Below are 89,026 nucleotides of genomic sequence, written 5' to 3' on the forward strand. Positions count from 1 at the left end.
GGGGGCGCAATTGGGGTGGAGCCCCGCCTGAGGGCGCCGATAGACTGGCCACCGGGCGCCCGACGCCCGCCAGTCCACGACCTGCCCAGAAGGAGTGCCGAGGCGCGAGCCGGCTCATGACATCCACACCCCACGCCTCGCCTCGTCCGGAGCCCGACGAACCCCCCAGGGAGCGTTCCAGCGAGCACCGCATCGTGGTCCCGTCGCACGTGCCGATGGTGGCCCTGCTCGGCAGCGGGGACTCCGTGCTCCGGGCCGTCGAGGACGGGTTCCCGGGGGTCGACGTGCACGCCCGCGGCAACGAGATCGTGGTGCGCGGGCCGGCCGGGGACGTCGCGCTCGTCTCGCGCCTCCTGGACGAGCTGGTCGAGGTGGTCGAGGCGGGCACCCCGCTGACGCCGGACGTCGTGACCCGGTCCGTGCGCATGCTCACCGCGGCCACGACGCACCGGCCGGCCGAGGTCCTGACGTTCAACATCCTGTCCAGCCGGGGCCGCACGATCCGCCCGAAGACGGTGGGCCAGAAGCGCTACGTCGAGGCGATCGACGCCAGCACGATCACGTTCGGCATCGGCCCGGCCGGAACGGGCAAGACGTACCTGGCCATGGCCAAGGCCGTGCAGGCGCTGCAGGCCAAGCAGGTCAACCGGATCATCCTCACGCGCCCGGCCGTGGAGGCGGGGGAGAAGCTCGGCTACCTGCCGGGGTCGCTGTCGGAGAAGATCGACCCGTACCTGCGGCCGCTGTACGACGCGCTGCACGACATGATGGACCCGGACGCGATCCCGAAGCTGGTCGAGGCGGGCACCATCGAGGTGGCGCCACTGGCGTACATGCGGGGCCGCTCGCTGAACGACTCGTTCATCATCCTCGACGAGGCGCAGAACACCTCCGCCGAGCAGATGAAGATGTTCCTCACGCGCCTGGGCTTCGGCTCGACGATGGTCATCACGGGCGACGCGACGCAGGTCGACCTGCCCGGGGGCACGACGTCCGGGCTGCGCGTCGTGGAGGACATCCTCACCGGCGTCGACGACGTCGAGTTCTGCCGGCTGACGTCGGCCGACGTCGTGCGCCACCGGCTGGTGAGCGACATCATCGACGCCTACGCGCGCTGGGACGTGGCCACCGCCCGCCCCGAGCAGCGTCGGCAGGGCCGCGGCCCGCACGAGCGAGGGGCGCGCAGGTAAGAGATATGAGTATTGAGGTCAGGGCGAGTGGACGGGGCGATCGCCCATGAGTATCGAGGTCAACAACGAGTCGGGTGTCGAGGTCGACGAGGCCGAGTTCGCGGCGCTGGGGCGTTTCGTGCTCGACTCGATGCACGTGCACCCGCAGAGCGAGCTGTCGATCCTGTTCGTCGAGACCGACGTGATGTCCGAGCTGCACGTGCAGTGGATGGACGAGCCGGGCCCCACGGACGTGCTGTCGTTCCCCATGGACGAGCTGCGCCCGGGACGCGAGGGCGAGGAGCCGACGCCGGGCACGCTCGGCGACATCGTGCTGTGCCCGGCCGTCGCGGCCGAGCAGGCGGTGGTCGCCGGCCATTCGACCGTGGAGGAGCTGTTGCTCCTGACCACCCACGGGATCCTGCACCTGCTCGGGTACGACCACGCGGAGCCGGAGGAGGAGAAGGAGATGTTCGCGCTGCAGCGCCGCCTCCTGCTCACGTTCCTCGCCGGCCGGTGACGGGCGTCATGGACGCGCCGGACCTGCTGCTGGTCCTCGTCACCGTGGTGGCCCTGGGGCTCGCGGGGATCCTGTCCGCGGGCGAGGCGGCCACCTTGCGGGTGACCCGGTCGTCGGTGGCGGACGCCGTCGTCGAGGCCGAGTCCTCGGCGCGGCTCACGCAGGCCGCGCGCCGCACCCGGCTGGCGCGGCTGCGGACCGTGCAGGAGCTGGTGGTCGACCCGCCGTCCGCCGTCGCCACGTTCGCGCTGGTGCGGCTGGTCGCGGAGACCGTGGCCCTCGCCGCGCTGACCCTGCTGCTGGTCGACTGGTTCGACGGGTGGTGGCAGGTGCTCGTGGCCGCCGCCGTCGTCGGCCTGGTCGCCGGCGTGGTCTTCGTGCGGCTCAGCCCCCGCGCCCTCGGGCTGCGCAGGCCGCTGCCGGTGCTCGTCGCCCTCGCGGGACCGTTGTCGGTCGTGCACCGCGGGGCGGCGTGGCTGACCGAGCGCTCGGGCGAGCGGGAGCCGGAGCAGGCGCCCAGCGAGGAGGCGTTGCGCGAGGTCGCCGAGCGGGTCCGCGACAACGCCGCCCTCGAGGACGCCGAGCGGGAGCTCATCCGCTCCGTGGTGGAGCTCGGCGGGACGCTGACGCGCGAGGTCATGGTGCCGCGCACCGACATGGTGACCGTGGCGGTCGGCACCCCGCTGCGCAAGGCGATGCGGCTGTTCCTGCGGTCGGGCTACTCGCGCGTGCCGGTCGTGGGCGACGACGTCGACGACCTCGTGGGCGTCGCGTACCTCAAGGACGTGGCGCGCGTGCTGGAGCAGGATCCCGACGCCTCGACCTGGCCCGTCGAGGACGTGGCCCGGGCGGCGGTCTTCGTCCCCGAGTCGAAGCCGGCGGACGACCTCCTGCGCGAGATGCAGGCCTTGCGCTCGCACATCGCCGTGGTCGTCGACGAGTACGGGGGCATCGCGGGCCTGGTGACCGTCGAGGACGTCATCGAGGAGCTCGTCGGCGAGCTCACCGACGAGCACGACACGGCCCGCGAGGAGGAGCCGGAGGACCTCGGCGACGGCACGTTCCGGGTGCCCGCGCGGATGCCCGTCGACGAGCTCGGCGAGCTGTTCGACCTGCGGCTCGACGACGACGACGTGGACACGGCGGGCGGCCTGCTCGCCAAGGCGCTCGGCAAGGTGCCCCTCACGGGGTCGGCGGCCGAGACGGGCGGCCTGCACCTGGAGGCCGAGCACGTCGAGGGCCGGCGCAAGAAGCTCGCGACCCTCCTGGCCCGCCGGGTGTCCCCGGCGGGCACGGACGACCCAGCAGCGGGCGACGCCGTCGTCCCGCCAGACCAGAAGGAAGCGCACGCATGACCTCCACCACCCCGGACGGCGACGCCGTCCCGACCACCCCGCCGCCCGCCGCACACCGGTCCGGTTTCGCCTGCCTCGTCGGGCGGCCGAACGTCGGCAAGTCGACGCTGACGAACGCCCTCGTGGGGGAGAAGGTCGCGATCATGTCGGCGCGCCCGCAGACCACGCGGCACACCATCCGCGGCATCGTGCACCGCGACGACGCGCAGCTCGTGCTGGTGGACACGCCGGGCCTGCACCGGCCGCGCACCCTGCTGGGCCAGCGTCTCAACGACCTCGTCGCCGAGACGCTGAGCGAGGTGGACGTCGTCGCGTTCTGCCTGCCGGCGGACCAGAAGATCGGTCCCGGCGACCGGTTCATCGCCGACCGGCTGGCCCCGCTCATGAGCGGGCGGCGTGCGGTCCCCGTCGTCGCGGTCGTGACGAAGGCGGACCTGGTCGACCGGGGCCGGCTGGCGGAGCACCTCATCGCGGTCGACCAGCTCGCCCGGTCGATCGACCGCGACTGGGCCGCCATCGTGCCCGTCTCGGCGCGCGACGGCTACCAGGTGGACGAGCTGACGGACGTCCTGGTCGCGCACCTGCCCGAGGGGCCCGAGCTCTATCCGGGGGGCGAGCTGACGGACGAGCCCGAGCAGGTGATGGTCGCGGAGCTGGTGCGCGAGGCGGCCCTGGAGGGCGTGCGCGACGAGCTGCCGCACTCGCTCGCGGTCGTGGTCGACGAGATCGTGGAGCGCGAGGGGTCCGGCGACCCCGACAAGGGCCGCCCGCCGCTGCTCGACGTCCGCGTGAACCTCTTCGTGGAGCGGGAGAGCCAGAAGGCGATCGTCATCGGCCGCGGCGGCTCGCGGCTGCGCGACGTGGGCACGACGGCGCGGCGGGGCATCGAGAAGCTGCTCGGCACGCGGGTCTACCTCGACCTGCACGTCAAGGTGGCCAAGGACTGGCAGCGCGACCCCAAGCAGCTGCAGCGCCTGGGGTTCTGAGGGGGACGTCCCCCGAGGTCGTGGGGGGTTCCCCGGGCGTGCCCGGGGCCGGGCGCCGAGTAACATCGCTGCGTGATCTTGCGGACCATTGCGACGAGTGCGGCGATCCTCGTGGGCCTGGCGCTCGTCGGCGCGGTGGCGGGGCCGCAGTGGGACCCCGTCCCGGTGTCCGACCACCTCGTGCCCGCGACCTCCGACACGACGGTCCACGGGGCGTCCGACCCCGGCGCCGTGGGCGAGGTCGGCGAGTTCGAGGTGCGCGAGACCCCGGTGAGCATCCCCCTCGACGGGACGGAGGTCGGCGGGCTGCTGCGTCAGCCCCTCGACGCCCAGGGCGAGGTCCTGGGTGGCCGGCCGGGCCTGGTGTACGTGCACGGCGCCGGCACCGGCAAGTCCACCGAGGCGTTCGTCGAGTCCGCCACCGCCCTGGCGAGCGCGGGCGTCGTGACCCTGGTGCCCGACAAGCGCCTGGACACGTACACGACGCGCGACCGGGACTACGTCGCGATGGCCGCCGACTACGAGCGCTCCGTCGACCTGCTGCGGGCGACGGACGGGGTCGACGCGGACCGGGTCGGCGTCTACGGCGAGTCCGAGGGCACCTGGATCGTCCCGATCATGCAGGCGCAGGACCCGGCGATCGCCACCACGGTGCTCGTCTCGGCGCCGGTGGTGCCGCCGCGCCAGCAGGCCGCCTTCGCCGTCGACAACTACCTGCGCAACACGGGCGTGCCGGACCAGGTGTTCCGGGCCATCCCGCGGGCCGTCGGGATGCAGCTGCCGGGCGGCGGCTTCGACTACGCCGACTTCGACGTGCGGCCCTGGCTGGAGCAGCAGACCGCCCCCGTCCTCATGGCGTACGGGGCGGCGGACCCCTCGATGCCCGTCGAGCAGGGGGCGCGCCAGGTCATCGCGGACACCGCTGTCGGCGGGGACGACGCCCCCGTGACGGTCCGGTTCTACGCCGACGCGAACCACGGCATCAACGTGCCCACCCCGACCCCCGGCGGCGGCACGGAGATGCACCTGCACCCCGACTTCGCGCGGGACGTCGCCACCTGGGTGCAGGGGATGCCCGGCACCGCGGACGCCGAGCCGCGGATCGCGGGCGCCCAGCCGAACCAGCTCTACCTGGCCTCGGCGGTCCCGCAGCCGTTGTGGTGGGGCAACGGCGACATCGTCGTCGGCGGGGTGCTCGTGGGGGTGGGCCTCCTCGTCGCCGGCCCGCTGGTGTGGATCGTGCACGCCCTGGTGCGGCGGGTGGTGCGGCCGCGCTCGGCGGTGCCGGCTCCGCGGCTCGGGCGCGGCCTGCGTACGGCCCTCGCCGGCCTCGGCGCGGGCTCCGTCGCGACCATGGTCGCCCTGGTCGTGTACCTCCTCGCCGTCGCGCAGCTCGCGCTCGACTACCAGCGCGACGACCTGGTCGTGCAGGGCGGGTGGGTCGGGGTCCGGCTGCTCGGGGTCGCGACGGCGGTGGCGGCGGCGCTCGTGCTGCGCCGGGTCGTGGACGGGCGTGCGGCCCGCCGGGCCGCCCTCGCGGCCGGTGCCGACACCGGCCCGGACGGGGAGGGCCCTGCTCCCGCAGCGGGGGAGACCCCCGACCATGTCGTCGTCGCGCGCGGCTGGCCCGCCCACCTGACGTTCTGGTGCGTCGTCGTCGGCTCGCTCGCGCTGCTGCTCACGCTCGCCTACTGGGGCGTGTACCAGCTCGGGATCTGAGCCCGGGAGGGGGTCCGTGACACCCGCGGACCGCCCGGTGTGACGTACGTGCGCGCGCCCCGCCTGTCGTGCGGGGTGCGCGTCGGGTAGAAACGAGGCGGGCACACCCGAGCCCGCCGTCCCACCCCGAGGAGACCCCACGCATGACCGACAACGCCACCCCCGACGCACCGGCCTCGCCGGCCGTTGCCGGCGCAGCGCCCCGGGAGATCGCGCGCGACGTCGTGGCCGCGCTCGCCCTGCTCGTGGCGCTGCCCATGCCGTGGGACCTCACGCACCGCGGCAGCGACCGTATCGAGGTCGTGCTCGTCACCGTCCTGACGCTGGTGGTCCTCGCCCTGCCGTACGTGCGGCGCGCGGGGCTCGGCTCGCCGTCGTGGGACGCGCTGACGACGCCGCGCGCCCGCCTGATCGGGTGCGCGCCGTACCTGCTCGTCACCCTCGTCTACCTCGTGCTGGACGCGGCGCGCCCCGGCGCGGCCGAGGGCGCGGTCGGCGCCGGCGTGGTGCTCGGGCTGGCGGGCGCCGCGCTGGCGCTGGCTCCCACGTGGGAGCGGACGCTGCTCGTCGTCGCCGGGCTCGTGGGCCTCGGGGCGCTCGCCACGCCTGTCGCGTCGCTCATCGACGGGGACCCGTGGTCCGCGACCGTCGTGGGCGTGCTGAACGCGGCGCTCGTCCTCGGCGTGCTGTGGCTCACCGCCGTGTCGTACGCGCGGGGTGACCTCGTCGCCGGGATCGTGCTGCTGGTCGTGGGGGCGGCCGTGGCGATCGAGCTGATCCTCTTCGCCGGGGGGCAGGAGGCGCCCTGGTTCGAGAGCGTCCACGCCCAGCGGCTCGGGCTCCTGCTCCTGCCGGTGGTCGCGGCCTGCGCCGCCCGGCGGGTGCTCGACGACGTCGCCGCCGTCGCCGGCGACCCGCAGGACGTGCACGCCGCACGCTGGGTGGCCGTGGCGGTGCGCTGCCTCGACCTCGTGCTGCTGGTGGCGGGGTTCGTCGCGCTGGTCGCGCTCGTGCGGCTGGTCGCGGGCGGCGTCGCCGTCAGCCTGGTGCTGCGCCTCATCTGCGGGGTGCTCATGGTGGCCGTCGCGTTCATGGCCCGCCGGGCGCTGGTGCGCGACCCGCGCAGCGGGCACACCACGGCCGTCGGGGCGGCGTGCGCGCTGGTCGTGCTGGGCCTGGTGATCGTCGTGGCGCGCGCCGGGCTGGGGACGCAGGCGAACGTCGAGGAGCTCCTCGTGACGTTCGCGCTGCCTGCCGCCACGCTCGCCGCGCTGCTGGTGCCGGCGTCGGTGCGCGAGCTGGTCGCGAGCGCGCCGGAGCCGGCGCCGGAGGACGCCGGGCCGGGCGCACCGCTGGGCGCGGCGACGTCCGAGGACGCGCCGCGGTCGACCTCCGAGGAGACCCCGACGGGCCCGATGGCGGTGGTCCAGGACGGCGGCCAGGGATGGGCACAGGAGCAGCCTCAGGAGCAGACCCAGGGATGGGCCCAGGAACGGGCCTCCGAGCAGGCCCGGCCGGCGAGCTGGACCGCGGCCGCGCCGCAGCAGACCGCGCCGCAGCGCACCCCGCAGCCGATGGACTCCACGCAGCAGATGGAGCCGGTGCGCGACGGTTCGTGGGGCGCCGCCGGAGCCGGGGCGGGCGGCGCGGCCGGCGTCGACTCGACGCAGGTGCTCCCGCCGGTGCCCGCGGAGGCCGCGGCCCCGGGCTGGACGGCCGCGCACGCCCTCGACCCGGGCACGCCGCTGGCGGACCTCGCGCGCATCGTCCAGGAGGCGCCGCACCTGCGCGCCCACGTGGCGTCCAACCCGTCGACCTACCCGGCGCTGCTGGACTGGCTGGGCGCGCTCGGCGACCCGGCGGTCGACGCGGCGCTGCGCTCGCGGCGCTAGCCTGCGACCCTGACGGGCCCTCCGAAGGAGGCCGCGTGCCGCATTCCGGACGCCGGGTGCAGCACGGACGCGAAGGTGTACGGTGACAGCGTGCATCGCGCGGTGAGCCTCCTCCTTCGGTGCCGCGGCGGGGCCCTCTAGAGGCCGGTACCCCCGCCGCGGAGGCTTGGTGTGCCGGCCGACAGGTCACGACCGTCGACCGGATCCGGACGCGGTCACCGAGCCCCACCGAAGGACGCATCACCATGCAGAGCTCCCCGCACCCCCACGGCATCGCCGGCGCCAACCCGCAGCGCCCCTCCGGGATGCCCTACGCCCGCTACGCCCCCTTCCACGAGCAGATCCAGGTCTCGCTGCCCGACCGCACCTGGCCGGACAAGCGGATCTCCCAGGCGCCGCGCTGGTGCGCCGTCGACCTGCGCGACGGCAACCAGGCGCTCATCGAGCCGATGGACGCCGAGCGCAAGCTGCGCATGTTCGACCTGCTCGTGCGCATGGGCTACAAGGAGATCGAGGTCGGCTTCCCGTCGGCCTCGCAGACGGACTTCGACTTCGTCCGCATGCTCATCGAGTCGGGCCGCATCCCCGACGACGTCGTCATCCAGGTCCTGACGCAGTGCCGCGACCACCTGATCGAGCGCACGTACGACGCGATCCGCGGCGCCAAGCAGGCGATCGTGCACCTGTACAACTCCACGTCGATCCTCCAGCGCGAGGTCGTGTTCCGCTCCGACATGGACGGGATCGTCGACATCGCGCTGCAGGGTGCCCGGCTGTGCCGCAAGCTCGAGGAGACGATCCCCGAGACGACCGTGTACTACGAGTACTCCCCGGAGTCGTACACGGGCACGGAGCTGGAGTTCGCCGCCCGCATCTGCAACGAGGTGCTGGACGTCCTCGAGCCGACGCCGCAGCGGCCCGTGATCGTCAACCTGCCGGCCACGGTCGAGATGGCCACGCCCAACGTGTACGCGGACTCGATCGAGTGGATGAACCGCCACCTCAAGTACCGCGAGAACGTCGTGCTGTCGCTGCACCCGCACAACGACCGCGGCACCGCCGTCGCCGCCGCCGAGCTGGGGTACCAGGCGGGGGCCGACCGCATCGAGGGCTGCCTGTTCGGCAACGGCGAGCGCACCGGCAACGTCGACCTGGTGACCCTCGGCATGAACCTGTTCGGCCAGGGCATCGACCCGCAGATCGACTTCCACGACATCGACGCGATCCGCCGCACCGTGGAGCACTGCAACCAGCTGCCGGTGCACGAGCGGCACCCGTACGTCGGCGACCTGGTGTTCACCGCCTTCTCCGGCTCGCACCAGGACGCGATCAAGAAGGGCCTGGAGCACATGAAGGCCCGCGCCGGGTCGGAGGGCAAGCCGGTCGACGAGCTGACGTGGGCCGTGCCGTACCTGCCCATCGACCCGAAGGACGTGGGCCGGTCGTACGAGGCGGTCATCCGCGTCAACTCGCAGTCGGGCAAGGGCGGCGTCGCCTACCTGCTGTCCACGGAGCACTCCCTGGACCTGCCGCGCCGGCTGCAGATCGAGTTCTCCGGTGTGGTCCAGCGGTTCACCGACGCCGAGGGCAGCGAGGTCACGGGCGCCGACATCTGGCGCATGTTCAGCGACGAGTACCTGCCCGTCGAGCCGGGCGCCGAGGACGGCCTGGAGCACTGGGGCCGGTTCACGCTGCGCGAGACGCGGACCACGTCGGCCGCCGGCGGCGAGACGGTGCTGTCGGTCGACGTCGTCGACGGCGGGGCAGAGCGCACCCTCGAGGGCGCCGGCAACGGTCCGCTCGCGGCGTTCGTCGACGCGATCGGCAAGGTCGGCGTGGACGTCCGCGTCCTCGACTACGCCGAGCACGCGCTGTCCGAGGGCGGCGACGCGTCGGCGGCCGCCTACGTCGAGTGCCAGGTGGGCGACGACGTGCTGTGGGGCGTGGGAGTCGACTCGTCGATCACGACGGCGTCGCTCAAGGCCGTCGTGTCGGCGGTGAACCGGGCCGCGCGCGCCTGAGCCCCTGCACGACGAGAGCCCCCGGGGGACGTCCCCCGGGGGCTCTCGACGTCACCGGGCGGCGACGCTCCGGAACCCGCGCAGCCGCAGGCTGTTGCCGACGACGAAGACGCTGGAGAACGCCATCGCCGCGCCGGCGAGCATCGGGTTGAGCATCCCGAGCGCGGCGACCGGGATCGCCGCCGTGTTGTAGGCGAAGGCCCAGAACAGGTTGGTCCTGATGGTGCTCAGGGTCCTGCGCGACAGGCGTATCGCGTCGACGGCGCTGCGCAGGTCGCCGCGCACGAGCGTGATGTCGGACGCCTCGATGGCGACGTCGGTGCCGGTCCCCATCGCCAGGCCGAGGTCGGCCTGGGCGAGTGCCGGGGCGTCGTTGACGCCGTCCCCGACCATCGCGACGACCCTGCCCTCGGCCTGCAGCCGGCGGACGACGTCCGACTTGTCGCGGGGCATGACCTCGGCGACGACCTCGTCGATGCCGACCTCGGCCGCGATCTGGCGTGCGACGGTCTCGTTGTCGCCCGTGAGCAGCACCGGCCGCAGCCCGAGCTCCTTGAGCTCGGCGACCGCCCGGGCGCTGGTGGGCTTGACGGCGTCGGCGACCACGAGGATGCCGCGGGCCCGCCCGTCCCACCCGGCGGCCACGACGGTCTTGCCCTCGCCCTCGGCACGGGCCTTCGCCCGGACCAGGTCGTCGCTCAGGTGCTGCGACCACTCGGCCAGCAGGGCCTGGCGGCCCACGAGCACGCCGTGCCCGTCGACGACGCCCTGGACCCCCAGGCCCTCGACGTTGGTGAAGTCCTCCGGGGTCGGCAGGGTGCCGGCCTCCTGGGTGGCGCCCTTGGCGATCGCCTGCGCGATCGGGTGCTCCGAGGCGTCCTCCAGGGCGCCGGCCAGCCGCAACAGCTCGGCGCGGTCGGTGCCCGGCTCGGGGATCACGTCGACCAGCGTCATCCGCCCGGTCGTGACGGTGCCGGTCTTGTCGAGCACGACGGTGTCGACCTTGCGGGTCGACTCCAGGACCTCGGGACCCTTGATGAGGATGCCCATCTGGGCGCCGCGGCCGGTGCCGACCAGCAGCGCGGTCGGGGTCGCCAGCCCGAGGGCGCACGGGCAGGCGATCACGAGGACCGCGACCGCGGCGGTGAACGCCGCCGTGACGGAGAACCCCGCCCCCAGCCAGGCGCCGAGGGTGACGACGGCGACCGCGATGACGATCGGGACGAAGATGCCGGACACCCGGTCGGCCAGGCGCTGCACCTCGGCCTTGCCGGTCTGCGCGTCCTCGACGAGCCTGGCCATCTGGGCCAGCTGCGTGTCCGCCCCGATCCGCGTGGCGCGGACCACGAGCCGCCCGCCCGCGTTGACCGTCGCGCCGGTGACGGTGTCGCCCTCGGCGACCTCGACCGGCACGGACTCGCCGGTGAGCATGGAGGCGTCCACGGCGGACGTGCCGGAGACGACCACGCCGTCGGTCGCGATCTTCTCGCCGGGCCGTACGACGAACTCGTCGCCCGTCTGCAGGTCGTCGACCGGGATCTTCGTCTCGACGCCGCCGCGCAGCACGGCGACCTCCTTGGCGCCGAGCTCGAGCAGCGCACGCAGCGCCGCACCGGCCTGGCGCTTGGACCGCTTCTCGAAGTAGCGCCCGGCCAGGATGAACATGGTGACGCCGGCGGCGACCTCGAGATAGATGTTCGCCGCCCCGTCCGAGGGCGCGATCGTGAGCTCGAAGGGGTGCGTCATCCCGGGGGTGCCGGCCGTGCCGAGGAACAGCGCGTACAGCGACCACAGGAACGCCGCGGACGTGCCCATCGAGATGAGCGTGTCCATCGTCGCGGTGCCGTGCCGCAGGTTCGCCCAGGCGGCCCGGTGGAACGGCCACGCGGCCCACACGACGACGGGCGCGGCGAGCGCGAGCGACAGCCACTGCCAGTACGTGAACTGCAGCGCGGGGACCATCGCCATCGCGATCACCGGGACGGTGAGCACGACCGAGCCGACGAGGCGCCGGCGCAGCGAGACGAGCTCGTCGTCCGCCTCCCGGTCGTCCCCGGCCCCCGCGGGCTCCGCCGGGGCCTGCTTCGGCCGCGGCAGGGCCGCGGTGTACCCGGTCTTCTCGACCTCGGCCACGAGCAGCGCCGGGTCGTACCCCTCGGGCACGGTGACCTTGGCCTTCTCGGTGGCGTAGTTGACCGTGGCGGCGACGCCCTCGAGCTTGTTGAGCTTCTTCTCGATCCGCATCGCGCAGGAGGCGCAGGTCATCCCGCCGATGCTCAGCTCGACGTGCGGTCCCCCGGCCGGGGGTGCGGACGTACTCATCCGGATTCCTTCTCTCAGTGGCCGTGGTCGGAGGTGTCGGGGGTGCCGTGGGCTGCGCCGGCGTCGAGCACGAGCTCGGCGGTGCGGACCTTCCCGTCGACCTGGAAGTCGAGGTAGAGCAGGTACCGGCCCGGGGTCGGGGCCGTGGCCGCGAACCCGATCTCCGGCCCGGCGGTGTCGCCCTCGGCGGGCTCGTCCCCGGCGGCGTGGACGTGCAGGTACGCCAGGTCGCCCTCGCGCAGGGCGACGAGGTGCCCGAACGCCCCGAGGTAGGGCTCCAGCGTCGTGACGGGCTCGCCGTCGCGGCGCACGGAGACCGTGAGCTCGCTGGTCGAGCCCGCCGTGAGCTCACCGGACACGTCCACGGTGAAGCCGTCGACCTCGTCGGTCGCGGTGGGCTCGGGCGTGGTGGGCTCGACGTCGCCGGCCACCTGGACCGTCCGCGAGAGGGTGACGTTCTTCTCGTCGTCGCCCGTGGCCGGGACGAAGTCGACGAACACCCGGTAGGTGCCGGCCTCGGCCCAGCGCCAGGGGATGCTCCACGTGCCGGTGGTCGGGTCGAGGCGGGGGTGCACGTGGCGGTACCCGCTGCCGTCCGCGCGGACGACGATCAGGTGCAGGTCCTTGTCGTGGGCGGTGCGGTAGTCGACCACCGGCTCGCCGGCCGCGTCCTGGACCTGGAAGCTCAGGTCTCCGGCCTCGCCGACGGCTCCGGGGGAGCGCACCGGCGTCAGCAGGAACCCGTCCTGCGCGATCGCCAGGCCGCGCACGTCCTCGACGGCCGGCGCCTGCCCCGGGTGCTCCTGGCCGGCGGCTGCATGGTCGTCCATCTGCTCTCCCTCGACCTCCTGGCGTGCCTGGGCTGTCTGATCGGCCGCGTCGTCGGGCACGACGGCGCCGGCGACGGCGAACGCGCCGGTGAACGCGACCGCGAGTCCCGCCCCGTAGGCGGTCAGCCGTCCGGCGGCGTTCATCCGACCGGGACCGCCGTGTAGCCGGCCTCGTCCACAGCCGCCAGCACGGCGGACGCCTCGACGCCGTCCGTGCCGGTGACGACGAGCCTGCCGGTCTCGGCGCTGACCTGGATGTCCTCGACGCCGGGCACCTGGCCGACCTCCTCGCGGACGGACATCTCGCAGTGGCCGCACGTCATGCCGGTGACCTGGAACTCGCTGGTGCTCATCGTGATCTCCTCTCGAATGGATACCCCCTCGGGGTACCGACTCGAATCAACCTATACCCCCTCCAGGTATTCCGCCAACCCCTTCGGCGGCGACGTCTACGAGGCCGCCCCGCGTCGTGCCCCGCTGTCGGCGGCATGGCCGACAATGGAGCCGTGCCCCTGTACCGAGACGACGCGATCGTGCTGCGCACCCACAAGCTGGGCGAGGCGGACCGCATCGTCACGTTCCTCACCCGGGAGCACGGCAAGGTGCGCGGCGTCGGGCGCGGGGTGCGCCGCACGTCGTCCCGCTTCGGGGCGCGCCTCGAGCCGTTCATGGTGGTGGACGTCCAGCTGCACACCGGGCGCTCGCTGGACACGGTGACCCAGGTCGAGACGGTCGGCCCCTATGCCCGCCAGATCGCCGCCGACTACTCCCTGTACACCGCGGGGGCGGCGATGCTCGAGGCCGCCGACCGGCTGGTCGCGACCGAGCACGAGCCCGCGGTCCAGCAGTACTGGCTGCTCGCCGGCGCGCTGCGGGCGCTCGCCGAACGGCGGCACCCCGCCTCCCTGGTGCTCGACTCCTACCTCCTGCGCGGCCTGGCGGTCGCCGGCTGGGCGCCGTCGTTCACCGAGTGCGCGCGGTGCGGCGAGCCGGGCCCGCACCACGCCTTCTCCGTCGGCACCGGCGGGGCCATCTGCTCCCGCTGCCGCCCGCCCGGCTCGATCGCGCCGGCCCCCGAGACGTTCGCGCTGCTCGGCGCGCTGCTGGGGGGCGACTGGCCGGTGGCCGAGGCGTCGGAGCCGCGGCACCGCGCGGAGGCGTCGGGGCTCGTGGCGGCGTACTCGCAGTACTACCTGGAGCGCACCCTGCGCTCCCTCCGCATGATCGAGAGAGAGGCCTGATGGCAGCCCGACCGCCGCGCGAGTACGCCGAGCCGTACCCGCACCCCTCGGGGGCGACCGCCCCGAACATCCCGTCCCAGTTCGTGCCGAACCACGTGGCGATCGTCATGGACGGCAACGGCCGGTGGGCCAACGCCCGCGGCCTGCCGCGGGTCGAGGGGCACAAGCAGGGCGAGAGGTCGTTGCTCGACGTCGTCGCCGGGGCCGTCCAGATCGGCGTCAAGCACGTCTCCGCGTACGCGTTCAGCACGGAGAACTGGAAGCGGTCCCCGGACGAGGTGAAGTTCCTCATGAACTTCAACCGGGACGTCATCCGCCGACGGCGCGACGAGATGTCGTCGTGGGGCGTGCGCATCCGCTGGGCGGGCCGCCGGCCGAGGCTGTGGGGGTCGGTCATCAAGGAGCTGCAGGTCGCGGAGGAGATGACCAAGGACAACGACCGCTGCACGCTGACGATGTGCGTCAACTACGGCGGCCGCGCCGAGATCGCGGACGCCGCGGCCGCCATCGCCCGCGACGCCGCCGCGGGGAAGATCAACCCGGCGCGGGTCACCGAGAAGATGGTCCAGCGCTACCTCGACGAGCCCGACCTGCCCGACGTCGACCTGTTCCTGCGCTCGTCGGGGGAGCAGCGCACGTCGAACTTCATGATCTGGCAGGCGGCCTACGCGGAGATGGTCTTCCTGCCCGAGCCGTGGCCGGACGTGGACCGGCGGCACCTGTGGCGCGCGGTCGAGGAGTTCGCCCGGCGCGACCGGCGTTACGGTGGTGCCGTGGACGCCGTCGGTGACGAGCAGGCGGGAGATCGCGAGGGCGCGGGGACCGCATGAGCCCCTTCGCGGACCCGCCGCGCGACCTCGGGCCGGCCGCCACGGTCGCGCCGCAGGTCGACCGGCCGTGGCCGCTGCCCCGCACGACGAGCCCCACGATCGAGGCGCTGGTCGCCGACCCGACGCCGGAGCGGCGCGCCCGGTTCTGGCGCCGGGTCGCCCAGGAGGGCACGCCGCTGGTCGACGAGATCCCCGGGCACCCGCAGGAGCGGGTGTACACGTTCGTCCACCGGGGCGAGGACGGCGCGCGCCGGGTCCTCGTGGACGTCGACGGGCTGGTCGACGTCAGCACGTACCGCGACGCGCTGATGTCCCGGATCCCGGGCACCACCCTGTGGTCCCTCAGCCTGCGCCTGCCGGCGTCGTGGCGCGCGACGTACGGGATCGCGGTCGACGACGACCACGGCGCCACCGCCGACGAGCGCACCGCGGCCTCGGTGGCGGCCCGGCGGGAGCGGGCCAGGGCGGCGTCCGACCCCGGTGTGCACGCCGCGCTCGACGACTGGTTCGACCTGCTGCTGCGCAGCGAGCCCGACCCCCTCGCGCGCGAGCACGCGCTGCTGGGGGCCGACACCGTGGCGTCGGGACCCGACGCGCCGGCGCCGCCCGCGGGCGTGGGCGGCGTCGTCGTGGGCGAGCAGCCCGAGCCGGGACCGCGGGGCCGCACCGTGCCCGTGGCCGGCTTCGGCGAGCCCGGGGCCGGCGCCGCGGGGCGCCGGGCCTGGTGGCACGTCCCGCCCGTGGAGCCGGGACCGGACGGCTGGGACGTGGTCGTGCTGCTGGACGGCGACCGGTGGCTGGGAGCGGGGGTGCGGGCGCTCGACCGTGCCTTCGCCACGGGCGCGCTGCGGCCCGCGGCCGTGCTGCTCGTCGGGTGCGGCGACCGGGAGCGCCGGCTGGCCGACCTCACGTGCTCGCACCCGTACGTCCGGCGGCTGGCGCAGGTGCTCGACGACGCCGACGCGGAGGTCCTCGGGGCGCCGCTGACGCGCGACCCGGCCCGCACCACGATCGCGGGGCACGACTTCGGCGGCCTGGCGGCCCTGTGGGCGCAGTGCGTGGCGCCGGAGCGCTTCGGTGCGTCGGTGTGCCAGTCGGGGGCGTGGTGGTGGCCGTCGGCCCCCGACGACGGGGGGCCGGGCGCACCCGCGCCGGAGGAGTGGCTCACGGGTGCCGTCGAGCGGGCGGCGGCCGACCCCGCGTGGGGGCTCGGCCGGGTGCACCTGGAGGTCGGCGAGCAGGAGTGGGCGCTGCGGGAGCCGACCCGGCGCCTGCACGACGCCCTCGCCGGGCGGTGCGAGAGCCTCACCGTCGCGCGTCCGGCGGGCGGGCACGACCCCGCGTGCTGGGCGGTACAGCTCCTCGGCGCGCTCAGCCCGTGACGCGGTGCCGGCCCACCGGCACGACGAGCGGCGTCCCGGAGACGGGGTCGGGCACGACCCGTGCCTCCAGGCCGAAGGCGTCGCGCACCGCGTCCTCGGTGAGCACGGACGCCGGGTCGCCGAGGGCCACGATCCGCCCGGCGCTCATCACCACCAGGTGGTCGGCGTACCGGGCGGCGAGGTTGAGCTCGTGCAGCACCATGACGACCGTGGTGCCGCGGGTGTGGTTGAGCTCGGCCAGCAGGTCGAGCAGCTCGACCTGGTGCGCCACGTCGAGGAAGGTCGTGGGCTCGTCGAGCAGCACGATGTCGGTCTCCTGCGCGAGCACCATGGCGATCCAGACCCGCTGGCGCTGACCGCCGGAGAGCTCCGCGACGGGCCGGTCCGCGAGCTCCGTCGTGCTGGTGGCCTCCAGCGCGCGCGCCACGACCGCGTCGTCGTCGCTGGTGTGCCGGCCGAACCAGCCCTGGTGCGGGTAGCGTCCCCGTGCGACGAGGTCGGCGACGCGCACCCCGTCGGGGGCGATCGACGACTGCGGCAGCACCGCGACGGAGCGGGCGAGCTCCTTGCGGGACAGTGCGGACACGTCGTGGTCGCCGAGGGTGACCCGCCCGCCGTCGAGCGGGTGCAGCCGGGCGAGGCCCCGCAGCAGCGTCGACTTGCCGCAGGCGTTGGGCCCGACGATCGCGGTGACCTTGCCCGCGGGCAGCTCGAGGTCGAGCCCCTCGATGACCTTCCGCCCGTCATACCCGAGGCTCACGCCGTGGGCGTGCAGGGCCGCGCCGGCCGAGGTCAGCATGGCCTCAGTCTGGCACGGGACGGCGGCCGCGCCGGGGGCTGCCGGTGCACGCGGCCTCACGCTCCCGTGCCCGCGCGGGAGCGGCGCGTGAGCCGGTACGCGACCCAGGTGACGAGCGCCACGGCACCCAGCCCGATCGCGACGAGCGTCACCGGGTGGCGCACCCCCACGGCGATCGCGGCGTTGACGGCGGCGGTGCCGACCGTCGTCCAGATCGTGGCCCAGACGACGCAGCCGGCCAGCAGCGCGACCAGGTACCGGCCGAAGGGCATGCGCAGGTAGCCCGCCGCGAGGTTGACGAGCGTCTGGACGCCCACCGTGAAGAACGAGAGCGTGACCGCGGGCGGACCCCAGCGGTGGATCCGCTCGATGGCGGCGAGCGCACCCGGACGCGACAGCAGGTCGGACACCCGTCCGTCGCGGGCCGTCCCGCGGGCCACGCCCCGTCCCGCCCAGTAGGTCGCCTGGGCGCGGACCAGCACGATGCAGAACGCCGCGAGGTAGACGACCCAGAACGGCACGCCGGCGATGGTGAAGACGCCGGCGGGTTCGGTGCCGACGGACCCGGTGACGGACCCGGTGACGGGCCCGGCGGCGAGGGTGGCGGCGAGCGCGGGGGCGAGAGGCACGGACCCAGTCTGCCTTGCTGAGGTATGCCTGGCCTAACTCGTCCGGGGTGCCGCGGCCCGGCAGTCCGCGCAGGTGCCCCAGAGCTCCACGGTGTGGTCGATGTCGGCGAAACCGTGGGCGCTGGCCACGCTCGCCGCCCAGGCCTCCACGGTGGGCCCGTCGATCTCGACCGCGCGCCCGCAGGACCGGCAGACGAGGTGGTGGTGGTGCTCACGGCGCTCGCACCGGCGGTACAGGCTCTCGCCGTCCTCGCCGCGCAGCACGTCGACCTCGCCGCCGTCCGCCATCGTCTGCAGCGTGCGGTAGACGGTCGCGAGGCCGACGGCGTCGCCGCGCGTGCGGACCAGCTCGTGCAGCTGCTGGGCGCTGCGGAACTCGTCCGTCTCGCCGAGGGCGTCGGCGACCGCGGCCCGCTGGCGCGTCATCCGCGGCGCGGGCCGGTCGGCGAGGCGCGAGGGGCGCTGGCGGGTGTCGTTCACGGCGTGCACTCCTCCTGCCTGCCGTCGCCGGCGGGGGTGGCGACGGCGACGTCGTCGGGGATGTCGGGGTGCGGGTCGGTCGCCGGCCGGCGGCGGGCGAGCAGCGGGTGCACGGCCGCGACGACGGCGTAGACGCCGATCGCGAGCACCACGATGAGGGCGCCGGGGGAGACGTTGTGCCAGTACGTGATCGACAGGCCGGTGACGCACACGGTCACGCCCACGACCGAGCCCACGAGCATGGTGCGGCGGAACGAGTGCGTCACGAGCTGGCCGATCGCCACCGGGACGATCATCAGCGCGGACACCAGCAGCAGCCCCACCACGCGCATCGCGACGGTCACCGTCAGCGCGGCGAGGACGGCCACGGCCATGTTGAGCGCCCACACCGGCAGCCCGGACGCGATGGCGAACTCCTCGTCGTGGCTGACGGAGAACAGCACGGCCCGCAGCCCGAGCCCGATCAGCAGGATGAGCCCGCAGAGCGCGACCGTGACCCACACGTCGGCCATGGTCACGGTCGAGATCGACCCGAAGAGGTAGGCCATCAGGCTGCCCGACGACCCGCCGGCGAGGCCGATGAGCAGCACGCCGCCGGCGATGCCGCCGTAGAAGAGGATGGCCAGCGCGAGGTCGCCCGAGGTGCGCCCGCGCCGGCGGACCACCTCGATGAGGACCGAGCCGGCCACCGCCGCGACGACCGCGCCGGGGACCGCGAGCACGTCGTCGGGCACCAGGCCCATGCCCGCGCCGACGAGCCAGCCGAGCGCGACGCCGGTGAGCGCCACGTGCCCGATGCCGTCGCCGAGCAGCGCCAGCCGGCGCTGCACCAGGTACGTGCCCACGACCGGGGCGCTCAGGCCGACCAGGAGCGCGGCGACGAGCGCGCGCTGCATGAACGGGTCGGTGACCATCTCCCACAGGCCCATCAGCGCGCCCCCTCGTCCTCGGCGGAGTCGTCGCGTGCGTCGAGCCGGGCCTCGAAGGGCCCGTCCGCCAGGCGCACGTCCTCGGCCCGCTGCAGCGTGCGGGAGTGTGCGTGCGGGTGCACGTGCTCGTGGTCGGAGTCCTCGTGCCCGGGTCGCGGGTGCGGCGGGGCGCCGTCGTGCACCACGCGGCCGTGCCGCAGCACGACGCACCGCTGCACCAGCGGCGCGAGCTCGCCGAGCTCGTGCAGGACGACGAGCACCGTCATGCCGTCGCCCACGAGCCGGGTCATCGTGGCGGCGAACGCCTCCTGGCTGGGGCGGTCCACCCCGGCGACGGGCTCGTCGAGCACCAGCACCTCGGGCCGGCGCACGAGCGCACGGGCGATGAGGACCCGCTGCTGCTGGCCGCCGGAGAGCTGGTGCGTGGGCCGGTGCGCCCGGTCGGCGAGGCCGACCTGGTCGAGCGCCTCACGGACCCGGGCCCGCCAGCCGCGCGGGAGCCGCAGCCGCCGGCCGTGCAGCAGGCCGGAGGCCACGACCTCCTCGGCCGTCGAGGGCACGCCCGCGGCCGCGCTGACACGCTGCGGCACGTAGCCGACGCGGCCCCAGGGGACGCCGTCGCCGAGCGGGCGGCCGAGCAGGCGCACGTCGCCGGCGCTCGGGGGCAGCACGCCCACGAGCGTGCGGACCAGCGTGGACTTCCCGGAGCCGTTCGCGCCGAGCAGGGCGACGACCTCGCCCCGACGCACGGTGAGGTCGACGCCGCGCAGCACCGGGCTGGCGCCCAGGCGCACGTGCAGGCCGCGGGCCTCGATCGCCGGGGGCGCGTCGGGCGCGGGCGGAGTCTCGGACAGGTGTGCGGAGCCGGGGGCGAGCGTGGTCATGAGCACTGGAGCCCTTCGCTGAGGGTGGCGAGGTTGTCCTGCATCACCGAGACGTAGTCGGCGCCGGCGGCCGCGGCGTCCTCCGAGAGCCCCTCGAGCGGGTCGAGGACGGCGGTCTCCACGCCGACGTCGGAGGCGAGGGTCTCCGCGACCTTCGGGCTGGTGAGGGTCTCGGTGAAGATCGTGTCGACGCCGCTGTCCTCGACGACGGCCGCGACCTCGCGCAGCCGGGCGGGGGACGGCTCGGACTCGGGGTCCAGGCCCACGATGCCGACCTGCTCCAGGTCGTAGCGCTCGGCGAGGTAGCCGAACGCCTCGTGCGACGTGACCAGGGTGCGCGTCTCGCACTCCTTCAGCCCGGCGGTGAACTCGGCGTCCAGGTCCTTGACCTGCTTCTCGAGGGCGCGCGCCCCCTCCGCGTAGGCGGCGGCGTGCTCCGGGTCGGCGTCGGCGAGCGCGCCCGCGACGGCGTGGCCGAGGGGGATCAGCCGCGTCGGGTCGAGCCAGAAGTGCGGGTCGAGCGTGCCGTGGTCGTGGCCGTCGCCGGCGTCCTCCTCGGCGTGCTCGTCGCCGTGCCCGCCCGTCTCCTCGGAGGGCGTGCCCGGGTGGGCCTCCAGGTCGACGACGTCCGCCGCGTCGACGACGTGCTCGGGCGACTGGGTCTCGACGGCGTCGTCGACCGCGGCCTGGAAGCCGGAGGAGTAGACGACGAGGTCGGACGTGCCGATCTCGCGCATCTGCGCGGGGGAGAGCTCGAGGTCGTGGGGCTCGGCCGCCGGCGGGGTGAGGTTGGAGACGGTCACGTGCTCGCCGCCCACCTGCTCGGCGACGTACTGCAGCGGGTAGAACGAGGCGAGGACCTCGAGCGTGCCGTCGCCCCCGCCGTCGTCGGTGGAGCAGCCCGCGAGGACGGCGGGCAGGACGAGCACGGGCAGGGCGGCGAGGGCCGCACGACGGCGAAGCATGAGAACGATTCTCAGTTGATTGAGAACGGTTGTCAACTGAGGGTCGCGCGGCGGGCGACGAGGTACGCGCGCTGTGCGGGGTCGTGGGTCAGGGAGACCGCCCTGTCGTAGGCCGCGCCGGCGGCGTCGGCCCGCCCGAGGCGGGCGAGCAGCTCCGCCCGCGTGGCCCAGGCCGGCTGGTACCGGGCCGCCGCGGCGGCACCGCTCGAGCCGGCCGTGCCCCCCATGCCGTCCAGGACGGCGAGGCCGGCCTCCGGCCCGTCCGTCTCCGCGACCACCGCCGCGAGCGCCACGGTCCCGCCGAGCGACGGCGCGACGCGGGACAGCGCCTCGTGCAGCCGGCGCAGGGTGGCCCAGTCGGGCGGCTCGCCGGCGCGGCGCGCGCAGTGCACGGCCTGGACGGCGGCCTCGAGCTGGAACCGGCCCAGCGAACCCTGCGCGTGGGCGGCGCGCAGGTGCTCGTGCGCCCGCGCGATGCGCGCCGCGTCCCACCGGGCGGGGTCCTGCTCGGCGAGCGGCACGAACCGGCCGGCGTCGTCCGACCGGGCGCCGGCCCGGGCCGAGGAGAGCAGGACGAGCGCGGCGAGGCCGCGGGCCTCGGGGTCGCGCGGCGCGAGCTGCGCGAGGATCTCGGCGAGGCGCAGCGCCTCCGGCGGCAGGCGGCGCGGCTCGGTCGCGGCGGTGGACCACTCGATGACGTACGCGCCGTACACGGCCTCGAGGACGTCGGCCATGCGGCCGGGCAGGTGCGAGCGGTCGGGGAGCTCGAACGGGACCCGCATCGCCTTCACGCGGCGCTTCGCCCGCACCAGCCGCGTGGCCATGGTCGCGGCCGGCACGGTGAAGGCGGCCGCGACCTGCTCCGCGGTGCAGCCCAGCACGGTGTTCAGCATGAGGGGCGTGCGCGCCGCCGGCGCCACCGCCGGGTGGGCGCACACCAGCATCAGCTCGAGGCGCCGGTCGCCGATCGCGTCGGGGTCGACGTCGTCGAGGTGCGCCGGCGCGTGGCGCTCCGCGAGGTGGGGGACCAGGGGCGCGGTGCGGCGCGCCTCGGCGGACCTCCACCGGTCCCGTTGCCGGTTGCGGGCCACCGTGAGCAGCCACGCGTCCGGACGGTCCGGCACGCCCGACCGCGGCCAGGTCCGCAGCGCGCGCTCCAGCGCGTCGCCGAGCGCGTCCTCCGCCGCCTGGAGGTCGCCGTCGGCGGCGGCGAGGAGGGCGACGAGGCGGCCGTAGCCGTCCCTCGCCGCCGCGGCCGCCGCGTCGTACGCGTCGCAGCCGGCGGCGCCGTCCACCTCGCCGTCCACCCCGCCGTCCCCCTCGCCGTCCACCTCGCGGACCACCGCCGTCGCCTGCTCGGGCCTACTCGGCCGGGCCGTGGCCGGTCCAGACCCCGCCCGCGAGCGACGTCGCGACCGGCCGGACCTCGACGGACCCGTAGGACGCGCCCGGGCACTTCTCCGCCCAGGCGATGGCGGCGTCGGCGTCGGGCACCTCCACGACGAAGATGCCGGCCAGCGCCTCCTTCGTCTCCGCGAACGGGCCGTCCTGCACCTGCGTGGCGCCGGTGCGGCGCGTGACCGTGGTGGCGGCGTCCGAGAACTGCAGGACCTCGCCCGCGACGAGCACCCCCGCGGACTCCAGGGCCTGGCCGTACTCCGCGAAGAGGCGTTCCATCTCGGCGATCCCCTCGGCGGGGATCTCGCCGGGGGAGGGCTCGCCGTTGTGCAGCAGCAGTGCGTAGCGCATCGTCGTCTCCTTCGTCGTGCCGTGCGCGCCGCCCGGGCGGGCGGTGCTGCTCCTATGACGATCGTCGGGCACCCGGATCGTCACCGCGAGGGCCGGCACCTTCGGGATCGTCAATGAGGGACAGGGCCCGCCGGACGTCCCGGTAGGCTGGTGGTTCACCGCAGCCGGTCGTCGGGCATCGACGTGCCTCCGGGCTGCGGTCGTTCCCCGCACCGGCCCCACGAGCCACGTGGTGGCCCGACCCCCAGGAGTGATCCGTGGCAGCACCGTCCGCCCATCTCGACGCCGTCGTCTCCCTCGCCAAGCGGCGAGGTTTCGTGTTCCAGTCCGGCGAGATCTACGGCGGGACGCGCTCCGCGTGGGACTACGGTCCCCTGGGCACCGAGCTCAAGGAGAACATCAAGCGGCAGTGGTGGAAGGCGATGACGCGTCGTGACGACGTCGTCGGCCTCGACTCGGCCGTAATCCTGCCCACCCCGGTGTGGCACGCCTCGGGCCACCTCGGCGCGTTCAACGACCCGCTGACCGAGTGCCTGAGCTGCCACAAGCGGTTCCGCGAGGACCACATGGTCGAGGAGTTCGAGTCCAAGAAGGGCCGCGCCCCCGAGGGCGGCCTCGCGGAGATCGCCTGCCCGAACTGCGGCACCCGCGGCCAGTGGACCGAGCCGCGCGACTTCAACATGATGCTCAAGACCTACCTCGGCCCGGTCGAGGACGAGTCCGGCGTGCACTACCTGCGCCCGGAGACCGCCCAGGGCATCTTCGTGAACTTCACGAACGTCGCCGCGGCCTCGCGCAAGAAGCCGCCGTTCGGCATCGCGCAGATCGGCAAGTCGTTCCGCAACGAGATCACGCCGGGCAACTTCATCTTCCGCACGCGCGAGTTCGAGCAGATGGAGATGGAGTTCTTCGTCGAGCCGGGCACCGACGAGCAGTGGCACCAGTACTGGATCGACACGCGCATGGCCTGGTACACGGACCTCGGTATCGACCCCGAGAACCTGCGCCTGTACGAGCACCCGAAGGACAAGCTGTCCCACTACTCGACCCGCACGGTCGACATCGAGTACCGCTTCGGCTTCACCGGCGGCGAGTGGGGCGAGCTCGAGGGCGTCGCGAACCGCACCGACTTCGACCTCAAGACCCACTCGGAGCACTCGGGCAAGGACCTGTCGTACTTCGACCAGGCCTCGGGCGAGCGGTGGATCCCGTACGTCATCGAGCCGGCCGCGGGCCTCACGCGCTCGCTCATGGCGTTCCTCGTGGAGGCGTACGCCGAGGACGAGGCGCCCAACACCAAGGGCGGGGTCGACAAGCGCACCGTGCTGCGGCTCGACCCGCGCCTCGCCCCGGTCAAGGCCGCCGTCCTGCCGCTGAGCCGCAACGAGAAGCTCTCGCCCAAGGCCCGCGACCTCGCGGCCGAGCTGCGCAAGAGCTGGAACGTCGACTTCGACGACGCGGGCGCCATCGGTCGCCGGTACCGCCGCCAGGACGAGATCGGTACGCCGTTCTGCATCACCGTCGACTTCGACACGCTCGAGGACGACGCCGTGACCGTGCGCCACCGCGACTCGATGACGCAGGAGCGCGTCGCGCTGGACAAGGTCACCGGCTACCTGGCGCAGTACCTCGTGGGCGCCTGACCCCGGCGTTCACGGGGTGACGTGGGTGGTGTGCACCACCTGCTCGATGACGCGCGCCACCGCGTCGAGCGCGGGACGACGCGGGGCGGACACGGGCTCCAGCAGCACCACCTCCCGTTCCACGACGTCGCGCAGCATGCTGGTGCGCAGGTCGGTGCCGGGCCGCAGCCCGCGCATGATCGACGTGGCGAGCGCGACACCCAGGCCCTGGGCGACGAGGGCGAGGGTGGTCGACGTGTCGTTCACCTCGTGCGCGGCGCGCGGCTCGAAGCCCGCGGCCCGGCACGCGCCGCGCACCGCCGCGCCGTAGTGCGTGGGCGCGGGCGGCAGGATCCACGGCAGGTGGGCGACGTCGGCCAGGTGCAGCCGGTCGGGCAGCTCGGCGTCCGGGGCTGAGACGAGGGCGAACCGCTCCGTGCGCAGCGGGCGCAGGGTGGTGCCCGGCAGGCGCGGGATCGGGGCGCGGGGATAGTCGAGCCCGAGCCCCAGGTCGACGTCGCCTCGCCGCACCGCGGCGGCCACGTCGTCGACCGTGAGCTCGAAGCCCTCCAGCACGACCTGCGGGTGCGCGCCGCCCAGCTCCGCGACGAGCCGGGGCAGGAGGCTCGCCGCGACCGTCGCGAAAGCGCCGAGCCGCACCGTGCCGGCCGCCTCGCCGGTCGCCGCGCGGGCGGCGCCCACCGCCCGGCGCTGGGCCGCCAGCAGGGTCTCGGCGTGCTCGGCCAGGGCCGCCCCCGCCTCGGTGAGCACGACGCCGCGCCCGTGCGCCCGGACGACGTCCGCGCCGAGCGCCCGCCCGAGGGCGGCGAGCTGGTGCGACACGGCGCCCGTCGTGTACCCGAGCGCGGCCGCGGCCGCCGTCATCGTGCGGTGCTCCGCCACGGCACAGAGCGCACGCAGCCCGGACCACGGCAGGTCGCGGGTCGGGTCGGTGATGTCCACCTGTCCAGGCTACGACCGTCCAGAGCTCCTGCACGGTTTCGACGACGAACCTTCGATGGTGCTGGACACTCGCCGCGGGCCAGGATGACGACGAAGGCTCGGACGGGGTCGCACGCGGCAAGGAGGTCGGGTGACGCGACAGCACGGGACGGCCCGGCAGCGGGCGCGCAGGAGCCAGCCCCTGCCCGCGCGGGCCGAGGTGGTGGTCGTCGGCGGCGGGGTCGTGGGCGCCTCCGTGGCGTTCCACCTCGCCGAGGGCGGCGCCGACGTGCTGCTCGTGGAGTCGGGGGAGCTGGCCGGCGGGAGCTCGGGCAAGCCGATCGGGGGCGTGCGCGCCCAGTTCTCCCAGGAGGCGAACGTCGCGCTGGGCCGGCGCAGCCTGGAGCTGTTCGAGGACTTCGCGCGGCGGCCCGGCGGCGACATCGGGCTGCGCCAGCCGGGCTACCTCTTCGTGCTGCCGACCGACGACGACGTCGAGCTGTTCGGGCGGTCGGTCGCGGTGCAGCGCGACCTGGGCGTCGACGCCCGGCTGCTGACGCCGGCCGAGGCACGCCGTCTCAACCCCTATCTCGCGGCGGAGGGCTACGCCGGTGCCGCGTACGCCCCGCGCGACGGCTGGGCGCACCCCGCCGCCGTCGTCGCCGGGTACGCCGACGGCGCCGAGCGGCACGGGGCGCAGGTGCGCACGCACGCCGCGGTGACCGGGATCGGACCCGGGACGCACGACGGGCTCGACCGGCTCGTCGTGACGACCGTCCGCGGCCGCGTCCGGGCGGGGGCGGTGGTGCTGTGCGCGGGCGCCTGGTCGCGCCCGCTCGGGGCGATGGCCGGCGTCGACCTGCCGGTCGACCCGGTGCGGCGGCAGATCGCGTTCACGGCGCCGCTGGAACCGCCGGCCGGCGTCCCGGACGCGGGCCTGCCGTTCACCATCGACTTCGGCTCCACGTACTACCTGCACGACGCCGACGCGCCGGGCACGCTGCTGCTCGGCATGTCGGAGCCGGGCACGCCCGTCGGGTTCGACACGCGCTACGACCCGACCTGGGAGCCCGCTCTGCGGGCCGCGGCCGCCCGCTGCACCCCCGCGCTCGCCGACGTCGCCCTGACCGGCGGCTGGGCGGGCCTGTACGAGATGACGCCCGACCACGACGCCCTGATCGGCGAGGCCCCGGCGGACGCGGGCCGCGTGCTCTACGCGTGCGGCTTCTCGGGCCACGGCTTCCTGCAGGCCCCGGCGGTGGGGGAGGCGGTGCGCGACCTGTACGCCGGCCGATCCGGCGCGGCGTCCTCCGCCGTCGACGTCTCCGCCTTCACCGCCGGCCGCTTCGCCGCCGCGGCCGCCCGCGCCGAGGCGAACATCATCTGACTTCCGCCCGAACCTGCCCCGCCCAGACCCGACCCGCCCCGACCCCGACCCCGACCCGAGAGGGAGACCGTGACCCAGCAGGAGGAGTTCTCCGCACCGTGGCAGCTGCGGGCGGCCTTCGCCCGCTCGCTGTCCGACATGTACGGCCAGGAGGTGCCCGCCTACACGACGCTCCTGGAGGTGTCCCACGAGGTCAACGCCGACGTCGTGCGTGCCCGCGGCGCGGACGCCGAGCGGCTCGGCTCCATCGACCGCGTCACCGCCGAGCGGCACGGGGCCATCCGCGTGGGCACGCCCACCGAGATCTCGCAGGTGGCGCGCATCTTCGGCGCGATGGGCATGCACCCGGTGGGCTTCTACGACCTGCGCGACGCGTCCAGCTCGTCCGTGCCCGTGATCTCGACCGCCTTCCGGCCGATCGACCGCACGGAGCTGGCCCGCAACCCGTTCCGCGTCTTCACGTCCATGCTGGTGCCGGGCGACCGGCGGTTCTTCAGCGCCGACCTCCAGCAGCGGCTCGAGCGCTTCCTCGGCGCCCGCACGCTGTTCGGGCCCGAGCTGCTGACGCTGGCCGACCGCGCCGAGGCGGACGGCGGCCTCGCGGCGGGCGACGCGGCGACGTTCCTGCGCCTGGCGACGGAGGCGTTCGAGCTGTCCCGCGAGCCCGTGGACCAGGCCTGGTACCGCGAGCTCGAGGCCGTGTCGGCGGTCGCCGCGGACATCGGGGGCGTGCCCTCGACCCACATCAACCACCTCACCCCCCGCGTGCTCGACATCGACGACCTGTACGCGCGCATGGAGGCCCGGGGCATCACGATGATCGACGCCATCCAGGGGCCGCCGCTGTGGGAGGGACCCGACGTGCTGCTGCGGCAGACGTCGTTCCGGGCGCTCGCGGAGCCGCGGGCCTTCCGCACGCCGTCGGGCGAGGTCGTCCAGGACGCGCTGCGGGTGCGCTTCGGCGAGGTCGAGGCGCGGGGGATCGCGCTGACCCCCGCCGGGCGGGCGCGGTACGACGACGCGATCGTCCGCGGCGCGACGCCCGAGGTCTGGCGCGCGACGTTCCCGGACACCGAGGCCGGTCTCGTGGCCCACGGGCTCGGCTACTTCACCTACGAGGTGTCCGACGACGGGGCGATGCGGCGCGAGCCCGTCGTCTACGAGGACTTCCTGCCCCGCTCGGCGGCGGGCATCTTCCAGTCCAACCTCACCGACGAGGGCTCCAAGGACGCCGACCAGGCCGGCGAGGAGCGCGACGCCGACTGGATGTCCGGCGCCGTCGGCCGCGAGCTGCACGACCCGTTCGACCTGTACGCCGCCCAGGTGGCGGCGTCCCGCGACGCCGCGGCGACGCGCCTCGTCGTCGACCCCGAGTCCCTCGACACCACCTCCGTCACCACCTCCGTCACCACCCCCGACAGCACGCACGTCACCACCCCGACGAACCTGGGAGCACAGGCATGACCAGCACCGACACGTCCACGACCGCCCTCAGCCCGCTGAGCACTCAGCTGCGCGACGCCGCCACCGCGGCACTGGGCCGCGTCGGCGTCACGGCCCCCGAGCCGCCCGCGGCCGGCGGGCTGCCCGTCGTCTCGCCGCTGTCGGGGGAGCCGATCCTCACCCTGCCGGAGGCCGGCGCCGCCGACGTCGACGCGGCCGTCGCGGCGGCCGCGGACGCGTTCCGCGCCTGGCGTTCCGTGCCCGGCCCGGCACGCGGCGCCGTGATCAAGCGGCTCGGGGAGCTGCTCACCGAGCACAAGGCCGACCTGGCGGAGCTGGTGACGATCGAGGCCGGGAAGATCACGTCCGAGGCGCTCGGCGAGGTGCAGGAGATGATCGACGTCTGCGACCTCGCCGTCGGGCTGTCGCGGACGCTCGGGGGGCGGACGATGCCGTCCGAGCGGCCCGGCCACCGCCTCATGGAGCAGTGGCACCCGCTGGGCGTGGTCGGCGTCGTCAGCGCGTTCAACTTCCCCGTCGCCGTGTGGTCGTGGAACACCGCGATCGCGCTGGTGTGCGGCGACACCGTGGTCTGGAAGCCGAGCGAGAAGACGCCGCTGTCGTCCCTCGCGTCGAACGCGCTGCTGCGCCGCGCCCTCGCCGAGGCCGGGCACCCGGCCGCCGTGAGCACGGTCGTGGTGGGCGGGCGCGAGGCGGGGGAGGCGCTCGTCGCCGACCGCCGCGTCGCGCTGCTGTCCGCGACCGGGTCCGAGCGGATGGGCCAGCAGGTCGCGCCGGTCGTCGCCGCGCGCGGTGGCCGCTACCTGCTGGAGCTCGGCGGCAACAACGCCGCCGTCGTGGCACCGTCGGCGGACCTGGACCTCGCCGTGCGCGGCATCGTCTTCGCCGCCGCCGGGACGGCGGGCCAGCGCTGCACCACGCTGCGCCGCCTCATCGTGCACTCGTCGGTGGTGGACGACGTCGTCGCGCGCCTGCAGCGCGCGTACACCGGCCTGCCGATCGGCGACCCGCGGGCGGGCGGCACGCTCGTGGGCCCGCTGACCGACGCCGCGGCCCGCGACCGGATGCTCGCCGCCCTCGACGAGGCGCGCGCGGACGGCGGCACCGTCGTCGTGGGCGGCGAGGCGGTGGACGTCGACGGTGCTCCGGGCGCGTCCTACGTGTCGCCGGCCGTGGTCCGGATGCCGGCGCAGACCGACGTCGTGCGGCGCGAGACCTTCGGCCCCGTCCTGTACGTGATGGCGTACGACACGCTGGACGAGGCGATCGCGATGCACAACGACGTCCCGCAGGGGCTCAGCAGCGCGATCTTCACCATGGACGTCCGCGAGGCCGAGACGTTCCTGTCTGAGGGCGGCTCCGACTGCGGGATCGTCAACGTCAACATCGGCACCTCGGGGGCCGAGATCGGCGGGGCGTTCGGCGGCGAGAAGTCCACCGGCGGCGGGCGCGAGTCCGGCTCCGACTCCTGGAAGCAGTACATGCGCCGCGTGACCAACACCGTGAACTACTCCACCGAGCTGCCGCTCGCGCAGGGGGTCAACTTCGGCTGACCGGCCCGCGCCCGCCCGGCCGCCACCCGGCGCCGTGGGCCGCTGCCCACGGTGCCGGGGCGGATGACGGATGTCATGCGCACGTCGTGACAGACGACCCTGCTGGTCACAGGCTCGCGGGACCAGGATCGAGCCATGACCTCGAACCTGACGACACCCGCCCCGGCGCTCCTGCTGCGCGGGCTGCGCAAGGAGTACGCCTCGGCCGGCGGCCCGGTCCGGGCGGTCGACGGCCTCGACCTGGAGGTCGCCCGTGGCGAGGTGGTGGCCGTCCTCGGCCCCAACGGGGCGGGCAAGACCAGCACGATCGACATGGTGCTCGGCCTGAGCGCCCCGACGTCGGGCACCGTGCAGGTGTTCGGCGCCGACCCCGCTGACGTGATCGCCGCCGGCCGGGTGGCCGCCGTCCTGCAGACCGGCGGGCTGCTGCGCGACATCACCGTCGGTGAGACGGTGGCGCTCACCGCGGCGCTCTTCGGCAGGGCCGGGTCGCCGCGTCCGTACCTCGAGCGGGCGGGCATCGCCGACCTCGCCGGCCGGCGGGTGGGCGCCTGCTCCGGAGGCCAGCAGCAGCGGCTGCGGTTCGCGATGGCGCTGGTCGGCGAGCCGGACCTGCTGCTCCTGGACGAGCCCACCACCGGCATGGACGTGGCGGGCCGCCGCGCGTTCTGGGCCGCGATCCGCGCCGACGCCGCCGCCGGCCGCACCGTCGTGTTCGCCACCCACGACCTCCAGGAGGCCGACACGTACGCGGACCGCGTCGTGCTGGTCAGCCAGGGCCGGGTCGTGGCGGACGGCCCCACCGCCGACGTGAAGAGCCTCGCGTCCGGGCGCACCGTCGGCGCGCGGGTCGACGACGCCGGCGAGCGCGCCGACGTCACGGCCCGGCTGCGCGCGCTCGACGTCGTCGACGCCGTCGACCAGCGCGGCGCGCGGCTCCTCGTGCGCACGTCCGACTCGGACCTCGTGGCCCGCTTCCTGCTCACGCAGACCGTCGCGAGCGACGTCGAGGTCGCCGGCGACAACCTCGAGGGCGCGTTCGTGGCCCTGACCACCACCGCACCCACCACCGACGGAGCCCACCGATGACCGCCGCGACCACACCGACCACACCGACCGCCCCGACGTGGGGACGCACGTCCCGGGCCACGGGGACGGCGCGCGCGGTCCGCACCTACGTCGCCCTGGAGCTGCGCCGCACGCTGCGCCACCGGCGGACCCTCGTGTTCTCGATGGTCATGCCGCCCGTCCTCCTGTGGATCTTCGCCAGGCAGGACGTCTTCGCCACCCAGAGCGCGGGCAGCGGCAACGTCACGGCGTGGATCGCCGTGTCCATGGCGCTGTACGGGGCGATGGTGACCGCGACCGCGGGCGGCGCGGGCGTCTCCGCGGAGCGCGCGCAGGGGTGGACGCGGCAGCTGCGGCTCACGCCCCTGCGCCCGGCCGCGTACGTGGCCGTGAAGCTGGCCGCGGCGATGGTGGTCGGTGCCGCCTCGGTCACCGTGACGCTGCTCGTCGGATGGCTCGGCGGGGCCAGCATGCCCGCCGGCGCCTGGGCCGCGTGCGCGCTGCTGGCGTGGGTGGGCGCGCTCGTGTTCGCGGCGTTCGGGCTGTTCATGGGTTACCTGCTCCCGGCGGAGAACGTCATGCAGATCCTCGGGCCCGTGCTGGCGCTCCTCGCGTTCGGGGGCGGGCTGTTCATGCCGCTCGGGGCGGGTCGCTGGGCCGCGGTGGCGCAGCTCGTCCCGACGTACGGGCCGGCCCAGCTGGCGCACGTGCCGCTGGGCGGCGAGCTGACCGTGGCCGCGGTCGTGAACGTCGTGGCGTGGGCGTCGCTCTTCGCGGCCGGCACGGCGTGGCGGTTCCGCAAGGACACGGCCCGCGCATGAGCGCCCGCGGCGCCGGCACGTCGGTTGCCCGTGGCACGGTGGGAGGCGTGACCTCGACGACCTCGGCGTCCCCCGTCGGCGCGCCGACCGGCTCGCCCGGCCGCGCCACCGACCTGTTGTCCGGGACGAGGCGCCTCGGACCGGCGCTCGGCGTGATCTGGCTGGTCTTCCTCGCCGAACCGCTCGCGGCGGCGCTCGCGGCCGAGACGCCCGTCCGCCGTGGCCTGGGGGTCGCGGGCGTGCTGGGCGTCGCGGCGAGCTTCGCGGGCGTCTGCTGGCACCTGCAGCGCCGCGGCCGGGTCGGGGCTCGCACCGCCGTGCTGGTGCTCGTCGTGCAGACGGCGTGCGTGGTGCTGTCGTGCGTCGTGGTGCAGGAGCAGGGCCTGATGGGCCTCGTGTTCGTGTGCGTGACGTCGGTCTACTTCCTGCCGGTCGCCGCGTCCCTGTGGCTGGTCGGCGCGGGCGTCGTCGTGCAGCTGGCGCTGCCCCGCCTGCTGCCGGGCTGGGAGCCGGCCGACGGCAACGCGCTGGTGCTCGTCCTGGCCGCCGCCACGGTCTACGCGCTCGTCGAGCGGCTCCGGCGCCGGCGCGAGGCCCAGCAGCAGATGGCGGACCTCGCCGTCGCCCGGGAGCGCGAGCGCATCTCGCGCGACATGCACGACGTGCTCGGGCACACGCTCACCGTCATCTCGGTCAAGGCCGAGCTGGCCGCCAAGCTCCTGCGGGCCGCCGACCTGCCGGACGGCTCGCCCGCCGCCCGCGCCGCCGCGGAGGTGGCGGACCTGCAGGGGCTCGCCCGGTCCGCGCTCGCGGACGTGCGCGGCATGGTGTCCGGGTCGCGGCAGGTCACGCTCGCCGGCGAGCTGGCCGCCGCGCGGTCGGCGCTCGACGCCGCCGGGATCGCCGCGGAACTGCCGGGCGCCGTCGACGAGGTTCCGGCGGACCGCCGCGAGCTCTTCGCATGGGTGCTGCGCGAGGGCACCACCAACGTGCTGCGGCACTCCGGCGCCGCCCGGGTGGTGGTGACCGTGGACGTCGACGGGCTCGTCGTCGACGACGACGGGACCGGGCCCGCGCAGGACGCACCGCAGGACGGAGAGCAGGACGGAGAGCGCGGCGGGCACGGCCTCGACGGCCTGGCGGCGCGCGCCCGCGCTGCCGGCGGGCTGCTGGAGTCCGGTCCGAGCCCGCTCGGCGGGTACCGGCTCGCCGTGACCGTGCGGCCCGGTGCCGCCGTGCCCGGGACGAGTGCCAGGATCGACGCGTGATCCGACTGCTGCTCGCCGACGACCAGGCCCTCGTGCGCGGCGCGCTCGCCGCGCTGCTCGACCTCGAGACCGACCTGGAGGTCGTGGCCCAGGTGGGCCGCGGCGACGAGGTGCTCGACGCCGCCCGGGGCGCCGCCGCGGACGTCGCCCTGCTCGACGTCGAGATGCCCGGCCTCGACGGCATCGCCGCCGCGGGCGCCCTGCGGGAGCACCTGCCGACGTGCCGTTCGCTGATCGTGACGACGTTCGGGCGGCCCGGGTACCTGCGTCGCGCCCTGGACGCCGGGACGAGCGGGTTCGTCGTCAAGGACACCCCGGCCGAGCGGCTCGCCGACGCGGTGCGCCGCGTGCACGCCGGGCTGCGCGCCGTCGACCCGGATCTTGCGGTGGCGTCCCTGGCGGTGGGCGCGAGCCCGCTCACCGAGCGGGAACGGCACGTGCTGGCACTGGCCGCCGACGGCGGGACCGTCGCGCAGCTGGCGGGCGAGGTGTTCCTGTCGGAGGGGACGGTGCGCAACTACCTGTCCGCCGCGATCGGCAAGACGGGCGCCCGCACGCGGGCCGAGGCGGTGCGGGTCGCGCAGGAGAACGGCTGGCTCTGAACGGCACCCACGGCTCAGGGGCGTCGTCCGGGCGTGGTGGCCACGGCGATCGCGGCCACGGTCAGCGCCATCCCGACGTACTGCGACCCCGCGGGCTGCTCGCCGAGCAGCAGCGTGCCGAGGACCACGGCCGCGACGGGCTGCAGCAGCATGACGGCCGCCGCGCGGCCGGCGGGCAGCCGGACCGAGCCGTAGCCGATGAGGACGAAGGACAGCGCCTGGCCACCGAGCGCCACCGCGGCCAGCCAGAGCCAGCCCTGCGGCTCGAGGTCGAGGTCGATCCCGCCCTTCAGCACCCCGACGACGCCGACGACGACCGCGGCCGAGGCGGTCGCGAGGCCGGTCGGCGTGACGATCAGCCGACGGTCCGCGTCGCTCGCCGGCCGCACCAGGTAGAGGAACCCCGCGTAGCAGACCCCTGCCGCGGTGCCGAGGACCGCACCGCGCAGCGGGTGGGGTGCGGTCGGGTCCGCGGCGAGCAGGCCGCCGGTCAGGCCGAGGCCCGCGATCATGACCGGGAGCGCGACGAGGAACCGTCGCGTCAGGTGCTCGCCGTCGAGGACGCGCGCGAGGAGGGGGAAGACCACCACCTGCACCCCGATGAGCACCGTCGCGACGCCCGCGCCCGCGTCGAGGATGCTCTGGGTCCACATCAGGTAGTCCGCGCCGAGCAGCACCCCGGCGGCGAGCCCGAAGCGCACCATGCGGGCCGGGGGCCGGGCGAACCGGCGCCACTCCAGGAGCATCAGCGGGGCGAACGGCACCAGCGCGAGGGCGCAGCGCAGGAACGCCGCGGTGTCGGCGGTGGCGCCGGACAGCTTGATGAAGGTCGACGACGCCCCCACCAGCAGGCAGCCGAGCACGAGCGTCGACAGCGCGCGCGAGTCGGCGGAGCGTGCCACCGGCGGGCCGTCGGGCGAGGAGGGGGGTGTCGGACGTCGCACCGGGCGATCCTCTCAAGAGGGACGGACAGCCCTCCGCCAGGTCCGCGGCTTTGCGACAATGGGTGACGTGACCTCCACCCTCGAACCCGTCAGCACGCCGGCGCGCGTGCTGCCGCCGCTGCAGATCGGGCCCCTCACGGTCGACACCCCGGTGGTGCTCGCGCCGATGGCCGGGGTGACCAACCGTGCGTTCCGCACGCTGTGCCGCGAGGCGGGGGCGTCGCAGGGCTTCGACCCGGGGCTGTACGTGGCGGAGATGGTCACCAGCCGCGCGCTGGTGGAGCGCAACGTCGAGTCGCTGCGGATCGTGACGTTCGGCGACGACGAGACGCCCCGCTCCGCGCAGGTGTACGGCGTCGACCCGGCGACCGTCGGCGCCGCGGTGAAGATCATCGCGGGCGAGGACCGGGCCGACCACGTCGACCTCAACTTCGGCTGCCCGGTGCCCAAGGTGACACGCAAGGGCGGCGGCGCCGCCCTGCCGTGGAAGCGGCAGCTCTTCACCGACATCGTGCGCGCCGCCGTCGACGCGGCGGAGCCGTACGGCGTCCCCGTGACCGTGAAGATGCGCAAGGGCATCGACGACGACCACCTGACCTACCTCGAGGCCGGCCGCGTCGCGGAGTCGCTCGGCGTGGCCGCCGTCGCGCTGCACGCCCGCACCGCGGCCGAGCACTACTCCGGGACAGCGGACTGGACCGCCGTCGCGCGCCTCAAGGAGGCCGTGCGCAGCATCCCGGTGCTGGGCAACGGCGACATCTGGTCGGCGGAGGACGCGCTGCGCATGGTCCGGGAGACCGGCGCGGACGGCGTCGTCGTCGGGCGCGGCTGCCAGGGCCGGCCGTGGCTGTTCGCCGACCTCGCCGCCGCGTTCCACGGCTCCGACGTGCGGGTGCGCCCGGGGCTGCGCGAGGTGGCCGACACGATCTACCGGCACGGCCGGCTGATGATCGACTACTACGACGGCGACGAGGGCAAGGGCATGCGCGACCTGCGCAAGCACATGGCCTGGTACCTCAAGGGCTACGCGGCCGGGGGAGACGCGCGGCGCGCGCTGGCGATGGTCTCGACCCTCGCCGAGCTGCGCGAGCGGCTCGACGCCCTCGACCTCACGCTGGGCTACCCGGGCGCGGACGCCGAGGGGCCGCGCGGGCGCGCCGGCTCGCCCAAGCAGCCGCACCTGCCGTACGGCTGGCTGGACTCGCGCGACCTCGACGAGGAGTTCGAGGCCAGGCTCCGCGAGGCGGAGCTGAGCGTCAGCGGAGGCTGACCGCTCCCATCGCCTCGGCGGATGTCAGGCGCGGAGCCACACGGTGGTGTCGGCGGGCACGCGCACCTGCGGGTCCGCGGACCGGTCCGTGGCCACGGGGCCGGAGGAGAGCAGCACCTCGGTGCCGGCGGGCAGCACGACCGGCTCGGTGCCGAGGTTCGCGAGCACGACGACGTCGCGGTTGCGGTACGCGACGACGTCCGCCGAGCCGGCCCAGGCGTCGAGCCACGCGAGCCCGCCGTGGCCGAGCCCTTCGGCGCGGCGGGTGGCGAGCGCCGCGCGGTAGAGCTCGAGCGTGGAGCCGGCCACCCCGTCCTGCACGTCCGCCGCGTAGCGGGCGAACGACGCGGGCTGCGGGAGCCACGTCTCGCCGGTGGGGCCGAAGCCGTACCCGGGGGCGTCGGCCGCCCACGGCAGCGGCACGCGGCAGCCGTCCCGGCCGGCCTCGGCGCCCTCGGTGCGGAAGAAGGCCGGGTCCTGGCGCACCTCGGCGGGCAGGGCAGTGTGCTCGGGCAGGCCGAGCTCCTCGCCCTGGTAGAGGTAGGCCGAGCCCGGCATCCCCAGCATGAGGAGGGTCGCGGCGCGGGCCCGGCGCAGGCCGAGCTCCTCGTCGGGCTGCGGGTCGGTCGCGAACACGCCGTTCGGGCGCACGCCCGGGTCCGCCAGTCCCAGCCGCGACGGGTGCCGCACGACGTCGTGGTTGGACAGCACCCAGGTGGTGGGCGCCCCGACCTCGTCGTTGGCGCGGTAGGACGCCGCGACCACCCGGCGCAGCGCGGCCGCGTCCCAGCCCGTGGTGAGGAACGAGAAGTTGAACGCCTGGTGCATCTCGTCGGGGCGGACGTAGCGGGCCAGGCGGCTGAGCGGCTCGACCCAGGCCTCGGCGACCAGGCAGCGGTCGCCGTCGCACTCGTCCAGCACCTGGTGCCACTCGCGGTAGACCTCGTGCACGCCGTCCTGGTCGAACATCGGGCCCTGGTTGCCGGCCCCGGTGGACCCGTCCTCCGGCGCGCCGGGCTCGACGTCGCCGGTCGTCTCGTCGGCCGTGCCGTCCCCGGCGCCGGCGACCATCTCGACGTGCCCGTCCCAGTCGGGCAGGCCGTCGGCCTTGACGAGGCCGTGCGCGACGTCGACGCGGAACCCGTCGACGCCCCGGTCCAGCCAGAACCGCAGCACGTCGGCGAACTCGGCCCGCACCTCGGGGTGCGTCCAGTCGAGGTCCGGCTGGGTGGAGTCGAACAGGTGGAGGTACCACTGCCCGGGCGTCCCGTCCGGGTCGGTGAGGCGGGTCCAGGCGGGGCCGCCGAAGATCGACTGCCAGTTGTTCGGCGGCTCGTCGCCGCCGGGGCCGCGGCCGTCGCGGAACACGTAGCGGGCGCGCGCCGGCGAGCCGGGCGCGGCGGCGAGCGCCTCGGCGAACCAGACGTGCTGGTCCGAGGTGTGGTTGGGCACCAGGTCGACGATGACGCGGATCCCCCGGGCGTGGGCGCCGGCGAGCAGCTCGTCGAAGTCGTCCAGCGTGCCGAAGAGCGGGTCGACGTCGCGGTAGTCGGCCACGTCGTAGCCCGCGTCGCGCTGCGGGGAGCGGTAGAACGGCGACAGCCACAAGGCGTCGATCCCGAGCGAGGCCAGGTGCCCGAGCTTGGACGTCACGCCGGGCAGGTCGCCGATGCCGTCGCCGTCCGCGTCGGCGAAGGAGCGGGGGTAGACCTGGTAGATCACCGCGTCGCGCCACCACTCGCGGGCGGAGTCGCTGCCCGCGTGGACGACGGCGCCCGCGGCGACGAGCTCGTCCCGGGTGGCGTCGTCCGGGCGTCGGGTCGGCTGGGTGGTCGTCATCGAGGCATCCTCACCTGTCGGGTTGGTCGTTGGTACCGGCCCGCCAGTGTAAGCCTTGCTGCAACAGTTTCAACCCGGTGTGCGAAGCGGTCCGAGCGGTGCGCTCAGGCGCGCGGGGCCGCTCCGGTGGAGCCGCGCACGACGAGCTCCGGGCTGAAGAGCAGCTCGGTGCGCGGCGCCCGCTCGCCCTGGATCTCGGTGAGGAGCGCGCTCACGGCGGCACGAGCCATCGCCTCCACGGGCTGGCGCACGGTGGTCAGGGGCGGCTCGGTGAAGGCGATGAGCGGGGCGTCGTCGTAGCCGACGACCGAGACGTCGCCCGGTACGGTCAGCCCGCGGGAGCGCGCCGTGCGCACGGCGCCGAGCGCCATGAGGTCGGAGGCGCAGACGACGGCCGTGTGCCCCGAGTCGAGCAGCTCCGCGGCGGCGGCCTGCCCGCCCTCGAGGGTGTAGAGCGTGGAGCAGACGTGCTCCTTCGCGGCGTCCTCGTCGTCGGCGAGCCCGTGGCGCACCAGGGCCGTGAGGAACGCGGCGCGCTTGCGCTGGGCCGGTACGTACCGCTCCGGCCCGATGGCGAGGCCGATGCGGGTGTGCCCGAGGGAGACCAGGTGCTGCACCGCGACGTCCACGCTCGCGACGTCGTCGGGGGAGATGAACGGGGCGTCGATCCCGGGGGCGTAGCCGCCGACGAGCACGAGCGGGACCCCCTGGCTGCGCAGCAGCTCGTAGCGGGTGTGGTCGGCGCGGGTGTCGGCGTGCAGCCCGGACACGAAGACGATGCCGTCGACGTTGTGGTCCACCAGCGTGCTGACGTACTCGTCCTCCGTGGTGCCGCCGGGGGCGTGCGTGCACAGCAGCGGGGTGTAGCCGCGCTGGGCGAGGAGCGACTCGATCGCCTGGGCGAAGGCCGGGAAGACGGGGTTCGTGAGCTCCGGGACCAGGAGCCCCACCAGGCCGGCGGACCGCCCGCGGAGAGCCGACGGGCGCTCGTACCCGAGCACGTCGAGCGCCGTGAGGACGGCCTGGCGGGTGGAGCTCGCCACACCCGGCTTGCCGTTGAGCACGCGCGAGACGGTCGCGGTGGAGACGCCGGCCTGCTCGGCCAGGTCGCTCAGTCGGGTGCGCACCCGAGTGATCGTAAGGGACACCGGACCTCCTCGTCCTGGTCGCCGGGCCGTCGGGACGACGCCCCGCGTGGGGTTGCGCGCCGCTGCAAGCGCGTTGCTGAAATGTTATCGCAAGATCTTGCAAACCCGACGGCCGATACGTACGTTGTGGGCCAGCAGGGCCCCGGCGCGAGCCGACGGGCCGTCCACCCCACGACGACTGGGAGAACTCACGATGCGACGGAGCATCCTTCTTGCCTCCGCCCTGGCCACCACGCTGGCGCTGACGGCGTGCGGCAGCGGCGAGGGCACCGCCGGCGGGTCCGGCGACGAACCGGCCGACGACGCCGCGAGCGCGACGGCGCAGGCGTCCGGCTCGCTGACGGTCTGGGTCGACGAGACGCGCGAGGCCGCGGTCGAGCAGGCCGCGGCGGCGTTCGAGGACGAGACCGGCGTCGACGTCGAGCTCGTGCAGAAGAACTTCGAGGACATCCGCGCCGACTTCCTCGCGCAGGTCCCCACGGGCGAGGGCCCGGACATCACGGTCGGCGCCCACGACTGGCTCGGCGAGTTCACCGCGAACGGCGTGGTCGCGCCGATCGAGCTGGGCGACAAGGCGGGCGACTTCATCCCGGTGTCGGTGGAGGCGTTCACGCAGGACGGGCAGGTCTACGGCCTGCCGTACGCCATCGAGAACATCGCGCTCATCCGCAACACGGAGCTCGCGCCCGAGGCGCCCAAGACCTTCGACGACATGATCGCCGCGGGGGAGAAGGCCGGCACCAAGTTCCCGTTCCTCATCCAGTCGGACGGCGACAAGGGCGACCCGTACACCTACTACCCGTTCCAGACGTCGTTCGGCGCCCCGGTCTTCGAGCAGAACGACGACGGCTCCTACCGCCCCGAGCTCGCCCTCGGCGGCAAGGCCGGCGAGGCCTACGCCACCTGGCTGGGCGAGCAGGGCGAGGCAGGCAACCTCAGCACCGACATCTCCTACGACATCGCGGTCGAGGCGTTCGCGAAGGGCCGCTCGCCGTTCGTCGTCGGCGGCCCGTGGATGCTCGAGAAGTTCGGGGACCTCGACCTCGCCGTCGACCCCGTCCCGGCGCCGGGCGGCCAGCCCGCGCAGCCGTTCGCCGGCGTGCAGGGCTTCTACGTGAGCGCGCAGAGCGAGAACGCGCTGCTCGCCAACGACTTCCTCGTCAACTCCATGTCGACGCCCCAGGCGCAGACCGCGCTGTTCGAGGCCGGCGGCCGCCCGCCCGCGCTCGTCGAGGCCGCGGACGCGGCGTCCGAGGACCCGCTGGTCGCGGGCTTCCGCGAGGTCGGCGCCACGGCCGTGCCGATGCCGTCCATCCCCGAGATGGGCTCGGTGTGGTCGTTCTGGGGCGTCACCGAGGCGAGCATCATCTCGGGCAAGGCCGACGACCCGGCGGCCGCCTGGGACAAGATGGTCTCCGACATCGAGGGTTCGATCGGCTGATGTCGCGTGCCCGCTACCAGGGCGCCGTGACCGGCTCCGGGACGCGTCCCGGAGCCGGTTTCGCCGTCAAGCTCGTGCTCGTCGCGCTCGTGGACGCCCTCGGCGTCTTCGGCGTCCTCGCCGCCTGGCGTGCCGGCTCGTGGGGGATCCTCGCCGCGACGGTGGCGCTCCTCGCCGCCGCCAACTGGGTGTACTTCACCAAGCGCTCCCTGCCGCTGAAGTACATCCTGCCGGGGCTGGCGTTCCTGCTCGTCTACCAGGTGTACGTCGTCGGGTACACGGGCTACGTCGCCTTCACCAACTACGGCGACGGCCACAACTCCACCAAGGAGCAGGCGGTCGACGCGCTCCTCGTGCAGAACGAGCGTCGCGTCGAGGGCTCGCCGGCGCTGCCGCTGACGGTCGTGGAGTCGAGCGCCGGCGACCTCGGCTTCGCGGTCGTCTCCGGTGGCGAGGCGGAGGTCGGCACGGCCGACGAGCCGCTCGCGGCGGCGCCCGGCGCGACGCTGGATGGCGGGGTGGTGACGGCCGTGCCCGGCTGGACCGTCCTGGACCGCGCGACCGTGCTGCAGCGCCAGGACGAGGTCACGACGTTGCGGGTGCCCGTCTCCGCCGACGCCGCCGACGGGTCGGTGCGCACGCAGGACGCCCGCACGGGCTACGTCTTCCAGCCGGTGCTGGTCTACGACGAGGCCGCCGACACGATGACGGACGCGACGACCGGCGTCGTCTACACGCCGAACGACGAGGGACAGTTCGCCTCGGCCGACGGCGAGACGCTGCCCGTCGGCTGGCGCGTCACCGTGGGCTTCGAGAACTTCGCGACGGCGTTCGGCGACGACCGGTACGCCGGCCCGTTCGTCAAGATCCTCGCGTGGACGTTCGCGTTCGCCCTCCTGTCGGTGGTCACGACGTTCGCGCTGGGCATGTTTCTGGCGATGGTCTTCAACGACCCGAGGCTGCGCGGGCGGAAGGTCTACCGCACGCTGATGATCCTGCCGTACGCGATGCCGGGGTTCCTCGCGGCGCTGCTGTGGGCCGGCATGCTCAACACGAGCTTCGGGGTGGTCAACCAGGTGCTGCTGGGCGGGGCGTCGGTCCCGTGGCTCACCGACCCCTGGCTCGCCAAGCTGTCGGTGCTGGGCGTGAACCTGTGGCTCGGCTTCCCGTACATGTTCCTCATCTGCACGGGCGCCCTGCAGTCGCTGCCCGGGGACGTGTACGAGGCCGCGCGGATCGACGGCGCCGGCCGGTGGCGCACGTGGCGGTCGATCACGATGCCGCTGCTGCTGGTGGCGACCGCGCCGCTGCTCATCTCGAGCTTCGCCTTCAACTTCAACAACTTCACCCTGATCAAGATGCTGACGGGCGGCGGGCCGCGGTTCGACGACGCGTCCGTGCCGCTGGGGCACACCGACATCCTCATCTCGATGGTCTACAACGTCTCCGGGCTGGACGGGTCGGCACCGCGCGACTACGGCCTCGCCAGCGCGCTGTCCATCGTGATCTTCGTGGTGGTCGGGGTCGTCTCCGCCGTCGCGTTCCGCCAGACCCGCAAGCTCGAGGAGCTGAGCTGATGACGACGTCGACGCAGGCCCGGACGCAGGGTCTCGCGCGGGACCCGCAGCAGCTGCGGCACCGCATGCCGGCGGGCCGCTGGGCCCGCGAGCTGGGCTGGCGGCACCTCGTGGGCGTGGTGGCGATCCTGTTCGCCGTCTTCCCGATCGTGTACGTGGTGTCGGCGTCCCTGTCGTCCACGGGCACCCTGACCGGCTCGAACGAGCTGTTCGCGGACGTGAGCGGCGCCAACTACGCCGCGCTGGGGGCCACGAGGTTCTGGACGTGGATGGGCAACACGCTCGTCATCGGCGTCGCGACGGCCCTCGGGACGGTGCTCATGGGTGCCGCCGCGGCCTACGCGTTCTCCCGGTTCCGGTTCGCAGGCCGGCGCCCCGGGCTCACGGCGCTGCTGATCATCCAGATGTTCCCGCAGATGCTCGCCTTCGTGGCGATCTTCCTGCTGCTCATCTCCCTCGGCGAGGTCGTGCCGGCGCTGGGCCTGAACTCGAAGCTCGCGCTCATCTGCGTGTACCTGGGCGGGGCGCTGGGGGTGAACACCTTCCTCATGTACGGCTTCTTCAACACCGTGCCGCGCGAGCTCGACGAGGCGGCCAAGATCGACGGCGCCACGCACGCCCAGACGTACTGGACGATCATCCTGCGTCTGGTGACGCCGATCCTGGCGGTCGTGGCGCTGCTGAGCTTCATCAGCACGTTCGGCGAGTTCATCATCGCCCGGGTGGTGCTGCAGTCGGAGTCCAACTGGACGCTGGCGGTGGGTCTGTACGGGTGGGTGTCGTCGCTGCTCGAGGCCAACTGGGGCCTCTTCGCCGCGGGCGCGGTGCTGTCCGCGATCCCCGTGCTCGCGCTGTTCCTGTTCCTGCAGAAGTACATCGTGGGCGGCCTGACGGCGGGCTCGGTCAAGGGCTGACCGGGTCGGGTCGCCGCCCGCGGCCGTACCTGCGACGGCACCGGTACCGCCTCCGTTGTGGCGGTGGTCACAGCGGGGTCCTAGCCTGAGCGTCATGACCGACGACACGCGCTCCTTCGTCCCGGACCTCGCGCGGCTCACCGACGCCGCCGACGACTCGTTCTCCGTGCGCCGTGCGTACGGAGAGCCCTACGAGCACCAGGGTCAGCTCGTCATCCCCGTCGCCAAGGTGTGGGGAGGGATCGGCACCGGCGCGGGCGGGGGAGCGGGCACCGGCATGGGCCGGGGCTCCGGCAGCGGCGCGAGCAGCGGGTCCGGGCGCGGTACGGGCACGAGCTCCGGCGAGGGCGTCGTGCCCGGGTGGCGGCGGTCGTTCAGCGTCGGGGGGACGCCGGCGGCGGACCAGGCCGACGACGCCGAGGCCGCCGAGGGCACTGCGACGTCCGGCCAGGCTTCCGGGCCGTCGCACGGCTCCGCCCACGGCGACGCCAGCGGCGAGGCCCAGGGTGACGCCAAGGGCGAGGCCCAGGGCGAGCTGGGTGGCGAGGGCAGCGGTGAGGGCGCCGGCGGTGGCGGCGGCTTCGGGCTCCGCGTGAAGCCGGTGGGTGTCTACGTCGTGTCGGCGGAGGGCACCCGCTACCAGCCCGTGCTCGACCTGAACAAGGTGATCCTCGGCGGGCAGGCCGTCGGGATCGCGATCGCGCTCGCCGCAGGGTGGGCGATCGGGCGTCGCCGCCGCTGAGCCGACTCGTCGGCAGGCCGGCGGAGCCGCCCACCGACGAGAGGACCGCATGCCATGACCACGGGCAGTGCCCACCCCGACCTCCCGCACCCCGACGCCGCGCACCTGCTCGACGTGCCGCACCACGACGGTTCGCGGCTCTTCGTGCCGGCGGGCACGCCCGCGCCGGGGGACGTGGTTCCCGCGCGCGTGCGCGTGCCGAAGGGTGCCGGCGTCCGCGACGTGTGGCTGCGCACCGTCCTCGACGGCGAGCCGCGGATGACCCGAGCGCGCCGGGACGGCGGCGACGCGCACGAGGACTGGTACGCGGCGGACGTCGTGGTGCACCACCCCGTGACGTCCTACCGGTTCTTCCTCGACGTCCCCGGCGGCTACCGCTGGCTGGACGGCCGCGGGGTGCACGACCGCGAGGTGCCCGACGCCGCGAGCTTCCGCATGACCACCCACGCCCCCGCCCCGGCGTGGCTCACCGAGGGGCTCGCGTACCAGGTCTTCCCGGACCGGTTCGCGAGGTCACGGGCCGCGGACGACCGGGAGCCGCCCTCCTGGGCGGTGCCGGCGGCGTGGGACGACGAGCCCGCGGGCACCGGCCCGCTGGCCGGCACGCAGCTGTTCGGCGGCGACCTCGACGGCGTGGTCGACCACCTCGACCACATCCAGGCGCTCGGGGTGCGGACGCTCTACCTCACGCCCGTCTTCCCGGGCCGCTCCAACCACCGCTACGACGCCTCGACGTTCGACCACGTCGACCCGCTGCTCGGCGGCGACGCCGCCTACGCGCGGCTGGCGCACGCCGTGCACGCGCGGGGCATGCGGCTCATGGGCGACGTCACGACCAACCACACCGGCGACGGGCACGAGTGGTTCGCCCGCGCGCTGGCGGACCCGTCGTCCCCCGAGCATGCCATGTACCTGTGGGCGGGCTCAGGGCCGGACGTCGTGGCGGTCCCCGGGCGGCCGGGCTACGTCGGCTGGCTCGGGCACGGCTCGCTGCCGAAGCTCGACTGGAGCGCGGACGAGACGTGGCGGCGGATGATCACGGGCGAGGACGCCGTCGTCGCCCGCTACCTGCGCGAGCCGTTCGCCCTGGACGGCTGGCGGGTGGACGTCGCGAACATGACCGGGCGGTACGGCGCGGCCGACCGGGCGCGCGCGGTGGCGCGGGCGCTGCGGGAACGGGTCGTGGGTGAGCGGCCCGACGGCGCGCTCGTCGCCGAGCACTTCCACGACGCGTCGGCCGACCTCGCCGGCGACGGCTGGCACGCCAACATGAACTACGCCGGCTTCACCCGGCCCGCCTGGTCGTGGCTGGTGCCCGAAGGGTCGTTGGTGCCGTTCCTCGACCTGCCGACCGGTGTCCCGCGCCGGCCGGGCGGGGCGATGGTGGCCGCCATGCGCGAGTTCGCGTCCGCGGTGCCCTGGCAGGTCACGGCGGCGCAGTGGAACATGCTGGGCTCGCACGACACGCCGCGGCTGCGCACGCTCGTCGGGTCCCGCGAGCTCGTCGAGGTCGCCGCCGCGCTGCTGTTCACGTACCCGGGGGCGCCCGTGGTCTTCGCGGGCGACGAGGTGGGGGCCACCGGCACCAACGGCGAGCACGGCCGCACGACGATGGCGTGGGACCAGGCGGCCGGGGGCGGGCCGCGGTGGGACGCCGCGACCCTCGACGCCTACCGCTCCCTGTCCGCGCTGCGCGCGTCGTCGCGCGCGCTGCGCGAGGGCGGGCTGCGCTGGGCGGCCGTCCGCGACGACGCGGTGGCCTACCTGCGCGAGACGCCCGACGAGCGGGTCCTCGTGGTGCTCGCCCGGGCCCCGTGGGCGGGCGTGCAGCTGCCGGCGCACCTGCTGGCGCCGGGGGCGCAGCCCGAGCGGCTGTTCGGCGACGTGGCGCTCACCGCGACCGCGGGCGGCCTCTACGTCTCCGGCGAGGGTCCCGGCACGGGCGTCTGGCGCCTGGCCTGACGGCGTCGTCTCACCCCGCGGGGGCGAGACGACCGACCAGCGGCCGGGCCAGGGCCACCACCACCGCCACGACCAGCACGCCGAGGGCGGCCCCGGCGAGCACGTCGTGCACGTAGTGGACGCCGGCGGCCACCCGGGACCCCGCGACCAGCGCCGCCACCGGCACCACGAACCACCCGGACCGCGCGACGGCGAGCACGCACGCCGTCGCGCACGCGGCCGCCAGGACGGAGTGGTTCGACGGCCAGGACCAGTCCCCGGCCGGAGGGCAGGCGAGCACCGTCTCGACGGTGAGCGCGCGGCACGGCCGTTCCTCGGTGACCAGCAGCTTGACGGTCTCGCTGACCGCGTACGCGACGACCGTCCCCGCCCCGCCGGCCACGAGCACCCAGAACGCGCGCCGGTCGCGCAGCCATGCCAGGACGGCCAGCACGCCCGCGGCGGCGAGCAGGACGTACAGCCCGTCCTCGGCGACCAGCCCCGCCGTCGTGCCCAGCGCCGACGCCTCGGTGGACCCGGCGACCGCGGTGTAGAGCACGTCGCGGGCGGGGAAGGCCGCCAGCGCGAGGACCGCGAGCACCGTGACCGTCGCGACGACGGCACGCAGGGGACCGGCGGGGCCGGTGCGGTCGCCGTGACGGAGGTGGTGGTGCCGAGAGCTCATGCCGTGGCACGGTACGCGGCCCGCACGGGGTGCGCGTCTGCCCGTGGTCGGGTCCGGCGCTCCGCCCGTGGTCGTACCGTTCGCCCGGTTCGTCCGCCCCGGGGTGGACGGGCGGGCCGGCGTGGCCCGCGCGTCGGGGGCGCTCGATAGGCTGCATCCCGTGCAGACGTTCGAGCAGGGCGCGTTCGACCCCACGGTGGTCGGGACCTTCCCCCGCCCGGCACCGGGCGAGGAGGGGACCGCGTCCTACACCGACCACGACGTCGAGCGCTGGTTCGCCGAGCCGCCCAAGTCCAAGGCGCGCACGCCGTTCGAGCGCGACCGCGCCCGGGTGGTGCACTCCTCGGGCCTGCGCCGGCTCGGGGCCAAGACGCAGGTGCTGGGCCCGGGCAGCGACGACTTCGTGCGCACCCGCCTCACCCACTCGCTCGAGGTGGCGCAGGTGGGGCGCGAGATGGGCCGCGCGCTGGGCTGCGACCCCGACCTCGTCGACACCGCGTGCCTCACCCACGACCTCGGCCACCCGCCCTTCGGGCACAACGGGGAGCGGGCGCTCGCCGAGATCTCCGAGCCGATCGGCGGCTTCGAGGGCAACGCGCAGACGCTGCGCCTGCTCACGCGGCTCGAGCCGAAGGTCTTCGCGGACCGGTCGGCCGGCGGCCGCGGGGAGCCGGTGGGGCTGAACCTCACGCGCGCCAGCCTCGACGCCAGCGTCAAGTACCCCTGGGCGTACGGGCGCGGCCCGGCCCGGCCCGACGGGGCGATGACGCACAAGTTCGGCGTCTACCCCGACGACGCGCCCGTGTTCGCCTGGCTGCGCGAGGGCGCCCCGCAGGGCATGCGCTGCATGGAGGCCCAGGTCATGGACCTGGCCGACGACATCAGCTATTCCGTGCACGACGTCGAGGACGCGGTGGTGGGCGGTCGCCTGGACCTGCGCGTGCTCGACGACGCCGACGAGCGGGCCCGGGTCGCCGCCCACGTGCGCGCCTGGTACGGGGACTGGCACGAGACGGACGCGATCGACGCGGCGCTGTGCCGCCTGCGCGACACCGGGTACCTCGTCACCGACTTCGACGGCTCGCGCCGCGCGCTCGCGCACCTCAAGGACGCGACCAGCCAGCTCATCGGGCGGTTCAGCGGCTCCGCGCAGGACGCGACCCGCGAGGTCTTCGGCGACGGCCCGCTGACCCGGTACGCGGCCCGGCTGGTCGTGCCGGAGGAGACCGCCGCCGAGATCCTCGCCCTCAAGGGCGTCGCGGTGGCGTACGTCATGGCACCCCGCGAGGCGGAGCCCGTCTACGGCGCGCAGCGCGAGATCGTCGCGGAGCTCGTCGAGGTGCTCGCGGCGCGGGCCCCCGTCGCGCTCGAGCCGCCGTTCGCGGCCGACTGGCGCGAGGCGGCCGACGACGGCGAGCGCCTGCGCGTCGTCGTCGACCAGGTCGCCTCGCTCACCGACCTCTCGGCGCTGCAGCTGCACGCGCAGCTCGTCCGGCGGGAGCCGTGACCGGACGGGTCGTGACCCGGCTCAGGAAGGCTGCCGGATCAGGCCGGCCGCGGTGAACGCCCGCCCGTAGATCTCCCGGATCACCCGCTGCTTGCGGGCGTTGTACTCCTCCACGTGCTCGCCCGCGGCGCTCGCATGCTGAGCGGCGGCGAGCTTCGCGTCGCGATAGAGGTCGCGGTCCGCCGGGTGGGCGCGCAGCCAGTCGCGGAAGATCCGGTGCCGCATCGTCTCGGCGGAGTCCGGGCCGAAGACGTGCAGGTTGGTCCGCACGTCGGTGCCGCCGAACAGGCGGTGCCCGTACCACCACGGCTCGCGCACGCGCAGCACGAAACCGGCCCGGACGAGCGCGGGGACGTACCCCTCCTCGTCGTCGGGGTCGGCGACCGTCAGGTCGACGTCGACGACCGGCTTCGCCGGCAGGCCGGGCACCGCCGTGGAGCCGACGTGCTCCACGACGAGCGCCCTCGCCCCGAGCGCCTCGCGCACCCTGGCCTCGAGCTGCGCGAACACGCCCGCCCACCGGGGGTCGTGCTCCTCGAGCGCCACGTCGGTGCTCGGCGCGGCGCCGTCGACCCAGGGCGAGAGGCCTTCCGGCGCGGGGGCGTCGCCGAACGTCACGATCTCGAGCGGTGTGGGCATGCCGGCAGCGTACCCACGCCGGAGGCGTTGGTCGCGGAGCCGGAGGCGTCAGTCGGCGGAGCCGGCGTCGGCCATCCAGGCGTCGCTGGCGCGCTGGACGTCCGCCGCGGTGACGTGGTCGGCCACCTGGGCGAAGAACCACCGCTGGCCGGCCGGGCAGCGGACGGCCGCCTGCCGGAACCCGGGGAACCAGTCGCCGGGTTCCTGGGTGCTGCGCGCGCCGGCCGCGACGGCGCGGGCGTGCGCGGCGTCGGCGTCGTCGACGTACAGGGTGAAGGAGCCGGTGGTCGGGCCGTCCGGCTCGGGGGCGACGGCGCCCTCGGACGGGAACGCGGCGGCGACGGTGAACGTGGACGCCCCGCGCGACGACGTCACGCGCAGGTCGGAGTGGATGATCGTGTCGCCGGCGGTGATCGTGTCGATCACCTCCGCCCCGAGGCCGGCGACGTAGAAGTCGATCGCGGCGCGGGGGTCGGCGGCGGTGACGTTGGGGTGCAGCGTGGACAGGTCCATGGTTCCTCCGGTTGCTCGTCGTCGGCGTGGACCTCTCCATGCTGGTGTCGGCGGCCGGTGCCAGTCTTGGAGGAATGCGACAGGTGTTCGAACTGGAGAAGCGGCCGACCGCGTCGACGCGCGGGATCGTCGACCCGTCCGCGGCGCGCGGCGGGTTCGAGCTCGTGCGCCTGGCCCCGGCCCCGGACCTCGCCGACCTCGTGGAACGGCACTGGGTGGTCCGCTGGGACCTCCCGCCGGGGGAGGAGTTCACGCAGGTCGTCGTCCCGCACCCGAACGCCAACGTCGTCGCCGAGGCCGACGGGTTCGCGGTGCACGGCATCCCGGCCGGGCTGTTCTCGCGCACGCTGCACGGCTCGGGCGCGGTGCTCGGCACCAAGCTGCGGCCGGGTGCGCTGCGGGTGCTGCTCGGGACGCCGGACGCCGTGCGGCCCGGCCTGGTGCTCCCCGCGGCGGCGCTCGCGGCCGACGGGGGCGAGGGGGCCCGCGTGGCGGACGTCGAGGACGCCGGGCGGCGTGCCGTGGCGGCGGCCCGGGCCGGGGACGACGTCGGCGCGGTCGCCGCGGTCACCCCGCTGCTGCGGGCGGTGGCGGGACGTCGGCGCTCCGCCCGCTCGGGCGTCGCGCTGGCCCGCGTCGCGCGGGTGCTGGGCGGCGTCGTCGGGGGAGAGCTGGGCCCGGACGCGGGCGTCGCCGACCTCGCGGCGCTGGCGGGCACGACGCCGCGCTCGCTGCAGCGGCTGTTCGCCGCCTGGGTCGGGGTGAGCCCCAAGTGGGTGCTGCAGCGCCATCGCGTGCACGTGGCCGCGGACCTCATCGCCGCCGACCCCGGGTTCCCGCTCGTGGACGTCGCCGCGGCCGTGGGCTACTACGACCAGGCCCACCTGAGCACCGACTTCGCCCGGGCGATCGGCACGACGCCGGCGGCCTACGCCCGGCGCTGCGCGGCGTCGCGGGCCGCGGTCTCGCCCCTCGTCCCGACGCCCGGCCCGCGGGCATAGACTCCGACCCGTGGCGGGGTTGATCAAACGTGATGACGTGGAGGCGGTGCGCGACCGCGCACGGATCGACGAGATCGTCTCGGCGCACGTGACGCTCAAGCCCGCCGGGGTCGGGTCGCTCAAGGGGCTGTGCCCGTTCCACGACGAGCGCACGCCGTCGTTCCACGTGCGCCCCGGGGTGGGCCGCTGGCACTGCTTCGGCTGCGGCGAGGGCGGCGACGTCATCTCCTTCGTGCAGAAGATCGACGGCATGGCCTTCGCCGAGGCGGTCGAGTACCTGGCCGACCGGGTGGGCGTCCAGCTGCGCTACGAGGACTCGCGCACGGGCACCGCGTCGGGCCCGGCCCGCCGCGAGGAGCCGGGCCGGCGGCAGCGGCTGCTCGAGGCGCACCGGGTCGCCGCGGAGTTCTACGCGGAACAGCTGTTCGCCCCCGGGGCCCAGGCGGCGCGCGCCTTCCTCGCCGAGCGGAGCTTCGACCGCGCCGACGCGGAGACGTTCGGCGTCGGGTACGCGCCCACCGGGTGGGACGCCCTGCTGCGGCACCTGCGCGGTCGCGGCTTCACCGAGCCGGAGCTGGTCGCCTCGGGCATGGTCAGCCAGGGGCAGCGCGGGGTCTACGACCGCTTCCGGGGGCGGCTCGTGTGGCCGATCCGTGACGCGACCGGCGCCGTCATCGGCTTCGGGGCGCGCCGTCTCTACGACGAGGACCAGGGGCCCAAGTACCTCAACACCCCCGAGACCACGCTGTACAAGAAGTCGCACGTGCTCTACGGCATCGACCTCGCCAAGCGCGCCATCGCGCAGTCCAAGCGCGTGGTCATCGTCGAGGGGTACACGGACGTCATGGCGGCGCACCTGTCCGGGGTCGACACCGCGGTGGCCACGTGCGGCACCGCGTTCGGCGGCGACCACGCGAAGGTGGTGCGCCGCCTCCTCGGCGACACGACGGCCGGCGGCGGGCTCCAGCTCGCGTCGGGCGCGTCGCTGGGCGGCGAGGTCGTGTTCACGTTCGACGGCGACGCGGCCGGCCAGAAGGCGGCGGTGCGGGCGTTCGGCGAGGACCAGCGGTTCCACGCCCAGACGTTCGTCGCCGTGGAGCCGAGCGGCATGGACCCCTGCGACCTGCGCATGGCGCGCGGGCCGGAGGCGGTGCGGGCCCTGGTGGACGCCCGGGTGCCGCTCTTCGAGTTCGTCATCCGCACCACGCTGGACCAGTTCGACCTCGACACCGTCGAGGGGCGCATCGGTGCGCTGCGCACGGCCGCGCCGCTGGTCGCCGGCATCCGCGACCGGTCGATGCAGCTCGGGTACGCGCGCAACCTGGCCGGCTGGATCGGCATCGACACCGAGGAGGTGCGGAGGGAGGTCGGGCGTGCGGCCTCGACGCCCACGCGCGCCGCCCGCCCGGACGACCGGCCCGCCCGCCGGCGGGACGCCGACGCCACGGACGCGGCCGGTGGCGCGCCGGCGGTCCCGGTGCTCGCCGCCCCCGACCCGCGCGACCCGGTCGCGCGGCTGGAGCGGCAGGCGCTGATCGTCGTGCTGCAGTACCCGCAGCACGTGCCGGCGGCCTTCGACGACCTCGGCGAGGACGCCTTCGGGGTGCCCGCGTGGCGCGCCGTGCACGCCGCGGTGCGTGCGGCCGGCGGTGCCGGGACGGGGCGCACGCTGGGTGGCGGACGGTGGGTGGAGTCGGTCGTCGAGCAGGCGCCCGAGGCGGTGGCTCCGCTCGTCACCGAGCTGGCGGTGGCGCCGGTGCCCGAGGACCGCGAGAACGTCATCGGCACCTATGTCACGGGCATCGTGCACGCCGTGCTGGACCTGGGCCTCACCCGGCGGCGCGCGGACGCGATGAGCCGCCTGAAGCGCATCGGGGCCGACCCGGACGCCGACGCCGCCGAGCTCGCCCGGCTGCAGCAGGAGCTGCTGGCCATCGAGGCCGAGCGCCGGTCGCTGCGCGAGAGCGCGTAGCGGGCCGAGCGCGCCGGCCCGGGTCCCGGCTCCGGCGCCGGCCCCCGGCGTCAGGCGCCGGCGACCCCGTGCAGGCGCGCGTGCAGCGCCCTGACCTCGTGCTCCAGCTCGGGCGCCGGCCCGCGGACGGCGACGCCGGGGGCGACGGCCTGGACGGGCAGCGGCGCGACGGGTCCGGGCGCGACGCCCCACTCCCGCAGCCAGCCGGTGAGCTGGGCGGTGCTGGCCGCGTACACGATGGTGCCGAGCCCGACCCAGGCGTGCGCCGCGCTGCACATCGGGCAGTGCTCGCCGGAGGTGTACACGACGGCGTCGCGGCGCTCGGCCGGGGTGAGGTGCGCCGCCGCCCAGCGCGCGATCTCGAGCTCGGGGTGCCGGGTGTCGTCGCCGCCCGCGACCCGGTTGCGGTCCGTGAACCGGACGGTGCCCTGGGCGTCGACGAGGAGGGAGCCGAACGGCTCGTCGCCGGCCTCGAGCCCCTCGCGCGCCAGCTCGACGCAGCGGCGCAGCTGGGTCAGGTCGTCGGGGGTCACGGTGCTGATGTCGTTCACGGGGTCATCCTCCGGTGCGGGGTGGGGGAGCGGCGAGCGCGCCGTGCACGATCGCGCCGGCGAGCCGCCTCGTGGTGGCCTCGTCGACGGGGACGGAGCCCGTGACGAGCGTGAGCAGCGCGCCGCCGTACAGGACGACCAGGGTCGGCACGGCGCCCGGGTCGACGTCGAGCCCGGTGTCGGCGTGCATGAGCGCCGTGAGCTCGGAGGCCTGCGTCGCCAGGCCCGACAGCGCGGCGGCGAGGGCCGGGCGGCGGCGAGCCTCGAGCTGGAGCTCCGCGATCGCGAGGTAGCGCTCCCGCTGCCGGGTGGCGGCGTCGTGCAGCGACGCCGCCAGGAGGTCGGTCATGAGGTCGAGGGTCGCCCTGGCGTCGGCGGCCGGCGGGACCGCGCGCTCGGTCGCCTCACGCGCGTCGGCGAGGTGCAGCTCCACGATGCGGGTGGCGGCGGCGACGAGCAGCGCCTCGCGGCTGCGGAAGTAGTTGGCGGCCGTGCCGGGCGGGAGGCCGGCGGCCCGCTCGACCGACCGGTGCGTGAGCCCGTGCACGCCCTCGTCGGCCAGCATCGCGATCGCCGCGTCGGTGAGGTCGCGTCGGCGTTCGGGGTTGGTCCGGGGCACGCGGTCAGTATGGCAAGATGAATAGCACTACGCACGTAGTGGTATTCAGGACTCGGCTCACGGAGGCACGGCATGGCACCCACGGCGGTCGTGGTCGGCGGAGGGATCGCGGGGCTGGCGTCCGCGATCGCCCTCGCGTCGGCCGGATGGCGCACCACGACGCTCGAGCGGGCGCGCGAGCTGGGCGAGGTCGGCGCCGGCGTCGCCCTCACGGCGAACGCCGTCGCGGCGCTGCACGGCCTCGGCCTGGATGAGGAGGCCGTCGCGCGCCTCGGGCCGCCGACGTGGGCGACGGGCACCTGGGACAGCCACGGGAGGCCGCTGCTGCGGCTGCCCGACGACCCCGGCGCCGGTGCCGCGACCGCCCTGCGGGGCGTGCACCGCGCGCGCCTGCACGGGGCGCTGCTGTCCCGGGCGCGCGAGCTCGGCGTCGAGGTCGTGACCAGCGCACGGGTGGCGTCGGTCGACCCCGGGGCGCCGGGCGGGGCCCCGGCGGTCGTGCGGCACTCCGGCGGGGCCGGGGGAGACGTGGCGCGCGAGGCCGACCTGGTCGTCGGGGCGGACGGCGTGCGCAGCGCGGTGCGTGCCGCGCTGTTCCCGCAGGCCCGCCTCGCCTACTCCGGCTACTCGAGCTGGCGCGCCGTCCTGCCCGTCGAGGCCGCGCACCCGGGTCTGCTGCAGTTCTGGGGGCCGCACGCCGAGTTCGGGATCATGCCGGTCGGCGCCGAGGCGACGTACTGGTACGGGTACGTGCGGATGCCCGAGGGCACCGTGCTCGGCGGGCCCGGCGCGGAGCTCGCCGCCGCGCGGGAGCGGTTCGCCGGCTGGGCCCCGCAGGTCCAGGAGGTCCTCGCGGCCACCCCGGCCGAGGCCGTGCTGCGTCACGACGTGCACCACCTGCCGGGCGGGCTGCCCCGCTACGTCCGGGGGCGGGCGGTCATGGTCGGCGACGCGGCGCACGCCACGCTCCCGACGATGGGGCAGGGGGCGGCGACGGCGCTGGAGGACGGCGTCTGCGTCGGCCGGGTCGTCGCGGCCGGCGTCGGCGCGGGCGCCGCCCTGGACGAGGCGCTCGCGGCGTTCGACGCCGCGCGCCGGCCCCGGTGCCGCGCGCTGGCGCGCGCCTCGGTGGCCTCGGGCCGGTTCGGCTCGCACCTGGGGCCGCGGTGGCAGGGGCTGCGCAACGCGCTCATGCGCCTGGCGCCGGCCGCCGCCGTCGCGCGCGGTGCCGACCCGGTGATGGGCTGGCGGCCGCCGGCGCTCCCCTGAGGGGCGGCGTCAGGCCGCGGCCCGCGCCGCCGTCTGCTCGGCGCGACGGCGCTGGGCGTCCCGGCGGTCCCGGGGCATGAGCGACGTGAGCACGACGAGCGCGACCGCCACGCCGACGAGCAGCACGAACACCAGGTGGACCGCCGCCATGAGGCCGGGGCCGACGGGGGTGCCGTCCGGGCCGAGCGTCGTGCGGGCGTTGACGATCGCGCCGCACACGGCGACGCCGACGGCCGACCCGAGCGAGCGCGCGAACATGTTCGTCCCGGTCACCGCGCCGCGCTCGGTGAACGACGCCTGCGACTGCGCGGCGATAAGCGTCGGGACCGAGGTGAGCCCCATCCCGGCGCCGATGACGAAGCACGCACCGGCGACGGCGACGACCGACGACTGCGCGTCCAGGAGCAGCGTGAGCGCCGTCCCGACGAGGGCGAGGCCCGCTCCGACGACCGACGTGAGCCGGAAGCCGACCCGCAGGTACAGGTGGCCGGCGTTCGAGGACGACAGCGGCCAGCCGACGGTCATGGCCGCGAGCGCGAACCCTGCGACGAGCGGTCCGGTGCCGAGCACGCCCTGCGCGTAGATCGGCACGTACGTGGACAGCCCGAGCACGACGACCCCCACCAGCAGCGAGACCGCCGTGGAGACCCCGACCACGCGGCGTCGCAGGATGGCGAGGTCGACGATCGGGTGCCGCGAGCGCCGCCCGTACAGCACGAACGTCGCGAGCAGCAGCGCGGCGACGGCGAAGATCGCGATCGACGGGGGCGAGCCCCACGCCCACCGGGTGCCGCCCTCGAGCAGGCCCAGCAGCAGGAGGGTGCTCCCGCCCGCGAGCAGCGCCGCGCCGAGGTAGTCGATGGGCTCGCGCGCACCCTCGCGCGACGGCTCGTGGTAGCGGCGGGCCAGCATCCAGGCCGCCAGGGCGCAGAGCGGCACGTTGACGAGGAAGATCCACCGCCAGCTGGTGAACTCGGAGAACACGCCGCCGAGGGTCGGGCCGACGACGGCGGAGATCGCCCACACGGACGCGAGGTAGCCCTGCGTCTTCGCCCGCTCCTCGATGGTGTAGATGTCGGCCGCGATCGTCATCGAGACGGGCATGACGGCGCCGGCCCCGAGGCCCTGGAGCACCCGGCCCGCGATGAGGAGCTCCATCGTGGGGGCGACGCCGCACAGCACCGACCCGAGGAAGAACAGGCCGACGCCGGCCAGCATGAGCCGCTTGCGGCCCAGCACGTCGGCCAGCCGCCCGAAGAGCGGGGTGCTGACCGCCTGGGCGAGCAGGTAGGTGGAGAACAGCCAGGGGAGCTGGTCGAACCCGCCGAGCTCCCGCGCGATGGTCGCCGACGCGGTGGCGATGATGGTCGCGTCGAGCGCCACGAGCGCCGTCGCGAGCATCAGGGACAGCAGGATCGGGCCGCGCTCGGAGCGCAGGCCGACGGAGACGACGCTGTTTCGGGGCACGACTAGGACAAGCCCCGGGCGATCGCCGGCTATTCCCGCCCGTGCGGCCGAGAGGGTGGTCGAGGTGGTGGTCGAAGGGCGCCTGAGGTGCGGCGACGGGTCGAGGCGCGGCCGCGCGGCCGGTTAGCCTGGGGCCGTCATGCGTGCCCACCACCCGCCCCGCCCGCCCGCGTCCACCCGGCGCGGCGTCGTCGGCATGCTGCTCCTTGCGGTGCTGCTGGTCGGCGTGGTCGCGATGCACGCGATGGGCGGCAGCTCGACCCACCACGGCGGCCCGGCGGCCGTCGTCGGGCACGAGGCTCCCGCGCCGGCGGTGCACAAGGGTGCGGACGTCGCACCGGACACCACCGGTGACGCCACCGGTGACGCGGGGCACGGGACGACGACGGACGGCGTCGGCCACGAGGCCGCGACCGCCATGTGCCTCATGGTGCTCGTCGGGCTCCTGGCGCTCGTCGTCCCGGGGCGTGCCGTGCTCGTCGTCCTCCGCCCGGGACGACACCTCACAGGCCTGGCGGGGCCACCAGTGCGCGGGGCGACACCGCCCGACCTGCACGCCCTCGGGATCTCCCGGACGTAGGCGGCTCCCCGCCGCCCGGCTCGCGACGCTCGTCGTAGGCCCGGCGGCGCGTGCGCGCGGACCTCCGCGCCGGACCACCGCACTCCACCCGAGAAGGACTCTGTGATGACCAAGCGTTTCGTGCTGCCCGGGCTCGCGCTCGCGGCGACCCTGACCCTGACGGCCTGCTCCGCCGGGCCCACCGACGACCAGCACGCCGGCGGCCACCCGACCGGCGCGGCGAGCTCGTCCGCCCCCGACGACGCCGAGCGCGACGGCGAACCGTTCAATGCCGCCGACCGGGCGTTCGCCCGCGGGATGGTCCCGCACCACGAGCAGGCCGTCGTGATGTCGGACGTCGTGCTGGCCGACGACGGGATCGACCCGCAGGTGCGCGAGCTCGCGCAGGCGATCAAGGTGGCCCAGCAACCGGAGATCGACCGGCTCACCACCTGGCTGGACGAGTGGGGCGCCGACCCCGCCGGGCCGGACGGCGGCCACGGCGGCCACGACGGCATGGACGGGGAGGGCATGAGCGGGATGATGAGCGAGGAGGACCTCGCCGACCTCGAGGCGGCCGACGGCGCCGCGGCGGGCTCGCTGTTCCTCACCCAGATGATCGAGCACCACGTCGGCGCCGTGGACATGGCCCGCACGGAGCTCGACGACGGCCGCCACCCCGGGGCGCTCGCGATGGCGGGCGAGATCGTCGAGGTGCAGCAGGCCGAGATCGACCGGATGCGGGAGCTGCTCGAGCGGCAGTGATCCTGGCGGGCGGTGCGCCGGCGACCCGCCGGCGCACCGTCCGTGCCCCGGTCCGGGAGAGACTGGTCCCCGGCCGAACCGACCCCACGACGAAGGACCTCCGTGACGCGACCCGCCCCCGCCCGCCCGCTCTACCTCGACTGCGACACCGGCGTCGACGACGCCCTCGCGATCGGTTACCTGCTCGCCTCGCCGGAGGTCGACCTCGTGGGGGTCGGCAGCGTGTGCGGGAACGTGGGCGCCGAGCAGGGCGCGGTGAACACGCTGGACCTGCTCGCGCTCGCCGGGCGGCGCGACGTGCCCGTGGCGGTCGGCGCGCCGGAGCCCCTGGCGGGGGCGTTCCACGGTGGCGCTCCGGGCGTCCACGGGCGCAACGGCGTGGGCGACGTCGAGCTGCCGCCGTCGGGAGCCCGCCCCGCGGCGCAGGACGCGGCCGAGCTGCTGCTGCGCCTGTCGCACGAGCACGCCGGGCAGCTGCACGTCGTGGCCGTCGGGCCGCTGACCAACCTGGCGCTCGCCCTGCGCGCCGACCCGACGCTGCCCGCGAGGGTCCGGGAGGTGACGATCATGGGCGGCGCCGCGCTGCACCCGGGCAACGTGTCGCCCGTCGCGGAGGCGAACATCGCCGTCGACCCGGAGGCCGCGGCCGCCGTGCTCGCCGCCGACTGGGACGTGACCCTGGTGCCGCTGGACGTGACCATGGAGAACCTGCTGGAGGAGCCCGACCGGGACGCCCTCCTCGAGGCGGGAACGGACCTCGCGCCCTGGCTCGGTCAGGTCCTGGACCTGTACTTCACGTTCCACGAGGGGACCTTCGGCCGGCGCTGCTCCGCCCTGCACGACCCGCTCGCCGCGGCGATCGCCGTCGGGGGCGTGACCGCGACCGTCGCGCCGCGCGTGCACGTCGCCGTCGACGACACCCGGGGGCCGGGGCGCGGGCAGACGCTGTGCGACCTGCGTGGCCTGTACACGGGGCACCCCGACCAGCCGGGCGCCCGGTGCCGGGTCGTGCTGGAGACGGACCGGCCGCTGGCGCCACACCTGCTCGAGCGGCTGCTCACGCTCTGAGGGCTACACGCCGCGGTAGTGCCGGGACGTCCTCTGTACCGAGTACGCGGTGGCGGCCAGCAGGCCGCCCAGGGCGCAGCCGACCGTCCAGCCGGGGGTGCTGTCGTGGCCGAGCCAGGACCCGGCCGCCGTGAGCAGAGCGAACCCCGCGAGCACGTACAGGCCGAGGGCGACGGTCATCAGGAGAGGTCTCATCGGCACGATCCCTTCTATGAGAATGGGACGGCCGGCGGCGGCGATCGTGACGCGGGGCAACGGGTGAGCAGCGGGTGATCGCCTGACCCGGCACCGGCTCCCGGTGCACGGCGAAGGCCCCTGAACCGTGGGCGGTTCAGGGGCCTTCGTGGGTGTGGCTCCCGCGGTTGGACTTGAACCAACGACCGTCCGATTAACAGTCGGATGCTCTGCCAGCTGAGCTACGCGGGATCGCGTGGTTGTCAGGCGCGACGCCGTCGAACCGGAAAGAACAATACCAGGCTCACTGGGGTAGTCCGGCCGCCCCCCGCACCGTGGACTCCGTGGCGTCCACCACTCGGGCGACGGCGGGGTCGGCGAGGTCGACGCCCGGCCCGGCGACGGCCTGCGAGAACAGCGTGCCGTCGGCGGTGCGGCGCACGGCGACCCGGACCTCGCCGCCCGGCACGGAGACGGTCTCGGAGATGACGACCGACCACTGCACGCGCTCGCGAAGGGTCTGCGGGAACGCCGCCCGGTCCGCGTCGACCAGCCGCAGGAGGGTGTCGGGTGCGGCGTCGACCCACTCGACGGTCAGGACGCCGCGCTCGGGGTCGAACGCCGCCCGGTCGACGTCGGCCCACGGCCGCCGCAGCACGACGGCGGGCGGCCCGGCGGCACCGGCCTGGACCACGGCGAGCTCGGCGGTGGTGGCGACCGCCCAGGCGTCGCCGATGAGCTCGGCCGCCGCGAGCGGCCGCTCACCCCGGGCGGGGGACAGGGCCTGTCGGACGTCGTCGGGCAGCGGCGAGCGGCGGAACCACATGCGCCCACCGTATCGGTGCAGGGGTGCGCCCTCAGGACGCCACCGGCGCGGGGCGCCCGGGTGCCCCGTGCGGGACTTGAACCCGCGACCGATCGATTATGAGTCGACTGCTCTGACCAGCTGAGCTAACGGGGCGCGCGGGCGAGCATACCGGCCCGCCTGCCCGGGAACGGGGCGGGGCCGGGGTGCGTGGCGGGTCCGGGCGGGGTCTCATGGGCCGATGGGGTTCGACGTCAAGCGCGTGTACGAGGCCCCGTCGGACGACGACGGGCTGCGGGTGCTGGTCGACCGGCTGTGGCCTCGCGGCCTGTCGAAGGCCGACGCCCACGTCGACCGCTGGATCAAGGAGGTCGCGCCGTCGTCGGACCTGCGGACCTGGTTCGGTCACGACCCGGCCCGGTTCGACGAGTTCGCCCGGCGGTACCGCGAGGAGCTCCGGGGGAGCGCCGAGCTGGCGGAGCTGGCCGCCCTCGCGGACGACGGGCGGCAGGTGACCCTCCTGTACGGCGCACGCGACGAGCAGCACAACCAGGCCGTCGTGCTGCGTGACGTCGTGGCCTCCTACCGGGAGGTGGAGGGCTCCGGCTCGGGCGCGTGAGCCGCGGCCACCTGACGCCCGGCCGCCTGGCGTCCCACGCGCCACTCGCCGCGCACCAGAGCGCCCAGGCGGCCGAGGTCGCGGGCCACCGCGCGCTTCAGGCGCGGGCCGAGCGGACGCTCGACGAACCGGTGCGCGAGGTAGGCGGCCAGCAGCATCACGGCCGTCACGACGGCGAAGGTCATCGCGGTCGGCAGGTGCGGGTGCAGCTTCGTGATGAGCCACTGCCCCCACGACGAGTGCAGCAGGTACAGGGGATACGTGAGCGCTCCGGCGACGGTGAGCCACTTCCACGACAGGCGGCTCAGCGGCGTGAGCGTCACCGCGACGACGAGGGCGAAACACGCGAGGATCGCGAGCCAGTAGCTCTGCGGCTCGACGGACAGGGTGGTGCTGCCCTCGATGCGCAGGGACTGGGAGCGGCCGGACATGAGCCCCGCGAGGGCGACGTTCAGCCCGAGCACGAGCCACAGGACCACCGAGCGCCGCTCGCGCAGCAGCAGGTACAGGATCATGCCGCCGGCAAAGAGCGGGGCGTCGGAACCGACCAGCACGGTCGCGAGCGTCTCGTTGCCGGAGCGCACGGCGATGGAGGCCACGACGGGCCAGACGGCGGCGAAGGCGATCAGGCGGTTGCGGGTCATCCCCAGGGCGAGGAGCACGCCGATCAGGACGTAGAACCGCAGCTCGGCCCAGAGGGTCCAGTACACGGGCTCGAGGTCGTGCACCCCGAAGGCGCGCTGCACCATCGTGAGGTTGGCCGCCGTGTCGGAGAGGCCGACGTCCTTGGAGCCCGGCGCCACGGCGAGCAGCAGGACGAGCACCAGCGCGATCGACAGCCAGTACGCCGGGAAGAGCCGGCCGACGCGGGAGGCGGTGAAGGCCCGCACGTCGCGGCCCCAGGCCGACAGGAGGATGACGAAGCCGCTGATCACGAAGAAGAGCTGGACGCCGAACGAGCCGTAGGCGAGCACGGGCTGGAGGTTCGGGAACGAGTCGGTGGTCCGCTCGCCCCACGCCTCGTGGTTGACGGCGAAGTAGTGGTAGGCGAGGACGGCCATCGCGGCGAGGAAGCGCAGGCCGTCGAGCCCGGCGAGGCGGGGGCGCCCCACCTCGGTGGTGCTGGCGCCGAGGGCCTCGGCAGGCGTCAGGGCAGGAGGATTGGTACGTCCGGGCATCGTCAGCACGTTATCAAACCGTGATCTTCGGGGCCGAACCGGCTCCACGACGTGGGAGAATGCCGCCCATGGCGATGCGAGAGATCCGGGTGCTGCCCGACCCTGTGCTGCGCACCCCTTGCGACGAGATCACGACGATCGACGACCGCGTCCGCTCCCTGGTCGACGACCTGGTCGAGACCGTGGACGCGGACGGCCGCGCGGGGCTGGCGGCCAACCAGATCGGCGTCAACCTGCGCGCGTTCTCCTGGAACGTCGAGGACGAGATCGGCTACGTGCTCAACCCGCGCATCGTGGACCTGTCGGAGGAGACCCAGGACGGCGACGAGGGCTGCCTGTCGGTCCCCGGCCTCTGGTACCCGACGACGCGTGCCTGGTACGCGAAGGTCGAGGGCACGGACCTCGACGGCGCGCCGGTCGTGGTCGAGGGCACGGGCCTCATGGCACGGTGCCTGCAGCACGAGAGCGACCACCTCGACGGCAAGCTCTACCTCGACCGGCTGGAGCGTTCGGTGCGCAAGAAGGCGATGCGCGAGCTGCGCGAGCGGCTCTGACGGGTCGCCGGGAGGAGGCGCACGGGGCTCTGGTCTGGCTCAACTTGTGCGTTTCCTCTCGCGCCCGCCCGACGAGTCGGGCAGGATGTGACGAGAACACAACGCGACACGCCGCTGGTACGCAAGACCATGTGACGAGCCTGGGCACGAGGACGTAGGGGAAGACGAACCTCGAACCCAGGGAGGACAACATGGCTGGTGCGATCACCCGCGGTGTGCTGTTCGTGCACTCGGCACCCCGCGCGTTGTGCCCCCACCTCGAGTGGGCGGCCGCGAACGTGCTCGGCGGCCGTGTGGCGCTGGACTGGACACCCCAGCCGGCATCACGCGGGCTGTACCGCGCCGAGTACTCGTGGCAGGGCGCCCAGGGGACCGGCGCCCGGCTGGCCTCTGCCCTCCGGGGCTGGGACCACCTGCGCTACGAGGTCACCGAGGAGGCGAGCCACGGCGCCGACGGCGCCCGCTGGTCGCACACGCCCGACCTCGGCATCTTCCACGCGATGACCGACGTGCACGGCAACGTCGTGGTGCCCGAGGACCGGGTGCGCAACGCGCTCGACGCCGCCCACGACGCGCGGTCGGTGCGCGACGCGCTCGACCTGGCCCTGGGCACGGCGTGGGACGACGAGCTCGAGCCGTTCCGGTACGCCGGCGCGGGCGCCCCGGTGCGCTGGCTGCACCGGGTCGGGTGACGGCCCGGGACCACCCGCACGGCGAAGCACGACGGCGCCCGGTCATCGCGAGGTGACCGGGCGCCGTCGTCGTGCCGAGGGGCCTCAGGCGCTGGCGACCACCAGGGCCACGTTGTGCCCGCCGAACCCGAAGGAGTTGTTGAGCGCGACGATGTCGCCGTCGGGCAGCTTCTCGGCGGAGCCCCGCACCAGGGGCACCTGGAGCTCCGGGTCGGGGTTGTCCACGTTGATGGTCGGCGGGGCGAGCCGCTCGCTCACCGCCTTGACGGTGAACAGCGTCTCCAGCGCCCCGGCGCCGCCCAGCAGGTGGCCGGTCATGGACTTGGTCGCCGACAGCCGCACGTGGTCGGCCTCGCCGCCCATGAGCGTGCGGATCGACGCGGTCTCCGTGAGGTCGCCGACCTTGGTGGACGTGGCGTGCGCGTTGACGTGCACGACGTCGTGGGACGTCACGCCCGCGTCCTGGAGGGCGCGGCGCATGGCCGAGACCTGGCCCGTGCCCTCGGGGTCGGGGGAGGTGATGTGGTACGCGTCGGCGGACAGGCCGACGCCGGCGATCTTCGCGTACACACGCGCACCGCGGGCGGCGGCGTGCTCCGCGCTCTCCAGCACCACCACCGCGGCACCCTCGCCGATGACGAAGCCGTCGCGGTCGACGTCGTACGGGCGCGAGGCCCGCTGCGGGTCGTCGTTGCGCAGCGACAGGGTGCGCGAGGCGGCGAACGCCGCGATCGGCATGGGGTGGATCGTGGCCTCCGTGCCGCCGCACACGACGACGTCGGCGCGGCCGGCGCGGATCATGTCGAGGCCGTAGCCGATCGCCTCGGCGCCCGAGGCGCACGCGGAGACCAGCGCGTGGGCGCCGGCCTTCGCCCCGAACTCGAGCGACACGTAGGCCGCCGGCGAGTTGGGCATGAGCATGGGCACGGTCATGGGCAGCATGCGCCGCGCGCCGCGCTCCTTGAGGGTGTCCCAGCCGTCGAGGGTGGTCCAGATGCCGCCGATGCCGGAGGACACGACCGCGCCCAGACGCTCGCCGTCGACCTCGGGGGCGCCGGCGTCCTGCCAGGCCTCGCGGGCGGCGACCATCGCGTACTGCGTGGACGGGTCCATCCGCTTGGTCTCCGGGCGCGACAGCACCTGGTCGGGGGTGACCTTGAGGGTGGCGGCGAACGTGACCGGCAGGCCGTACTTCTCGGCCCAGTCGTTGTCGAGGGTCCGGGCGCCGGACTCGCCCGCCAGAGCGGCGGCCCAGGTGCTGGGGGCGTCGCCGCCCAGGGGGGTGGTCGCGCCGAGGCCGGTGACGACGACGTCGCGCGAGGCGGGTGCGGCACTCATGATGGGTCCTCCTGGGGTCGTGCCGGTGGTCGAGGCTGCGCGGGCGGGCCGGTGACCCGGCCCGCCCGTGCGAGGGCGACGGCGTGCCGCCCGCGAGGTCAGGCGCCCTGCGCACCCTCGATGTACTTCACGGCGTCGCCGACCGTGGTGAGGTTCTTCACCTCGTCGTCAGGGATGCGCACGCTGAACTTGTCCTCGGCGTGGGTCACGATCGTCATCATCGACAGCGAGTCGATGTCGAGGTCGTCGGTGAAGGACTTCTCGGTGGCGACGGCGTCCGTCGGCAGACCGGTCTCCTCGGCGACGATCTCGGCGAGGCCCTCGAGGATCTCCTGGGAGGTGTAAGCCATGGGGTGCGATTCTCCTTCAACGGGGTACCGGCCGTCCCGGCACCGTGGGGGTTGCGGTGCGATTCTCCCGCACCGCGCGGGTCACCCGCCACGACCGGCGCCGGAGCGCACGGTTGCGGCGGAACAGGGTCAGGGGAGCACGACGACCTGCGCCGCGTAGACGAGGCCTGCGCCGAAGCCGATCTGCAGGGCCAGGTCGCCGGAGGACGCCTGGCCCTCGGCGAGCAGCCGCTCGGTGGCCAGGGGGATGGAGGCGGCCGACGTGTTGCCGGTGTCCGCGATGTCGCGGGCGACGACCACCTCGGCCGGCAGCCCGAGCTGCTTGACCATCTGGTCGACGATCCGCATGTTCGCCTGGTGGGGCACGAAGACCTGGATGTCCTCCGGGCCCACGCCCGCCTCGGCCATGGCCTTGGCGGCGACCGGCGCCATCTGGAAGCCGGCCCACTTGAACACCGACGGGCCGTCCTGGCGCAGCGTCGGCCAGCCGGCGGCCGGGTCGTCGCGCAGGGCCGACCAGGGGTGCGTCTGGCGGATCGCCGAGGCCTTGGCGCCGTCGGAGCCCCAGACCGTGGGGCCGATGCCGGGCGCGTCGGACGGGCCGACCACCGCCGCGCCGGCGCCGTCGCCCAGGAGGAACGAGATGGACCGGTCGGTCGGGTCGACGAAGTCGGACATCTTCTCGGCGCCGACGACGAGCACGTGGCGCGCGGCGCCCGCGCGCACGAGCGCGTCGGCCTGGCCGATCCCGTAGGCGTAGCCGGCGCAGGCGGCCGAGATGTCGTAGGCGGCCGCCGGGGTGGCACCCAGCCGGTCGGCGAGCACCGCCGCCGCGGCGGGCGTCTGGTGGAAGTAGGTGACCGTCGAGACGATCACCGCGTCGACGTCGGCACCCGTGAGCCCGGCGGAGTCCAGCGCCTTGCGGGCGGCGGCCTCGGCGAGGTCGAGCACGTCGGTGTCCGCGTCCGCGCGGCGGCGCGTGACGATGCCGGTGCGCTGGCGGATCCACTCGTCGGACGAGTCGATCGGGCCGGCGATGTCGTCGTTCGTCACGACGTTCGCACCGCGCTCCCCGGCGATCGCCAGGATGCGCGAGTTCCGGACGGGCTCCGCCTGCCGCAGGGTGCGGCGGGTGCTCACGCGGACGCTCCCGCGCCCGCCGCGACCGAGTGCCGGGCGACGAGGTCGCGGGCGGCCTCGATGTCGTCGGGGGACTTCACGGCGACCGACTCCACGCCCTTGAGCGCACGCTTGGCGAGGCCGGTCAGGACGCCGCCGGGGGCGAGCTCGAGGATGGCGGTGACGCCGCGCTCGGCCAGGGTGGCCTGGCACAGGTCCCACCGCACGGGGGCGGTGATCTGTGCGGCGAGCCGGGTGAGCACGTCGGCGGCCGTGCCGTGGCCGTGCGAGCCGGACGCGAGCGCGTCGTAGGACGCGCCGTCCGCGTTCGACAGCAGCGGCAGCCGCGGGTCGGTGGCCAGCCAGCCCTCGGCCACCTGGGCGAAGGCGGCGCGCGCGGGCTCCATGAAGGGGGTGTGGAAGGCGCCGGCCACCTGCAGCGGGACGACGCGGGCGCGGGCGGGGGCGTCCTCGGCGAGCGCCGCCAGCTGCTCGGGGGCGCCGGCCGCGACGACCTGGCCGCCGCCGTTGACGTTCGCCGGGAACAGCCCGGCAGCCTCGATCGCGGCGAGCACCTCGTCGGGGTCGCCGCCGACGACGGCGCTCATGCCCGAGGGCGCGGCCGCGGCGGCCTCCGCCATGGACCGGGCCCGGTGCGAGACCAGGCCGACGGCGCCGGCGTCGTCGAGCGCGCCCGCCACGGCGGCCGCGCTGAGCTCGCCCACCGAGTGCCCCGCCGTGACGTCCACGACGGCGGACGCGTCGCGACCGTCGAGGATCGCGCGCAGGGCGAGCAGCGAGGACGAGACGATGAGCGGCTGGGCGACGGCGGTGTCGCGGATCGTGTCCGCGTCCGACGTCGTCCCGTGCTGCACGAGGTCCGTGCCGGCAGCGGCGGAGAACGTGTCGAGCAGGTCGGCGATGCCGGGCAGCTCCAGCCAAGGGCTGAGCATCCCGGGGGTCTGAGAGCCCTGTCCAGGGCAGACGACAGCGAGCACGGACCCCACGGTGTCATCCCGGCCGGTGGACGGCGCGTCGTGACGCGCACCAAGCTCGGGAATGTCGATTGTGGGAATCCTCCAAGCGACGACGGCTGGTCAGTGCGCCGGCGCGACGCCGTCGAGCTGGCCCAGCGCGAGCGCCACCTGCAGCACGAACGACTCCCGCGCGTCCAGCGGGTCCCAGCCGGTGATCTCGGAGACCTTGCGCAGGCGGTAGCGCACCGTGTTGGGGTGCACGTACAGGCGCCGCGCCGCCGCCTCGAGGGAACGGCCGGTGCCGAGATAGGCCGACAGCGTCTCGAGCACCGAGCCGGAGGCCTCCTGCAGGGGCCGGTACGCCTGGGCGACCAGGGTGCGTCGTGCCGCGACGTCGCCGGTGAGCACCCGTTCGGGCAGCAGGTCGTCGGCGAGCACCGGGCGGGGCGCCTGGGGCCACGCGGGCGCCGCCCCGAGCCCTGCCAGCGCGGCGCGCGCGGAGGTCGGCGCGGCGGACACGTCCGGGACGATCGCGCCGATGACGACCGGCCCGGGGCCGAAGCGGTCGAGCAGCGAGGTGGCCGCGGCCACGAGGTCGCCCTCGCCGCCGAGCACGAGCACGAGCCGGTCGCCGTGGATGCCGACCAGGGCGTCCCCGGCGGCGCGGCGCGCCTGGCGGCGCAGGTCGGCGGTGCGCACGTCGTCGAGCCGGGTCGTCGCCTCCCCGACGACGACCAGCGCCTGGCCGCGGCCGCTCCAGCCCAGCGCCGACACGCGCGAGCGCAGCGAGTCGTCGCCGTCGCCGCGCACCAGCGCGTCCACGACCAGGGCCTCCAGGCGCGCGTCCCACGCGCCGCGCACCTCGGCGGCGCGGGCGTAGATCTCGGCGGCGGAGAAGGCGATCTCCCGCGAGTAGCGCAGCACGGCCTCCCGCAGCTCGCGCTCGTAGCCGGGGGCGGCGATCTCGTCGGAGTGCTCCTCGACGACGTCGACCATGAGGCGGACCAGCTGCAGCGTGTGCTGCAGGGAGATGGACCGGGTGAGCTCCGGCGGCGCGGCGGCGAACATCTCGCCGACGCCGTGCGGGGTGGTGGTCGGCTCGGCGAACCAGCTGACGAACGCGTTGATGCCGGACTGCGCGACGAGCGCCACGTACGACCGGTCCTCCGCGGGGAGCTGGCGGTACCAGGGCACGTCCTCGTCGAGGCGCCGCATCGCCGCGGCGGTGAGCATCCCGAGGCCGTCGCGGACCCGCCGCACGTTCTCGCCGCGCGAGACCTGCTCGGCCCCGTCCGCCGTGCCGGAGGTGCGCGCGGAGGCGGGGCTCGGTGAGGTCGACATGCCCCGAGGATACGGCCCGGGTTGTCGGGAGTGCACAAAGGGCGCCGGGCAGGGCCTGCTGAGGGGGCATTGGATAGGGTCGACGGCATGGCACTACTGCCGCGGCTCCGACAGCTGCTGCGCCGGCCGTTCTCCGCCTCGACGGTCGGCACGCGGCGGCCGTCCGGGTCGCGGAGCGAGGGGGACACCGTGCAGGAGGACGCGCTGCGCGCCATGCTCTCCGACGACCCCAACGACGAGGCCGCCTTCCACGCGCTCGCGGAGATCGTCCGCCGCCGGGCGGCGGGGTCGCCCCACGCAGACGACCCGCTGTCCGCGCCCGCCGACGACGTGGCCCAGCAGCGGGCCGCCGACCTGGCCGTCTGGTCGCTGGCGGAGGAGCTCGCGGGCCATCCTCGCGGGTGGCGGCCGCTGCTGGAGCTCGGGCGGCTGTCCCTGGCCGACGACCCGGACGGCGCCGTGCGCCGCCTGGCCACCGCGGCGGAGCGCGACCCCGACGGGGAGGCGCTCGCCGAGGGGCTCGCGATCCTGCGCGAGGCCGGCATGCCGACCGAGGCGCTCGGGCTCGGCATCGGTCACTGGCGCGCGCGGGAGCACGCGCCGGAGGTCGGGCGCCAGCTCGTCCTGGCCGCCCTCGAGGCGGGCCGGGTGGCCGAGGCCCGCCAGCACCTCGCGTCCCTCGAGCTGCGCGCCGGCACCGACGACCTGCGCGCCGAGCTGGAGCGGGTGATCGCGGCGCGCGAGACGACGCCGACGTAGCGCGAGCCCGTGCCGGACACGACGAAGGCCCCGAGCCGAACGGCTCGGGGCCTTCGCGCTGCCGTGGCGAGCTCGCGCCGCCGCGGCGGGTGGGTCAGCTGTCGCCGCCGACGGCGCCGGACGTGCCGGCGTTGACGTCGAGCAGGCGGTACTTCTCGACCGCCTTGGCCACGACGTCCGCGGGGACCTCGCCCCGACGGGCGAGCTGCTGCAGCGTCCGGACCACCATCGACGGGCCGTCGATGAGGAAGTACCGGCGGGCGGCGGCACGCGTGTCCGAGAAGCCGAAGCCGTCCGCGCCGAGCACGGCGTAGTCGCCCGGGACCCAGGCCCGGATCTGGTCGGGCACCAGGTGGTCGTAGTCGCTCGTCGCGACGAACGGCCCCTGCGCGCCCGACAGCTTCTGCGTCACGTACGGGACGCGAGGCTCGGCGGCCGGGTCGGTGAGCGAGTCGTGCTCCGCCGCGAGCGCGTCACGACGCAGCTCGTTCCAGCTGGTCACCGACCACACGTCGGCCGACACCCCCCAGTCCTCCGCGAGGAGCTGCTGCGCCTCGAGCGCCCACGGCACGCCCACGCCGGAGGCGAGGAGCTGGGCCTTGGGGCCGTCGCCGGAACCGTTCGAGATGCGGTGGATGCCGCGCAGGATGCCCTCGACGTCGACGTCCTCCGGCTCGGCCGGCTGGAGCATCGGCTCGTTGTACACCGTGAGGTAGTACATGACGTTCTGGTCGCGACCGTCCGAGCCGTCACCGAACATGCGCTCGATGCCGTCGCGGACGATGTGCCGGATCTCGTAGCCGTACGCCGGGTCGTACTGCACCATCGCGGTGTTGGTGCCCGCGATGAGGGGCGAGTGGCCGTCGGCGTGCTGCAGGCCCTCACCGGTCAGGGTGGTGCGGCCGGCGGTGGCGCCGATGATGAAGCCGCGCGTGAGCTGGTCGCCCGCGGCCCAGAACTGGTCGCCCGTGCGCTGGAAGCCGAACATCGAGTAGAAGATGTAGACCGGCACCATGATCTCGCCGTGCGTCGCGTACGACGTGCCGACGGACTGGAAGGCGGCGGCGGACCCGGCCTCGTTGATGCCGGTGTGCATGATCTGCCCGGCCTCGGACTCCTTGTAGCTCAGCATGAGCTCGCGGTCCACGGCGAGGTAGTTCTGCCCCTGGGTGTTGAAGATCTTCGCGCTCGGGAAGATCGAGTCCAGGCCGAAGGTGCGCGCCTCGTCGGGGATGATCGGCACGATGCGCTTGCCGAAGTCCTTGTCCTTGATGAGGTCCTTGAGCAGGCGCACGAAGGCCATCGTGGTCGCGACCTGTTGCTGGCCCGAGCCCTTCTTGAGGATCTCGTACGTCTTGTCGCCCGGGAGCGTGAGCGCCTGGGGCGACGACCGGCGCTCGGGCACGAACCCGCCGAGCTGGCGGCGCCGCTCCAGCATGTACTGGATGCCCTCGTCGTCCATGCCCGGGTGGTAGTACGGGGGCAGGTACGGGTCGGCGTCGATCTGCTCGTCCGACAGCGGGATGCGCAGGTTGTCGCGCAGCGCCTTGAGGTCGGAGTTCTTGACCTTCTTCATCTGGTGCGTGGCGTTGCGGCCGGCGAAGCTCGAGCCGAGCGCGTAGCCCTTCACCGTCTGCGCCAGGATGACGGTCGGCTGGCCGGTGTGGGCCCGGGCCGCCGTGTACGCCGCGAAGATCTTGCGGTAGTCGTGCCCGCCGCGCTTGAGGTTCCAGATGTCGTCGTCGGTCATGTTCTCGACGAGCGCCTTGGTGCGCGGGTCGCGACCGAAGAAGTGCTCGCGGATGAACGCGCCGGACTCCGCACGGTAGGTCTGGTAGTCGCCGTCGGGCGTGGCGTTCATGAGGTTGACGAGCGCGCGGTCCTTGTCGGCGTTGAGCAGGGCGTCCCACTCGCGGCCCCAGACGACCTTGATGACGTTCCAGCCGGCGCCGCGGAACTGGGCCTCCAGCTCCTGCATGATCTTGCCGTTGCCGCGCACCGGGCCGTCGAGGCGCTGCAGGTTGCAGTTCACCACGAACGTCAGGTTGTCGAGCTGCTGGTGCGCCGCCTGCTGCAGCATGCCGCGTGACTCCGGCTCGTCCATCTCGCCGTCGCCGAGGAACGCCCAGACGTCCTGCTGGCTCGTGTCCTTGATGCCGCGGTTGTGCAGGTACTTGTTGGTCCACGCCTGGTAGATCGCCGAGGCCGGGCCGAGGCCCATCGAGACCGTCGGGTACTCCCAGAAGTCCGGCAGCATGCGGGGGTGCGGGTACGACGGCAGACCGCCGCCGGCGTGCGACTTCTCCTGGCGGAACCCGTCGAGCTGCTCGGCGGTGAGCCGGCCCTCGAGGAAGCCGCGGGCGTACTGGCCGGGGGAGGAGTGGCCCTGGAAGTAGACCTGGTCACCGCCACCCGGGTGGTCCTTGCCGCGGAAGAAGTGGTTCAGACCCACCTCGTACAGGGTCGCCACGGAGGCGTACGAGGAGATGTGCCCGCCCACGGACACGTCCGGGCGCTGCGCCCGGGTCACCATGACGGCCGCGTTCCAGCGGATCCACGAGCGGTACTTGCGCTCCATGGCCTCGTCGCCGGGGAAGTACGGCTCCTCGTGCACCGCGATGGTGTTGACGTACGGCGTCGTCATCGTCGTGGGGATGTGCACGCTGCGCTCGCGGGCGCGCCGCAGCATGTTGAGCATGACGTAGCGGGCGCGCGGCCCGCCCTTGTCGTCGATCAGGCCGTCGAGCGACTCCACCCATTCCGAGGTCTCGGAAGGGTCGATGTCCGGGACGGCGCTGAGCAGGCCGTTGATCAACGGTCCGGTCTCGTCGTACGAAGCCACCAGCAACCTCTCTCTTCTGCGGGCGGTGGCGGAACCTGTTCGCCGTCACTGCCCGTGTCAGCCGTTCCCCGTCCCGGGTCGGCGCATCGTCAGGTCGCGACGGTGCGGATCCTCGGACAGGTGGTCACTACTCATTGTGTCCCCCGAGAGGGGCGGGAGCCCACCATCGGGCGGTCAAGAGTTCGTGATCTACGTCATGCCTGGCCACACGGTCGGCGTACCGTTGCCCGGTGCCCCTCCCGCTCGGGCGTCGTCCTGCGTCCAGCAGGTGGGACGCGCCGCGGGAGGGCGAGAGTTGCCGGGCGTGCTCCATTGCGGTGGACTACGTTGACGCACACGGGACGCGAGGTGTCCCGCGCAGCTGCCGAACAGGGAGCGCACAGGTCGTCGGGACTCGTCGACCATCGGACAGAGAGGAACCAAGGACCACGTGGTTAAGCAGGCGGAATCCCCGGCGGCACGCCTCGGCTTCAAGGAGGGCCAGGTGGTGCAGGAGTTCGGGTGGGGTGACGACGTCGACGACGCCCTGCGCACCGACCTCGAGGCCCTCGTCGGTGGCGAGCTCGTCGACGAGGACTACGACGACGTCACGGACGGTGTCGTGGTCTGGTGGCGCGAGGACGACGGCGACCTGACCGACATGCTGGTCGACGCCCAGACCGTGCTGGACGACGGCGGGCTGATCTGGCTGCTCACCCGCAAGCCCGGACGCTCCGGGCACGTGGGTCACGACGAGATCCAGGAGGCGGCGACCACCGCTGGGCTGCACGCGACGAGCACGTTCGCGGTCGCGCCCGACTGGTCGGCCACCCGCATGGCGAACCGCGGCCGCTGACGACGATGACGGCGTCCGAGGCGCGGCCGCTGCAGGCCGGCGACCCGGCCCCCGACCTCACCCTGCCCGACACGCACGGCACGCCCGTGCACCTGGCGGACCTGCGGGGCGAGCCGGTCCTGCTCGTGTTCTTCCCGTTCGCGTTCTCCGGCATCTGCACCGGTGAGCTGTGCGAGCTGCGGGACAACATCGAGGAGTTCGAGACGGCCGGCGTGCGCCTGCTGGCGATCTCGACCGACCCGGTCTTCGCCCTCAAGGCATGGCACGAGCAGGAGGGCTTCGGCTTCGACCTGCTCAGCGACTTCTGGCCGCACGGCGAGGCGGCGCGCGCCTACGGCGTCTTCGACGCCGAGAGCGGGCACGCGCTGCGCGGGTCGTTCCTCGTCGACGCCGACGGGATCGTGCGCTGGGGGGTCGTGAACCCGCGCGGGCGGCGGCGGGACATCGAGGGGTACCGAGAGGCGCTCGCCGAGGTCTGACGACGCGCCCACCACCTGCGGCGCAGCCTGTTCGGCGGGCATCCTCCCGCCCGGTATCCTTGCCTGCGCTGCCAGGGCCTGTAGCTCAGCTGGTCAGAGCGCCACGCTTACACCGTGGATGTCGGGGGTTCGAGTCCCTCCGGGCCCACCACCTCCCTCTTCGGGCGTCCGCCGTGCGGTCCTGTTCCGCGGGGCACCCACGGCTCGCCGTCGCGCCGGCAGGGTGAGGGGCATGCGGGAGCAGAGCAGGACGTCGCGCGGTGCCGTGCGCATCGTGAACGACCTGTTGAGCCCGCGGTCGGCACGTCCTGCCGGCCGGGGTCCCGCCGTCGGGCCGTCCTCTCGGTTGACTGTGAGGATCGCGTTCCCATGCTGCCGCACCCGTCCGTCTCCGGGCGTGGTCGCCAACTCGCAGGCCGCCGGGTGGTATGCCGGCCTGCGCGACACCCGGGTCGGCCAGGCTGCGCTGCACCGGACTCCGGCAGGCCCTCGCGGCCGTGCTCGGTGCGACCGCGCTCCGGCTACGGGTGCGTTCCCGTCAGCGAAGGGCGGACAGCGTGTCGAGCACGTGATGGCCGGGGCGCTGCGCGCGTGACGGCGCCGGCTCCGTCATTGCGACGTGTCGGCGCCACCGTCTCCGTCGCCGGGCGGTGTCGTCTCGACCGGCGGCGGTTCCTCGGTGGGCGTGGGGTCGGGGGTGCTGGTCTCGGTCGGCGTGGGGTCCGGCGTGCTGGTCTCGGTCGGCGTGGGGTCCGGCGTGCTGGTCTCGGTCGGGGTCGGGTCCGGCGTGCTGGTCTCGGTGGGCGTGGGGTCCGGCGTGCTGGTCTCGGTGGGCGTCGGGTCCGGCGTGCTGGTCTCGGTCGGGGTCGGGTCCTCGGTCGGCGCGGGCCGGTAGGTCGGGTCGTCCGTCTGGTCGTCCGGCGGGTCGGTCTCGCGCGGCTCCTGCGTCGTCCTGGTGGGCGACGGCGACGGGCTGTTCGTGACCGGTGCGACCGGCCTGCCGCCGTCGTCGTCCCGCAGGAGCCAGAAGGCTCCGGCGCCCGCGGCGACGAGCAGGACCAGGAGGATCACGACGAGTGCCGTCCGCCTCGGGCTGCCGAAGAAGGCGCTCCACCGGGACCGCTCGGAGTCGTCCTCGACAGGGGACCCGTCCGTGGGCCCGTCGGTCGGGGGCTCGTCGCCGGGCCCGGGCACGGCGACGGTCGCACCGAGCGCGTCCACGGCGCCGAGCTGCCGCGTGCGCTGGAGCTCGGCGTCCTCCGCCGCGGCAGCAGCCGCCGCCGCTGCGGCGGCCGTGCCGATGGCCGCCGTCCGGTGGGGGTCGTCGTCCGCCGGGACCTGGCCCAGCGGCATCGTCTGGTCGGGCCCTGCCGCGTCGAGGGCCGCGGTGCCGCCCACGCCGACGGTGCCGCCCGCGCCCGCCGGGGCGCTCGTGCCGAGCAGGGCCGCCACGGCCGCGCCCGTCGCGCCGGCGGAGGCGAACCGCCGGGCGGGGTTCTTGGCCATCGCCCGCGCGACGAACCGGTCCACGGCGGCGGGCACGGCGGCCCGCCGCGCCGACGGCGCGGGCACGGGGGCCTGGACGTGGGCACGCAGGACGTCGGCGGGCCGGGACCGCTCGAACGGCGGGTGCCCGGTGAGCGCGAAGTACGCCAGCGCCCCGACCGAGTACAGGTCGCTGCGGGCGTCCAGCGGCTTGCCCTGGGCCTGCTCGGGCGACATGTACGCCGCCGAGCCGGCCACGCGCTCGCCGTCGCCGTCGCCCCCGCCGGGAGCGGCGAGGCCCAGGTCGAGCAGCCCGACCGTCATGCTGCCGTCGTCGCGGGAGTCGATCACGACGTTGCGCGGGCTCACGTCGCGGTGCACCAGGCCGGCGTCGTGCACGGCGCCGAGCGCGTCGAGCAGCCCGCCCACCACGGCGAGCGCGTCCGGCCACGGCAGACCCTGCCCGGACGCGAGGTCGGACAGCGGGACGCCCGGGAGCCGCCGCATGAGGAGCCACGGCACGTTCGCGCCCGCGACCTCGTCCTCCCCGGTGTCGAGCACCTTGGCGACGCCCGGGTGGTCCACCCGGTCCGACGCCGCGATCTCGCGGGCCAGCGAGGCCCGCGTCGCGTCGTCGTCGACCAGGTGCGGGTGGAGGACCTTGACGAGGAGCTCGGGCCCGGGGGAGCCGTCCGCCGGCGCGGCCTCGTCCGGCGCCGAAGGCAGCCGTGACGCCTCGTAGACGGTGTACGTGCCGCCGGTGCCGAGGATGTCGCCCAGGACGTACTTCCCGCCGAGCACCACGTGACCGCCCGCCGACTCCTCGGTCGGGTCCGTCGGTGTCATGCCGCTCACCGCTGCGGGGGCGGGGCGTCGAGGTGGGCGTCCGCGCTCGGCGGCATGGGCGATGCGGCGATCTCGGTCATCTCAGTCATTGGCCATCACAGGATATGTGGTGGGAGCGGGTGGTGCACGGGGCTCACGCCTCGACCAGGCGCCCGAGGACGGTGTCCGAGAGCTCGCGGTCGGCGAGGACCAGGCGTACGGCGTGCGGGTCGGGGTTGCCGGCGTCCGGGCCGCGCCACACGAGACGCAGCCCGACCTTCTCCGCGGTCGCCCGCGACGCGGTGTTGTGCTCCAGCAGGAACGCGGTCACGGGGACGTCGGGCAGGTGCTGCGCGGCGGCGGCGAGGGCCGCCCGGCCGAGCTCGGCGGCGAACCCGTGGCCCTGCTGCTCCGGGACGAGACGGTAGTAGAGGTTGAGCACTCCGGCCGGGCGGAGCCGGACGCCGCCGATCCCCACGAACGCGCCGTCGTCGCGCCGCCGGGCCGTCCAGTAGCCGAGGCCGTCCCGCAGCCAGTCGGCGGCGAAGTCGGCGGCCTGGCGCGCGGTCTGCTCGCGGCTGGTGTGGCGCCCCGAGGGGAAGTGCGTCCACACGCGCTCGTCGGCGTGCAGCGCGTGCAGCTCGTCGACGTCGTCGGCGTGCACCGCCGTCAGCCGGAGGCGGTCGGTGTCGGTGTGGGCCGGAGCCGTGGCGGAGGGTCGGTTCACCCGGGCAGCGTAGGCAATGGTGCCGACAGTCACGGCGCGTGTGATCGAGAACATCGCGAGGTGCGCGCTGCTGTCGGTGATTGACCGGGGACACCAGGGTCCGTATGTTATCCATATCACGCTCGCACGACGACGTACGAGCCGTCCGCCGCGCGGACGGACGAAGGGGAGCTCCGATGCCCAGCAGTCCCGCAAGCCCGACGTCCGCGCGCCCGCCCGGGCGCACCAGCAGAGCGCTGGCGGCGCTCACGACCGGCCTGGCGCTCGTGGCGGCGGGCCTGGCCGCCGCACCGGCGGCCGCCACCCCGTCCGCGCCCTCGACCGCGTCGGCCAGCGCCGGGCTGCCCGACGTCGTCCCGTCGATCGACGGGTGGGAGCCGGCCGGCGGCGGGGTGTTCACCGCCACGGGCGGCATGCGCATCGTGCACGACGCCGGCAGCGCGGAGACCGAGGCCGTCGCCGGACTCGTCGCCGACGAGCTCGGCGTCGCGTACCCGGGCACGACCGCGGCGGCAGGTGACGCCGGCCCGGGCGACGTCCGGCTCGTGCTCGACGACGCCCGCACGGACCTCGGCGCCGAGGGCTACGAGCTGACCGTCGGGGACGCCGTCACCGTCACGGCGGCGACCCGGACCGGGGTGTTCTACGGCACGCGCACGCTCACCCAGATGCTCACCCAGCAGGCCGCCGTCCCGCAGGGCTCCGTCGTCGACGTGCCGGAGTACGCCGAGCGGGGCGTCACGCTGTGCGCCTGCGTCATCAACGTCTCGCCGGACTGGATCGACCGCCTCATCGAGGAGATGTCGTACCTGAAGCTCAACACCCTCATGGTCGAGCTGAAGGTGAAGGTCGACGGGTACCCCGAGACGAACACGTGGTCGTACTACACGAAGGACGACGTGCGCGAGCTCGTGCAGAAGGCGTCGCGTCACGGGATCGACGTCGTCCCGGAGATCAACTCGCCCGGCCACATGGAGATCTGGCTGGAGAACCTCCCCGAGCTGCAGCTCACCAACGAGCAGACGGGCGAGAAGGACGAGGTGCGGATGGACATCACCCAGGACGCCTCGTTCGACTTCTACACGGACCTCGTCGACGAGTACTCCGAGGTCTTCACCTCCGAGTACTGGCACATGGGCGTCGACGAGTACATGCTCGGCAGCGGCTACAAGAACTACCCCCAGATCCTGCGCTTCGCGCAGGAGCACCTCGGGGCGGACGCGACCGAGGACGACGTGGTGGCCTGGTACGTCAACAAGGTCAACGACTACGTGAGGTCGCAGGGCAAGACCCTGCGCATCTGGAACGACGGCGTGATGACCGACAACCAGGTCGTCCCGTTCGACACCGACATCGTCGTGGAGCACTGGAACCAGGCCGGGTCGACGATCGAGCCGCAGCAGTTCGTGGACTGGGGCCACGACGTCGTCAACGTCTCCAACTCGCTGTACATGGTGCGGGGCGGGTACGGCGTGGACAGCGCCGGCCTGTACGACTCGGGCTGGACGCCCGCACAGTTCCACGGGTCGACGGTGACGGAGGGCGCCGAGCAGGTCCGCGGCGCGCGGATGAGCATGTGGCCGGACGCCGGCACGCCCGCCGAGGCGGAGAACACGACCGAGGAGCGCATGTTCGAGCCGCTCCGCCTGGTCGCGCAGGCCACCTGGTCCGACAGCCGCCCGTGGCCGTCGTACGCCGAGTTCCGGGCCGCGATGGACGCCGTCGGCCGTCCTCCGCTGTGGGAGAACGTCACGCGGCTGCCCGTCGACGACGGCAGCTACACGATCGCGGCGGCGGACGGCTCCGGGGCGCTCGCGGCGACCGGGGACGGCACCGTCGAGCTCGCGGAGACCGGGCAGCCGCTCACGCTCACCCACACCGAGGACGACTACTACGTGGTCACCTCGTCGGACGGGCGGTGCCTCGACGTCGCCCGCGACGGGACGATGCGCCTCGACGTCCCCGTCGAGATCGGGGCGGACGTCCGGCTCCGCGACTGCGCGGACACCACGGTCCAGAAGTGGCAGGTCAAGCAGTCGGACGGCGCGGGGGCCTTCACGGTCGTGAACGCGGCGACGCAGCAGCACCTGTCGGTCTCCGAGGGGCTCGTCGACGTGCCGGTCTCGCACTCCGAGCCCAAGACCGTCGAGGACGGGCGCGTCGTGCAGACGCCGGCCGACTGGGGCGCGACCGAGTGGGAGCTCACCGGGGCCGTGTCGATGGGCGCGACGCTCTCGTCGGCGCAGGCGGCGCCGGGGGAGTCGGTCACGGCCACGGTGTCCGTCACGAACGACACGGACGCGCCGCTGGCCGCGGCCTCCGTGCGGGCCGCCGGCGTCCCGGAGGGGTGGACCGCGCTGCCGCGCGAGGCGGCGGTGGAGGGCGTGGAGCCGGGCGGCTCGGCGTCGGTCGAGGTCCGGCTGTTCAACGTGGCGGCCACGAGCGGTGCGGCGACGTTCTCGTTCGAGCTCGTCGGCGCCGACGGCACGGTGGTGGCCACGGCGTCGACCTCGGCGAACGCCCTGTGCGCGACCGGGACGCTCCGGCCGGCCGCGGTCGCGGACGTCTCGAGCGAGCAGACGAGCGGTGAGCCCGCACCCAGCGGCCCGGCCGCCGCCGCGATCGACGGCGACGCCGCGACCTACTGGCACTCGCGGTGGTCGGACCCGGTCGCGACCTACCCGCACGCGATCGTCGTCGACCTGGGGGAGACGACGTCGACCTGCGGCCTCTGGTACACCGCCCGCCAGAGCGGCGGCTCCGGGGGCGCGAACGGCCGCGTCGGCGAGTACGAGGTGTACACGTCGACGGACGTCACGACGATCGACGGGGACTGGGGCGAGCCCGCCACGACGGGTGAGTTCGCGAGCTCCGCGGAGCCGCAGCTCGCCGGGTTCGGCGCCCGCCAGGCGCGGTACGTCAAGCTCGTGGCCCTCTCGGAGGTCGGCGGGAACCCGTGGGCGACGGTCGCCGAGCTCGCGGCGGCCGGTCCCGCCGTCGACGCGCCGACCTACGACCCCACGATCGCGCTCGACGAGAAGGTCGCGGCGCGGGGGGCCCACGCCACCGTGCGGGGCGCCGGGTTCGCGCCGGGCGAGACGGTGTCGTTCGAGGCCGGCAGGCCGACGGCGGGCCTCGCCGTGGGCGAGGCGGTGGCGGACGCCGACGGCGCGGTCACCGCGACCGTGGCCGTGCCCCGGGACGTCCGCCCCGGCCCGCTGCGGGTCACCGGCGAGGGCGCGACGTCGGGCGCGACGGCCGCCGCGAGGCTCGTCGTCACGGGCGCCGCCGGCTAGCGGCGCTGCGCGGCAGCCCGCCTCAGGGTCAGCCCTCGTCGAGGTCGGCGAGGGCTGACTCGATCGCGCGGTGGAAGGTGGGGTAGGCGTAGATCATCCGGCGCAGCTGCGCCGTCGGCACCTGGGCGTGCACGGCGAGCGTGAGCACGGCGAGGATCTCGCCCGCCGCCGGCCCGGCGGCCGTGGCGCCGACCAGCACGCCCCGGTCGGCGTCCTCCACCAGCTTGATCAGCCCCTCGTTGCCCGGGCCGTGCACGAACCCGCGCGACGACGCCGCCAGGTCGGTGACCCCGGTGCGCACCGTGAGGCCGGCGTCGCGGGCGGCGGCCTCGGTGAGGCCCACGGCGCCGACCTCCGGGTCGGTGAACGTCACGTGCGGCACGGCCCGGTAGTCGGCGCGCTCGTCGCCGTCGCCCAGGATGTCCGCGACGGCGATCCTCGCCTGGTACATCGACACGTGCGTGAACGCGCCGTGGCCCGTGGCGTCGCCGATCGCCCAGACGCCGTCGGCGGCGCGCAGGCGGTCGTCGACGGTGATGGTGCGGGCGTGCTCGTCGAGCCCGACGGACGCGACGCCGAGGGCGGCGAGGTCGGTGCGCCGGCCGGTGGAGATCAGCAGGCGCTCGGACGTGACCTGCGTGCCGTCGTCGAGGTGCACGACGAAGGACCCGTCGTCGTACGACACGCGCCGGGCGCTCGTGCCGGTGCGCACGCCGATGCCCTCGGCGGCGAACCGCGCCGCCACCAGGTCGCTCGCCTCGGGCTCGTCGGCGGCCACGAGCCGCTCGCCCGCCTCGATCACCTCGACCGCCGTGCCGAACCTCGCGAAGACCTGGGCGAGCTCGCAGCCGATCGCCCCTCCGCCCAGCACGGTCAGCGAGGCGGGCGCCTCGGCGGCCTCGACGGCCTCCCGGTTCGTCCAGTACGGCGTGCCGGCCAGGCCGTCGATCGGCGGCACGAGCGGTTCCGTGCCGGGGTTGAGGACGACGGCGCGGCGCGCCTGGAGCCGGCGCTCGCCGTCGGCGGTCGTCACGACGACCTCGCCCGGTCCGGCCAGCCGCCCGCGACCGCGGACCAGCCGGCCTCCGGCGGACTCGAGGCGCTCGACGGCCGCGGTGTCGTCCCAGCCGGTGGTCGCCTCGTCGCGGATCCGGCGTGCCACGGGCTCCCAGTCGGGGTGGACGTCGGCCCGCCCGGCGATCGTCGCGACGCGGCGCGCCTCGGCGAGCGCGTCGGCGGCGCGCACCATCATCTTGGTCGGGATGCAGCCGTAGTAGGGGCACTCGCCGCCCACGAGCCGCGCCTCCACCGCCACGACGTCCAGCCCTGCGCGGGCGAGCCGGGCGGCGGCGTCCTCGCCGCCGGGGCCCGTCCCGATCACCACCACGTCCACCGGCTCGACAGGTGTCTCGGTCGTCATCGCTCCTCCGTCGCGTGCTCGAGGTCCTGGCCGCGTGGGCGACCAGGGCCAGCGCACCACAACGGCGCCGGCGACGCCCGTCGAACCCCCCCGCGGTCTGGCACGCTGTGGCGATGGAGCTGCTCGCCGCCGGCCGCGACGCGGACGTCTTCGCCCTCGACGACGACCGGGTGCTGCGGCGCTACCGCGACGGCCGCCCGGCCGCCCCGGACGCCGACCTGCTCTCGGCCGTCGTGGCGTCGGGGTTCCCCGCTCCCGCCGTCCTCGGCGTCGAGGGCGCGGACCTCGTGCTCGAACGGCTGGACGGGCCGTCGCTCGGGAGCGCCGTGTTCGACGGCGGTCACGACGCGGCGGCCGGCGGGGTCCTCCTGGCCGACCTGCACTCGCGGCTGCACGCGCTGCCGTGGGAGGGCGGCACGCTGCTGCACCTCGACCTGCACCCGTTCAACGTGGTCCTCGCCCGGCGCGGGCCGGTGGTGATCGACTGGACCGACGCGCGCCCCGGGCCCGCGGGGCTCGACGTCGCGATGACGGCGCTCGTCTGCGCGCAGGCGGCCCTCTCGCCGGACGCCACCCCGCTGCGGGACCTGCCGGCGGGGGCCGCCTTCCGGGCGACGTCGACGATGCTCGCGTCGTTCGTCGCCGCCGCGGGGTCGGACTACCTCGACCACCTGGACGAGGCTCTCGCCTTGCGCCGCGCCAACCCGATGATGACGGGCGACGAGCTCGCACGGCTGGACGAGGCCGTGGCCCTCGCGTCCCGGCCGGCCTGAGGCTCGCCGCGTCGGTGGCACGCGGCAGGATGGGCGCGTGCACGTCGTCCTCGCCCGTGAGCCCGCCGACCGCGCGCGGGTCGTCGTCGTGCCGGACGACGGCCCCGCGCCGGAGGTGCGGACGGTCGCGGCCGCCGACCTGCCCGACGTCGTCGCCCGGCTCGAGCCCCGGGTCGAATCCCGGTTCGACCCCCAGCACCCGCAGGCCGGCGGGCCCCGCACGCCGCCGCGCTGGACGTGGGACGACACGACCGGCTGGTACCCGCCGCTGCTGGCCGCCGGGGCGCGGGTGGACCGCGCCCACGACCTGCGCCTCGCGCACCGCATCCTGCGGCACTCCACGCTCGCCGCGGGATCCGACGTCGCGGCGGCGCCGCCCGGGCCGTGGGACGCGCCGGTCGTGCCCGACGTCGTCGGGCCGGGCGCCGCCGGGGCGCGGGCGCCGCAGCCGGACGCCCTCTTCGACCTGGCCGCGTCCGCCCCGTCGCCGCGCCGCGGCGTCCCGCCAGGGCCCGCGGGCGAGCCCGTGCCGGACCCGCTGGCCGCGCTGCGCTCGCAGGACGCGGTGGTCGCGTCGGCCGCCGAGCCCGGGCGCCTGCGGCTGCTGCTCGCCGCGGAGTCGGCGGGCGCCCTGGTCGCCGCGGAGATGCGGCACGCCGGCCTCCCGTGGCGCGCCGACGTGCACGGCGCGATCCTCACCGAGGCCCTCGGCCCCCGGCCCGCGGAGGGGCGGCGCCCGGCGCGGCTGGAGCAGCTCGTGGGGCGCATCCGCGACGCCCTCGACGCCCCGCCGACCCTCAACCCCGACTCCCATCCCGACCTCCTCAAGGCCATGCAGTACGCGGGGGTGGGCGCGAAGAGCCTGCGCAAGTGGGAGCTGGAGAAGGTCGACCACCCCGTCGTGGAGCCGCTGCTGGAGTACAAGAACCTCTACCGGCTGCTCACCGCCAACGGCTGGCACTGGCTGGACACGTGGGTGGCGGACGGGCGCTTCCGACCGGAGTACGTCGTGGGCGGGGTGGTGACCGGCCGGTGGGCGTCCAGCGGCGGGGGAGCGCTGCAGCTGCCGAGGGCGGTGCGCCGCGCCGTGGTCGCCGACCCGGGCTGGTGCCTCGTCGTCGCCGACGCGGCACAGCTCGAGCCGCGGGTCCTGGCGGGCATGTCCGGCGACGAGGCGATGGCACGCGCCGGGCGCGACGGCGACCTGTACGCGGGCATCGTCGCGTCGGGTGCCGTCGCCACCCGCGACCTGGCGAAGGTGGGCATGCTCGGCGCGCTGTACGGCGGGACGACGGGCGCGAGCGGGCAGGTGCTGCCGCGGCTCGCGCGCACCTTCCCGCGGGCGATCGCCCTCGTGGAGGACGCGGCGCGCACGGGGGAGCGCGGGGGCGTCGTGACCACCCGGCTCGGGCGGAGCTCGCCCGCCCCCGGCAGCGAGTGGGACGCGGCCCAGGCCGGCGCGTTCGACGACGACGCCGGCGCGGACGCCGCGGCCCGGGCCCGGTCCGCCACCCGGTCCTGGGGGCGGTTCACGCGCAACTTCGTGGTCCAGGGGACGGCGGCCGAGTGGGCGCTGTGCTGGCTGGCGTCGATCAGGCGGCGGCTGTGGGCGATGGGCGCCGGCGCGGCGGCCGACGGGCTCGCGCCGGCGCCCTTCGCCGACCGGCCGCACCTGGTCTTCTTCCTGCACGACGAGGTGGTGGTGCACGCGCCCGCGTCCATGGCCGACGAGGTCGCCGCACAGGTGCGCGAGGCCGCGGCCGAGGCGGGGCGGCTGCTCTTCGGCGACTTCCCGGTGGACTTCCCGCTCACCGTGGCCGCCGTGGACAGCTACGCCGACGCCAAGTGATCGCCGGCCCGGTCAGCGCCGGCCGTCGAGCTGCGGGACGTCGCGGCCCTCCGCGGCCCGCCGGACGTGGGACCGGGCGTGCTCGACGGCGTCGTCCAGGGTGTCGAACTGGTGCCTCTCGTGCCGCAGCCGGTCCAGCACGCCGACCATGGTCAGGAGCCGGAGGTGGCGGCCCTGCACACCCTTGACCAGCACCGTGATCCCCTCGCGCTCGAGGGCGCCGACCAGCTCGGCCAGCGCACGGGCGCCGGTCGCGTCGACCATGCCCACCTGGGACAGGCGCAGCACGACCACGGCCACGTCGCCCCGCACCGACGCGTCCGTGACCTCGGTGAGCACGCGCTCCGACGCGCCGAAGAACATGGAGCCGTCGAGGCGGAAGAGCGCGATGCGCTCGTCGCCCGGCTCGGCGGGGCCGGGCAGGGGCTCACGATGCACCGACGACGCGCGGGCGACGTGCCGCAGCGCGAAGAACGCAGCCACGACGAGGCCGATCTGCACGGCCTGGATCAGGTCGAACGCGACCGTGACGACGGCGGTCACGACGAAGGTGACGGCGTCCGCACGGGTGGAGCCCAGCACGGCGCGGACCGTCCCGGCGCCGACCATCCGGAACGCGGTGACCATGAGCACCCCGGCCAGCGCGGTGAGCGGGATGCGGGACACGGGTCCGGTGGCGAGGTAGATGACCCCGAGGATGACCAGACCGTGCACGACGGCGGCGAGCCGCGTGCGCGCGCCGGAGCGCACGTTCACGGCGGTCCGCGCGATGGCGCCGGTGGCGGGCATGCCCCCGAACAGCCCGGAGGCGACCGACGCCATGCCCTGCCCGACGAGCTCGCGGTCCGGCTGGTAGACGGAGCCCTCGGGCGCCATCGACGCCGCGACCCGGGCGGAGAGGAGCGACTCGATGGCGGCCAGCGCGGCGACGGCCAGGGCGGCGCCGGCCAGGTCGCCGAGCGCCGACGCGCTCGCCGTGGGGAGCGTGGGGACGGGCAGCGAGTCGGGCAGCGCGCCGATGCGGTCGAGCGGTGCGCCGGTCGCCTCGGCGAGGACCGTCGCGACGACGACCGCGACGAGGGACGCCGGCACGGCCGCGGAGAGGCGGGGGAGCGCGAGCATGAGGGCTGCGACCAGGGCGACGACGGCGAGGGCCCAGGCGGCGGCGCCGGGTCGTGCGGCCGCCTCGCCGACCGAGCGGACCGCGGTGACCAGCGTGTTCCCGCCGACGGCGCCGTCGACGCCGACCGTGGCGGGGACCTGTTGCAGGAAGATGATCGCGGCGATGCCGAGCGTGAACCCCTCGACCACCGGCCACGGGATGAAGGTGACGACGCGCCCGAGCCGCAGCAGGCCCGCGACGAGGACGACCACCCCACCGAGCACGGTCACGAGCGCGACCGACGCGAGCCCGTGCTGGGCGACGATCGGTGCGAGCACCACGGCCATCGCCCCGGTGGGCCCGGAGACCTGGAACCGGGAGCCACCGAGCACCGCCGCCACCACGCCGGCGATCACGGCGGTGACGAGCCCGGCGGCGGGCCCGACGCCGGAGCTGACGCCGAACGCGAGGGCGAGCGGCAGGGCGACGACGCCGACGGTCAGCCCCGCGACGAGGTCGGCCCACATCGTGCGGGGCCGCAGGTCGTAGTCGTCGCGGCGGGGGAGCAGGTCGCGGACGTCGGGCAGCCGGAGCGTCATCGGGTGGGAGCCCGGGTGCCGGCCGCGTCGAGCACGGTGCGGGCGCTCGCTCCCGGCAGGGCCGGCAGGTCGCGGGCCGCGGCGAGCCGTTCCGCGTCGGTGTCGCCGGCGAGCCGGTGCAGCAGGAAGGCGCGGGCGACGACGAGCAGCTCGGCCACGAGCGGCTCGGTGAGCCGGTACTCGACGGCGTTCCCGGCGCGGGTGGACGTCACGACGCCAGCGCGCTTGAGGACGGCGAGGTGCTGCGAGAGGGCGGACGGCTCGGCGCCGGTGACCTCCTGGAGCCGGGAGACAGGTGCGCTGAGCCCGGGCGCGGCCGCCAGCACCTCGAGCACCTGGAGGCGCGCCGGGTGCGCGAGGCTCTTGAAGAGCTCGGCCTTGATGCCGTAGAGGGGCCGCGTGTCCATCCAACGACTTTAGCAGATGCTAAAGCCAGGATTCCCTGGCGGCGCGCGGTTAGGGTCGTGCGCATGGATTCCCCCGCCACCGGCACGCCCACGCTGGGCGACGTCGTCGCCGTCCTCGACGAGCTGTACCCGCCGGCGACCGCGGAGGGGTGGGACGCGGTCGGGCTCGTCGCCGGCGACCCCGCCGCACCGGTGCGCAAGGTGCTCTTCGCGGTCGACCCGGTCGCGGACGTCGTGGACGAGGCGATCTCCTGGGGCGCCGAACTGGTGGTCACGCACCACCCGCTGTTCCTGCGCGGCGTGCACTCGGTGGCGGCCACGACCTTCAAGGGGGCCGTGGTGCACCGGCTGCTCGCCGCCGGCTGCGCGCTGCACGTGGCGCACACCAACGCGGACGCGGCACCGCGCGGCGTCGCCGACGCGCTCGCCGACCTCGTCGGCATCGTCGACCGGCGTCCGCTGGTGGCTCGCGAGGGGGACGACGACCGCGGCATCGGCCGGGTCGGGCGGCTGTCCGGGCCCACGACGCTCGGGGAGTTCGCCCGGCACGTCGCGGAGGTGCTCCCCGCGACGGCCCAGGGCGTGCGCGTCGCGGGGGACCTGGACGCCCCGGTGACGACGGCCGCCGTCGTCGGAGGCTCGGGCGACTCCCTGTTCGACGCGGTCCGCGAGGCCGGCGTCGACGTGTACGTCACGGCGGACCTGCGCCACCACCCCGCGTCGGAGCTGCGCGAGCGCGCGGCGTTCGAGCGCGTCCACGACGGCACGCCGTACCTGGTCGACGTCGCGCACTTCGCGAGCGAGTGGCCCTGGCTCGCCTACGCCGCCGAGGACCTCACGGAGCGGCTCCGGGCGCGCGTCCCAGACGGTACGGTGACCACGAGGGTGAGCACCCGGGGCACCGACCCCTGGACCGCGCGGTTCGCGAGCCCCGGCCGCTGACCCCGAACCACCTGAACTTCACGAGAGGACCCGCCCGTGGCCACCGCACCGCCCGAGGACCAGCGCCGACTGCTCGAGGTCCAGGCCCTCGACACGCGGCTGCAGCAGCTCACGCACCAGCGCCGCTCCCACCCGTCCCTGGCCACGATCGCCGAGCTCGACAAGCGCATCGCCGACCTGCACGGCTCGCTGGTCGACTCGCGCACGGCCGTGACCGACCTGGAGCGGGAGGTCGCCAAGGCGGAGGCCGACGTCGCGCAGGTGCGCACGCGTGCCGACCGCGACCAGCAGAAGCTCGACTCGGGCGCGCTGTCCGCCAAGGACTCGCAGGCTCTGGTGAGCGAGCTCGAGTCGCTGGCCCGGCGCCAGTCGGTCCTCGAGGACGCCGAGCTCGAGGTGATGGAGCGTCTCGAGGCGCACCAGGGCTCGCTCGCCGAGGTCGAGGCGGCGCACGCCGAGCTCGTGGCCGCCCGGGACGAGGCCGTGGCCGAGCGCGACGCGGCCTGGGCCGAGATCGACACCACCGGCCGCCAGGTCGCCACCGAGCGCGCCGCGGCGGTCGCGGACCTCGACGCCGGCCTGGTCACCCTGTACGACCGGCTGCGCGGCCAGCTCGGCGGGACGGGCGCGGCGGCGCTGCGCGGCGGCCGCTGCGAGGGCTGCCGTCTCGAGCTGAACGCGGGCGACCTGGCCGCGGTGCGGTCGGCCGCGCCCGAGCAGGTCGTGCGCTGCGAGGAGTGCGGTCGGATCCTCGTGCGTCTCGACGACGCCGCCGCGGCCTGATGGCCCGGCCCTCCGGGGCGAGCCCGCTCGACACGCAGGCCGTGCGGACGGTGGTCCTCGTCCGGCACGGAGTCACGCCCCTGACCGACGTGCGTGCCTACTCCGGCGGCGGCGTGCCGGGCCCGTCCCTGACGGCGCACGGCCGCACCCAGGCGGCCCGGGCCGCGGACGCGGTGTTCCGGATCGGCACGGGGCTGTGGCCCGACCTGCCGCGTGCCGGTTCCCTCGTGGCCTCGCCCATGGTGCGCACGCTCGAGACGGCGGCCGCGGTGGGCCGGCGGATCGGCCAGCACGTGCGGACCGACGACCGCTTCGCCGAGTGCGTCTTCGGCGAGTGGGAGGGGATGACGCCCGACCGCATCGCCGAGCGCTGGCCGAAGGAGTTCCGCGCCTGGGCGACCACGGGCACCGCTCCCGCTCCCGGCGGGGAGTCGTACGCGCACGTGGGCGAGCGCGGGTGGGCGGGCCTGCGCGACGTGGTGACCGCCGCGCCGGCCGCGAGCACGACGGTCGTCGTCGCCCACACGGTGACGATCCGCGCCCTCGTCGGCCGCGCGCTCGACGCGCCACCGGCCACCTGGCCGCGGCTGCGCGTGCCGCCGTGCTCGCTGACGGTCCTGCGCCTCGGTCCCGCGACGGAGGGTGCGGACGGCGACGTCGGCGTCGCCGAGGTCACCACCGTGGGCTACCCGACCGACCGCTAGCGAGGCCGGGCGGTGCGGTGCCCTCAGGAGATGACGACCTCGAGGGTGCGGGGGCCGCGGCGGGTGGCGGCGTCGTGCAGCGTGGCCTCGAGCATGCGGTAGCTCAGGCCCGATCCGACCTCGGTGCCGATCACCTGGCCGTCGAGCTCGCGCGCGGCGTCGAGCAGCTCCTCGCCCGTGCGCGGCGGGGCGGCCGGGCGCCGCAGCAGGTGGCCGGCCAGCACCCCGCGGGTGTGCTTGGCGTTGTGCGAGACGACGGCGCGCCGGCCGGCGGTCTCGCGCACGACGCGCACGGTGACCCAGTCGGCGGCGGCCGTGTCGGGCTTCCAGGCGGCCAGGTACGCGACCGAGCGGCAGTCGACGACGACGTCGCCGGCGGCCCGACCGTCGAGCGCCGCCGCCAGGTGCGGGCGCCACGCGGTAGCGAGCTTGCCGACGCCGGGCAGGTCGACGGCCATCGACAGGCGGTAGGCGGGGATGCGGTCGTCCGGGGCGACGACGCCCCACAGGCCCGAGAAGACGCGCACGTCCTCGGCGGCGCGGCGGGCGGCGTCACCGGTGAGGTCGGCGAGGCCCGCCGCCGCGTACAGCACACCGGTGTAGACCTGCGCGGCGGGTGCGGCCGGGGCGGACTTGAGGTCGGCGTTGCGCTCGACCTCGGGGCCGAGCGACGCGCCGACCCCGAGCACCGTGGTCGCGTCGGGGCGGGTGCTGACCGCCGCGAGCGCCTCGGCCACGGCGCCCCGCTGCGCCGTCAGGTGCGCGGCGCCCGTGAGGCGGGCGAGGTCGACGGGGGCCGCGCCGTCGGGCGCGGGCGTCTTGCCCTCGGAGGGCGGCAGGCAGATCAGCACCCCGACACCCTACGGCGGCGTTCTCGGCTGCCGGACAGGCCGGTGACAGTGGCGTCGGTCACCGCTAGCGTCGTCGCGCATGGTCCAGGTGAAGGTCTACGGCAACCGTCGGGTCTGGGGCGAGCGTCGGTCCGAGGTGTCCGACGCGCTGCACGCGGCGCTGGTCGGGGCCTGGCGGATCCCTGACGACAAGCGGTTCCACCGCTTCCTGCTGCTGGAGGACGGCGACCTCGTCGCGCCGCGGTCGGAGAGCTACCTGATGATCGAGGTCGTGGCGTTCGCCGGGCGGTCGCGGGAGGCGAAGCGCGAGCTGGTCCGGCGGATGTACGACGACGTCGCGCCGGCCCTCGGCCTGGCCGCCGACGACCTGGAGCTGGTCGTCATCGAGTCGCCCGCCGAGAGCTGGGGCATCCGTGGCCGGTCCGGCGACGAGCTGACCTTGAGCTACGCCGTCGACGTCTGACGGCGGACGGTCCGCCGGACGGCGTCCGGCCGATAGACTGTGCGGCGCGGACGAGTCGGTCGGGCGGTCGCGTCACCGGGCAACCGGTGCCGAGGAACGTCCGGGCTCCGAAGGGCAAGGTGGTGGCTAACAGCCACCCGGGGTGACCCGCGGGAAAGTGCCACAGAGAACAGACCGCCGTCGCCGGGAGACCGGTGGCGGTGAGGGTGAAACGGTGGTGTAAGAGACCACCAGCGCGGCCGGTGACGGTCGCGGCTCGGTAAACCCCACCTGGAGCAAGGTCAGACAGACTGTGTTGGAGGGCGGCCCGCCCGATTCTCTGCGGAGAAGCGCAGTCGGGTAGACCGCTCGAGCCCTGCGGCAACGCAGGGCCTAGATGGATGACCGTCGCCCGTGCCGGGGCAACCGGGCGCGGGAACAGAACCCGGCGTACAGACCGGCTCGTCCGCTCCACACGGTCTGACCTGCGGCTTTATGGTGCGCAGGGTGGCCCAGTCCGCGGAGTGTCCGCAAGAATTTCTGCTGGGACTTCCAGAGCGTCGTCGTCGGATCAGGTTTGTCTCCGGGGGTGAGAATCACTCCACGTAGGCCCAGTCGCGGACCGCGGTGCGGTTCGCCTCCAACTCCCCCAGGCCCCCCTCGTGCTCTGCGCCTCGCTCAGCGAGGCGACTCCGCCGGCCAGCGACCCGCCCCGAGCTGGCACACGACGCCGACGCTGCCCCTCCCGTGGGAGGTAGATGTGGGCGAGTCCGACTTCCCTGCGTGGCAGGGCGTCGGCTGTTCCAGTGGCGGTCGTCTCACGGACGGCAAAGCGGCTCATCCGATCTGAGGGTGTAGCAGCGGTGCCGTGACCGGGTCGGGAGATGGGTCGAGGTCCC

General features: G+C 74.9%; 81 protein-coding genes, 3 tRNA genes and 1 other RNA gene (1 of these 85 only partly in view). 47 read left to right on the top strand and 38 right to left on the bottom strand.

Annotation, left to right across the window (positions count from 1 at the left end):
- The 8 genes from IEW03_RS05790 to leuA form a co-directional block, all read left to right on the top strand.
- On the top strand, positions 1–31 hold the end of the coding sequence (locus IEW03_RS05790) for a histidine triad nucleotide-binding protein (protein ID WP_188522691.1). 350 nt of this gene lie to the left of the window's left edge; only the last 31 of its 381 coding nucleotides appear in the window; the start codon falls outside the window, past its left edge; its stop codon occupies positions 29–31.
- An 85-nt stretch (positions 32–116) separates the two neighbouring features.
- The gene (locus IEW03_RS05795; RefSeq protein WP_188522692.1) at positions 117–1,190 is read left to right on the top strand and encodes a PhoH family protein; all 1,074 of its coding nucleotides are present in this window, start codon (positions 117–119) and stop codon (positions 1,188–1,190) included.
- Between the two features lie 46 nt (positions 1,191–1,236).
- Entirely contained in the window at positions 1,237–1,689 is a 453-nt protein-coding gene (gene ybeY / locus IEW03_RS05800; RefSeq protein ID WP_188522693.1) for an rRNA maturation RNase YbeY, read from the top strand.
- A gap of 8 nt (positions 1,690–1,697) precedes the next feature.
- The gene (locus IEW03_RS05805; protein ID WP_188522694.1) at positions 1,698–3,044 is read left to right on the top strand and encodes a hemolysin family protein; all 1,347 of its coding nucleotides are present in this window, start codon (positions 1,698–1,700) and stop codon (positions 3,042–3,044) included.
- Positions 3,041–4,030 carry a GTPase Era gene (gene era / locus IEW03_RS05810; protein WP_188522695.1) on the top strand — a complete coding sequence of 330 codons (990 nt, stop codon included), beginning with the start codon at positions 3,041–3,043 and terminating at the stop codon, positions 4,028–4,030. The genes IEW03_RS05805 and era overlap by 4 nt, the downstream gene beginning before the upstream one ends.
- A gap of 72 nt (positions 4,031–4,102) precedes the next feature.
- The gene (locus IEW03_RS05815; protein ID WP_188522696.1) at positions 4,103–5,749 is read left to right on the top strand and encodes an alpha/beta hydrolase family protein; all 1,647 of its coding nucleotides are present in this window, start codon (positions 4,103–4,105) and stop codon (positions 5,747–5,749) included.
- Between the two features lie 143 nt (positions 5,750–5,892).
- Positions 5,893–7,641 carry a DUF7937 domain-containing protein gene (locus tag IEW03_RS05820; RefSeq protein ID WP_188522697.1) on the top strand — a complete coding sequence of 583 codons (1,749 nt, stop codon included), beginning with the start codon at positions 5,893–5,895 and terminating at the stop codon, positions 7,639–7,641.
- Positions 7,642–7,886: 245 nt separating this feature from the next.
- Positions 7,887–9,662, top strand: coding sequence for a 2-isopropylmalate synthase (gene leuA, locus IEW03_RS05825; RefSeq protein ID WP_188522698.1), 1,776 nt, complete (start codon positions 7,887–7,889; stop codon positions 9,660–9,662).
- A 51-nt stretch (positions 9,663–9,713) separates the two neighbouring features.
- On the opposite strand, the gene IEW03_RS05830 is transcribed toward leuA, so the two are convergent.
- Genes IEW03_RS05830 through IEW03_RS05840 form a run of 3 tightly spaced genes read right to left on the bottom strand, consistent with a single transcriptional unit; the run spans position 9,714 to position 13,167 of the window.
- Positions 9,714–11,984: a heavy metal translocating P-type ATPase gene (locus IEW03_RS05830; RefSeq protein WP_188522699.1), complete on the bottom strand. Its 2,271-nt coding sequence runs from the start codon at positions 11,982–11,984 to the stop codon at positions 9,714–9,716.
- A gap of 14 nt (positions 11,985–11,998) precedes the next feature.
- A complete protein-coding gene (locus IEW03_RS05835; RefSeq protein ID WP_188522700.1) occupies positions 11,999–12,958 on the bottom strand; it encodes a DUF8832 domain-containing protein in 960 nt (319 codons plus the stop codon).
- The gene (locus tag IEW03_RS05840; RefSeq protein ID WP_188522701.1) at positions 12,955–13,167 is read right to left on the bottom strand and encodes a heavy-metal-associated domain-containing protein; all 213 of its coding nucleotides are present in this window, start codon (positions 13,165–13,167) and stop codon (positions 12,955–12,957) included. The genes IEW03_RS05835 and IEW03_RS05840 overlap by 4 nt, the downstream gene beginning before the upstream one ends.
- A gap of 153 nt (positions 13,168–13,320) precedes the next feature.
- Here IEW03_RS05840 and recO point away from each other — a divergent pair, with 153 nt between their 5' ends.
- The 3 genes from recO to IEW03_RS05855 are packed head-to-tail and all read left to right on the top strand — an operon-like array spanning position 13,321 to position 16,267.
- On the top strand, positions 13,321–14,055 hold the full coding sequence (gene recO / locus IEW03_RS05845) for a DNA repair protein RecO (RefSeq protein WP_188522702.1): 735 nt from the start codon (positions 13,321–13,323) through the stop codon (positions 14,053–14,055).
- Positions 14,055–14,885, top strand: coding sequence for an isoprenyl transferase (locus IEW03_RS05850; RefSeq protein ID WP_188522703.1), 831 nt, complete (start codon positions 14,055–14,057; stop codon positions 14,883–14,885). The genes recO and IEW03_RS05850 overlap by 1 nt, the downstream gene beginning before the upstream one ends.
- Positions 14,882–16,267 carry an enterochelin esterase domain-containing protein gene (locus tag IEW03_RS05855; protein ID WP_188522704.1) on the top strand — a complete coding sequence of 462 codons (1,386 nt, stop codon included), beginning with the start codon at positions 14,882–14,884 and terminating at the stop codon, positions 16,265–16,267. The genes IEW03_RS05850 and IEW03_RS05855 overlap by 4 nt, the downstream gene beginning before the upstream one ends.
- On the opposite strand, the gene IEW03_RS05860 is transcribed toward IEW03_RS05855, so the two are convergent.
- From IEW03_RS05860 to IEW03_RS05895, 8 genes are read right to left on the bottom strand one after another with little or no spacing between them, the layout of a single operon-like run.
- The gene (locus IEW03_RS05860) at positions 16,257–17,066 is read right to left on the bottom strand and encodes an ABC transporter ATP-binding protein (protein WP_188522705.1); all 810 of its coding nucleotides are present in this window, start codon (positions 17,064–17,066) and stop codon (positions 16,257–16,259) included. The genes IEW03_RS05855 and IEW03_RS05860 overlap by 11 nt on opposite strands.
- A gap of 56 nt (positions 17,067–17,122) precedes the next feature.
- Positions 17,123–17,695: a DedA family protein gene (locus IEW03_RS05865; protein ID WP_188522706.1), complete on the bottom strand. Its 573-nt coding sequence runs from the start codon at positions 17,693–17,695 to the stop codon at positions 17,123–17,125.
- A 33-nt stretch (positions 17,696–17,728) separates the two neighbouring features.
- Complete coding sequence (locus IEW03_RS05870) at positions 17,729–18,121, bottom strand: Fur family transcriptional regulator (protein ID WP_188522804.1); 393 nt, start codon at positions 18,119–18,121, stop codon at positions 17,729–17,731.
- 50 nt (positions 18,122–18,171) lie between these two features.
- A complete protein-coding gene (locus tag IEW03_RS05875) occupies positions 18,172–19,104 on the bottom strand; it encodes a metal ABC transporter permease (RefSeq protein ID WP_188522707.1) in 933 nt (310 codons plus the stop codon).
- Positions 19,104–19,988 (bottom strand): metal ABC transporter ATP-binding protein, encoded by an 885-nt coding sequence (locus IEW03_RS05880; RefSeq protein ID WP_188522708.1) that lies wholly within the window; start codon positions 19,986–19,988, stop codon positions 19,104–19,106. Before IEW03_RS05880 ends, IEW03_RS05875 begins: the two co-directional genes overlap by 1 nt.
- Positions 19,985–20,953, bottom strand: a complete 969-nt coding sequence (locus IEW03_RS05885) for a metal ABC transporter substrate-binding protein (protein WP_188522709.1) — start codon at positions 20,951–20,953, stop codon at positions 19,985–19,987. Before IEW03_RS05885 ends, IEW03_RS05880 begins: the two co-directional genes overlap by 4 nt.
- 32 nt (positions 20,954–20,985) lie before the next feature.
- Positions 20,986–22,296 (bottom strand): RNA polymerase sigma factor, encoded by a 1,311-nt coding sequence (locus IEW03_RS05890; RefSeq protein WP_229737590.1) that lies wholly within the window; start codon positions 22,294–22,296, stop codon positions 20,986–20,988.
- A 19-nt stretch (positions 22,297–22,315) separates the two neighbouring features.
- On the bottom strand, positions 22,316–22,702 hold the full coding sequence (locus IEW03_RS05895; protein ID WP_188522710.1) for a YciI family protein: 387 nt from the start codon (positions 22,700–22,702) through the stop codon (positions 22,316–22,318).
- A 257-nt stretch (positions 22,703–22,959) separates the two neighbouring features.
- On the opposite strand from IEW03_RS05895, the gene IEW03_RS05900 reads away from it, so the two are divergent.
- Entirely contained in the window at positions 22,960–24,345 is a 1,386-nt protein-coding gene (locus IEW03_RS05900; protein ID WP_188522711.1) for a glycine--tRNA ligase, read from the top strand.
- Between the two features lie 9 nt (positions 24,346–24,354).
- On the opposite strand, the gene IEW03_RS05905 is transcribed toward IEW03_RS05900, so the two are convergent.
- Positions 24,355–25,287, bottom strand: coding sequence for a LysR family transcriptional regulator (locus IEW03_RS05905; RefSeq protein ID WP_188522712.1), 933 nt, complete (start codon positions 25,285–25,287; stop codon positions 24,355–24,357).
- A 130-nt stretch (positions 25,288–25,417) separates the two neighbouring features.
- Here IEW03_RS05905 and IEW03_RS05910 point away from each other — a divergent pair, with 130 nt between their 5' ends.
- The 7 genes from IEW03_RS05910 (at position 25,418) to IEW03_RS05940 (ending at position 33,429) form a co-directional block, all read left to right on the top strand.
- A complete protein-coding gene (locus tag IEW03_RS05910) occupies positions 25,418–26,653 on the top strand; it encodes an NAD(P)/FAD-dependent oxidoreductase (protein ID WP_229737598.1) in 1,236 nt (411 codons plus the stop codon).
- 69 nt (positions 26,654–26,722) lie between these two features.
- Complete coding sequence (gene hglS, locus IEW03_RS05915; RefSeq protein ID WP_188522713.1) at positions 26,723–28,117, top strand: 2-oxoadipate dioxygenase/decarboxylase; 1,395 nt, start codon at positions 26,723–26,725, stop codon at positions 28,115–28,117.
- Positions 28,114–29,670, top strand: a complete 1,557-nt coding sequence (gene amaB, locus IEW03_RS05920; RefSeq protein WP_188522714.1) for an L-piperidine-6-carboxylate dehydrogenase — start codon at positions 28,114–28,116, stop codon at positions 29,668–29,670. Before hglS ends, amaB begins: the two co-directional genes overlap by 4 nt.
- A 135-nt stretch (positions 29,671–29,805) precedes the next feature.
- Positions 29,806–30,759: an ABC transporter ATP-binding protein gene (locus IEW03_RS05925; protein ID WP_188522715.1), complete on the top strand. Its 954-nt coding sequence runs from the start codon at positions 29,806–29,808 to the stop codon at positions 30,757–30,759.
- On the top strand, positions 30,756–31,559 hold the full coding sequence (locus IEW03_RS05930) for an ABC transporter permease (RefSeq protein ID WP_188522716.1): 804 nt from the start codon (positions 30,756–30,758) through the stop codon (positions 31,557–31,559). The genes IEW03_RS05925 and IEW03_RS05930 overlap by 4 nt, the downstream gene beginning before the upstream one ends.
- 47 nt (positions 31,560–31,606) lie before the next feature.
- Entirely contained in the window at positions 31,607–32,827 is a 1,221-nt protein-coding gene (locus IEW03_RS05935) for a sensor histidine kinase (RefSeq protein ID WP_188522717.1), read from the top strand.
- On the top strand, positions 32,824–33,429 hold the full coding sequence (locus IEW03_RS05940; RefSeq protein ID WP_188522718.1) for a response regulator transcription factor: 606 nt from the start codon (positions 32,824–32,826) through the stop codon (positions 33,427–33,429). The genes IEW03_RS05935 and IEW03_RS05940 overlap by 4 nt, the downstream gene beginning before the upstream one ends.
- 14 nt (positions 33,430–33,443) lie before the next feature.
- Here the strand turns inward: IEW03_RS05940 and IEW03_RS05945 are convergent, their stop codons facing one another.
- Entirely contained in the window at positions 33,444–34,373 is a 930-nt protein-coding gene (locus tag IEW03_RS05945) for a DMT family transporter (RefSeq protein ID WP_188522719.1), read from the bottom strand.
- Between the two features lie 58 nt (positions 34,374–34,431).
- Between IEW03_RS05945 and dusB the strand changes: the two genes are divergently transcribed.
- Positions 34,432–35,643, top strand: coding sequence for a tRNA dihydrouridine synthase DusB (dusB, locus tag IEW03_RS05950; RefSeq protein ID WP_188522720.1), 1,212 nt, complete (start codon positions 34,432–34,434; stop codon positions 35,641–35,643).
- Between the two features lie 24 nt (positions 35,644–35,667).
- Here dusB and IEW03_RS05955 read toward each other — a convergent pair whose 3' ends face one another.
- Positions 35,668–37,482 carry a glycoside hydrolase family 13 protein gene (locus IEW03_RS05955; RefSeq protein ID WP_188522721.1) on the bottom strand — a complete coding sequence of 605 codons (1,815 nt, stop codon included), beginning with the start codon at positions 37,480–37,482 and terminating at the stop codon, positions 35,668–35,670.
- Positions 37,483–37,586: 104 nt separating this feature from the next.
- Entirely contained in the window at positions 37,587–38,609 is a 1,023-nt protein-coding gene (locus tag IEW03_RS05960; RefSeq protein ID WP_229737600.1) for a LacI family DNA-binding transcriptional regulator, read from the bottom strand.
- A 214-nt stretch (positions 38,610–38,823) separates the two neighbouring features.
- On the opposite strand from IEW03_RS05960, the gene IEW03_RS05965 reads away from it, so the two are divergent.
- The 5 genes from IEW03_RS05965 (at position 38,824) to IEW03_RS05985 (ending at position 45,266) form a co-directional block, all read left to right on the top strand.
- The gene (locus IEW03_RS05965) at positions 38,824–40,071 is read left to right on the top strand and encodes a sugar ABC transporter substrate-binding protein (protein WP_188522723.1); all 1,248 of its coding nucleotides are present in this window, start codon (positions 38,824–38,826) and stop codon (positions 40,069–40,071) included.
- Positions 40,071–41,648, top strand: coding sequence for an ABC transporter permease subunit (locus tag IEW03_RS05970; RefSeq protein WP_188522724.1), 1,578 nt, complete (start codon positions 40,071–40,073; stop codon positions 41,646–41,648). Before IEW03_RS05965 ends, IEW03_RS05970 begins: the two co-directional genes overlap by 1 nt.
- A complete protein-coding gene (locus IEW03_RS05975) occupies positions 41,648–42,562 on the top strand; it encodes a sugar ABC transporter permease (protein ID WP_371870594.1) in 915 nt (304 codons plus the stop codon). The genes IEW03_RS05970 and IEW03_RS05975 overlap by 1 nt, the downstream gene beginning before the upstream one ends.
- A 94-nt stretch (positions 42,563–42,656) precedes the next feature.
- Positions 42,657–43,304: a hypothetical protein gene (locus IEW03_RS05980; protein WP_188522725.1), complete on the top strand. Its 648-nt coding sequence runs from the start codon at positions 42,657–42,659 to the stop codon at positions 43,302–43,304.
- A 54-nt stretch (positions 43,305–43,358) separates the two neighbouring features.
- The gene (locus tag IEW03_RS05985) at positions 43,359–45,266 is read left to right on the top strand and encodes a glycoside hydrolase family 13 protein (RefSeq protein ID WP_188522726.1); all 1,908 of its coding nucleotides are present in this window, start codon (positions 43,359–43,361) and stop codon (positions 45,264–45,266) included.
- A 10-nt stretch (positions 45,267–45,276) separates the two neighbouring features.
- On the opposite strand, the gene IEW03_RS05990 is transcribed toward IEW03_RS05985, so the two are convergent.
- Positions 45,277–45,930, bottom strand: coding sequence for a phosphatase PAP2 family protein (locus IEW03_RS05990; protein WP_188522727.1), 654 nt, complete (start codon positions 45,928–45,930; stop codon positions 45,277–45,279).
- 196 nt (positions 45,931–46,126) lie between these two features.
- Between IEW03_RS05990 and IEW03_RS05995 the strand changes: the two genes are divergently transcribed.
- Entirely contained in the window at positions 46,127–47,437 is a 1,311-nt protein-coding gene (locus tag IEW03_RS05995) for a deoxyguanosinetriphosphate triphosphohydrolase (protein WP_229737641.1), read from the top strand.
- A 21-nt stretch (positions 47,438–47,458) separates the two neighbouring features.
- Here IEW03_RS05995 and IEW03_RS06000 read toward each other — a convergent pair whose 3' ends face one another.
- Both IEW03_RS06000 and IEW03_RS06005 read right to left on the bottom strand, forming a co-directional pair.
- Entirely contained in the window at positions 47,459–48,076 is a 618-nt protein-coding gene (locus tag IEW03_RS06000; protein WP_188522729.1) for a GrpB family protein, read from the bottom strand.
- A gap of 48 nt (positions 48,077–48,124) precedes the next feature.
- Positions 48,125–48,589: a VOC family protein gene (locus tag IEW03_RS06005; RefSeq protein WP_188522730.1), complete on the bottom strand. Its 465-nt coding sequence runs from the start codon at positions 48,587–48,589 to the stop codon at positions 48,125–48,127.
- Between the two features lie 83 nt (positions 48,590–48,672).
- Between IEW03_RS06005 and IEW03_RS06010 the strand changes: the two genes are divergently transcribed.
- Both IEW03_RS06010 and dnaG read left to right on the top strand, forming a co-directional pair.
- A complete protein-coding gene (locus IEW03_RS06010; protein WP_188522731.1) occupies positions 48,673–49,590 on the top strand; it encodes an AraC family transcriptional regulator in 918 nt (305 codons plus the stop codon).
- A gap of 10 nt (positions 49,591–49,600) precedes the next feature.
- Positions 49,601–51,562 (top strand): DNA primase, encoded by a 1,962-nt coding sequence (gene dnaG / locus IEW03_RS06015; protein WP_188522732.1) that lies wholly within the window; start codon positions 49,601–49,603, stop codon positions 51,560–51,562.
- Between the two features lie 50 nt (positions 51,563–51,612).
- On the opposite strand, the gene IEW03_RS06020 is transcribed toward dnaG, so the two are convergent.
- Both IEW03_RS06020 and IEW03_RS06025 read right to left on the bottom strand, forming a co-directional pair.
- Positions 51,613–52,113, bottom strand: coding sequence for a nucleoside deaminase (locus IEW03_RS06020; protein ID WP_229737603.1), 501 nt, complete (start codon positions 52,111–52,113; stop codon positions 51,613–51,615).
- A 4-nt stretch (positions 52,114–52,117) separates the two neighbouring features.
- Complete coding sequence (locus tag IEW03_RS06025; protein ID WP_188522733.1) at positions 52,118–52,732, bottom strand: TetR/AcrR family transcriptional regulator; 615 nt, start codon at positions 52,730–52,732, stop codon at positions 52,118–52,120.
- 72 nt (positions 52,733–52,804) lie between these two features.
- Here IEW03_RS06025 and IEW03_RS06030 point away from each other — a divergent pair, with 72 nt between their 5' ends.
- Positions 52,805–54,001 carry an FAD-dependent monooxygenase gene (locus tag IEW03_RS06030; RefSeq protein WP_188522734.1) on the top strand — a complete coding sequence of 399 codons (1,197 nt, stop codon included), beginning with the start codon at positions 52,805–52,807 and terminating at the stop codon, positions 53,999–54,001.
- 9 nt (positions 54,002–54,010) lie between these two features.
- Here IEW03_RS06030 and IEW03_RS06035 read toward each other — a convergent pair whose 3' ends face one another.
- Complete coding sequence (locus tag IEW03_RS06035) at positions 54,011–55,402, bottom strand: MDR family MFS transporter (RefSeq protein ID WP_188522809.1); 1,392 nt, start codon at positions 55,400–55,402, stop codon at positions 54,011–54,013.
- A 205-nt stretch (positions 55,403–55,607) separates the two neighbouring features.
- Between IEW03_RS06035 and IEW03_RS06040 the strand changes: the two genes are divergently transcribed.
- From IEW03_RS06040 to IEW03_RS06050, 3 genes are all read left to right on the top strand, one after another.
- On the top strand, positions 55,608–56,048 hold the full coding sequence (locus IEW03_RS06040) for a DUF6153 family protein (protein ID WP_188522735.1): 441 nt from the start codon (positions 55,608–55,610) through the stop codon (positions 56,046–56,048).
- A gap of 105 nt (positions 56,049–56,153) precedes the next feature.
- Entirely contained in the window at positions 56,154–56,792 is a 639-nt protein-coding gene (locus tag IEW03_RS06045) for a DUF305 domain-containing protein (RefSeq protein WP_188522736.1), read from the top strand.
- A gap of 102 nt (positions 56,793–56,894) precedes the next feature.
- Positions 56,895–57,860, top strand: a complete 966-nt coding sequence (locus tag IEW03_RS06050) for a nucleoside hydrolase (RefSeq protein ID WP_188522737.1) — start codon at positions 56,895–56,897, stop codon at positions 57,858–57,860.
- A gap of 3 nt (positions 57,861–57,863) precedes the next feature.
- Here the strand turns inward: IEW03_RS06050 and IEW03_RS06055 are convergent, their stop codons facing one another.
- The 4 genes from IEW03_RS06055 to IEW03_RS06070 form a co-directional block, all read right to left on the bottom strand.
- Positions 57,864–58,055: a hypothetical protein gene (locus IEW03_RS06055; RefSeq protein ID WP_188522738.1), complete on the bottom strand. Its 192-nt coding sequence runs from the start codon at positions 58,053–58,055 to the stop codon at positions 57,864–57,866.
- A 155-nt stretch (positions 58,056–58,210) separates the two neighbouring features.
- Positions 58,211–58,286: transfer RNA gene (locus tag IEW03_RS06060), tRNA-Asn, on the bottom strand.
- A 52-nt stretch (positions 58,287–58,338) separates the two neighbouring features.
- On the bottom strand, positions 58,339–58,860 hold the full coding sequence (locus IEW03_RS06065) for a hypothetical protein (RefSeq protein WP_188522739.1): 522 nt from the start codon (positions 58,858–58,860) through the stop codon (positions 58,339–58,341).
- A gap of 61 nt (positions 58,861–58,921) precedes the next feature.
- Positions 58,922–58,995: transfer RNA gene (locus IEW03_RS06070), tRNA-Ile, on the bottom strand.
- 85 nt (positions 58,996–59,080) lie between these two features.
- Here IEW03_RS06070 and IEW03_RS06075 point away from each other — a divergent pair.
- Positions 59,081–59,458, top strand: coding sequence for a DUF488 domain-containing protein (locus IEW03_RS06075; RefSeq protein WP_188522740.1), 378 nt, complete (start codon positions 59,081–59,083; stop codon positions 59,456–59,458).
- On the opposite strand, the gene IEW03_RS06080 is transcribed toward IEW03_RS06075, so the two are convergent.
- On the bottom strand, positions 59,422–60,636 hold the full coding sequence (locus IEW03_RS06080; protein WP_188522741.1) for an acyltransferase family protein: 1,215 nt from the start codon (positions 60,634–60,636) through the stop codon (positions 59,422–59,424). The genes IEW03_RS06075 and IEW03_RS06080 overlap by 37 nt on opposite strands.
- A 68-nt stretch (positions 60,637–60,704) precedes the next feature.
- On the opposite strand from IEW03_RS06080, the gene def reads away from it, so the two are divergent.
- Together def and IEW03_RS06090 are read left to right on the top strand one after the other, a co-directional pair.
- Positions 60,705–61,190 (top strand): peptide deformylase, encoded by a 486-nt coding sequence (gene def, locus IEW03_RS06085; protein ID WP_188522742.1) that lies wholly within the window; start codon positions 60,705–60,707, stop codon positions 61,188–61,190.
- A 191-nt stretch (positions 61,191–61,381) separates the two neighbouring features.
- A complete protein-coding gene (locus tag IEW03_RS06090; RefSeq protein WP_188522743.1) occupies positions 61,382–61,882 on the top strand; it encodes a DUF3145 domain-containing protein in 501 nt (166 codons plus the stop codon).
- 84 nt (positions 61,883–61,966) lie between these two features.
- Here the strand turns inward: IEW03_RS06090 and IEW03_RS06095 are convergent, their stop codons facing one another.
- The 5 genes from IEW03_RS06095 to IEW03_RS06115 form a co-directional block, all read right to left on the bottom strand.
- Positions 61,967–63,220 (bottom strand): beta-ketoacyl-[acyl-carrier-protein] synthase family protein, encoded by a 1,254-nt coding sequence (locus IEW03_RS06095; protein ID WP_188522744.1) that lies wholly within the window; start codon positions 63,218–63,220, stop codon positions 61,967–61,969.
- 98 nt (positions 63,221–63,318) lie between these two features.
- On the bottom strand, positions 63,319–63,570 hold the full coding sequence (locus IEW03_RS06100) for an acyl carrier protein (RefSeq protein ID WP_188522745.1): 252 nt from the start codon (positions 63,568–63,570) through the stop codon (positions 63,319–63,321).
- A 129-nt stretch (positions 63,571–63,699) separates the two neighbouring features.
- Positions 63,700–64,710 carry a beta-ketoacyl-ACP synthase III gene (locus IEW03_RS06105; protein WP_188522746.1) on the bottom strand — a complete coding sequence of 337 codons (1,011 nt, stop codon included), beginning with the start codon at positions 64,708–64,710 and terminating at the stop codon, positions 63,700–63,702.
- Entirely contained in the window at positions 64,707–65,687 is a 981-nt protein-coding gene (locus tag IEW03_RS06110; RefSeq protein ID WP_188522747.1) for an ACP S-malonyltransferase, read from the bottom strand. Before IEW03_RS06110 ends, IEW03_RS06105 begins: the two co-directional genes overlap by 4 nt.
- A gap of 99 nt (positions 65,688–65,786) precedes the next feature.
- The gene (locus IEW03_RS06115) at positions 65,787–67,007 is read right to left on the bottom strand and encodes a PucR family transcriptional regulator (RefSeq protein ID WP_229737605.1); all 1,221 of its coding nucleotides are present in this window, start codon (positions 67,005–67,007) and stop codon (positions 65,787–65,789) included.
- An 87-nt stretch (positions 67,008–67,094) separates the two neighbouring features.
- Here IEW03_RS06115 and IEW03_RS06120 point away from each other — a divergent pair, with 87 nt between their 5' ends.
- Positions 67,095–67,766, top strand: coding sequence for a tetratricopeptide repeat protein (locus tag IEW03_RS06120; protein ID WP_188522748.1), 672 nt, complete (start codon positions 67,095–67,097; stop codon positions 67,764–67,766).
- A gap of 94 nt (positions 67,767–67,860) precedes the next feature.
- On the opposite strand, the gene aceE is transcribed toward IEW03_RS06120, so the two are convergent.
- Complete coding sequence (aceE, locus tag IEW03_RS06125; protein ID WP_188522749.1) at positions 67,861–70,608, bottom strand: pyruvate dehydrogenase (acetyl-transferring), homodimeric type; 2,748 nt, start codon at positions 70,606–70,608, stop codon at positions 67,861–67,863.
- 430 nt (positions 70,609–71,038) lie between these two features.
- Between aceE and IEW03_RS06130 the strand changes: the two genes are divergently transcribed.
- From IEW03_RS06130 to IEW03_RS06140, 3 genes are all read left to right on the top strand, one after another.
- Positions 71,039–71,443 carry a DUF3052 domain-containing protein gene (locus IEW03_RS06130; RefSeq protein WP_188522750.1) on the top strand — a complete coding sequence of 135 codons (405 nt, stop codon included), beginning with the start codon at positions 71,039–71,041 and terminating at the stop codon, positions 71,441–71,443.
- A gap of 5 nt (positions 71,444–71,448) precedes the next feature.
- Positions 71,449–71,922 carry a peroxiredoxin gene (locus tag IEW03_RS06135; protein WP_188522751.1) on the top strand — a complete coding sequence of 158 codons (474 nt, stop codon included), beginning with the start codon at positions 71,449–71,451 and terminating at the stop codon, positions 71,920–71,922.
- 74 nt (positions 71,923–71,996) lie between these two features.
- A tRNA-Val gene (locus IEW03_RS06140) sits at positions 71,997–72,073 on the top strand.
- Between the two features lie 458 nt (positions 72,074–72,531).
- On the opposite strand, the gene IEW03_RS06145 is transcribed toward IEW03_RS06140, so the two are convergent.
- Both IEW03_RS06145 and IEW03_RS06150 read right to left on the bottom strand, forming a co-directional pair.
- Positions 72,532–74,253 (bottom strand): serine/threonine-protein kinase, encoded by a 1,722-nt coding sequence (locus tag IEW03_RS06145; protein ID WP_188522752.1) that lies wholly within the window; start codon positions 74,251–74,253, stop codon positions 72,532–72,534.
- A 133-nt stretch (positions 74,254–74,386) separates the two neighbouring features.
- Positions 74,387–74,959: a GNAT family N-acetyltransferase gene (locus IEW03_RS06150; protein WP_229737607.1), complete on the bottom strand. Its 573-nt coding sequence runs from the start codon at positions 74,957–74,959 to the stop codon at positions 74,387–74,389.
- A gap of 176 nt (positions 74,960–75,135) precedes the next feature.
- Here IEW03_RS06150 and IEW03_RS06155 point away from each other — a divergent pair, with 176 nt between their 5' ends.
- Positions 75,136–78,255: a family 20 glycosylhydrolase gene (locus IEW03_RS06155; RefSeq protein WP_188522754.1), complete on the top strand. Its 3,120-nt coding sequence runs from the start codon at positions 75,136–75,138 to the stop codon at positions 78,253–78,255.
- Between the two features lie 28 nt (positions 78,256–78,283).
- Here IEW03_RS06155 and IEW03_RS06160 read toward each other — a convergent pair whose 3' ends face one another.
- The gene (locus IEW03_RS06160; protein WP_188522755.1) at positions 78,284–79,675 is read right to left on the bottom strand and encodes a dihydrolipoyl dehydrogenase family protein; all 1,392 of its coding nucleotides are present in this window, start codon (positions 79,673–79,675) and stop codon (positions 78,284–78,286) included.
- Between the two features lie 113 nt (positions 79,676–79,788).
- Here IEW03_RS06160 and IEW03_RS06165 point away from each other — a divergent pair, with 113 nt between their 5' ends.
- The gene (locus IEW03_RS06165) at positions 79,789–80,448 is read left to right on the top strand and encodes a phosphotransferase (protein ID WP_188522756.1); all 660 of its coding nucleotides are present in this window, start codon (positions 79,789–79,791) and stop codon (positions 80,446–80,448) included.
- A 37-nt stretch (positions 80,449–80,485) separates the two neighbouring features.
- Positions 80,486–82,297: a bifunctional 3'-5' exonuclease/DNA polymerase gene (locus IEW03_RS06170; RefSeq protein WP_188522757.1), complete on the top strand. Its 1,812-nt coding sequence runs from the start codon at positions 80,486–80,488 to the stop codon at positions 82,295–82,297.
- Between the two features lie 12 nt (positions 82,298–82,309).
- On the opposite strand, the gene IEW03_RS06175 is transcribed toward IEW03_RS06170, so the two are convergent.
- Together IEW03_RS06175 and IEW03_RS06180 are read right to left on the bottom strand one after the other, a co-directional pair.
- Entirely contained in the window at positions 82,310–83,998 is a 1,689-nt protein-coding gene (locus IEW03_RS06175; protein ID WP_188522758.1) for a SulP family inorganic anion transporter, read from the bottom strand.
- Positions 83,995–84,405, bottom strand: coding sequence for an ArsR/SmtB family transcription factor (locus tag IEW03_RS06180; RefSeq protein ID WP_188522759.1), 411 nt, complete (start codon positions 84,403–84,405; stop codon positions 83,995–83,997). Before IEW03_RS06180 ends, IEW03_RS06175 begins: the two co-directional genes overlap by 4 nt.
- A 63-nt stretch (positions 84,406–84,468) precedes the next feature.
- On the opposite strand from IEW03_RS06180, the gene IEW03_RS06185 reads away from it, so the two are divergent.
- The 3 genes from IEW03_RS06185 to IEW03_RS06195 are packed head-to-tail and all read left to right on the top strand — an operon-like array spanning position 84,469 to position 86,834.
- A complete protein-coding gene (locus IEW03_RS06185; protein WP_188522760.1) occupies positions 84,469–85,347 on the top strand; it encodes a Nif3-like dinuclear metal center hexameric protein in 879 nt (292 codons plus the stop codon).
- 36 nt (positions 85,348–85,383) lie between these two features.
- Entirely contained in the window at positions 85,384–86,130 is a 747-nt protein-coding gene (locus tag IEW03_RS06190) for a zinc ribbon domain-containing protein (RefSeq protein WP_188522761.1), read from the top strand.
- Positions 86,130–86,834 carry a histidine phosphatase family protein gene (locus IEW03_RS06195; RefSeq protein WP_188522762.1) on the top strand — a complete coding sequence of 235 codons (705 nt, stop codon included), beginning with the start codon at positions 86,130–86,132 and terminating at the stop codon, positions 86,832–86,834. The genes IEW03_RS06190 and IEW03_RS06195 overlap by 1 nt, the downstream gene beginning before the upstream one ends.
- Positions 86,835–86,857: 23 nt before the next feature.
- On the opposite strand, the gene IEW03_RS06200 is transcribed toward IEW03_RS06195, so the two are convergent.
- A complete protein-coding gene (locus tag IEW03_RS06200) occupies positions 86,858–87,685 on the bottom strand; it encodes a YaaA family protein (protein ID WP_188522763.1) in 828 nt (275 codons plus the stop codon).
- Between the two features lie 79 nt (positions 87,686–87,764).
- Between IEW03_RS06200 and IEW03_RS06205 the strand changes: the two genes are divergently transcribed.
- Together IEW03_RS06205 and rnpB are read left to right on the top strand one after the other, a co-directional pair.
- Entirely contained in the window at positions 87,765–88,148 is a 384-nt protein-coding gene (locus IEW03_RS06205; protein ID WP_188522764.1) for a tautomerase family protein, read from the top strand.
- A 51-nt stretch (positions 88,149–88,199) separates the two neighbouring features.
- An RNA gene (gene rnpB, locus IEW03_RS06210) (RNase P RNA component class A) lies at positions 88,200–88,596 on the top strand.
- Positions 88,597–89,026: the final 430 nt, after the last annotated feature.

Origin of the sequence: Isoptericola cucumis, assembly GCF_014635665.1 — a bacterium.
GTDB lineage: Bacteria > Actinomycetota > Actinomycetes > Actinomycetales > Cellulomonadaceae > Isoptericola > Isoptericola cucumis.

Excerpts from the sequence above, each read along its gene's own strand:
- IEW03_RS05870 (WP_188522804.1), bottom strand. The coding sequence starts at position 18,121 with ATGACGCGCCAGCGGGCCGCGGTCGCCGACGCCCTCGGCGAGACGGAC.
- IEW03_RS05820 (WP_188522697.1), top strand. The coding sequence starts at position 5,893 with ATGACCGACAACGCCACCCCCGACGCACCGGCCTCGCCGGCCGTTGCC.
- IEW03_RS05955 (WP_188522721.1), bottom strand. The coding sequence starts at position 37,482 with ATGACGACCACCCAGCCGACCCGACGCCCGGACGACGCCACCCGGGAC.
- IEW03_RS05840 (WP_188522701.1), bottom strand. The coding sequence starts at position 13,167 with ATGAGCACCAGCGAGTTCCAGGTCACCGGCATGACGTGCGGCCACTGC.
- IEW03_RS06030 (WP_188522734.1), top strand. The coding sequence starts at position 52,805 with ATGGCACCCACGGCGGTCGTGGTCGGCGGAGGGATCGCGGGGCTGGCG.
- dusB (WP_188522720.1), top strand. The coding sequence starts at position 34,432 with ATGGGTGACGTGACCTCCACCCTCGAACCCGTCAGCACGCCGGCGCGC.
- IEW03_RS05925 (WP_188522715.1), top strand. The coding sequence starts at position 29,806 with ATGACCTCGAACCTGACGACACCCGCCCCGGCGCTCCTGCTGCGCGGG.
- IEW03_RS06115 (WP_229737605.1), bottom strand. The coding sequence starts at position 67,007 with ATGTCGACCTCACCGAGCCCCGCCTCCGCGCGCACCTCCGGCACGGCG.
- IEW03_RS05885 (WP_188522709.1), bottom strand. The coding sequence starts at position 20,953 with ATGCTTCGCCGTCGTGCGGCCCTCGCCGCCCTGCCCGTGCTCGTCCTG.
- IEW03_RS06095 (WP_188522744.1), bottom strand. The coding sequence starts at position 63,220 with ATGAGTGCCGCACCCGCCTCGCGCGACGTCGTCGTCACCGGCCTCGGC.
- IEW03_RS06185 (WP_188522760.1), top strand. The coding sequence starts at position 84,469 with ATGGATTCCCCCGCCACCGGCACGCCCACGCTGGGCGACGTCGTCGCC.
- IEW03_RS05990 (WP_188522727.1), bottom strand. The coding sequence starts at position 45,930 with ATGAGCTCTCGGCACCACCACCTCCGTCACGGCGACCGCACCGGCCCC.
- IEW03_RS06155 (WP_188522754.1), top strand. The coding sequence starts at position 75,136 with ATGCCCAGCAGTCCCGCAAGCCCGACGTCCGCGCGCCCGCCCGGGCGC.
- def (WP_188522742.1), top strand. The coding sequence starts at position 60,705 with ATGGCGATGCGAGAGATCCGGGTGCTGCCCGACCCTGTGCTGCGCACC.
- IEW03_RS06120 (WP_188522748.1), top strand. The coding sequence starts at position 67,095 with ATGGCACTACTGCCGCGGCTCCGACAGCTGCTGCGCCGGCCGTTCTCC.
- IEW03_RS06135 (WP_188522751.1), top strand. The coding sequence starts at position 71,449 with ATGACGGCGTCCGAGGCGCGGCCGCTGCAGGCCGGCGACCCGGCCCCC.
- IEW03_RS05965 (WP_188522723.1), top strand. The coding sequence starts at position 38,824 with ATGCGACGGAGCATCCTTCTTGCCTCCGCCCTGGCCACCACGCTGGCG.
- IEW03_RS06100 (WP_188522745.1), bottom strand. The coding sequence starts at position 63,570 with ATGGCTTACACCTCCCAGGAGATCCTCGAGGGCCTCGCCGAGATCGTC.
- IEW03_RS06165 (WP_188522756.1), top strand. The coding sequence starts at position 79,789 with ATGGAGCTGCTCGCCGCCGGCCGCGACGCGGACGTCTTCGCCCTCGAC.
- IEW03_RS06195 (WP_188522762.1), top strand. The coding sequence starts at position 86,130 with ATGGCCCGGCCCTCCGGGGCGAGCCCGCTCGACACGCAGGCCGTGCGG.
- IEW03_RS05895 (WP_188522710.1), bottom strand. The coding sequence starts at position 22,702 with ATGCGCTACGCACTGCTGCTGCACAACGGCGAGCCCTCCCCCGGCGAG.
- IEW03_RS05835 (WP_188522700.1), bottom strand. The coding sequence starts at position 12,958 with ATGAACGCCGCCGGACGGCTGACCGCCTACGGGGCGGGACTCGCGGTC.
- IEW03_RS05805 (WP_188522694.1), top strand. The coding sequence starts at position 1,698 with ATGGACGCGCCGGACCTGCTGCTGGTCCTCGTCACCGTGGTGGCCCTG.
- IEW03_RS05930 (WP_188522716.1), top strand. The coding sequence starts at position 30,756 with ATGACCGCCGCGACCACACCGACCACACCGACCGCCCCGACGTGGGGA.
- IEW03_RS06145 (WP_188522752.1), bottom strand. The coding sequence starts at position 74,253 with ATGACACCGACGGACCCGACCGAGGAGTCGGCGGGCGGTCACGTGGTG.
- IEW03_RS05975 (WP_371870594.1), top strand. The coding sequence starts at position 41,648 with ATGACGACGTCGACGCAGGCCCGGACGCAGGGTCTCGCGCGGGACCCG.
- IEW03_RS06075 (WP_188522740.1), top strand. The coding sequence starts at position 59,081 with ATGGGGTTCGACGTCAAGCGCGTGTACGAGGCCCCGTCGGACGACGAC.
- IEW03_RS06090 (WP_188522743.1), top strand. The coding sequence starts at position 61,382 with ATGGCTGGTGCGATCACCCGCGGTGTGCTGTTCGTGCACTCGGCACCC.
- IEW03_RS06055 (WP_188522738.1), bottom strand. The coding sequence starts at position 58,055 with ATGAGACCTCTCCTGATGACCGTCGCCCTCGGCCTGTACGTGCTCGCG.
- IEW03_RS06080 (WP_188522741.1), bottom strand. The coding sequence starts at position 60,636 with ATGCCCGGACGTACCAATCCTCCTGCCCTGACGCCTGCCGAGGCCCTC.
- IEW03_RS05875 (WP_188522707.1), bottom strand. The coding sequence starts at position 19,104 with ATGGGCCTGTGGGAGATGGTCACCGACCCGTTCATGCAGCGCGCGCTC.
- IEW03_RS06180 (WP_188522759.1), bottom strand. The coding sequence starts at position 84,405 with ATGGACACGCGGCCCCTCTACGGCATCAAGGCCGAGCTCTTCAAGAGC.
- IEW03_RS06045 (WP_188522736.1), top strand. The coding sequence starts at position 56,154 with ATGACCAAGCGTTTCGTGCTGCCCGGGCTCGCGCTCGCGGCGACCCTG.
- IEW03_RS05850 (WP_188522703.1), top strand. The coding sequence starts at position 14,055 with ATGGCAGCCCGACCGCCGCGCGAGTACGCCGAGCCGTACCCGCACCCC.
- IEW03_RS05830 (WP_188522699.1), bottom strand. The coding sequence starts at position 11,984 with ATGAGTACGTCCGCACCCCCGGCCGGGGGACCGCACGTCGAGCTGAGC.
- era (WP_188522695.1), top strand. The coding sequence starts at position 3,041 with ATGACCTCCACCACCCCGGACGGCGACGCCGTCCCGACCACCCCGCCG.
- IEW03_RS05970 (WP_188522724.1), top strand. The coding sequence starts at position 40,071 with ATGTCGCGTGCCCGCTACCAGGGCGCCGTGACCGGCTCCGGGACGCGT.
- IEW03_RS05985 (WP_188522726.1), top strand. The coding sequence starts at position 43,359 with ATGACCACGGGCAGTGCCCACCCCGACCTCCCGCACCCCGACGCCGCG.
- IEW03_RS05880 (WP_188522708.1), bottom strand. The coding sequence starts at position 19,988 with ATGACCACGCTCGCCCCCGGCTCCGCACACCTGTCCGAGACTCCGCCC.
- IEW03_RS06040 (WP_188522735.1), top strand. The coding sequence starts at position 55,608 with ATGCGTGCCCACCACCCGCCCCGCCCGCCCGCGTCCACCCGGCGCGGC.
- IEW03_RS05860 (WP_188522705.1), bottom strand. The coding sequence starts at position 17,066 with ATGCTGACCTCGGCCGGCGCGGCCCTGCACGCCCACGGCGTGAGCCTC.
- IEW03_RS06065 (WP_188522739.1), bottom strand. The coding sequence starts at position 58,860 with ATGTGGTTCCGCCGCTCGCCGCTGCCCGACGACGTCCGACAGGCCCTG.
- IEW03_RS06005 (WP_188522730.1), bottom strand. The coding sequence starts at position 48,589 with ATGGACCTGTCCACGCTGCACCCCAACGTCACCGCCGCCGACCCCCGC.
- IEW03_RS06160 (WP_188522755.1), bottom strand. The coding sequence starts at position 79,675 with ATGACGACCGAGACACCTGTCGAGCCGGTGGACGTGGTGGTGATCGGG.
- IEW03_RS05980 (WP_188522725.1), top strand. The coding sequence starts at position 42,657 with ATGACCGACGACACGCGCTCCTTCGTCCCGGACCTCGCGCGGCTCACC.
- IEW03_RS06175 (WP_188522758.1), bottom strand. The coding sequence starts at position 83,998 with ATGACGCTCCGGCTGCCCGACGTCCGCGACCTGCTCCCCCGCCGCGAC.
- IEW03_RS06205 (WP_188522764.1), top strand. The coding sequence starts at position 87,765 with ATGGTCCAGGTGAAGGTCTACGGCAACCGTCGGGTCTGGGGCGAGCGT.
- IEW03_RS06000 (WP_188522729.1), bottom strand. The coding sequence starts at position 48,076 with ATGCCCACACCGCTCGAGATCGTGACGTTCGGCGACGCCCCCGCGCCG.
- ybeY (WP_188522693.1), top strand. The coding sequence starts at position 1,237 with ATGAGTATCGAGGTCAACAACGAGTCGGGTGTCGAGGTCGACGAGGCC.
- IEW03_RS06035 (WP_188522809.1), bottom strand. The coding sequence starts at position 55,402 with ATGCTCGCGACGGCGCTCGTGGCGCTCGACGCGACCATCATCGCCACC.
- IEW03_RS05795 (WP_188522692.1), top strand. The coding sequence starts at position 117 with ATGACATCCACACCCCACGCCTCGCCTCGTCCGGAGCCCGACGAACCC.
- amaB (WP_188522714.1), top strand. The coding sequence starts at position 28,114 with ATGACCAGCACCGACACGTCCACGACCGCCCTCAGCCCGCTGAGCACT.
- IEW03_RS05855 (WP_188522704.1), top strand. The coding sequence starts at position 14,882 with ATGAGCCCCTTCGCGGACCCGCCGCGCGACCTCGGGCCGGCCGCCACG.
- leuA (WP_188522698.1), top strand. The coding sequence starts at position 7,887 with ATGCAGAGCTCCCCGCACCCCCACGGCATCGCCGGCGCCAACCCGCAG.